Raw genomic sequence first — 112704 nt, forward strand, 5'->3', positions numbered from 1 at the left:
TTGCGCCTGACGGGCGCAAGCGGCGGCTTCAGCCGTGGCATCAAGGGGGCGGCAGGGTTGCTGCCACCAGGGTAAATCAGTCACAGGGGGTCTCCTTTGAGCACCATCGGCAATCCGGCGACGGTGAAAACGACACGCTGGCAACGTTCGGCCAGCGCCTGATGCAGCCAGCCGGCCTCATCGACATAACGACGACTCAGCTCACCGAGGGGGACGATGCCCAAACCAGTTTCGTTGCCGACCAGAATGATGCGCCCCGGCAAGCGCGTCAGGGTTTCCAGCAGCGCCTCGCGCTGGGCGGCCAGACGGGCATCGTCCTCCAGCATAAGCAGGTTGGTCAGCCACAGGGTCAGGCAATCCACAAGCAGGCAGCGGTCGGGGGCGGCATTGTCGCGCAGCACGCGGGCCAGTTCGAGCGGTTCCTCGATCAGCCCCCACGTGGCCGGGCGCCGCCCGCGGTGATGGGTAATGCGCGCGCGCATCTCGCCATCCAGCGCCTGGCTGGTGGCGATATAGGTCACCGCCAGGCCGCTGTCGGCCGCCAGTTGCTCGGCCAACCGGCTCTTGCCGGAACGGGCGCCGCCGAGGATCAGTTCATACATGCGGGGGTTCTCGTTCGGTTTTTCAGGTTCAGGCGCTCAATATCGCGCTCAGGCCGCCCATGGTAATCCACCCGCCCAACGCAATAACGCCTCACGGGCAACTGGGTTCACGCGTGCTCGCCCCAGCGGTCAGTGAAGACCAATTCCTCCAGCGGACGTGCCTGGGCCCAACCTTCCTGCACCAACATCGGTTCGGCGTAGAACTCATGCACCGGCCCCAGGCACAGCACCGCCATCGGCTTGCTACCGGCTGGCATGTGCAGCAGTTCGGCCAACGCTGCGGGATCGAACAACGACACCCAGCCCATGCCCAGGCCTTCGGCGCGGGCCGCCAGCCAGAGGTTCTGGATGGCGCAGGACAGCGAGGCCAGGTCCATTTCCGGCAAGGTGCGCCGGCCAAAGATATGCCGTTCCCGGCCGTCCATCAGCGCCACCACCAGCAATTCGGCACAATCACGTACCCCTTCAACCTTGAGACGCATGAATTCGCTGCCTCGCTCGCCCAGCGCTTCGGCGGTGCGCAGGCGTTCCGCTTCCACCAGGCCCTGAATCCCCTCACGCAATTCGGGCTTGGTGATGCGGATAAACCGCCAGGGCTGCATCAGACCGACGCTGGGGGCCTGGTGCGCTGCCCGCAGCAGACGTTCAAGCAGCGCCGGCTCGACCGCTCCCCCAGCGAAGTGGCGCATGTCGCGGCGCTCGGCAATGGCGCGGTAAACGCCGGTACGTTGTTCGGAGGGGAAAGCGTGATCAGTCATGGCAGCAACAACTCGGCCGCCGCCCAAAGGAATGGGACGGCAGGTAAATAAGACGTAGGAAGCGGGTCAGTCGACCCCGGAAGCGCTAAGTATGCCCGCGCAAGCGCCCCTCCGGCAGGCCGACATGTTGCAAGACCACAGATGCAGCCAGGTAAAGTGCGGTTTCAACCTTACCGCACAGCCCGAAGCGCCGCCCTGCCGGCCGCAGACGGGCCGGTCACATCCGATGCCATAGCCCTGCCCAATGCGTCTTCCAGACTGATCATTTCGGCATGCAATCGGCAGGTGGCCTGCAGCATGGGCACCGCCAAGGCAGCACCGCTGCCATCGCCCATGCTCAGGTCGAGCTGCAACAGCGGATCGGCTTGCAGGGCCTCCAGCACCAGGCGATGGCCTGGCTCGGCACTCAACTGGGCGAACAGCAACCAGGGCCGGCAGCGCGGGTTCAGCCGCACCGCCAACAAGGCAGCGACGCTGCTGACGAAGCCGTCCACCAGCACCGGTACGCCCTGCTGGGCACACTCCAGATAGGCTCCGACCAACGCGGCAATTTCGAAGCCACCGAGGCTTTGCAGCAGGCCCAGCGGGCTGTCCCGCACCACGGCATGCCGCTCAAGCGCTGCATCGATCACCGTCTGCTTGTGTAGCACGCCAGTTTCGTCCAGCCCACAGCCGGGACCGACCAATAACGTCGCCGGATGACCCAACACCGCGCAGGCCAAGGCGGTGGCCGCCGTGGTGCTGCCCACACCCAGCCCGCCGCCGATAAACAGGTCCTGTCCCACCGCCCGACGGGCGCTCTCGCGCCCGGATGCCAGGGCGATCAGGCATTGCGCTGGGGTCATCGCATCGTCGTGGAGAAAATTCAGTGTGCCGGCGCCGATCTGCAAATGCCGCACCCCTTCAATCGTGCCCACCGGGCCCGCCGTGCCCAGGTCTATCACCTCCAGCGAGGCATTCAACTGACGGGCCAGCACACTCAGTGCCCCGCCTTCCACCGTGCTGCGCAGTAGCACCCCGGTCAGCGATTGCGGCGCAGCCGATATTCCCGCCTCCGCCACGCCGTGATCGGCGATGAACACCGACATGCAGATCTGATCCAGGCGGGGCTTTTCGCGCCCTTGCATGCCGGCCAGACGAATCAGCACCGGCTCCAGTTGGCCCAGCCCACCGGAAGGCTTGAGCGCGCGTTGTTGACGTCGAGTAGCCTTTTGCAGGGCCACGTGATCGAGTGCCTGGCAAGGCTCTTGCCACCAAAACAAATTCATTGGCGGTTCCTTTTTTATTGTTTTTGGCAGATTCGCATAGACCGCTAGTGCCAACGGCGCGAGCCGTTGTGCGTCCCCCTTTGACTGCAGCCCTGGTCTGTCGCTCCCCAGCGAGGGCTGGCCTAGCGGCCCCATGGCGCTACAGGCGTATCACCCTGCAGCAGGAGCGAGTATAGGGTTTTGATGTGATCGACTGCACGTTGAGCGCAGTGGCAAATTGTCACTTTTTCCCTTCGATAACGACTGAAATAAGACGATGCGAGCGTTATCGGGCACAAGCTCAGCGATTACGCGCCACCTGCCCCTCGTCGAAAATCCGCTTGGCGCCTTGATAGGTGTTTTGCCAATAACGGCTGGACAGGCTGTCCAGCCGCACGGTGCCGCCCGAAGAGGGGGCATGCACGAAGCGTCCTTCGCCAACGTAGATGCCGGCATGGCTGACATTGCTACCGCCGCTGGTCGCAAAGAACACCAGGTCGCCGGGCTGCAGTGCACCGCGTTTGATGCTGGGCGCCCGCAGGGTGCTCAACTGGGCTGTGGTGCGTGGCAACTGGATACCGGCGGCATCGCGATATACGAAGCCGATCAATCCGCTACAGTCGAAACCGCCCGCTGGCGTATTGCCGCCCCAACGGTACGGGGTGCCGACCAGACCGATGGCGCGAAACAGTACGTCGCTGGGAACCGCAGTCGCGGAACGCGGCGTAAACACGATGCTGGTTTGCGGCGCGGGGGATGAACAGGCGCCAAGCAGGCTGACCACTATGAGCAGGGCAATGCGAGCCAAGACAGGCATGGTAGACGTCCCAAAAGTGAAAGCGCCATCACTGTGTAGCGTAAGACGTGCAGGTGCAAGCCTTACGCGCCCTGCCTGTTAGCGCTGAGTCGTCTGCCCTTGGCCGGCAAGCTGCGCCAGATTGAGCGTCGGTACGCTGTCGGTGGTCAGTACGCGCTTGGCCTGCAAGTAACGTGTGCTCCAGTAACCCTGGTCCAGACGATCTATACGCACGCCGCTGCGGCGACTGGCGGAATGGATGAACTGCTGATCGCCAATATAGATCCCGGCATGGTTCACCCGGCCACCGCGGCCACGGGTGCTGAAGAAAATGATGTCCCCCGGCTGCAGTTCGCCCCGCGTCACACGGGGGGCGTTCAACTGGACCATCTCACGGGTGGTTCGGGGTAGTTTGATCCCGGCCTCCTCATGAAACAGATAGCCAATGAAACCACTGCAGTCGAACCCCGTCTTGGTTGACGTCCCGCCATAGCGGTAAGGGGTGCCGAGCAACTGCTGGCCACGATTGAGAATGCTGTCGGCCAGCTGTTCCAATTGCTGGCTTTCCAGCTCAACCAGGCGCGCCTCGATCTGTTGCTCAAACACCTCTATCTGGGCACTCAACGCCTCCAGCGGCGGAGCAGCGGGTTCAGTGTGTTGCGAAGGGGTGGAAGCACAACCTGTCAGAAATACAACGAGAGCCAAAGGCACGAAATGTGCGAAGCGTGTGGGCATGGGCACGGCCGTGTCGGTTAAAAAAGTGGCGAAACTATGCCAACCGGTAAATCGATTTTCAAATTCTATCGATCATTCAGTGACCAACGGCGATGACCGAAACTTCTAAGCGCCCCTGAACGGCACGGATATCGCAGAGGCGGCGCTCTTGGCGCGGGGGAAAGTTGAATCGCTCAAGCTTAACGTGGACCCTCGCCAGCGTAGTATCCCGACTCGACAATGCTGGATAATCACGTCGCAGGAGGCAAAAACCATTCTTTAGTTAACGCAGGGAAGTCCGCTGCTCTTAATGATTCACCGTATAGGCCAACATCATCGACAGCTGGCACAGCGGCCTGCCACTTTCTGCCTGCCATTGGTTAAAGGCCGCTTGCACCTGAGCCAGGTCACGAAGACTGGTGGGCGCCTTGTCGATGATCTCCTGCGCCTTGAGCGCAGCGACCACATCCTCGGCGGGCACGAAGGTATCTTTGCCGACCATGCGTAAGAAGCGCGGCGCCGACAAACCACCCAGCTGGCTGCCATGCTTGGCCAGATACTTCCACAGGCCGACGATGTCGCTCTGCGGCCAATCAGCAATTAACGCGCCGAAGCTGCCTTTCTCTCTGGCCACGTCCAGGATGAACTGCGCATTGCGCGGCACGCTCTTGAGCTTGCCGAAATGGCGAATCAGCCGCGCATCCTGCATCAGCCGCTCCACATGCTCAGCGCTCATCAACACGACCTTGTTGGGATCGAAGCCGAAGAATACCTCCTCGAACGCCGGCCACTTGGCATCCACCAGACTGTGTTTGAGCCCGGCGCGAAACACCCGTAAGGCCAGCTGCGACAAATACCGATCATCTGTCATGGTACGCAACGCCTCGGAACTTCTTGGCACTGGCAAGCGTGCCTCCAGCGCCGCCGTCGAGCCGAAACGGTTCAGACAGTATTCGTGAAGCCACTGGTAGTTGCGCATGGGATAAGCCTACGGAAGTCGGTTTGCTACGGGGGGCACAGGGTGCCGTGGCAGCGTGGCAAGTGCAACGTAGTGAGGCTCTTGGCCAGGGCATTCGGCCCATGAGCATCTACAGTGTTCACAGGTGCTTGTTCGTCTCGCTGTGCGTCATGCTTGCCGTTACGGGCGCATGGTAATCTCCGCCACCTTTTCCATTGCCCTGCGCACCCTTATGAGCTTCAGCCAAAGCCTTCTCCTCCTGACCGCCCTGATTCTGTTCAGCGCGTTCTTCTCTCTTGCCGAAATTGCCCTGGCCGCCTCGCGCCCGATCAAACTGCGCCAGATGGCCGACGAGGGCAGCGCCAATGCCCGGCGGGTCATCCATACCCAGGCCAACCCCGGTCATTATTTTACGGTGGTGCAGATCGGCATGAACGCCCTGGCCATTCTCGGCGGGATTGTCGGCGAGGGGTTCCTCAGCCCGCTATTCACCCAGCTGTTGGTGCCGCACATGGCCGCCGCGCAGGCCGCCACCCTGGCGTTCGTAGTGTCCTTTACTCTCACTACCTCATTGTTCATCGTGATTACCGACCTGGTGCCCAAACAGGTCGCCATGGCGATTCCCGAGCAGCTCGCCGTGCGTGTTATTGGCCCGATGCAGATCCTCACCACAGTGCTCAAGCCCGTGGTACTGATCTATTCCTGGCTGGTCAGTGGCCTGATCGCATTGTTCAACCTCCCGCGCAAGCGCGATGACAGCATTACCCCGGACGACATCATGGCAATGACCGAAGCCGGCGCCCAATCCGGCACCCTCGATCGCCACGAGCAGCAGGTCATCGAAAACATCTTCGAACTGGAAACCCGCACGCTGCCCAGTGCCATGACGCACCGCGACGCCATCGCCTATTTTCTGCACGATGACCCCGATACATTGATCCGCTCACGGATCAGCGACGCCCCCCATTCGTCCTACCCGGTCTGTGATGGTGACATCGACCACATCATCGGTTACGTCACTATCAAGGACCTGTTCAGGCGGGTGGTAAACAACCAACCCATCGCACTCAATGATCCGGGCCTGCTACGCAAGCCGCTGGTGGTTCCGGATCGCCTAACCCTGGCGGAAATGCTCAAGCAGTTTCGTCAGGCCGGCGAGACCTTCGCCTTGATCGTCAATGAATACAGCCTGGTAGTCGGCCTGGTCAGCCTCAACGACGTGATGAGCATCGTGATGGGCGACATGGTTTCGCCCTGGTACGAGGAACAGATCGTGCGCCGCGACGCCAATTCCTGGCTGATCGACGGCATTACCCCCATTCAGGATGTGCGCCGGGCGCTAGAGATCGACAGCGTGCCCCACGAAGACGAGTATGAAACCCTTGCCGGCCTGCTGATGACCATGTTGCGCCGCGTGCCGAAACGCACCGACAGCGTGACCTGGGGCGGCTACACCTTCGAGGTGATGGATGTGGACAGCTACCGGATCGACCAGGTGATGGCGACACGCATCACGCCGCAGCTGGGCAAGGAAGGCTCTGAGCAGGAGTAAGCCCAGGCGGGCAGCCTTTGGGTGCGGCTTGATTCGCCAAAGGCAACCTCCTAGGGTCTGCGCCGGGGTTGATTTCAAGCCTGCCCCGGTTTTCAGGAATGGATGCAAAAACTTGTAACAATGACTCATAAGCTCAGCAATTGAATTCCTTTACCCTTCTCGACCTTCGTTTCCATTTCGGATTTTATGGACAGTGACAGTAGCAAACCGCCCTCGCCGTGCAGGCCGAGAGCGGCTCAATCTCCAGGCAGTGCCTTTCGGCGCCTAGCCTCTCGCAGCCCTTGCGCTGCATCTCTGGTTAATCGGCTGACGTTTTCGCTGCGACCCCAACGGGTTCGTGGATCGTTCGGCTGTACCCGTTTTCCCATCAAGAGCATGCACTAAATGGAATGGATCGCTGATCCCACCGCCTGGCTGGGGCTGTTGACCCTGATCGTCCTGGAAATCGTTCTGGGCATCGACAACCTGGTCTTCATCGCGATTCTCGCGGACAAACTGCCGCCCGAGCAGCGCGACCGAGCGCGCATGATCGGCTTGAGCCTGGCGATGATCATGCGCCTGGGTCTGCTGGCCAGCATCGCCTGGCTGGTGACCCTGACGCAGCCGCTGTTCAGCGTGTTCGACCATGCCTTCTCCGGCCGCGACCTGATCATGCTGTTCGGCGGCATCTTCCTGCTGTTCAAGGCGACGATGGAGTTGCACGAGCGGCTCGAAGGCCACACTCACCAAGTCTCCGGCAGCAAGGCCTATGCGCGCTTTTGGCCGGTGGTCGCGCAGATCATAGTGCTCGACGCGGTGTTCTCGCTGGACGCGGTCATCACCGCCGTGGGTATGGTCGAGCATTTGCCGGTGATGATGATTGCGGTGGTGATCTCCATGGGCCTGATGATGGTCGCCAGCAAACCCCTGACCGCCTTCGTCAATGCCCGCCCCACCGTCATCATGCTGTGCCTGGGCTTTTTGATGATGATCGGCTTCAGCCTGACGGCCGAAGGGTTCGGATTCCACATTCCGAAAGGCTACCTGTACGCCGCCATTGGCTTCTCGATTGCCATCGAGTTCTTCAATCAGTTGGCCCGCTCGCGGCGCAAACGCAGCCTGCAGGGCGAGCGCGGGCTGCGCGACCGCACCGCCCATGCGGTGATGCGTCTGCTCGGCGGCAAGGTAGAAATGGATGAAGTGGGCGAGGAGATTGCCGACATGCTCGGCGGTGCCACGGGCGATGGCGTGCCGTTCGATCGACGCGAGCGCGTCATGATCCGCGGTGTGCTGGGTCTGGCGGATCAGTCCATCCAGAAAGCCATGACCGACCGCATGGAAGTTGACCGGATCAATCTCGATGACCCGCTTGAGAAGATTCATCAGGCACTGCTGGATTCCCCTCACTCGCGTCTGCTGGTTTCCCGCGGCAATGCCGCTGACGTGCCCTTGGGTTATATCCACAAGAAGGAGCTGTTCAGGCAACTGCTTAAAGGCGAGCACGCGGACATCGAAAGCCTGGTACGCACTCCCATCAACTTGCCCGACAGCTCATCGGTGCTCAATGCCCTGGAGCAGATGCGCCAGGCCGCCACCCACGTGGCATTCGTGGTCAATGAGTTTGGCGATTTCGAAGGCTTGCTGACGCTCACCGATATCCTCGAAGCCATTGCCGGCGAGCTTCCCGATGCCAGCGAAATCGAAGGCCCGGATATTGAGCCTGTAGAGGGTGGATACCACGCAAGCGGCGCCGTTAACCTGCTGGTGTTACGTGACCGGCTCGGTTTCAACGCCAAGCCAACGGACGACTACCAGACCCTTTCCGGGTTGGCGATGAGTGTGCTGGATCGATTGCCGTTGACCGGTGATCGAATCGAGTACGCCGACTGGCAACTGACGGTGCTTGAGGTCAGGGATCGTCGGGTGACGAAGATGTTCATCCAGCCCCAGGCGCACGCCTCACGCTAGGCATCGCATCGCGACACGCCCAAAGTCGAAACGGCTCTGGCGTGTCGCGAACTGCGCAGCGGGCGATTACAGGCTCATCAGATCGACGAAACGCGGCGTGGCGGCGTCGTCGATCTTCAGGCTCTTGAAGTCGAACAGGTTGCGATCCGCCAATTGCGAAGGCACCACGTTCTGCAGGGCGCGGAACATGATTTCGGTACGGCCCGGCGATTGGCGCTCCCAGTCCTGCAGCATGCCCTTGACCACCTGGCGCTGGAGATTTTCCTGCGAGCCGCACAGGTTGCAAGGAATGATCGGGAATTCCTTCATCTTCGAATAGGCTTCGATGTCTGCCTCGTTGCAATAGGCCAGCGGTCGAATCACCACGTTACGGCCGTCGTCGGACAGAAGCTTGGGCGGCATGGCCTTGAGCGTGCCGCCGTAGAACATGTTCAGGAAGAAGGTTTCCAGAATGTCATCGCGATGGTGACCGAGGGCCATCTTGGTCGCGCCGATCTCGTCGGCATAGGTGTACAGCGTACCGCGACGCAAGCGCGAGCACAGCGAGCAGGTGGTCTTGCCTTCCGGGATCTTTTCCTTGACCACCGAGTAAGTGTCTTTCTCGATGATGTGATACTCGACGCCCAGCGCCTTGAGGTATTCGGGCAGCACATGCTCGGGGAAACCCGGTTGTTTCTGGTCCATGTTCACCGCGACGATGTCGAATTTGATCGGCGCGACTTTCTGCAAGTACAGCAAGACGTCAAGCATGGTGTAACTGTCCTTGCCGCCTGACAGGCAGACCATGACCTTGTCGCCGTCTTCGATCATGTTGAAGTCGGTGACGGCTTCCCCGGCCTGACGGCGCAGGCGCTTTTGCAGTTTGTTCTGGTTGACCGAAAGAGTGCCCATGCTGTGTGGAGTCCGGCGAAAATTCTGGAAGCCGCGCATTTTACGCGCAAAGTCGATGCAGCCCCAGCCCCGTTGGGTCATGCCCGGCTGTCTTACGTTGCGCCTGCTGTCCCTGTGCTAGGCTGCCCGCCATGACAACCGACCTCGATCCGGCGCAGGACCTGTGCGAACACTTGCATGTCCTGCTGCGCGAAACGCCCCAGGGCTGCAGCGAATATCAGCTGATACAGATGCTTAAAGCACGCCACAGCACGCACATCCCCCATCTGCCTCTGAAGGATCCGCTGGTGCTGTTTCGCACCCACTTCTTGCTATTCAACGCGCTGTATCGCCTGCGCGACCAATTATGGGCCGCGGCCCGAGGCCACGTGTCGATCAGCCCGCTGTGCGTGCAGCTACTGCCGTACCAGGCTGGCAGCCAGGCCCTGAGCGAAGGCGATACGCTGCGCGACTACTACCTGGACATAAGCCATCTGCGCGACACCACCGAGCAAGATGTGGAGCGCCTGCTCTCCAGCTTCTGGACGCGTATGCAGGGCGGCGATGAAAAACGAGCGGCGCTGGAGCTGTTCGAACTGGATCAACACAAGGCGCTCAAGCTGGCTGACATCCGCCTGCGCTATCGCCAACTGGTCAGCCAGCATCATCCGGATCGAGGCGGCAGCACGGAACGCCTGCAATCGATCAATACCGCGATGGACATTCTTCAACGCTATTACTACTAAACCTTATGGATCCATTTGCTCTAAAGCAGCGCCGTTTAACGTAACGGGCCTGCCTATACTCCCAACCAAGGCCGCAGTGGATGGCCTGATAACAAGAGGAGTGGTAGCTATGAGCAATCACGTCTGGGGGTTATTCACCCGTCCCAACCGAGAGTGGCAAGCAATTCGCCGCACTGAACGAGGCGGGCCACTGCAATTCGTGCCAACCCTGATTCTCGCCGCAATTCCCGCCGTTTCCGCCTTCATCGGTACCACCCAGGTCGGCTGGAAACTGGGCTCAGGCACGGCGGTAAAACTCACTGAAAGCAGCGCCCTGCCCCTGACCCTGCTGTCCTATCTGGCCATGCTGGCGGGGGTGGTTGCCATGGGTTATTTCATTCACTGGATGGCGCGCACTTACCACGCCAATCCCAGCCGCAGCCAGTGCATCCGCTTTGCTGCCTTTACCGCCACGCCGCTGTTCATCGGCGGACTCGCCGCGCTCTACCCTAGTCTATGGCTGGGCATGCTGGTCGGTACCGCGGCCATTTCCTACACCGTTTACCTGCTCTATGCAGGACTACCCACTTTCATGGGCATTCACCCCGACGAAGGCTTTCTGTTCTCCAGCTCGGTACTGGCGGTAGGCCTGGTGGTACTGGTAGCCATGATGGCAACCTCGGTAATTATCTGGGGAATGGGCATCGGACCGGAATACATCCGCTAACCCCTGCCCCATCTTCCCTATAATGGCGCGCTCAGGAGATCCGCGCGCCATGCCCGAACTGTTAAATTCCCGCGTCGAGGCCTGTTATCAGCAGGCCGAGGCGTTCTTCAAACGCACCTTTCGCCGTCCTCAAGTGAGTCTGCGCCTGCGCGGACAGAAGGCCGGTGTTGCGCATCTGCAGGAAAACCTGCTGCGTTTCAATGCGCAGTTATACCGCGACAATCGCGAACATTTCCTCAAGCAGACCGTGGCCCATGAAGTCGCCCATCTGGTCGCCCACCAGCTTTTTGGTCCACGAATCAAGCCCCACGGCGAAGAGTGGCAATCGATCATGCGCGGTGTCTATCAATTGCCTGCGGACCGCTGCCATCACTATGACGTGCAGCGGCGGCCAGGCACCCGCTACCTGTATCGCTGCGCATGCCCGGATGGCGAGTTTCCCTTTACCGCCCAGCGTCACACCCTCGTCGGCAAGGGGCGTCGTTATCTATGCAGGCGATGCAAATCAACACTGGTTTTCAGTGGGGAGCGGCGAGTGGCATAACGTCGTGCGCGTGAGCGTCAAGCTCAAGGGGGATAACGCCGCATGGCGGACTGCAGCGGACGGCGAAGCAAAAAGGGTTATCACGCACGTCATGTGATAACCCCCTTGGTAAAATCTTACTGTGCGCGCTCGAAGCAGGCCACACCCGAGGTACCAAAGCGGTTGGCCGTGGTGTATTCGGACATATAGACCAGTTTCCAACCGTCAAACTGAGCGAACACCTTATCCATCTCCTTCTTGGAACGCATATCGACTTCTGCGCAACGCGTTTGCGCATTCGCACCGATACCGGTATCCCACTGGACAGACGAAATGTTCGCAGGAGCGCAACCGGCCAATGCAACGGAAGCCAGGGCGATAACCAACAGTTGTTGTTTCATACATCATTCCTTGTGCGTTAAACCTGAACCAGCATGCTCAGGCGGTGGGCACGCTATCAATTAGCCATTATCGTGTCCAGCGTCCTTAAGACGCATAGCTCACCCCCGCCAGGCCATTACGTTGCCTTGGGCTTCCTGCCTATTGCCGGCACGCCCCCTGCACCCTAACCGAGTATTCGCACTTTCCCGGCGTGATTACGCGCGCCGTCAGCTTGCCCGTAATCAACGGCCTGACTACCATCGCCCACGGGATCAAGGAGCCGAGCCATGCGTGAGCGCACCATTGCCAGCCATTTTGTCCGCGCCGCGTTGCGGGGTGCTGGGCGTCGGGGGCACGATTGCCACGAATTGCTGCGTCAGTCCAACCTGCCGGTGGCAATCGTTGACGAGCCGCGTGCCCGTGTCGCTCCCGAGCACTTCGTCCAGCTGATTCAGTTGCTCTGGGAAACGCTGGATGACGAATACCTCGGGCTCGGCGAACAACCCAGCAAGCGCGGCACCTTTGCCATGATGGGGCACGCGATCATTCATTGCCGCACCCTGGAAAAGGCCCTGCAGCGCGGCATGATGTTTTATCGCCTGTTTCCCTGGGCGGCCCAGCTCCACCTACACCGCGACAATGAATGGGCTTATCTGAGTGTCACCACCGATTCGCAATGGGATCCGGAGCATTTCCTGGTCGAAAGCCTGCTGGTGATCTGGCATCGCTTGAGCAGTTGGTTGATTGGCCAGCGCATCCGCCTGGAAGGAACCACCTTTGCCTATCCACAGCCTGCCCACGCCACCGAGTACGATCTGTTGTTTCCCGGTGCACGGCGGTTTGCGGCGGAACATACAGGTTTGCGCTTCCAAGCCCGCTATCTGGACATGCCGCTTCTACAGGATGAGCGCACCCTCAAACAGTTCCTGAAACGTTCTCCCGCAGACCTGCTCGCTCGCCCCGTGGGCGGCCACAGCCTGGCCAGTCGGATCCGCCGCCTGCTGGGGCGCAACTGTACGGACTGGCCGAACCTCGACAGCGTCGCGCGTCAATTGCACTGCAGCCCGCAAACGCTGCGCCGCCGCCTGCGTGAGGAAGGCACCACGTTCCAGGAGTTGAAGGACCATCTGCGCCGTGACCGGGCAATTTATCTATTGAGTCGCGCCGAATTTTCCATCCAGACCATTGCCGAACAACTGGGCTTTTCCGAATCGTCCGCCTTTCACCGTGCCTTTAAAAAATGGACAGACCTGACTCCCGGTGCTTACCGCGCTCTGGAGCGTTAACAGGCCGCTGAATAACGCCATCTGCTATCACAGGGTAGCTTCACAGGGCGTTACGCACCGGCACTTGCACCGTGGCCAGGAATCTCCAGAATGGCGGCCGTCATTCACCTCCGATCGTCGAGAGTGCTCCAGACATGTTTTTCAAGCGCGGCCTCAAGTCACTTATCACCACCTGGCTGGCCGGACTGCTGGCCTTACTGCCACTGGCCTTGACGCTGCTGTTGCTGACCTGGATCGTTAGCCTGCTGAACCGTTTTGCCGGACCCTCGACGCCGCTTGGCCAGCTCTTCGCGACCGTTGGCCATCCGTTTGTGGAAAGTCCGGTACAGGCTTACCTGATTGGCACCCTGCTACTGATTGCAGCCATCTTTCCCTTGGGCCTGGCGGTGCAACTTGGCCTCAAAGGCCCACTGTCGCGCCTGATCAACGGTATTTTGCGGCGTATCCCGCTCTTGGGCACGTTGTACAGCCTGACCGACCGCTTCGTTGGCCTGCTGGATAAAAAAGAAGGCGCGGATATCGGCGCCATGAGTCCAGTCTGGTGTTTTTTTGGCGGCGATGGCGTTGCAGTGTTGGCGCTACTACCCAATCCAGAGCCCATCGAGATCGAAGGGCGCGCCTACCATGCCGTGCTGGTGCCCACCGCGCCAATTCCGGTGGGCGGCGGTCTGCTCTACATCCGTACTGAGTGGGTACGCCCGGCCAATATCGGCATCGAGGCCTTTACCCGCATTTATGTGTCCATGGGATTGACTCCACCGCCCCTCAAACCCGGCAAAAATCTTCCGCAAGCAGTGTTTGACAACAGCGAAGCGCCTCAAGCCTGACGCAGCCTGGGCCTGATCGGCTATTCTGCAGTCGACTAACGCGGCGAATTGGCTCGCCCAGAACTCGGGCGCACGCAGCCTGTTACTGAGGAAATGTTGGCTGCCGGAGGGAATGGCTTCGATACGCAGCCTGTACAACGACGGACGTTTCAGCAACACCCGGACATGCCTTCTAGGCTTAGGCTTCATCCCTAGTCACGTGAGAGCCTCGCCATGCGCCCCTTTCTTCCCAGCCTGCTGATTATGTCCAGCAGCCTTGTCCAGGCCGATATCCAGACGCGCGAGATCCCTTATCAAAGCGCCGACGGTACCCAACTGCTTGCTTATTACGCCTATGACGATGCCGCCCAAACGCCACGCCCCGGTGTGCTGGTTGTGCATGAATGGTGGGGACTGAACGATTACACCAAGCGGCGTGCCCGCGACTTGGCTGCCTTGGGGTATACCGCCTTGGCCATTGATATGTACGGTGAGGGCAAGAATACCCGCCATCCGGCCGATGCCAAGGCGTTCATGCAGGCCGCCGCCGAAAATGCCCAGTCTGGCAAGGCTCGCTTTCTTGCGGGGCTGGAACTGCTCAAGCAACAACCGCAGACAGATGCCTCACGACTGGCAGCCATCGGCTATTGCTTCGGCGGCAAGGTGGTCCTGGACATGGCCCGCCAAGGAGTTCCACTGGCGGGCGTGGTGAGCTTCCATGGCAACCTGTCGCCAGCTGTTCCAGCCAGTCCCGGCAGCATCAAGGCGCGCATCCTGGTCGAACACGGCGAAGCGGACAGCATGGTCGGCCCCGAGCAGGTGAAAGCGTTCAAGGCGGAAATGGATCAGGCCGGCGCTGATTACCGCTTTGTGAGTCTGCCCGGCGCCAAGCATGCCTTCTCCAACCCTGACGCCGATGCCTATCAAGCCCAGGGCCTGGATCTGGCTTACCAGAAACAAGCCGACGAGCGTTCCTGGTCGGATATGCAGGCGTTTTTCGAGAAGCTGTTCGGGGAATGATCGCTGGCAGACGCCCACAAAAAAGGGCGACCGAAGTCGCCCTTTTTCTCGATGGAATCAGAACTTAGTTCTGGTTTTCCATCTGTGCACGGATCAGATCACCAATGGTGGTCGGGCCGGTGCTTTCCACTTCCTGCTTGGTGCGCAGCTCTTTCATCGCGTCCTTTTCGTCTTCGACGTCTTTGGACTTGATGGACAGGCTGATCACGCGGGACTTGCGGTCGATGCTGATGATCTTGGCTTCGACTTCCTCGCCTTCCTTCAGCACGTTGCGGGCGTCTTCAACGCGGTCGCGGCTGATTTCGGAAGCCTTCAGAGTGGCCTCGATATCGTTGCCCAGATCGATGATGGCGCCCTTGGCGTCAACTTCTTTTACGATGCCACGAACAATGGTGCCCTTCTCATTCAGGGAGGCGTAGTTGGAGAACGGATCGTCTTCCAGCTGCTTGATACCCAGGGAGATGCGCTCGCGCTCCGGATCAACAGACAGGATCACGGTGTCCAGCTCGTCGCCCTTCTTGAAGCGACGAACGGCTTCTTCACCAGCTTCGTTCCAGGAAATGTCGGACAGGTGAACCAGACCGTCGATGCCGCCGTCCAGACCAATGAAGATACCGAAATCGGTGATCGACTTGATGGTGCCGGAGATGCGGTCGCCCTTGTTGAACTGGCCAGAGAAGTCTTCCCACGGGTTGGACTTGCACTGCTTGATGCCCAGGGAGATACGACGACGCTCTTCGTCGATGTCCAGAACCATAACTTCCACTTCGTCGCCGACCTGAACGACCTTCGACGGGTGGATGTTCTTGTTGGTCCAGTCCATTTCGGACACGTGCACCAGGCCTTCCACGCCCTCTTCCAGCTCGGCGAAGCAGCCGTAGTCGGTGAGGTTGGTGACCTTGGCCATTACGCGGGTGTTTTCCGGGTAACGGGCCTTGATGGCAACCCATGGGTCTTCGCCCAGCTGCTTCAGACCCAGGGAAACGCGGTTGCGCTCTCGGTCGAACTTCAGCACCTTGACGTCGATCTCGTCGCCAACGTTGACGATCTCGGACGGGTGCTTGATGCGCTTCCAGGCCATGTCGGTGATGTGCAGCAGGCCGTCTACGCCGCCCAGGTCCACGAATGCGCCGTAGTCGGTGAGGTTCTTGACGATACCCTTGACTTGCTGGCCTTCCTGCAGGGATTCCAGCAGGGCTTCGCGCTCGGCGCTGTTCTCGGCTTCCAGCACGCTGCGACGGGAAACGACAACGTTGTTGCGCTTCTGGTCGAGCTTGATGACCTTGAACTCGAGTTCTTTGTTTTCCAGGTGGGTGGTGTCGCGCACAGGGCGGACATCGACCAGGGAACCCGGCAGGAACGCGCGGATGCCGTTGACGTCGACAGTGAAGCCACCTTTGACCTTACCGTTGATGACGCCCTTGACCACTTCTTCAGCAGCAAACGCAGCTTCCAGAACGATCCAGCACTCGGCGCGCTTGGCTTTTTCGCGGGACAGCTTGGTTTCACCGAAGCCGTCTTCCACTGCGTCCAGTGCGACGTGAACTTCGTCACCTACCTTGATGGTCAGCTCGCCCTGCTCGTTGTAGAACTGCTCGACCGGGATGACGCCCTCGGACTTGAGGCCAGCATGCACGGTGACCCAGTCACCGTCGATGTCGACCACGATGCCGGTGATGATGGCACCCGGCTGCATGTCGAGGGATTTCAGGCTTTCTTCAAATAGTTCTGCAAAGCTTTCGCTCATGTTGATTCCTGTGAGATCAAGGGCAGTCGATCTGCCCAAAGCCACATCCCAGACAATGTGGGTTCGTTCATATAAAAAGAGGCCTGCAGGACGAGGACTGGTCTCCTGCATGCCTCCTTGCGGTCTTCCGTTATTGGAAGTGACCTATTACCCAGCGAGCTCGCGAGCAGCGACTTCACCAAGAATTCTTTCAAGCACCTGCTCGATCGACAGTTGCGTGGAATCCAGCAAAATCGCGTCGGCTGCCGGTTTGAGTGGAGCCACCGCTCGCTGGGTGTCACGCTCATCGCGCGCACGTATCTCGTCGAGAAGACTCGCGAGAATAACAGCATCGCCCTTTTCCTTCAACTGAAGATAGCGACGCTGCGCACGTTCCTCCACGCTGGCCGTCAGGAAAATCTTCAAAGGCGCATCGGGAAATACCACGGTGCCCATGTCGCGACCATCGGCTACCAGACCCGGCGCCTCGAGAAATGCGCGCTGGCGGTGCAGCAGCGCATCACGCACTGCCGGCAACGCGGCGACTTGCGATGCGCCCGAGCCGACCTGCTCGTTGCGAATCGCCTGCGTGACTTCCTCGCCTTCCAGAATAATGAGCTGTTCCTGACCTGGTGCGCCAGCCACGAATTGCACATCCAGATGAGCGGCAAGGGCCTTGAGCCCTTCTTCGTTGGTCAAGTCGACGCTGTGATTACTGGCAGATAGGGCCAGCAGTCGATACAGCGCGCCGGAGTCGAGCAGATTCCAGCCCAGGCGGGTGGCCAACAGGCCGGCAATGGTGCCCTTGCCGGAACCGCTGGGCCCGTCGATGGTGATGACTGCTGTACTCATGCCTGACCTTCTTCGCTGACGCGAATGCCGGTCTGCGCCGCCAGGCCGAGGAAATTGGGGAACGAGGTGGCGACGTTGGCACAGTCATGGATGCGAATCGGCGCCGTGGCGCGCAGCGAGGCCACGCTGAAACTCATGGCGATACGGTGGTCGCCATGGGCCCAGACTTCGCCGCCGCCCATCGGGCCGCCGTCGATGATGATGCCATCTGGAGTGGGCTCGACTTTTACGCCCAGAGTTTGCAGGCCGTCGGCCATAACCTGGATACGGTCGGACTCCTTGACCCGCAATTCCTCGGCGCCGCGCAGCACCGTACGCCCTTCGGCGCAGGCGGCGGCAATGAACAGCACGGGGAATTCGTCGATGGCCAGCGGCACCAGCGCCTCGGGAATCTCGATGCCCTTGAGCTTGGCACTGCGCACACGCAGGTCGGCCACCGGCTCGCCACCGACCTCCTTCTGGTTTTCCAGGGTGATGTCGGCGCCCATCAGCTTCAGGATATCGATGATCCCGGTGCGCGTCGGGTTGATGCCGACATGCTCCAGCACCAGGTCGGAACCTTCGGCAATCGATGCTGCTACTAGGAAGAACGCCGCCGAGGAAATATCCGCCGGCACCTCAATCTGCGTGGCGGTCAGTGTGTGCCCGGGCGTAACGGCAGAAGTATTGCCGTCAACGTTCACAGGATAGCCGAAACCGCGCAGCATGCGCTCGGTGTGGTCTCGAGTTGGCGCCGGCTCGATGACCGAGGTCTGCCCTTCGGCATACAGGCCGGCCAGCAGCAGGCAGGATTTCACCTGGGCGCTGGCCATCGGCATTGCATAGCGCATGCCGATCAATTTCTGGCCGCCGCGAATGGTCAGCGGCGGACGGCCTTCGGCGGCGGTCTCGATCACCGCGCCCATTTCGCGCAGCGGATTGGCCACACGGTTCATCGGCCGCTTGGTAAGCGAGGCATCGCCGCTGAGCGTGGTGTCGAACGGTTGCGCGGCCAGCAGACCGGCCAGCAGACGCATCGAGGTACCGGAGTTGCCGAGGTAGATCGGTCCGGGCGGTGCCTGCAGGCCGTGCAGGCCGACGCCATGCACGGTGACGCGGCCATCTTGCGGGCCTTCAATGACCACGCCCATGTCGCGGAAGGCCTGAATGGTAGCCAGCGCATCCTCGCCTTCGAGGAAGCCCTGCACCTCGGTGGTGCCTTCGGCCAGAGAGCCGAGCATGATCGAGCGATGGGAAATGGATTTGTCGCCCGGCACGCGGATGCGGCCGTTGACGCTGCCGCCCGGCTGGGCGATGAAAATCAGATCGTTATTGGAATGCATGGCGTCCACATAGGCCCGGCGGGCCAGGATTTTGCTGAAATGCTCGCGGGCTACCCGAGCGCGAGTGAACACGCCCAAGAGGTGATGCCCATCCCCAGCGACCACCGCGGCGCGCAAGGCGTCGAGGTCATCGCGAAAATCGTCTAGTACCTGCAACACGGCGTCGCGATTGGCCAGAAAGATATCGTGCCACATCAACGGATCACTGCCGGCGATGCGCGTGAAATCGCGAAAGCCGCCGGCAGCATAACGGAAGATTTCCAGGTTCTCGTGACGCTTGGCCAGCGAATCCACCAAGGTGTACGCCAGCATATGCGGCAGATGGCTGGTAGCGGCAAGCACCTGATCGTGATGCTCGACGTCCATCTGCTCGACATCCGCGCCCAGCGCTCGCCAGAGACGCTCGATGAGCAGCAGCGCTTCGCTGTCCACGCCGTCTGGCGGCGTGAGGATTACCTTGTGGCGGCGAAACAACCGGCCGTCGGCAGCGGTAACCCCGCTGCGCTCGGAGCCGGCAATCGGATGTCCCGGGACGAAGCGCACCGGCACGCCGCCAAACGCCTCGCGGGCTGCGCGCAGCACATTGCCCTTGGCGCTGCCAACGTCGGTGAGCACCGCGTGGCCCAGATCGAAGGTGGCCAACTGGGCGAGCACCTTCTCCAGAGCCAGGATCGGCACCGCCAGTTGAATCACGTCGGCGCCTCGGCAGGCCGTCGCCAGATCCTCTTCGCAACGGTCGACCACGCCCAGCTCGACCGCCAGACGGCAGGATTCGACATTGCGGTCAACGCCGACCACCTCGCGGAACAGGCCCTTTTCACGCAGCCCCTTGGCGAAGGAGCCGCCGATCAGGCCAAGTCCCACCACCACCAGGCGTTCGAGAACAGGCGCACCGCCGCCTTGCAGCGGCTTGACGTCAGGCACTGGCGAGCACCTTGCTCAGGGCTTCAAGAAAGCGCGCGTTTTCCTGCTCGGTGCCAATGGACACACGCAGGAAGGTCGGCATGCCGTAACCGGCAATCGGCCGCACGATCACGCCCTCGCGTAGCAGGCCGGCGTTGATCGGCGCAGCGTCGCGGCCAAAATCCACGGCGATGAAGTTGCCCTTGGACGGAATCCACGCCAGGCCCAGTTCGCGCAAACCCGCTTCCAGCTGGGCCATGCCCGCGCTGTTCAGGCGACGGCCGGCGGCCAGATAATCAGTGTCATCCAGCGCCGCGCAGGCGGCCACCAGGGCCAGGCTGTTAACGTTGAAGGGTTGGCGCACCCGATTGAGCACGTCGGCAATTTGTGCCGAGGACGCGGCATAGCCGACACGCAGTCCGGCCAGACCGTAGGCCTTGCACAGCGTGCGCGAGACCAGCAGGTTCGGGTAACGGTCCAGGTAGTCCAGGCCATTGGGCAGCTCGCCGGGCTCGGAGAACTCGATATACGCCTCGTCGAGCACCACCAGCACGTGGGCCGGCACGCGGGACAGGAACTGCTCCAGCGCCTCGGCACCGAACCAGGTGCCCGTCGGGTTGTTGGGGTTGGCAAGGAACAGCACGCGAGTATGGTCATCGATGGCCTTGATCAGGCCGTCGAGGTCGTAGCCATAGTCGATGGCCGGGACCACGCGACTTTCCGCGCCCACCGCCTGGGTGCAGATCGGGTAGGCGGCGAAGGCATGGGCACTGAACACGGCATTCAGGCCGGGCGCCAGATAGGCGCGCGCGACGATATCGATGATGTCATTGGAGCCGTTGCCCAGGGTGATCAGCTCAGGGGACAGGCCAAAACGCTCGGACAGCTTTTGCTTGAGCACATAACCGCTGCCATCGGGATAGCGCGTCAGCTCAGGCAGCTCGGCACGGATCGCTTCCAGCACCTTGAGGCTTGGGCCGAGCGGGTTTTCGTTGCTGGCCAGCTTGACGATCTGCGCCGGATCGATGCCCAGTTCACGGGCCAGCTCATCGATCGGCTTGCCGGTGACGTAAGGGGAAAGCTTTTGTACGCCTGGCACGGCCAGGGCGAGGAAATCGGATTTCATAGCTACAAGCCTCACGCTCCAAGCCGCAAGCAGAAGCCACGCACCGACTCACGTACGGCTTGCGGCTTACAGCTCGCGACTGCTGTTCAGAGTACCGCCTTCGGATAAGAACCCAGCACCTTCAAGGCCACCGCTTCCTGGCTGAGCTGCTCCAGCACGGCCTTGACCAGCGGATCCTGGTGATGCCCAACGAAGTCGATGAAAAAGACGTAGGTCCACTTGCCGCTGCGCGACGGGCGGGTTTCGATGCGCGTCAGGTCAATGCCATTGGCGTGGAACGGCACCAGCAATTCGTGCAACGCGCCCGGGCGGTTACTCATCGACACGATGATCGAGGTCTTGTCGTCCCCAGTAGGCGGCACTTCTTGGTTACCGATCATCAGGAAGCGCGTGGAATTGTCCGGGCGATCCTCGATTTTTTCCTGCAACTTGCTCAGCCCGTACAGCTGGGCCGCCACATCACCTGCAATCGCCGCGCTGTTCCACTCGCTCTTCACCCGCTTGGCCGCCTCGGCATTGCTGGCCACGGCCACACGCTCGACGTTGGGGTAATGGGCATCCAGCCACTTGCGGCACTGGGCCAGGGACTGGGCGTGGGAATAGATACGGCTGATGTTCGCCGACTTGGTGTTCTCACCGATCAACAAGTGGTGGTGGATACGCAGTTCGACTTCGCCGCAGATGACGATGTCGTGCTCCAGGAAGCTGTCCAGGGTATGGCTGACCGCGCCTTCGGTGGAATTCTCCACCGGCACCACCCCGAAATTCACCGCGCCGGCGACCACTTCGCGGAACACCTCATCGATGGCCGCCATGGGCTTGCTCTGCACCGAGGCACCGAAGTGCTTGAGCGCCGCAGCCTGGGTGAAGGTGCCTTCCGGCCCCAGATAGGCAACTTTCAGCGGCTGCTCCAGGGCTAGGCAGGAGGACATGATTTCGCGGAACAACCGCGCCATTTCCTCGTTGTCCAGCGGACCCTTGTTCAGCTCCATGATGTGCTTGAGCACCCAGGCTTCACGTTCGGGACGATAGAACACCGGTGTTTCGCCCGGCTGCAGGTTGAGCATCTTGACCCGCGCCACTTCCTGGGCACAGCGCGCGCGATCACTGATCAGCTCGAGAATTTTCTCATCGAGGCTGTCGATGCGCACCCGCAAGGCCTTGAGCTGATCGGCTTCGCTCATCTCAGGCGTGCTCCTTCTCGAACTCGGCCATATAGGCAACCAGCGCCTGTACCGCATCCAGACCCACCGCGTTGTAGATCGAGGCGCGCATGCCGCCGACCGAGCGATGGCCCTTGAGATTGAGCAGGCCGCGTGCATCGGCGCCGGCCAGGAAGGCCTTGTCGAGCTTCTCGTCAGCCAGGCGGAACGGCACGTTCATCCAGGAGCGGGCATTCTTGGCGATCGGGTTGGTGTAGAACGCGCTGGCGTCGATGGCGTTGTACAGCAATTCCTGCTTGGCATGGTTGCGTTGGGCCATGGCCTCGATGCCGCCTTGCTCCTTAAGCCACTCGAAAACCAACCCGGACAGGTACCAGGAGAAGGTTGCCGGGGTGTTGTACATCGAGCCGTTGTCGGCGGCGACCTGGTAGTTGAGCATGGTCGGGCAACTGGAGCGGGCGCGACCCAGCAGGTCTTCACGCACGATCACCACCACCAGGCCGCTCGGGCCGATGTTCTTCTGCGCACCGGCATAGATCAGGCCGTATTTCGACACATCGATGGGGCGCGACAGAATGTCCGAAGACATGTCCACCACCAGCGGTACGTCGCCCACTTCCGGCACCCAGTCGAACTGCAGGCCGCCAATGGTCTCGTTGCTGGCGTAGTGCAGGTAGGCGGCGTCCTTGGACAGCTGCCACTCGTTCTGCCCGGGAATGGCGAAGTAGTCGTAGGGCTTGGCGCTGGCGGCAACGTTGACGGTGCCGTAGCGACGCGCCTCTTCCATGGCCTTCTTGGACCAGATGCCGGTGTCGACATAGTCGGCCACGCCGTTTTCCGGCAGCAGGTTCAAGGCGATCTCGGCGAACTGCTGGCTGGCGCCGCCCTGCAGGAACAGCACCTTGTAGTTCGACGGGATGACCAGCAGGTCGCGCAGATCCTGCTCGGCCTTGGCGGCGATGGCCATGTAATCGTCGCTGCGGTGGCTCATTTCCATGACCGACAGGCCCTTGCCGTGCCAGTCGAGAAGTTCCGCCTGGGCGCGTTGCAACACGGCTTCGGGCAGTGCGGCCGGGCCGGCGCAGAAGTTATAGGCGCGTTTGCTCACTTGTCACTCACTCCTGATTACCGGTTTCATCCGCGGGCGCCCCTGCGTCTGCGGCCACGTCCGGTACATTGATTTCAGCCTCTGCCTCGTCATCCAGCTCGTCGCTGTCGACCACGGTGGGCTCTTGTACGCGTTCCAGGCCGACCAGCACTTCGTCGCTGGCCAACTTGATCAGGGTTACGCCCTGGGTGTTGCGCGACTGACTGGAGACTTCATCGACACGGGTACGCACCAGGGTGCCCTGGTCGGAAATCAGCATGATTTCCTCGCCGTCCAGCACCTGGATCGCGCCGACCAGCTTGCCGTTGCGCTCATTGCTGACCATGGCGATCACGCCCTGGCCACCCCGGCCGCGCTGTGGGTATTCCTCGATCGGGGTGCGCTTGCCGTAGCCACGCTCCGAGGCGGTCAGAATCTGCGCCTGCGGCTCGGGAATCAGCATGGAAATCAGTTGCTGACCCTCGGGCAGGCGCATGCCGCGTACGCCACGGGCGGTACGGCCCATCTGACGCACGTTGCTTTCCTTGAAGCGGATGACCTTGCCGCCATCCGAGAACAGCATCACTTCGCGACTGCCATCGGTGATGGCAGCGGCGATCAGCGTGTCGCCCTCTTCCAGCTTCAGGGCAATCAGACCTGAGCTGCGCGGCTTGCTGAACTGCACCAGTGGTGTTTTCTTGACGGTACCGAAGGCGGTGGCCATGAAGATAAAGGCACCGTTGACTAGCTCTTCTTCGGCGTCTTCGCCTTCGTCGTCGGCCTCGTCGTGCTCGATAACGGTATCGTCGAGATCCTCCAGCTGCTCATCGTCGTCGGCGGCCTGCTGACGCAGCGCCTCCAGATCGACCTGCAGCATGGCGGTGATGTGCTCGCCTTCATCCAGCGGCAACAGGTTGACCAACGGACGTCCACGCGCGGCGCGCGAGGCTTCAGGGATTTCGTAGGTCTTCAGCCAATACACCTTGCCCTTGCTGGAAAACAGCAGCAGCGTGGCGTGGCTGTTGGCGACCAGCAAGTGCTCGACGTAGTCCTCGTCCTTCACGCCTGTAGCCGACTTGCCCTTGCCGCCACGGCGCTGGGCCTCATAGGAGGCCAACGGCTGGCTCTTGGCGTAGCCGCCGTGGGAAATAGTCACCACGCGCTCTTCTTCGGGAATCAGGTCGGCGATGGTCAGGTCAGTGTGCGAGGCGGTGATTTCGGTGCGGCGTGCGTCGCCGAACTCGGCCTTGACTGCTTCCAGCTCCTCGCGGATGACCTCCATCAGGCGCTCCTGATTGGTCAGGATGCGGATCAGCTCACCAATCAGGTTGAGAATTTCCTGATATTCGTTGAGCAGCTTTTCATGTTCCAAACCGGTCAGGCGATGCAGGCGCAGCTCAAGGATCGCCTGAGCCTGCTCGGGGGACAGGTAGTACTTACCTTCACGCAACCCGTATTGCTCATCGAGATCGTCCGGACGGCAGGCATCGGCACCGGCGCGCTCGACCATCGCTTCCACCGCACTGGAAGCCCAGGGCGTGGCGATCAGGCGCTCCTTGGCCTCGGCCGGAGTTGGCGAATTCTTGATCAGCTCAATAACCGGGTCGATATTGGACAGCGCGACCGTTTGGCCTTCGAGGATGTGCCCGCGCTCGCGCGCCTTGCGCAGCTCGAACACCGTACGCCGGGTCACCACTTCGCGGCGGTGACGCACGAACACCTCGAGCATGTCCTTGAGGTTCAGCAGCCGTGGCTGGCCGTCGACCAGTGCCACGGTATTGATGCCGAACACACTCTGCATCTGGGTCTGGGCATAGAGGTTGTTGAGCACCACCTCGCCCACTTCACCCCGACGCAGTTCGATGACCACGCGCATGCCGTCCTTATCGGACTCGTCACGCAACTCGCTGATGCCTTCGAGCTTCTTTTCCTTGACCAGCTCGGCGATCTTCTCGATCAGCCGCGCCTTGTTCAACTGATAAGGCAGCTCGGTGATGATGATCTGCTGACGACCACCCACCTTGTCCATGTCTTCGATTTCAGCACGGGCGCGCATATAGATGCGCCCGCGACCGGTGCGGTAAGCCTCGATGATGCCGGCCCGGCCATTGATGATGCCTGCCGTGGGGAAATCCGGGCCCGGGATGTACTGCATCAGTTCATCGACCGTCAGCTCGGGGTTGTCCATCAGCGCCAGACAGCCATCCACGACCTCACTGAGGTTGTGCGGCGGAATGTTGGTGGCCATGCCCACGGCGATGCCGCTGGAGCCGTTGACCAGCAACGCCGGCACCTTGGTCGGTAGCACGGCGGGAATCTGTTCGGTGCCGTCGTAGTTGGGTACCCAATCGACGGTTTCCTTGTGCAGGTCGGCCAGCATCTCGTGGGCCAGCTTGGTCATGCGCACTTCGGTGTATCGCATGGCCGCGGCGCTGTCGCCATCCACCGAACCGAAGTTGCCCTGACCGTCTACCAGCAGGTAGCGCAGCGAGAACGGCTGGGCCATGCGCACGATGGTGTCGTACACAGCGCTGTCGCCGTGCGGGTGGTATTTACCGATCACGTCCCCGACCACACGGGCGGATTTCTTGTACGCCTTGTTCCAGTCGTTGCCCAGCTCGCTCATGGCGAACAATACGCGACGGTGCACTGGTTTCAGGCCATCGCGCGCATCCGGCAACGCCCGACCGACGATTACGCTCATTGCATAGTCGAGGTAGGACTGTTTCAGCTCGTCTTCGATATTGACCGGGAAGATTTCTTTGGCCAGTTCGCCCATGGAAGCCTGGTTCCTTTTAGTCAGCAGGGTCCTGCGATAAGCGCGGGATGGTAACACAGCTCGGGGCTGCAAGCTTCAGGCCGCACGCTGCAAATCCAATCAGTTCGCATATGGAACTGCTCCTAGAGCGCGGCTTGGCAGCCTACCGCAGGCCGTCTCAATGCAATCGTTTACGGCACATCAGCTGCGCCAGCTTCTGCGCATCCGGGCGCTCGACATAGCCTTTCTCGGTGACGATGGCATCGATCAAATCGGCGGGCGTCACGTCAAACGCTGGGTTGACCGCCCTCACCTGTGCCACGAGGGATTGCCCACCCAGATCGAGCCCATCACTGTTGGCTTGCTCTTCCAGAGGAATGTCCTCGCCGCAGTCCAGCTGCATGTCGATGGCCGAGGTGGGTGCTACGACCATGAAGCGCACGCCATGATGCATGGCCAGTATCGCCAACTGATAGGTGCCGATCCTGTTCGCCACGTCACCGTTCGCGGCAATCCGATCGGCACCAACGATGATCCAGCCGACCTGCTCGGTCTTCATCAGGTGCGCGACGGCAGCGTCCACATTAAGACTCACCGGCATGGTGTCGCCGCCCAACTCCCAGGCTGTCAGCCGCGAACCTTGCAAGCCGGGGCGGGTTTCATCGACATACACATGGTCGACCAGCCCATCCAGCCAGGCCCCACGAATGACCCCCAGCGCAGTACCGAAACCGCCTGTGGCCAGGGCGCCAGCATTGCAATGGGTGAGTACCGCTTGTGGCCCGTCGTAATGCTTGCGCATCAGCTCGACGCCAAACTGGGCCATGATCAGGTTGGCTTCACGATCACTCTGATGGATACCGATAGCTTCGGCTTCCAGCGCGTCCAGCAGCACATCGCCCTCGTCGAGGCGACCCAGGCACTCGCGCATGCCATTCAAGGCCCGGCACAGATTGGCCGCAGTCGGCCAAGATGCGGCCAGCAACTGCATATCCGCTTCCAGAGCTGCCCGCCAGTCACCGCCGGCCGCCATATGCTTCCGCGCGCCGAGTACCACGCCATAGGCCGCAGCTATACCGATGGCCGCGGCGCCGCCCACCACCCTGTCGCGTATGGCCTCGGCAACCCCGCGGGCGCTGTCGTAGCTCAGCCAGACTTCGCGCTCTGGCAGCAGTCGCTGATCAAGTAGACACAACACACCGCTACGCCACTCAATGGCCCTGACCTTCTCCGCTGCCAGCAACTGCTCGCGCATGGCCCACCTCATGGATCACACAAAAGGCGCGGATTATACGCACTGCATCTAGGGATAACAGGCCGGCAAGGGGCCTCTAATGCACCCCCTTTTTTCGTCAGCAGCCATCACCCGAGCGGCCGGATCGCACCGCGACCGAACCGACGCGCGTCGGCTCGCTCAAACTCGCACCACCTGCAAAACTTCACGCATCGGCCGATACCTTGAGGACGCTCGCCCCAACCACGTTTCCCTTTTTTTGCGATGACCAGCATGCCGACCTTGACCAGTGCCCCTCTCGATCTTCTCTTACTGCCGACCTGGCTGGTGCCGGTGGAGCCCGCCAACGTGGTTCTTACAGGACATGGCCTGGGTATTCGTGATGGACGCATTGTGCTGATCGCTCCACGCCACGAGGCGCTAGGCCATGCGGCACGCGACGTGCGCGAACTGCCCGGCATGCTGCTTGCCCCCGGTCTGATCAACGCCCACGGGCATGCGGCGATGAGCCTGTTTCGCGGCCTCGCCGATGACCTACCTCTATTGACCTGGCTGCAGAATCACATCTGGCCGGCCGAAGCCCGCTGGGTGGACGAGGACTTCATTCGCGACGGCAGCCAATTGGCGATTGCCGAGCAGCTCAAGGGCGGCATTACCTGCTTTTCGGACATGTATTTCTTCCCGGAGATTGCCAGCGAGGTGGTCCATCAGACCGGCGTGCGTGCGCAGATTTGCGTGCCGGTGATGGATTTCCCGGTGCCCGGCGCGCTGGAGCCCGCCGATGCCATTCGCCATGGACTGCAGCTATTCGACGACCTCAAGCATCACCCGCGCCTGAAAGTCGCCTTTGGCCCACACTCACCCTACACCGCCAGCGATGAAACCCTGACCCAGGTGCTGATGCTCGCCGAAGAGCTGGACGCCGGCATTCAGATGCATGTCCATGAAATCGACCTCGAAGTCCAGCAGAGCCTGCAACAGCACGGCGTGCGTCCGCTGGCTCGGCTGCAGCGCCTCGGCCTGCTGGGCCCACGCTTCCAGGCCGTGCACATGACCCAGGTCGATGACGAGGACATCGCCCTGCTGGTGGCCAGCAACAGCAGCGTGATCCACTGCCCGGAGTCCAACCTCAAGCTGGCCAGCGGCTTCTGCCCCGTGGAACGCCTGTGGCAGGCCGGCGTCAACGTGGCCATCGGCACCGATGGCGCAGCCAGTAACAATGACCTCGACCTGCTCGGGGAAACCCGCACCGCGGCCCTGCTGGCCAAGGCCGTGGCCGGCTCTGCCACCGCGCTGGATGCCCACCGTGCCCTGCGCATGGCCACCCTGAACGGCGCACGCGCCCTAGGCCTGGAGCAGGACTGCGGCTCTCTGGAAGTAGGCAAATGGGCTGACCTGGCCGCCTTCGATCTTTCTGGACTGCATCAGCAACCGGTTTACGATCCGGTTTCTCAGCTGATTTACACGGGCAGCCGCAGCTGCGTGAAGCACGTCTGGGTCGGCGGCAAGCAATTGCTGGATGACGGACAGCTGACGCGTATGGATGAGCAACGCCTGCTCGCCACCGCCAGACACTGGGGCGAAAAGATCGCCCAGCGCTAGGCAACGTCGATGTAACCCTTGATTCAGAACGGCTGAGTACTCGGCGAGCGCGGCTGCCCTGTTGCTTGCGCACGCATATGCTTATGCGAAAAAAGAATTTTTGAGCCGCGCGTTATATCTCTATATTCGTTTTGCCGCGTACTTATAGGTCAACCGTTGAGCCGCGCATTCAGTGCCAGGGCATATTTCGCTTGGTGTGTGCCCTGCGCTTTTCGGTGATCATTCGTATGGAGCCTGTCTGCATGAACGCGGCTGTATCCCCCCACGCCCCTGCGCAACACTTTGACGTCGGTCCTTTCGATGCCGTTCTGGGCGCCGAAATTGTCGGCATCGATCTTGCCCAACCGCTCAACGATGCGGATTTCGCCCGCGTGCATCGCGCGCATCTGGAACATGGCGTGATCGTGTTCCGTGATCAGCATCTGACGCCCGAGCAACACATTGCCTTCAGCCGACGCTTCGGCGAGCTGCAGATCTGCACCAGTTCCTGCTGGCCGGCCACCCGGAAATCTTCATCATTTCCAACATCATCGAGAACGGTCAGCCGGTCGGCCTGGGCGATGCCGGCAAATTCTGGCATTCCGACCTCTCCTATAAGGACATCCCTAGCCTCGGCTCCATGCTGTATGCGCAGGAACTGCCCGAGGAGGGCGGTGACACCCTGTTCGCTTCACAGCAGGCCGCCTACGAGGCGCTGCCCGTTGAGCTGAAAGCACACCTGGAGGGCAGGCGCGCCGCACACTCCTACCTGGCACGCTACGACGATGAGGTGTTTGCCGGCATTCGCCGTCCCACCCTGACGCCCGAGCAGATTGCCGAGGTCAAACCGGCGATTCACCCGGTAGTCCGCACCCACCCGGAAACCGGCCGCAAGGGGTTGTTCGTCAACAAGAATTTCACCACCCACATCCTTGATTTGCCGGCCGACGAAAGCTGCGACCTGCTCAAGGAGCTGTTCGCCCACAGTGCCAAGCCCGAGTTCATCTACCGCCACCGGTGGCAGCCCAACGACCTGGTGTTCTGGGACAACCGCGCCCTCATCCACCTCGCTACCGGCTGCCCCAGCCACCTGCGTCGCCGCATGCACCGCACCACGATCCAGGGCGATGTGCCGTTTTGAGCGAGGAACTTGGTAATGAATGCGTTAACTGAACACCCCCAGACCTCTCGACTGACCGCTGCGGCGCCCAGCCCCCTGCTGGACGTCGATGGCGTGAGCCTGGAGTACCGCACCCGCGAGCGCATCGTGCAGGCCACCCACCAGGTGAGTTTTGCAGTCGACCCGGCAGACCGTTTTATCCTGCTCGGCCCGTCCGGCTGCGGCAAATCAACCCTGCTCAAGGCGGTGGCGGGCTTTCTCAGCCCCCAGGAAGGCGAAATACGCCTGGCGGGCCAGCGCATCGACGGCCCCGGCGCCGACCGCATCGTGGTGTTCCAGGAGTTCGATCAGCTGTTGCCGTGGAAAACCGTCAAGCAGAACGTGATGTTTCCGCTGTTGGCCTCGCGCAGCGTGGGCAAGGCGGAAGCCGAAGAGCGGGCACGCCTGTACCTCGATAAGGTCGGCTTGTCCGACTTCGTGGACGCCTACCCGCACACACTCTCCGGCGGCATGAAAGCCCGCGTGGCCATCGCCCGCGCGCTGGCCATGCAACCCAAGATCCTGCTGATGGATGAACCCTTCGCGGCGCTGGACGCCCTGACGCGGCGCAAGATGCAGGAAGAGCTGTTGGAACTCTGGGAGGATGTGAAATTCACCCTGCTGTTCGTCACCCACTCGATCGAGGAAGCCCTAATTGTCGGCAACCGCATCCTGCTGTTGTCATCCCATCCGGGCCGGGTGCGTGCGGAAATCAACAGTGCCCAGTTCGACATGCACAGCTCGGGCAGCGTGACGTTTCAGTCCACCGCCCAGCGCATCCACCGCCTGCTGTTCAACGAGCAGGCCCCGGATGTCGTGGCAGACCATGACTTCCATGCCGTACGCCTGTCGTATTGAGAACGCCCATGACCGTTAGCAACCCTCTGCGCCCCGATTACGAAATCGACCTGGCGCCCTTCACCGAAAAACCCGTGGAACGCACGCTGCCGCTGGCCACCCGCCTGTGGCAGTACGCCTGGCTGCGCAAAGGCCTGATTCTGATTACCCTTGCGGTGATCTGGGAACTTGTCGCCCGCTATCAGGACAACGACCTGCTGCTGCCGACCTTCTTGCAGACCGCCGTTGCGTTTGTGAGCGGCATTGCCAGCGGTGAGCTGCTGTACAAAGCCGCCACCTCACTGGATCTGCTGCTCAAGGGCTACGCCATCGGCATCGCCCTGGCGTTCGCTCTGACCACCCTGGCGGTGTCCACACAGGTCGGTCGCGACCTGCTGTCCACCTGCACCTCGATGCTCAATCCGCTGCCGGCCATTGCCCTGCTGCCTTTGGCGCTGCTGTGGTTTGGCCTGGGTGAAGGCAGCCTGATCTTCGTGCTGGTGCACTCGGTGCTCTGGCCACTGGCGCTGAACACCTACTCCGGCTTTCTCGGCGTCTCGGAAACCCAGCGCATGGCCGGCCGCAATTACGGCCTGAAAGGCATCCGCTTCGTCGCCCTGATTCTGGTGCCGGCGGCGCTGCCGTCGATCCTCTCCGGCCTCAAGGTCAGCTGGGCCTTCGCCTGGCGCACGCTGATCGCTGCCGAGCTGGTGTTTGGCGCGTCCTCGGGCCAGGGCGGGCTGGGCTGGTACATCTATCAGAACCGCAACGAGCTCTACACCGATAACGTTTTTGCCGGCCTGGCCGTGGTGATTCTGATCGGCCTGCTGGTAGAGAACCTTATTTTCAACAGCCTCGAGCGCATCACGATCAAGCGCTGGGGCATGCAACGCTGAACCCGTACGGGTAGGGAAAAGTCATGAGCAGTATCGTTTTCATCACCGGCGCCACGTCGGGTTTCGGGCGGGCCAGTGCCCGTCGCTTTGCCGCTGCCGGCTGGTCGCTGGTGCTCACAGGCCGACGCCTGGAGCGTTTGCAGGCCCTGCAGGACGAATTGTCGGCCCAGGTTCCCGTGCACATTGCCGCACTGGACGTGCGCGATGAGCAGGCCGTTCGCCAGGTTGTCGCGCAGTTGCCGGAAGGCTTTCGCCCGATCAAGGCCCTGATCAACAACGCCGGCCTCGCGCTGGCCCCGCAAGCTGCCCACCAGGTGGATCTGGCCGACTGGCACACCATGATCGACACCAACATCAAAGGCCTGGTCAACGTCACCCACGCCCTGCTGCCCACCCTGATCGAAACCGGCGCCGGCGCCAGCATCGTCAACCTGGGCTCGGTGGCCGGCCAGTGGCCCTACCCCGGCAGCCATGTCTACGGCGCGAGCAAGGCGTTTGTTCAGCAGTTCAGCTACAACCTGCGCTGCGACCTGATCGACAAGGGCGTGCGGGTGACCGATATCGCACCGGGAATGGCCGAAACCGAATTCACCCTGGTGCGTACCAAGGGCGACCAGGCGGCGTCCGACCGCCTCTACCGGGATACCACTCCGCTGAGCGGCGAGGACATCGCCGAGCAGATTTTCTACGTGGCAACGTTGCCCGCGCACATCAACATCAACCGCCTGGAAGTCATGCCGACCCGCCAGGCCTGGTCGAACTTCGCGGTTGACCGTGACAAGGCCTGACCTTGACCGTTGAGCGGCGCCATCCGCCGCTCAACATCGATACACCACCATCACGGAGACCGGACCACCGGATCGTGATTTCTGCTGACAGAACTCCACTGATCCGAGGTCCCTATGAACCTGTAAAAACTCGCCGGCATCAGCCTGCTGTCCGGGCTGTTGTTGTCCACCTCCCCCGTTAATGCGGAAGGCACCCTGCGCGTCGCGCAACAATTCGGCATCGCCTACTTGTTGCTGGATGTCGCCCGCGACCAGCAATTGATCGAGAAGCACGGCAAAGCCGCAGGCGTGGACATCACCGTCGAGTGGCGGCAGATCTCGGGCGCCGCCGCCATGAACGAAGCCTTGCTGGCCGGCGCCCTCGATGTGGTCACTGCCGGCACACCACCGATGCTGAACCTGTGGGACCGCACCCATTCCCGGCAGAACATCAAGGGCATCGCCTCGCTGGGCTCGATTCCCAGTTACCTGCTGACCAACAACCGGCGGATTCAATCGCTGGATGACTTCACCGAGAAGGATCGCATCGCCGTGCCCTCGGCCATCGTCGGGTTCCAGCCGCGCACCCTGCAGATCGAAGCCGCCAAGCGTTACGGCAATGACCAGTACAAGCGCTTCGATTCGATCACCATCAGCCTGCCGCACCCGGATGCCACTGCCGCGCTGCTGACGGGCGGCTCGGAAATCAGTGCGCATTTCTCCAGCGCGCCGTTCCAGTACCAGGCCCTGGAAAACCCCAACGTGCGCACGCTGCTCAGCAGCTATGACGTGCTGGGCGGCCCCGGCACCATGAACGTGCTGTATACCACCGAGAAGTTCTACACCGACAATCCGAAGACCTACCGTGCCTTCTACAACGCACTGGAAGAAGCCGAGGCGTTTGTCAAAGCCAACCCGGACGAAGCGACCGAGATCTATATCCGCCAGCAGAATTCCCGGCTGGATCGCGCCTTCATCAAGCGCATCATCCAGGACCCCGAGGTGAACTTCACCATTACCCCCGAGCGCACCTTCGTCTATGCGCAAAAAATGCGTGAGCTGGGCATTCTCAAGGTCGAGCCCAACGACTGGAAGGACTATTTCTTCCCTGCGGTGCACGCCCGCCCGGGCAGCTGATTTCCCCGTCATCGGCCCCGTTCAATTGAACGGGGCTCTGGAGATGTAATGGCTCTCTACACGCCTTATCGCCATCCGGCACTGGACACCCTGCTGCCAGTCCTGTCTGAAACCGCTGCCCGCCGCGACCGCGAGGGTGGCCACGCCCTTGAAGAAAAACAGCTGCTGCGCGAGGCGGGACTGCTCAACCTGAGCATTCCCCGCGCTCACGGTGGCGATCAGTTGCCCTGGGCGCAGCTGTATCAGCAGATCCGCACCCTGGCGGCGGTGGACAGTGCCCTGGCTCACGTTCTAGCGTTTCATCACCTTCAGGTGCTGACCGTACTGATTTACGGCAACGCCTCCCAGCAGGCTGATCTCCTCGCGCAAACCCGCGAGCAAGGTCTCTGGTGGGGCAATGCCATGAACCCGCTGGATAAGCGTCTGGTCGCCACGCCCAGCGCTGGCGGCTATCGCCTGACGGGCGCCAAAGCGTTTTGCTCCGGCACCCGCGGCTCCCGGTGGATGACGCTCTCGGCCCACGTGGAAGGCCAGCCCTATCCGCTACTGGCCGTCGTACCCACCGCAGAAGTGCGCCAGCTGGATGATTGGAACCCCATCGGCCAGCGCCAGACCGACAGTATTTCGGTGGCGTTGGATGATGTATTTATTGCCCATGAGCAGGTACTCAAACAGCCCGACGTGCCACCCAGCGCATTCCATACCTTGCGCAACTGTTTCGCCCAGTTGGTGCTGGTCAATCTCTACCTGGGCATTGCCGAAGGCGCACTTAGTACAGGCTGTGCGTTTATTCGTGAACAGGCGCGCCCATGGATCACCTCCGGCGTGGACGCGCGCGAAGACGACCCCTTCCAGCAAAACCGCGTAGGTTTGCTGGATGCCCGAATCGCCGGCGCCGAGGCGGCGGCGGATCGGGCCGGCGAATGGCTGCAAATCGCGTACGACCGAGGCTCGGCGTTGACGGTGGAGGAGCGCGGAGAAGTCTCGCTGGTCATCGGCCAAGCCAAGGTGCTGGCCCATCAGATAAGCCTTCAAGCCAGTCAGGAGCTTTTCGAAATGACCGGTGCCAAAGGCACCCATCAGGACTACGGCTTCGACCGTTTCTGGCGCAACGCCCGTACCCACACGCTGCACGACCCCCTTGATTACAAACTCAATCAATTGGGCCGCTGGCGCTTGAAAGGGCAGCTGCCGAATCCGCAGTTCTACGCCTGACTCACTCGCCGAACGGATAGGTCTCGGGAACCCCGGGCGCAGGCGCAGCGCGTGGACCTAACGGCGTGACGGCGGTGGTGCTCTCCAGCCACAGCCAGGCATCGAACTGCTCGGCCAGCAAGGCACGGAAGTAGTGGCTGACGCGCTCGGTGCGCGGCCGGTAGATCACGCCGATCGCACGCTCCAGGCGCGAGCGGTTGAGGGCCTCGCGCAATGCGACGCGGGTGGGGTCACGCCAGTCGTATAGCGCGGCGGGGTGGCCGGCCTGCAAGAACAGCTGCTCCCAGCTGTCCGCCCGGGAAGGTTGTACGGATTTGACCTGCATCGGCTCATCCCAGTTGTCCGCCGCCGCCACCTCTCCGCGGTCGGTGGACTGCCCAATCAACACGGCGTCACGCCCATAAGCCGTGCGGCACAGCTCACCGAGGTTGAACTGCCCACCCCAACCCATCTCCGTGACCGCGGCGTTGCCAATATGGGAGTTATGCGCCCAGACCACGGCCTTGGCTTCGGCGCCGCGATGGGCCAGCAGGGCGCGCAAGGTGTCGAACATATGCCGGTCGCGCAGGTTCCAGGAGGCGGTGGAGCCCCGGTACATGGCCCGGTAATACTGCTCGGCGGCCAGCACCACGCGGGCGTTCTGTTCGGCATTGAAAAAACCTTCGCCATCGGCCTGCAGATACGCCAGGCGCTTATCGAGCAACTCACGCAGCTGTTCGATCACGGCATCTTCGCAGGACGGTTCGCCAAATACACTGACCTGATGGCCGTATGACGCCGGGTCGTCCTGCCAAGGGCTCAGACAGGCATACCGCTGCTGGGCCCGGCTCGCAGCAGCCGGATCGACGCCTTGCAGATAACGCAGCACTTCGCCCAGCGAGGCCGCCATGCTGTACACATCCAGCCCGCGAAATTCCACTTGGGACGCACCCGCCTGCTGGTTGTGCTCGCGCAACCAGTGCACGAAGTCAGCCACTTCGCGGTTGCGCCACATCCAGGTGGGGAAGCGCTCGAACGCCTGACGGTGCCAATCCTGTGCCGGGCGCTGGCGCACATGGCAGTCGATGGCTGCGGCGTCCGGCCAATCGGCTTCGACTGCAACGATGGTGAAGCCATGCTGCTCGATCAGCCGGCGGGTGATGGCGGCGCGCGCCCGATAGAACTCCGAGGTGCCATGGCTGGCTTCGCCGATCAGCATCAGCCGGGCATCGCCGTAACGGTCGAAGAACGCGCCGAACGCCGGATCATCCAGGGCCGGAAGCGGCTCGGCGTCCCGCTTCAACTGCTCGACCAGCGTGCCCTCGTCTATCGGTACGGTGGATGCCTGCGCAGCCATGGGACGACCCTCACTTGCATCGGTGGGTGGCAACGAATTCGCCTGCGGGAGACGCTGTTACGAAGGAGGACCCTGATCACGGGGGGCTGTTCCCGAAGCAAGATGACCGGAAACATCGCTCACGCACGCGCGACACTTCGCCCCGGTATTGGGCAAGAGCGCACGGAAACTGGCATCATGTCGGCCTTCAGCCGCCCGCTTGCGGCGACCCGTTTGCAGGAAATCACCATGAGCAACGTCGATCACGCCGAAATCGCCAAATTCGAAGCCCTCGCCCACCGCTGGTGGGATCTGGAGAGCGAGTTCAAGCCCCTGCATGAGATCAATCCGTTGCGCGTCAACTGGATCGATGAGCGCGTCGGCCTGGCCGGTAAGAAAGTGCTCGACGTCGGCTGCGGCGGTGGCATCCTCAGCGAGGCCATGGCGCGGCGTGGCGCCACGGTGACCGGCATCGACATGGGCGAAGCGCCGCTGGGCGTCGCTCAGCTGCACCAGTTGGAATCCGGCGTCGAGGTCGAATACCGGCAGATCACCGCCGAAGCCCTGGCCGAGGAACAACCCGAGCAGTACGACGTGGTGACCTGCCTGGAGATGCTTGAGCACGTGCCCGACCCGGCCTCGGTGATCCGTGCCTGCCATCGCCTGGTCAAACCCGGCGGCCAGGTGTTCTTCTCGACCATCAACCGCAATCCCAAGGCCTACGCCTTCGCTATCATCGGCGCCGAATACCTGCTGCGCCTGCTGCCGCGTGGCACCCACGACTTCAAGAAATTCATCCGTCCCTCCGAGTTGGGCGCGTGGAGCCGCGATGCGGGGCTGGAGGTCAAGGACATCATTGGCCTGACCTACAATCCGCTGACCCAGCACTACAAGCTGGAGAACGACGTCGACGTCAATTATATGGTCCAGACTCTCAAGGAGGCCTGATGCGCCTGCGCGCCGTACTCTTCGACATGGATGGCACCCTGCTGGATACGGCACCGGATTTCATCGCCGTCTGCCAAGCCATGCGCACCGATCGCCAGCTGCCGCTGGTGTCGGAAAAACTAATTCGTGACGTGGTGTCTGGCGGTGCTCGTGCCATGGTCGCCGCCACCTTTGACCTGTCGCCCGCGGACCCTACCTTCGAGGCGCTGCGCCTGGAGTTTCTCGAGCGTTACCAGCAGCACTGCGCCGTGCACACCTGCTTCTTCGATGGCATGGGCGAACTGATCGCCGATATCGAGAAGTCCGGTCTGATCTGGGGCGTGGCCACCAACAAGCCGTTGTGTTTCGCCGAACCGATCATGCACGGCCTGGGCTTGGCCGAGCGCTCGGCAGTGCTGGTCTGTCCCGACCATGTCACGCACAGCAAGCCCGACCCGGAAATGCTTTTCCTGGCCTGCAACCAGCTCGACATTGAGCCCTCCAGCGTGCTGTTCGTCGGCGATGACCGCCGCGATATCGAGGCCGGCCACGCCGCGGGTATGCGCACCGCTGCCGTGCGCTATGGCTATATCCATCCCGAGGACAACCCGGGCAACTGGGGCGCCGACGTGGTGGTCGACCACCCGCTGGAACTGCGCGCCGTGCTCGACCGGGCGCTGTGCGGCTGCTAACGCCGCTGCAAGCTGCAAGCTGCAAGCTGCAAGCTAGTGAATGATGTCTGGCCGAACTCCGTAACCCAACTTGACGCTTGCCGCCTGTGGCTTGCTGCTCTCCGAAGGAGCCTCCCATGTTCGATTATTCCGCCCGCCCCGACCTGCTCCAGGGCCGGGTGATTCTGGTCACCGGCGCCGGGCGCGGCATCGGCGCCACCGCCGCGAAGACCTTCGCCGCCCATGGCGCCACTGTGCTGCTGCTGGGCAAGACCGAAGAAAACCTCAACCGCGTCTACGACGAAATCGAAGCCGCTGGGTACCCGTCAGGCGCCGTCATTCCGTTCAACCTGGAAACCGCCCTGCCGCATCAGTACGACGAGTTGGCGGCGATGATTGAGGCCGAATTCGGCCGCCTCGACGGCCTACTGCACAACGCCTCGATCCTCGGCCCGCTCACTCCGCTGGAGCAACTGTCCGGCGATAATTTCATGCGCGTCATGCAGGTCAACGTAAACGCCATGTTCATGCTCACCAGCACGTTGCTGCCGCTGCTCAAGCTGTCCGAGGACGCCTCGGTGGTGTTCACCTCCAGCAGTGTCGGCCGCAAGGGTCGCGCCTACTGGGGTGCCTACGCGGTGTCCAAATTCGCCACCGAAGGGCTGATGCAGGTGCTGGCGGACGAAGTTGACGGCGTGGCTCCCATTCGCGCCAACAGCGTCAATCCGGGCGGCACCCGCACCGACATGCGCGCCAAGGCCTTCCCAGGCGAAGATCCGCAAACCCGCCCGACGCCTGAGGACATCATGCCGGTCTACTTGTACCTGATGGGCCCGGACAGCCAGGGCGTCAACGGCCAGGCGTTCGACGCGCAGTAAGGACAAAGGGGCGGCAAACGCTTCCTAGATCCCTGCTCCAGACGCCAACAAAAAACCCGCCAACAATGGCGGGTTTTTTGTTTGATGCGGACGACTTAGCGCTTGCGACCAAAACCGGGACGCTGGCCTTCGGCCGTCGGCTGGTTGCGGCGCTTGGCCGGGGCACTGGTGCGCGGCTTGCTGGGACGCTCGGCCAGCTCGAGAGCAGGACGCTCGGCCTTGGGACGCGGCTTGCGCGGGGCGTCTTGAGCACCGGCCGGGCGCTCGCTTTGCGGGCGCGGCTTGCGCTTCAGATCGTTCGGACGCTCAGCCAACGGCGTTCCGCCCGGACGGGCCGGACGATCCTGGGTTTTGCCACGCGGTGCGCTGCGCTCGCCATCCCGAGCGGAACGCTCACCTGCCGGCTTGCCCCGCGGTGCAGTACGCTCATCGTCACGGGCTGTACGAGGGCCACGCGCAGGACGCTCGCTGGGGCTCAGTGGCCTGGCCGATCGTTTCTGCTGTCGCTCAAGCTTTTCGCGCGCCTTGCCTTTCATTTCCGGCATGGCGACCGGCTTCAGGCCCACTTCATCGCTGAGGATATCCACTTCGGCCTGGGTCAATTCACGCCAGCGGCCCATGGTGATATCGGAGTTGAGGAACACCGGCCCGAAACGCACGCGCTTCAAGCGGCTGACCACCAGACCCTGGGATTCCCACAAACGGCGGACTTCGCGGTTACGGCCTTCCATCACCACCACGTGGTACCAATGGTTGAAGCCTTCGCCGCCTGGCGCTTCCTGGATGTCGGTGAACTTGGCCGGGCCGTCTTCCAGCATCACGCCATTTTTCAGGTTTTCGATGATTTCTTCGGTGACTTCACCGCGCACGCGCACCGCGTACTCACGGTCCATCTCGTAGGAGGGGTGCATCAAGCGGTTGGCCAGTTCACCATCGGTGGTGAACATCAGCAGGCCGGTGGTATTGATGTCCAGGCGACCGATATTGATCCAGCGGCCGTTTTGCAGGCGCGGCAGGCGGTCGAAGACGGTCGGGCGCTTTTCCGGATCATCGCGGGTGCAGACTTCGCCGTCCGGCTTGTTGTAGATCAGCACGCGGCGCACCGCTTCGCTGGCTTCTTCGCGCTTGATCAGGCGCTCGTCGATGGCGATGGCATCGTGCAGGTCGACGCGCTGGCCGAGGCCGGCCACCTTGCCATTGACCTTGACGCGGCCGGCGCTGATCCAGCTTTCGATATCACGGCGCGAGGCCAGGCCCATGCGGGCGAGAACTTTCTGCAGTTTTTCGCCGTGGACAATGTGTTCTGGGGTGTTTTCGTGTTCGGTCATCTGAGCACCTCCCGGTGTGGCGGTTCCGAGTGAAAGGGCGCGCATCATACGCGCTTCCGTTACGCAAGCGTAGCGGGCTGTTGCAGGTATTCTCCGCAAGGTGGATCCGCCTGAGCCCACCCGTCGCAGAACGCCAAATCAGGGACTCCAGTGAATCTCCAGGGGGTAATGCAAAAAGGCGCGGATCGGCATTTCCAGCGGATCGTTGCCCGCCAAGGCACGGCGCAGAGTGTCAACCTTGGCCTCACCGGCAATCACCAGCAGTTGCAGGCGTGCCGCCTTCAACAGCGGCGCGGTCAGCGTCAGGCGATCGCGCGGCTCGTCCGGCGCCTGCATCGGCAGACAGCGGCGCGGACAGTCGGGATTGAGCGCAGCGGCCAATAACGGACTGCCCGGAAACAGCGAAGCGGTATGCCCGTCTTCGCCCATGCCCAGTACCAGCACGTCGATGGGCTGCGGCAGCTCGGCCAGCGCCGTATCGGCCAGTTCCGCGGCCTCCTCAAGCGTGGCGCCTGGCTGGTACACACCGATAAAGCGCGCCGCCGCAGCGGGCCCTTGCAGCAGATGAGCGCGCACCAGCGTTTCGTTGCTGACGGCATCGCCGGGTGCTACCCACCGCTCGTCCGCCAGGCTGACCACGACACGCGACCAGTTCAGCGGCTGGGCGGCCAGGCTGGCAAAGAAGTTCAGCGGGCTGCGGCCGCCGGACACCACCAGGCTTGCATACCCGTGGGTATCGATGGCTTCGCGCAGCGCTTCGGCCACCCCAGCGGCCAGGCTCTGCGCGCAACCCTGGGCATCGCTATGGCTATGCGCCGGCACATCGACCGGCAGATCCAACTGATAGATCACGGCAACTCCTGTTCGACTGAAAGGTTCGGCAACCGCGCCTTACATTAGCATGCAACATTTTATAGGCCCTGCTAGCGCAACTGATCCAGCTCGGCACTGAACACGCTGGCGCCCTGCTCCGCGCAGCTGAACGCTGCCCGCATGAAAGTAAACAGTTCACGACCACTGCCGATCCCCAGCCCCTGGGGCGCCAGCGCTGGCGCGCGCGCCTGCCATTCGGCGGCGTCGACCTTCACCTCGACGCACCCGTTGTCGCCATCGACGCGGATCAGGTCGCCGTCGCGCAGCCGCGCCAGCGGTCCGCCATCGCAGGCTTCCGGATACAGATGAATGGCCGCCGGCACCTTGCCGGAAGCGCCGGACATACGCCCGTCGGTAACCAGGGCCACGTGATAGCCGCGATCCTGCAAGACGCCCAGATACGGCGTGAGCTTGTGCAGTTCCGGCATGCCGTTGGCTTTCGGACCCTGGAAGCGCACCACCGCGACCACATCCTGATTCAGATCGCCCGCCTGAAACGCTGCGGCCAGTTCGGCCTGGTCGTTGAACACCCGCGCCGGCGCCTCGACCACGCGATGCTCGGGCGCCACGGCGGAGACCTTCATGACGCCGCGGCCCAAATTGCCCTGCAGCAGGCGCAGCCCACCCTCGGCGGCAAAGGGCCGCTCGACCGGGCGCAGAATGGCTTCGTCCAGGCTGCGCTCGCTGCCGACCCGCCAGGCCAGACGCTCACCGTCCAGGTAGGGTTCCTGCACATACCGGCTGAGGCCATGCCCGAGCACGGTGTTGACGTCTTCATGCAGTAACCCGGCATCCAGCAGGGTACGAATCAGGAAAGGCGTACCGCCCGCCGCGTGGAAATGATTCACGTCGGCGCTGCCGTTGGGGTAGATGCGGGTCAGGCTGGGCACCACCGCGGACAGCTCGGCCATGTCCTGCCAGTCGAGTTGGATACCGGCGGCGCGGGCAATTGCCGGCAGGTGCAGGCTGTGGTTGGTCGAGCCACCCGTCACGTGCAGCGCCACGACCGCATTGACGATGGCCTTCTCGTCGAGCACCTCATACAGCGGCAGGTAATCGCCGCCGTGACGGGTCAGGCGCACCGCCTGATGAGCCGCTTCAGCGGTCAGCGCATCGCGCAGCGGCGTGTCCGGGTTGACGAACGAGGAGCCGGGCAGCTGCAACCCCATCACCTCCAGCATCACCTGGTTGGTATTGGCGGTGCCATAGAAGGTGCAGGTGCCGGGGCTGTGGTAGGACTGCATTTCCGAGTCCAGCAGCTGCTCGCGGCTGGCCTTGCCCTCGGCATACAGCTGGCGTACCGCGGCTTTTTGCGGGTTGGACAGCCCCGAGGTCATCGGCCCACCGGGCACGAACAGCACCGGCAGGTGGCCGAAGCGCAGCGCGCCGAGCAGCAGGCCGGGCACGATCTTGTCGCAGATGCCCAGGCACAGCGCGGCATCGAACAGGTTGTGGGACAACGCCACGGCGGTGGCCATGGCAATCACTTCGCGACTGGCCAGGCTCAGCTCCATGCCGGCTTCACCCTGGGTGACGCCGTCGCACATCGCCGGCACACCGCCGGCGAACTGCCCCACCGAGCCGATGTCGGCCAAGGCAGCCTTGATGATGTCCGGGAAACGCTGGTACGGCTGGTGGGCGGAAAGAATGTCGTTGTAGGCCGAAACAATGGCCACATTCACTTCGCCTGGGAGCCGCAGGCGCTGCTTGTCAGTCGCCGAACATCCGGCCATGCCATGGGCCAGATTGGCGCAGGGCAACGTGTCGCGGCGCGGCCCTTGGCTGGCCGCCGCACGCATTTGCTCGAGATAGCGCGTGCGGGTCGGCCGACTGCGTTCGATCAGCCGTGCGGTGACTTCTAGAACCCGGGAATGCATCGTCGACTCCTGTGAAGATACTCAGTCGAGACTACCGCAGATTCGCGAGCGATTGGGTACAAGGCGTCGTTTCGCGCTGCGGGAGGCCCGCCCGTCCTGTGGACGCGGGAGCGTCGGCAGCGGCGTTACCACGCGTAGCGTGGGAACGATCCGTGCCGGTAGTGTGATGTCGGTGGCTACTCGCGCTCCAGCTGCGGCTCCTCATCGTCGAACGGGTCGAGTTCATCATCTGGCAGCCCTTCGTCCAGATCATCCAGCTCGTCCAGCAACAGGTCGTCGAAATCGGTCTTGAGGCCCTGCTCCATGGTGTCCAGTTCGGCGAGCAGGCTGCGAAAGCTGGTTTCGCGGGCCGGCTCGGCCTCCGCATCTTCACCCAGCGCGGCGTCGGCGCGGGCCTGCAGGCCGGCTGGCACGGGCAGGTCATCATCCTGTACCGGGCGTACCTCCGGCTCCATTTCCCGCAACTCGGCCAACGGTGGCAATTCGTCGAGACTTTTCAGGTTGAAATGATCGAGAAACGCCTTGGTGGTCGCCAGCATGGCCGGACGACCCGGCACCTCACGATGGCCGACCACGCGAATCCACTCACGCTCGATCAACGTCTTGACGATCTGGCTGTTGACCTGCACGCCGCGAATATCTTCGATTTCGCCACGGGTGATGGGTTGCCGGTAGGCGATCAGCGCCAGGGTTTCCAGCATGGCGCGCGAATAGCGCTGCGGACGCTCCTCCCACAGTCGACCCACCCAGGGCGCGAGACGTGTGCGCACTTGCAGGCGATAACCGCTGGCGACTTCCTTGAGCTCGAAGGCGCGCCCGCTACAGGACTGGGCCAGGACTGCCAGGGCGCTGCGCAGCAAGCCGGGCTCCGGCCGTTCACTCTCCTCGAACAGCTCACTCAACTGATCCAGCGACAGCGGTTTGCCCGCCGCCAGCAACAGGCCTTCCAGCAGGACAGCGAGGTCCTTTGGGTCGGAAAGATTCATCGACTACTCGACTCGCGCGCGAACATGAATGGGAGCGAAGGGCTCATTTTGCACCAGCTCGGCCAGCGATTCCTTGATCAGCTCGAGCACCGCCATAAAGGTCACCACCACACCAAGGCGGCCCTCCTCGATGCGGAACAAGCTGGCAAAGGGCACGAACGCGCCGCCTTTCAGGCGTTCCAAGACCTCGCTCATGCGCTCGCGGGTGGACAGCGCTTCGCGGGTCACCTGGTGGCTTTCGAACATGTCGGCACGGCGCATCACCTCGGCCATGGCCAGCAATACCTCTTCCAGGGCCACATCAGGAAGGAGTTTGCGCGCCCGCGCCTCGGGCGCTTCCAGTTGCGGCACATGCACCTCGCGACCGACCCGTGGCAAGACTTCCATGTCTTCAGCGGCGGCCTTGAAGATCTCGTATTCCTGCAAACGGCGGATCAGCTCGGCGCGCGGGTCGTCTTCCTCTTCCTCGCTTTCGCCACTGCGCGGCAGCAGCATGCGCGACTTGATCTCGGCCAACATGGCGGCCATCACCAGGTATTCGGCGGCCAGCTCTAGGCGCACGCTTTTCATCAGCTCGACGTAGCCCATGTACTGGTGGGTGATTTGAGCCACCGGAATGTCGAGAATGTCCACGTTCTGTTTGCGGATCAGGTAGAGCAACAGGTCGAGGGGACCCTCGAAGGCTTCGAGAAACACCTCCAGGGCATCCGGGGGAATGTACAGATCCTGTGGCAGCTCGGTGAAGGCCTCGCCATACACCAGCGCCAGACGCAGTTGCTCGGGCTCGGCGGGCAGCGCCTGGACGACAGGCTCGGCAACGGTGGAAACATCCTGCATGAAGTGCTCGCTATGGGGAGATGAACGCCAGACGACTCAATCGCGGTCCTGGAACGGCGCCGGATCCCCGCACCCCGTGCGCAGCACCTGCGGCCGGTCATCCACCAGACTGACCACCGTGGAAGCCTCCTGACCACCGAAGCCGCCGTCAATGATCAGATCGACCTGGTGTTCGAGAATCTGCCGCATTTCATAGGGATCGCTCAGCGGCAGCTGCTCGCCGGGCATGATCAGACTGGCACTCATCAGCGGCTCGCCGAGTTCTTCCAGCAGGGCCTGGGCAATCGGATGGCTGGGCACCCGCAGGCCGATGGTGCGGCGCTTGGGGTGCAGCAACATGCGTGGCACTTCGCGGGTGGCATTGAGAATGAAGGTGTACGGCCCGGGCGTATGTGCCTTGAGCAGGCGGAACGCTCCGGTATTGACCTTGGCGAACACCCCCAGCTGCGACAGGTCGCAGCACAGCAGGGTGAAGTTATGCTTGTCGTCCAGCTGACGCAGGCGGCGGATACGCTCCACCGCGCTTTTATCGCCGAGCAGACAGCCCACCGCGTAGGCCGAATCGGTGGGGTAAACGATCACCCCGCCATCGCGCAGGATGCCCACGGCCTGTTTGATCAGGCGCAGCTGGGGATTTTCCGGGTGAACCTGGAAGAACTGACTCATGACACCTCCCTGTTCAGAGGGCAGTAATAAGGGACTGGTCATTGGCAAAACGTGCCCACAGAGGTGGCAGGTCATCCGGAAGCGGCCGGTACAGGCCCAGCTCGGCCCATTGGCCGGGCGCATGAAAATCGCTCCCCACACTGGCCAGCAGGCCGAACTCACGTACCAGGATCGACAGGGTTCCTACCTGCTCTGCCGGCTGCATGCCGTTGACCACTTCCAGCGCATGTCCACCCGCGGCTATAAAGTCCATGACCAGGCGGCGGCGCTTGCTACGCGTGAAATCGTATTGGTACGGATGCGCCAGGCTGACCCAGGCGTTGGCGGCGCGCAAGCTGCCGACCGCGTCTTCGAGGCTCGGCCAATGCTGTTTGACGTCGCCCAGCTTACCGCTGCCCAGCCACTTGCGAAACGCCTCGGCTCGGTCGCGGGCATGCCCGGCGCGCACCAGAAATTCCGCAAAATGCGGACGGGCCGGCGCGTTGCCGCTGTCGCCCAGTTCCTGTTGCACCGCCCGAGCGCCTTCCAGCGCACCGGGCATGCCTTTGATGGTCAAGCGCCGGGCAATTTCCTCGGCGCGGGCCCAGCGGCCGTGGTGCAAATCGGTGATGGCCTGGCACAGGGCCGGTGCATCCAGGTCAAAGCCATAGCCGAGAATATGGATGGTCGCCCCGCCCCAGGTGCAGGACAGCTCAACGCCGTTGATCAGCTGCATGCCCAGCTGTTGGGCGGCCTGGCGTGCCTCATCAAGGCCTTCGAGGGTGTCGTGGTCGGTCAGGGCCAGCATGTGCACGCCGCGCTCATGGGCGCGCGCCACGACCTCTGCCGGAGGCAGCACGCCGTCAGAGGCGGTGCTGTGGCAGTGCAGATCGACTTTCAGGGTGCCGCTTTCGCATTCATTCATGTTTGCTATTATGCCGGCCCGACCCGCCCTTGGCTGCCGACGTGAAACAACTCATCGATTTCATTCCACTGATCCTCTTCTTCATCGTCTACAAGCTCGACCCGCGCACCGTCGAGTTCGCCGGCCAGAGCTTCGAACTGGGCGGTATCTTCAGCGCCACCGGCGTCCTGATCGCCAGCTCGGTGGTCGTCTACGGTTTAATTCTGCTCGTACAGCGCAAGCTGGAAAAAGGGCAATGGCTGACGTTGCTGGCCTGCCTGGTGTTTGGCGGCATGACCATCGCCTTCCACAGCGAAACCTTCCTCAAGTGGAAAGCGCCAGTGGTCAACTGGCTGTTCGCCGCCGCCTTTGCCGGCAGTCACTTCGTCGGCAAGCAACCGCTGATCCAGCGCATCATGGGCCACGCCATCAGCTTGCCCCAGCCCCTGTGGACGCGCCTGAACATCGCCTGGGTGATGTTCTTCCTGTTTTGCGGCGCCGCCAATTTGTTTGTCGCGTTTACCTTCCACGAGTTCTGGGTGGACTTCAAAGTGTTCGGCAGCCTGGGCATGACGCTGCTGTTTCTGATCGCCCAAGGTGTGTTCCTCGCACGCCACATGCATGATAGTGCTCCCGAAAACAACAAGGACTGAATATGCTCTACGCCATTATCGCCACCGATGTACCCGGCACCCTGCAACAGCGCCTGGCCGCCCGCCCTGCGCATCTGGCCCGTCTGCAACAGCTCAAGGACGAAGGCCGCCTGGTACTGGCCGGCCCGCACCCGGCCATCGACAGCAGCACGCCCGGTGACGCCGGCTTCACCGGCAGCCTGGTGGTTGCCGAGTTCGAATCACTCAGCGCTGCCCAAAGCTGGGCCACTGCCGATCCCTATGTCGAGGCTGGCGTCTATGCCGGTGCGGAAGTGAAGCCGTTCAATAAGGTATTACCGTAACCGCCCGTCTTCCGCCGTACTTTTCTGGACAGCCACTGGATAGCGTGCAATGAGCGAACTGCTGCTGATCGACGACGATCAGGAACTCTGCGACCTGCTGGCTACCTGGCTACGCCAGGAAGGTTTCGATGTCCAGGCCTGCCATGACGGGCAAAGCGCCCGCGTCGCCCTGGCTCAACGTCATCCGGCCGCGGTGGTGCTGGATGTGATGCTGCCCGACGGCAGCGGCCTGGAGCTGCTCAAGCAATTGCGCGTCAATCATCCCGACCTTCCGGTGGTGATGCTCTCTGCCCGTGGCGAACCGCTGGATCGCATCCTCGGCCTGGAGCTGGGCGCCGACGACTACCTGGCCAAACCTTGCGACCCGCGCGAACTTACCGCCCGTCTGCGCGCAGTGCTGCGCCGCACTGTCGCGCCCGCCATCACCAGTCAACTCGAACTGGACGACCTGTGCTTCAGCCCAGCCCGGGGCGTGGTTACGCTGGGTGATCGCGAAGTCAGTCTGACCGTTTCCGAAGGTCGCCTGCTCGAAGCGCTGCTCAAGCAGCCCGGCGAGCCGGTGGACAAGCAGGAGCTGGCGCAACTGGCGCTGGGCCGCAAACTGACCCTATATGACCGCAGCCTGGACATGCACGTGAGTAACCTGCGCAAGAAGTTGGGCCCACACCCGGACGGCAGTCCACGTATCCTGGCGCTGCGCAGCCGAGGCTATTACTACAGCCGCGGCTGAACCGGCCGGCACTCAGGTCGGCTTTTGCAAGTGTGCCCTGTCTGCTTCGCATCCTTTACGCTGCCTTTACCCTCGCCTGACCGCGCCTGACCTTGATCTCCCTAAACTGGCCACATCCGGAACACGCCGGGAATCGAAACGAGGAAGTTATCATGCGCAAGACTTTGACCGCCCTGCTGATCGCCGCCGTTCTGCCCACCATGGCCCTGGCCATGCCCAACGAGGAATCGCAACAGGGTCCGAAACACAGCCAGCACCACCGTCACCATGGCGCAAAAGCCTTTCATGACCTGGACCTGAGCAAGGATCAGCGCCGCGAGATCGGCAAGGTTATGGGCGAGCAAATGAAGCAGCGCCATGACATCCATCAGCGCTACCTGGACAAGCTGCCGGCCGCCGAGAAGCAGGCCATGCAGAAGGACCTCAAGGCTAACCAAGACAAGAGCCAAAAAGATATCCGCGCCGTGCTGACGCCCGAGCAGATCAAGCGCTTCGAAGAGCGGCAGAAGAAAATGACAGAGCGCCGCGCCGAGCGCGCCGAATTCAAGGCCTGGAAGGACGCCAAGGATCAAAAGGCTCAATAATCGCCATCCAATCGTTGTCATCCGCACCCGCCCGGCTCCGCCTTGGCGGGTGTTGTCGCTTAAGGAGAAGTTAGCGTGCGTTCACTGTTCTGGCGTGTATTTGCCAGCTTCTGGCTGGCCATTGCCCTGGTTGCCGGATTGTCCCTGCTGCTCAGTCGCACGTTGGATCGGGACGCCTGGGTGCTCAGCCAGCATCCGGTGATCAAAAACCTTGCAGCAGACTGGACCCGACACTACGAAACCCGTGGGCTTGACGCCGCCCAGCGTTATCTTGAAGAGTTGCGCCAGCAACAGCGCATCGATGTTCAGGTATTCGGCGAGAACGGCGAGCCCCTGATTGAAGGGACCTTTCCGCGTCGCGCCGCCGCGCTCGAGGAGCGCCACAGCAAACGCGAACGTCACCTGCCGTGGCGGCGCCTGACCAGCGAATACATCAGCCCCATCAGTGGTGAAACCTTCCTGTTCCTTTACCGCATTCCGCGCACGGAAGTGGCAGCCTGGCACCGCGAGAGCCTGTTCGGGCCATTGAGCGCGCTGAGCATTGCGCTGGTGGTACTGACCTTGTTCAGCGTGCTGCTCACCCTGTCGATCACCCGTCCGCTCAACCGTCTGCGCGGCGCCGTGCACGACCTCGGTCAGACAGCGTATCAGCAGAACAGCCTGGCGCAGCTGGCGGGCCGGCATGATGAATTTGGCGTATTGGCACGCGACTTCAACCGCATGGGCGAGCGTCTGCAAGGTCTGATCGGCAGCCAGCGCCAGTTACTGCGCGACGTTTCCCACGAGCTGCGCTCTCCCTTGGCGCGTTTGCGTATTGCCATCGCCCTGTCCGAACGTGCCACTCCCTCTGAACGGGAAAAACTCTGGCCACGCCTGACCCAGGAATGTGACCGCCTGGAGGCGCTGATCAGTGAAATTCTGGCCCTGGCCCGCCTCGATGCCGAACCCGGCGCCACCCACCCTATCGACCTGAGTGCGCTACTGAGCAAGCTGCGTGAAGATGCGCGTCTCGCAGCCCCGGAGCAGGAGGTGCGTATAGAAGTGCCCGGCACTCTACGCCTGCAGAGCTGGCCAGACCTGCTCGAGCGTGCCCTGGATAATTTGCTGCGCAATGCCCTGCGCTTCAATCCATCAGACCAGCCTATCGAGATCACCGCCGAGCGCCGCGAGCAACGCGTGCTGGTGAGTGTGCGTGACCATGGTCCCGGTGTATCGCCTGAGCATCTGGCCCAGCTGGGTGAGCCGTTCTACCGAGCCCCCGGACAAACCGCAGCAGGCTACGGCCTAGGCTTGGCCATCGCCCGCCGCACCGCTGAACGGCATGGCGGCACATTACACCTGTCCAATCACTCCGACGGCGGCTTTGTCGCCACGCTGGAAATCCCGGATACGCAGCCGGGATAAGAATCTGCCCCAAGAGGTCTTGACTGCCGAGCGGGTGCTACCCAGCAAGACGCTGATAACTCAGCGATACACCCCTCTCCGGCGCCTGCCCATGAGCAACGAACCGAGCATGAGCAGCATGCTTTCCACCACCAGGGCCAGCAGCAAGGCGCAGGACAACCCCCAGGCGATGGCCGCTGGGTCGAGCATGATCTGGTAACGGAATGCAGCCAAGGTCTCGGCCCGCAGCTTCGGGTCGGCAGCGCTGACGACATGCCAGGCGCGCGCATACCAACTGCCTTGCATGGCCTGCCATTCGCGCTCCAGCAAGGCGGCACGCCCGACCAGGTAACTGACACTGGCGGCATCACTGCGCATCACCGGATCGTCGCTGTTGCGGTAATGGGCGACCAGCTTGTCGAGATCGCTGACGAAGAAGCGCCGCGCAGTGTCGCTGAAGCCTGAAAGACTTTCGGCGGACTCCAGGCGGTGCGCGTCGACCCGCTGGGCATAGGCATCAATAAAGGCCGGTACCTGCACCCCCGCCAGCAAGCCAAAGGCAAACAGCAGTAAACGCAGGTAACTTCGCAGCATGCAGGGCCTCTATGCCTTGCCGTCGGCGATGCGTTCGCCACGGCGCCACAATGTCCAATCACCGGGCTGGTGCTGAATCCATTTTTCGTTATCCGTCAGGGCGTCGGTGGCCAGTACGGTCACCACATCGTCCGGCGTGGTTTCCGCCTGGAAGTCTACGGTCAGATCAGCGTCCTTGAGCCGCGCCGGGCCGAAGGGCGCGCGGCGAGTGATTTCCACCAGCTTGGTTGAGCAGAAACTGAACAACCAGTCGCCATCGCTGAGCAAGCAGTTGAACACGCCCCTGTCACGATACTCGGCGCAGACGCTGACTAGTACCGGCAGCAGCATCTGCACGGCGACCGGCTCGGGAAACGCACGGCGCACGCGATTGAGCAGATCGCAGAATGCGGCTTCGCTGTCGGTATCGCCGACCGGCGAATACAGGCCGGGCTCGGGCGTGAAGTCCACCAATTGTCCGTTGTGGGCGAAGCACCAGTTACGCCCCCACAGCTCACGGGAAAACGGGTGCGTATTGGCCAGGCAGACCTGGCCAACATTGGCCTGGCGAATATGGCCGATCACCACCTCGCTCTTGATCGGATAGCGCTGCACCAGGCGCGCCACCTCAGAATCAATGCTGGCGGCCGGGTCCTGGAACAGACGCAGCCCGCGCCCTTCATAAAAGCCGATACCCCACCCATCGCGATGCGGCCCGGTTCGCCCGCCACGCTGCATCAACCCGGTGAAGCTGAACACGATATCGGTGGGCACATTCGCACTCATGCCGAGCAATTCACACACAGACATTTCCCTCTCTCGCTCAGCCCTTACAGGCGTGGCTCGATCCGCGCCGGCCGCAGCCGCTCTTGTTCGAGTATTTCGCGCAGGGTGGGCTCCGCCGCTGGGGAATCAGTCGGACGCTCGGTAGGCGCAGCCGAAGCCTGGCGCTTTTGCCACCAGCGCTTCAGCAACCAGCGCAGGGCGACAAAAACCACGTACACGACAAATGCGATCAGTCCATACATGGACACGTCCGCCACTGCTCGCCAGACACTGTCACCGACCTTGAACAATAGATCCAGGGCAGCGATGGCAACCGCCGGCGCCAGCATCTCCCGCGCCGGATCGACCAGAGTCGGCGTGAACAGCAAAATCGCCACCGCCAACCACAACGGCTCACGCAGCCAACGCCACATCCAACGCGTCATCCGTACCCACACCAGCAGTAAACCCAGTGCGGCAATCGCATAGATTGCCCACGCGAGCAGGTAGTCGTTCTCAAACATTGATCTTTGGCCCGGGGAATGGGGGCGCTTATGATAACGACTTTTCCGCGCCCCGGCTTCCCGTTGGCGCGGCCATTCGCCACACGAGATTTCGCGCATGAGCCAAGCCCCCATCGCCCGCATCGACGCTGCGAGCAGCGACCCCTATCAGTGGCTGGAGCACCGCGACAGCGAAGACGTGCTCGCGTACCTAAACGCTGAAAACGCCTACACCGAGGCGTGCCTGGCCGAACAGGCCACGCTGCGCGAAGCCTTGTTCGAGGAGATCAAGGGGCGTATCCGCGAGACTGACCTGTCATTGCCGGCCCCCTGGGGTCCCTGGCTGTATTACCAGCGCACCACGGCCGGCGACGAATACGCCCGTCACTACCGCTGTCCGCGCCCCGCCGACAATTCTCTGACAATTGATGTTCAGAACGAACAGTTGCTGCTCGATCCCAATGCACTGGCTGCGGGTGGTTTTTTGTCCCTCGGCGCGTTCACTATCAGCCCCGATCACCGCCTGCTGGGTTACAGCCTGGATACCAGCGGAGACGAGATCTATCGTCTGCTCGTCAAGGATCTCACCAGCGGTGCAGTGCGCGAACTGCCCTTCGATGACTGCGACGGCAGCATGACCTGGGCCAACGACAGCCAGACGCTGTTCTTCGGTGAGCTGGACGAAACCCATCGCCCCCACAAGCTGTACCGTTACCGCCTGGATGAAAGCGAACCACAGCTAGTGTTCAACGAGCCGGACGGGCGCTTCTTCGTGCATTGCTATCGTTCAAGCTCCGAGCGGCAGCTGATCCTGGCCAGCGCCAGCAAGACCACCAGCGAAGTCTGGGTGCTCGACGCCAGCCAGCCGCATGATGCGTTCGTCTGCATGGCACCCCGCGAAGAAGACCATGAATACGATGTCGACCACGGCTTGCTTGACGGACAATGGAACTGGCTGATTCGTAGCAACCAGACCGGCATCAACTTCGCCCTGTACCGCGCGGCGCAAGACGCCCCCAGCCGCGCGCACTGGCAGGAGCTGCGCGCTCACGATCCCCAGTGCATGCTTGAAGGCATCGACCTCAACGCCGACGGCTACGTGCTGAGCCTGCGCGAAGGCGGTCTGCCGACTCTGCAGGTGCATCCCCAGGATGCCACCCCGTATCGCGTGGAATTGCCAGATGCTGCCTACAGCCTGCACGTGCAGGACACGCTGGAATTCGCCAGTCCGGTAATCCGCCTGCGCTACGAGGCGCTCAACCGACCCGCTCAAGTGCGTCAACTGGAACTGCTCAGCGGCCGGCAGCAGGTCCTCAAAGAAACCCCGGTGGAAGGCCCGTTCGATGCCGATGCCTATGAAAGTCGCCGCGTGTGGGCCACGGCCGCGGACGGCACGCGCATCCCCATCAGCCTGGTAGCGCGCCGCGAGGTACTAGCGGCCGGTCAACCCGCGCTGCTCTATTTGTATGGTTACGGCGCCTATGGCGAGAGCCTGGATCCCTGGTTCTCCCATGCCCGCCTGTCGCTGCTTGAGCGCGGCTTTGTTTTCGCCATCGCCCATGTGCGCGGTGGCGGCGAGCTGGGCGAAGCCTGGTATCGGTCCGGCAAACTGGCACACAAGGCCAACACCTTTGGCGACTTCATTGCCGCCGCCGAGCAGTTGATTCTCGACGGCTATACCTCGCCGTCCCGCCTGGCGATCAGTGGCGGCAGCGCGGGTGGACTGTTGATGGGCGCGGTGCTCAATCAACGCCCGGAACTGTTTGCGGCGGCCATTGCCGAGGTGCCTTTCGTCGATGTGCTGAACACCATGCTCAACCCTGACCTGCCATTGACGGTCACCGAATACGACGAATGGGGCAATCCCAACGAGCCCGAGTCCTATGCGCGAATCAAGGCGTATGCCCCGTATGAGAACGTGCGTGCCCAGGATTACCCGGCGCTGCTGGCCGTCGCCGGCTACCACGACAGTCGCGTGCAGTATTGGGAGGCGGCCAAATGGGTGGCCAAGCTGCGCGCCACCAAAACCGACAACAATCCGCTGCTGCTCAAGACCGACATGGGCGCTGGCCACGGCGGCATGAGCGGCCGCTACCAGGCCTTGCGCGATGTTGCGCTGGAATATGCCTTCCTGTTCAAGGTGCTGGGTGTTGAGGGCTGAAAAGCCAGCCTTCCAAGGCATATCGAGTTTCACACCTCGGCGCTTGGCCGCCGCTGCCAAACGCTGAGGACGCGGCTAGGCCACCTTCTCCCCAGGGTCCTTGCCTTGCGGGTCTTGGTGTTCGATCACCGCATTGAGCTCGGCGCCGAACAACAGCACGGCGGCTGAAATGTAGAAGTACATCAGCATCACGATGATCGCGCCGATGCTGCCGTAGGTCGCGCTGTAATCGGCGAAATTCTGCACATAGACACCGAAGCCCAGCGAGGCAGCGATCCACACCAGCACCGCGACCAGCGACCCCGGGGTTATGAACCGAAACTCCTGCTTCACATCTGGCGTGACGTAATAGATCACCGCCACCGCCACAATCAGCAACAGGATCGCCACCGGCCAGCGCAACCAGGTCCAGAGGATTACCAGGTACTCCTCGAAACCCACCAGCCCCGCCAGCCGCCCCATCAGCGTGGGGCCAACCACCATCAGCGCGGCCGCCGAGAGCAACATCAGGGCGATACCCAAGGTATAGAACGTGGAGAGCGGGTACAGCTTCCACATCGGGCGACCTTCAGGTACGTCATAGGCGCGGTTCATCGCCACCATCATCGAGCGCACCCCGGCCGAAGCCGTCCACAGGGCGATAAGAATGGCGAAGGAAAACAAACCGGCCTTCTGCGACTGAAACTGCAAAATGACTTTATCGACTTGCTCCATTGCCTGTCCGGGCAGCAGGAGGGCGGCCTGCTCACGCAGCCAGTCGAAGAATGGCTGCAGATCAAAGAAGCTGATCAGCGCCACCAGAAACAGCAGGAATGGAAACAGCGAGAACAGCGCCTGAAACGACAAGGCTGCCGCATAGGTCGGCATTTCATCCTCACTGAATTCCTTCAAGGCGCATTTGAACAGCTGGACGATGCCCATCCCGCGCAAATCCAAAGCGAACATGCTTATTCCTTTCGGCAAACCTGTCGCAGGGGTAGACGACCGGGACAAGATGAAGTTTCCCGCAGCCGAGGGGCGGAGATTGCGTCTGTTCCAGATAAAGCTGCAGCCTGTCGTTAAGCTCGAACGCTCACCAACGCCTGCAGTCAGCTGAGAGTAGCCAACCCGCTGGAGACTCCCGATGAACTATGACCAAACTGATCAACCGACGCCCAACGTACAGGGCTTCGAACGTACGGCTTCAATCGTGGGCGGTATCATGCTGCTGGGTTGTGGTATTCGCAAAGGAGGGCTCGCCGGGCTGCTCGAAATGGCCTTGGGCGGCATGGCGATTGCCCGCGGCGCGACTGGGCAGTGCGCCATGAAGCGCGCGCTCTGTCAGGCCTGTGCCAAGGGGGAATGTGGGGAACATAGATCGCACAGGCACTCGGGCGAGGCTGGCGAGGGCCTGTCCTCGGGAACCGGTTCAGGCTCCTCCGGTACTCGCTCAAGCACCACTACTGGCTCCACTTCAGGTACTGCCTCAGGCTCTGCCTCTACTACTGGTGGCACTCCCTCGGGTAATGCCTTCAGTTCCCCATCAGGTAATGCTTCGGGGACCACTTCTGGCACATTCTCAGGGAGCGAGCCAGGCAGAGACAACCCGTCGACACCGTCAGGTGGCGCCAAAACACCCTGATCGTCCACACAGCAAAAAGCCCCCGGCGCAACCGCTGCCGAGGGCTTGTTGTGAATCAGTCCATCACATGATTCATGCTGGAAGCAAAGAACCGCTGAGCCGTTGACGCGATTAGTCGATCGTCGCTGCCAGCTTCTCCCACTCCTTGGTTTCTTTCTTGGAAACACCACCGAGCAACTCAATGGCTTGGCGCATCCGGAAACGGGAAAGATCCGGCCCAAGAATTTCCATGGCATCCAGCACCGACACCGAACTCGCCTGCCCGGTGATGGCCGGGAAGATCAACGGCATTAGATCGCGCAGCTTGAGATCGAGTGCCGCCGCCACGGTCTGGATGATCGCGGTGATGTTGTCCTTGTTCCACTGGCGCAAGCCTTCCAGCTTCCAAAGAAGCAACTGCAGCACTTGCCGGACCTGATCCGGCGAGAGCTTTTTATGCTCGAACAGCTTGGCATCCAAGGGCACCGCGCCCGAGAAGAAGAAGCTGGCCAGCGGAGCAATCTGACTGAAGGTCTCGACCCGGCCCTGCACGTGCGGGGCGATCTGCATCAGGTATTCAGGATTCAGCGCCCACTTTTGCACCTCGGCCGCGAAACGCTCCACTGGCAGTTCACGCAGCCATTGACCGTTGAGCCAAGACAGTTTTTCCAGATCGAAGATCGGTCCACCGAGGGAAACACGACTGATGTCGAAGTGCTCGATCATTTCCGTCAACGTGAACTTCTCGCGCTCGTCGGGCATCGACCAGCCCATGCGGCCCAGGTAGTTGAGCATGGCTTCCGGCAAAAAGCCCATGCGTTCGTAGAATGTCACCGAAGTTGGATTCTTGCGCTTGGACAGCTTGCTCTTGTCCGGATTACGCAGCAGCGGCATGTATACCAGTTGCGGCTGCTCCCAACCAAAATATTCATACAGCTGGATCAGCTTCGGCGCCGAGGGCAGCCACTCCTCGCCACGCAGCACATGGGTGATGCCCATCAGGTGGTCATCGACTACGTTGGCCAGAAAATAGGTGGGCAGGCCATCGGTCTTCATCAGCACCTGCATGTCCATGCGATCCCACGGAATTTCCACCTCGCCGCGGAGCAGGTCCGGCACCTTGCATACGCCTTCGGTCGGCATCTTCATGCGGATCACGTGGGGCTCGCCGGCGGCAATGCGCTGCTGCGCGTCTTGCGGGGCGATGTGCATGCAGTGACCGTCGTAGCGCGGAGTTTCCTTGTTGGCCATCTGTTCGGCGCGCACCTGATCGAGGCGCTCAGCGCTGCAGAAGCACGGGAAAGCATGGCCCTTGGAAACCAACTCATCCGCGTACTTCTTATAAATTTCACCCCGTTCGCTCTGACGATACGGACCGTGCGGGCCGCCCACATCCGGGCCTTCGTCCCATTCGATACCGAGCCAGCGCAGCGCATCATAGATCTGCTGTTCCGACTCCCGCGTCGAGCGCAACTGGTCGGTGTCCTCAATGCGCAGGATGAATTGACCGCCATGCTGGCGGGCGAAACACAGGTTGAACAACGCGATATAAGCGGTGCCGACGTGCGGATCGCCAGTAGGCGACGGCGCGATACGGGTACGAACGGTGGTCATGGCGACTCTCGAAGCGGAGGATGAATCAAGCGCGGGATGTTAGCAGTGCGAACAATCAGGCTCCAGCAGGAGCCAAAAAGAAAGGGCGTCATCGTTGAATGACGCCCCTTATTTTTCATCGGGTACAAGCAGGACTTACGCCCTATTAATTGCTTCCGGCACCGGGGGTATCGACCAAGAGCGGATAAGCGTGCTGTTGCTTTGGCCGGAGCAGATGACGCACCAGGGCACCGAATACCCCGAGCATTCCGCCCAGCACCACGCCCAACACCAGAATCAACAGCTTTTTGGGTTTGATCGGCCGACGCGGCTCAGTTGCGACCTGATCGAGCGTGACCAGTTGTAACGCATTGGTATCAATGCGCAGGTTGCGCAGACGCGCCTCTTCCGCATGCCAGGCGGCCAGATCGGTAAGGAACAGGTCTTCGTTCTCACGCAGCTTGAGCACTTCGATTTGCCGATTGCTTTCCAGCAATTGCAACTCCTTGGTGATCTCCGCAATGCGCGGCTCGGTAAAGTCATCCGATTTGCGCTGCAGCAACGTCTTGCGCTCCGCCTCCAATGCCTCGGCACCCATGAAATACAGCGGAATCTGCTGATTATTGACTTCGGTGCGCACCACGCTGCCCTGGCTCACTCGCTGATCCTGCCCCAACGCGGATGGCGTCGTGGGCTTGCTGATGCCCAGCGACTTGGCAATGTGAATGGCCTCGCCCAACTGTTGAATCCGGTTTTCGCGACGGGTCTTGAGTTGCTGACGCAGTGCAGTCAACTCGTCTTGCAGCACGACGCGCTTGAGCTTGTCGGCTTCGGTGAGCTGGACAATGCGCGCTTCCTTGCTGGTTTCATAGTTCGCCCGAGCCGAAGTGATGTTCAGTTGCAGGTTTTTCAGACGGTTCTGGATGATGGCCTGCAAATCCCGACCAAGCCGCTCGCGTTCGCGCTGAATCGCATAAGCTACCAGGCCATTGACCACCGACACACCGTCAATGCCGTGCGGATAGGTCAACTGAATACCTAAGTAGGGGCTGAGGGTATCCGCCTTTTTGGGATCAGGCATCTGCATGGCGAAAGACGTTTCGTTAAAACGCTCAAAGGCCTGCTCAAGGGTTTGTCCTTCTCGGTCCAGCGACGCGAACAGCTGAGGATTGCTTTTGAAGTAACCCAGCCGGTTTTCATACGAATCCAGCGCAGCGCCGATGCGACTGAGGGCTGCTGAAGGGCTTAATTCATAGATACCGGTGCGATTGAGCTCATCCAGATCTTTAATGAGTGCGGGACGCATAACACTTTGTACCTGATAGACAGGAGTTGCCAGAAAGGCATAAATCCCTGCAAGAAAAGTACAAGTTCCGGCAATCAGCGCGATTAACAGCTTTTGCGTCCAGAGCGACCTAAGCAGCTCGACCAGATCGATTTCATCGTTCTGCGAGAAGTTTTTTGCGGGCAAAACTAAATCAGTCACTACAAAATTCCATCTTCCAAGTGCCTTTCCAGCCAGGCACGCTCCAAAAAACTGCCGCATAAATGTGACAAACATCACGCAGCGCATTGAAGCGCGGAATTCTGACCGAAAGAAACTAATTTTGGAAGAGACGATCTAAGTGCGTCAGCTTTTATACCTGAAGCACTTAATACCAGTTGATGCGGGTTGGCACCCTGTTTCCGACATCATAATTTTACACGAGGCCGTGTCAGATTCCTGACCAAGGCAATGAATACACCAAGCATTCCCCCAAGCACTGCCCCTAACGCCAGAATCAATGTCCGCTTAGGCTTGAGACGATTCAAGGGCTGCTGGGCCGGCTGATCCAGTCGGGCCAATTGCAAAGTTGAGGCGTCAAAATTAATGCCATCCAAGCGCGCCGCCTCCTCACTCCACACCGCAAGCTCGTCGAGATAAAGATCTTCGTTTTCGCGCTGCTTGAGCACCTCGACCTGACGATTATGCTTGAGCATATCCAGTTTCTTTTGCAGTTCGCTGATGCGCGGCTCTATGAAATCATCACTGGCTCGTGCTTGTAACGCCTCACGTTCAGCACTAAGAGCAGCGACTCCCATGAAATACAACGGAATTTCACGGCTATTGATTTCAGTACGTACTCCCCCTCCAGCCGATGAACTGGACATCGCCGAAGGCGAAGTCGGCGTGCGAATCCCCAGGGATTTGGCGATCTGGATGGCTTCATCCAGTTCCTTGATTCGGTTTTCGCGACGCATTTTCAGACCATCACGCAGCGCACGCAGCTCATCCTCAAGCAAGGCACGCTCCAGAGCGGCCTGCTCGAGCAAGCTGGCTATCTGAGCATTTTTGCTGGCCTGATAACTAACGCGGGCCGCTTCGATCTTCTGTTCCAGATTGGCCTTGCGGTTAGCAATCAGGACCTCGAGATCTTGTGAAACTTGCTTGCGCTCCTTTTCCAGAATCTTCGCAACAAAGCCGTTCACCACCCTGACCCCGTCCATATTTTCGGGATAGGTCAACGCCAAGCCAACGTACTCGCCTTGATCCTTTTTGGGATCCGGATAAAGCATTGTGAAAGATTGGGCATTGAACTCTTCGAACGCTTGCTCTTGGCTTCGGCCTTCCCGGGCCAGATCAGCAAACAGATCAGGGTTTTCACGAAAGAACTCCAAACGCTCGCCGTAAGAGGACAAGCCTGCCGAAACCCGGCGCAAGGCATCACTCGGCTTGAGTTCGTACACACCCGTACTGTTCAAAGCATCGAGCATACCCATCTCAGTGGGACGCAGGATGCTTTGCACCCGATAATAAGAGGTGGCCGTGAAGGCATAAATAGCCGCAATCAGGGTGACCAGCGCCGCAACCCCAACGATCAGCCAGCGCTGGCTCCAGAGGGATCGGCACAAATCCAGCAAGTCAATTTCGTCATTATTATTCTGTGTGGCTCGCATAGGCGTGTTTTGCATTATTTGCGGACTCCAAAAACAACGAACTGGTTTACCTCCTTGCTACAAACCAGTATTCAAAATCTGAATCTGCTGCTCTTGCCTGCAGATCACTAAGGATGCGCTTAGACTCTAAGCCAGCCTGGGCAGTTCAACTATTTTCAGCAAAATTCTTTTGCCAAAACAATGACACTATTCACGCCAAGCTCTTGGCGCATGCAACCAATAAGCCAACTATCTATTTATTCAGGGGAAGGGTAGTGAAGCTGCAAGCGAAGGACTGCTAAAGCGAGGCGATTTGGAAAGCGGCGAGACGCTGATCACTTATCCTGACTCAATTGCTGAGCCAATTGCCGTTGGCAAGCAGACATCTCCCGCCGTGTATTCCGCAAGCGCATGCGCAAACGAGCAAGACCAATGCTGCTCAGCAGTGGCCCGACTAACAGACCAGCGAGGAAACTCAGCACAAGAAAAGTGGCCAAGGGCAGCATTGCCGTGCTTTGTCCGAACAGTGTCAGCGCAACCAGTTGGCGGTTTTCTAGGATGAAAATAACGATAAAGAGGCCAGCCAGCAAGGCGGCAACACCCACCAATATACGTCTGATGATGTTCACGAGAAGGATCCTCAGCTAGCTGGGGGTAGCAGGTTATTCGTCTTCATTCACCCGATCACGCAATTCCTTACCGGGCTTGAAGTGCGGCACGAATTTGCCATCCAGGCTGACGGACTGCCCGGTCTTTGGGTTTCGACCGACCCGTGGGGCGCGGTAATGAAGAGAGAAGCTGCCAAACCCTCTAATCTCGATTCGATCCCCGGTGGCCAGAGCCTGTGACATCTGCTCAAGCATGGTCTTGATGGCCAGTTCGACATCTTTCGACGAGAGCTGCCCTTGTTGCGTGACAATCCGTTCGATCAACTCCGACTTGGTCATGGTTTTCCCTTCTTTTTCAAGCGGCTAGACCAACATTTGCAATTGGTTTTAGCATGCTGAACAGAATTTGAACAGCCCAGGCCGAGTTATTGGAAAAGTGATGATCGGGAATGGCGACGCAGGCACGGCCTTGCGTCATTGCAAAGCTGTGGCCTGGTTTGCGACGGTAAGGTTATTCGATCTCGCGGCGAAACGGCGGTAACGCATTGAGAATCGCCTTGCCATAGCGCTGGGTAACCACACGGCGATCCAGTAAGGTGATGGTGCCGCGATCCTGCTCTGTACGTAACAGACGACCGCACGCCTGGACCAGCTTGAGTGAGGCATCCGGCACGGTAATTTCCATGAAGGGATTGCCGCCACGCGCCTCGATCCATTCGGCCAAGGCCGCTTCAACCGGATCATCCGGTACTGCGAAAGGTATCTTGGCGATCACTACGTGCTCGCAATAGGCACCGGGCAAGTCGACACCCTCAGCAAAGCTGGCCAAACCGAACAACACACTTGGCTCGCCATCATCAACCCGCGCCTTGTGCTTGTTGAGGGTCTCCTGCTTGGACAGGTTGCCCTGGATCAACACCCGCTTGCGCCAGTCCCGCTCCAGGCCATCGAACACGTCTTGCATTTGCTTGCGCGACGAAAACAGCACCAGGGTGCCGTGCGCACCGTCCACCAGGCGGGGTAATTCGCGAATGATCGCTGCGGTATGTGCGGTGGCATCTCTCGGGTCCGCCTTGAGATCAGGCACGTGCAAAATACCGGCATCGGCATGGGCGAAGGGGCTGGGCACCACGGCGGTAACAGCAACGCGGGGCAGGCCGGCACGCATGCGAAAACGTTCGAAGCTGTTCAACGCCGTCAGCGTCGCCGACGTTATCAGGGCGCCATGGGCCACATTCCACAGGTTACGGCGCAAGGTTTCGGCGGCCAGAATCGGGCTGGCGTTGACCTCGATGTCATACAGCGCGCCCGTTTCAGCCAGGGTCAGCCAGCGTGCCATGGGGGGGCTGTCTTCGGGATCCTCGACGGTGAAAGCGGTCCACAGCTCCCAGTTGCCTTGGGCCCGACTGAGCAGGCTACCAAACAGCGGATACCACTCCTCGGCCTGGGCACTGCTCAGGCCGTTGCCGGGTTCGTCGTCCATGGATTCCTTGAGCAGTTCGGCGATCCGGGTGAACAGGTCGGTAAGTTTGGCAAAGCCCTTTTTCAGTTCACTACCCAGCTCGATCAAGTGCTCTGGAACTACGCCGCCGACAAAACGATGGCGCGGCCGTTCGCGGCCTTCCATGTCCTCGCCGGTCTTGAAGTCAGCCAACTGTTCGCAGGCGGCAAACATGAATTGCTGCTGGCTGCGCAGCTCACGGGCCAGTTCCGGCACACCTTCGATCAACCGGCCCAGTTCGCCAGGCAAAGGATGCTGAGCAAGCAGTTTGGCGAGATTCTTCTCTACCTGGCCGAGCCAGTCAGCAGTGGAGCGCAAGCGTGAAAAGTGGGCAAAATGATTAATAGCCTTGTCCGGCAAATGGTGGCCTTCGTCGAAAACGTAGATCGTCTCGCGCGGGTCCGGCAACACCGCGCCGCCGCCCAGAGCCAGATCGGCCAGCACCATGTCATGGTTGGTGACGATCACGTCGACCTTGGTCATGCCTTCGCGAGCCTTGTAGAAACTGCACTGCTGAAAATTCGGGCAATGCCGGCCCGTGCATTGGCTGTGATCGGTGGTCAGTCGCGACCAGTCAGTATCGGCCAACTCCTGCGGCCAGCTGTCGCGGTCGCCATCCCAGCGGTTGCCGGCCAGCTTTTCGATCATCTGGGTGAACAGTTTCTGGCTGGCTTCGTCTACATCAAGCTTAAAGCCTTCCTCTTCGAACAGTTGTGCTGTGGCACTTTGTGCATGCCCTTCCTGTAGCAGCAGGTCGAGTTTGGACAGGCACAGGTAACGGCCACGGCCCTTGGCCAGCGCAAAGCTGAAGTTCAAGCCACTGTTGCGCATCAGGTCCGGCAAGTCCTTATGGACGATCTGCTCCTGCAGGGCCACGGTGGCGGTGGCGATTACCAGGCGCTTGCCGGCGGCCTTGGCGGCGGGAATCGCGGCCAGGCTGTAGGCCACTGTCTTACCGGTACCGGTACCGGCTTCCACGGCAACGATAGCCGGCTCGCCGTCCCGGCGTCCTTCATCATCGGTGCTGATGGTGCCAAGCATTTTGGCCACTTCGGCAATCATCAAACGCTGGCCGTAACGGGGCTTGAGGCCCTTGGCTTCAAGAAAGCGGGTGTAGGCGCCCTGAATCTGGGACTTGAGTTCGGTGCTGAGCATGGGCGCGGAGCTGTATATATTTTCAGTGTTTCACAAGGGACCGCTATGATAGCGCGCCCCATCCATCAGCGGAGATTTACCGATGAGTTCGTTTGCCTTGCTGTACGCCTTGCATCTGCTAGCCGCCCTGATCTGGGTAGGGGGCATGTTCTTCGCCTGGATGATCCTGCGCCCGGCAGCCGGCGCTGTCTTGCAGGCACCGGAACGTTTGGGGCTGTGGGCCGAGGTCTTTCCGCGTTTTTTCCACTGGGTGTGGGGAGCGGTGGTCATACTTCCCGTCACTGGCGTAGGCATGTTGCATCTGCGCTTCAGCGGTTTCGAAACAGCACCGACTTATGTACACCTGATGATCGGCCTGTACCTGGCCATGCTGGCCCTGTTTTTACGCGTCAGCCTGTTGCAGGTCCCGCAACTGCGGCGCGCCGTGACGGAGCAGAACTGGTCGGCGGGCGGCGCTACGCTTGGTCACATACGGCGCCAGGTAGGCGTGAACCTCATGCTCGGCTTGGCACTGATGGCCATTGCTGGCGCCAGACCACTGCTGTAACCGCCTTCCGGGCAAGCTCCTCGCCAGCGACGGGGAGCGCTGCCCGGATGGCAGCCATCACTGCATCTGCGCTTCGACGGCAGCCTCGACGCGGCGGTTGATAGCGCGACCTTCTTCGGTCGCGTTATCCGCCACTGGACGCGCCTCGCCATAACCGATGGCATCCACACGTCCGCCTTGTACGCCGTACTGGTTGACCAGCACTTCACGCACAGCCATGGCCCGACGCTCGGAAAGCTGCTGGTTATAACTGTCGGTACCCACCGAGTCGGTGTGTCCTTCCACCACCGTGGTGGTCTGTGGGAACTGCTTCATGAATTCCGCCAGATCGCGGATATCATCAAAACTACCCTCCTTGACCACCGCCTTGTCGAAGTCGAACTTAACATCCAGTTCGACCCGGACCGTTTCTGCGACCGGCTCAGGAGCAGGCTCCGGAATCGGTTCAGGCTCGGTATAGGCCACGACCTCTTCGCCCTGACCGTGCACCCAGCAGTAGCCCCCCGCAGTAACCGCAGCGACGAGCGCACCCCAGCCCGCATAGCTGCTGCTTTCAAAAGCACCCAGCGCCGCACCAGTGACACCACCGAGGGCTGCACAGGTAGGCCAGTCACTTTTTTGTACGCCCGCGCAACCGCTCAGCACGCCGGTTATTACCAACAACGGTACCGCTTTCCTTACGATGCTCATGGATGCCTCCTGATGAATCGGCTCGAACCGATACCCAGCAGTTAAGACAGCGCAACGGAAGTACGCTAGGCGAGATGTTTCACCGCCCCGAGCCATGGATACCCCCGGCACTTCAATACTCCGCCGGGCCGCATCTTGTTAGTCGAGAACAGGCTCCTCGAGGTTCCCTGCAAAGTGGCCGGCGCGCATATTCGGGGCCTTCGCGCAGCAGCGACTGGTTGCGCATTCCTTGCAATGGTTAATTGGGATACAGTCGCTGGCCAAACAATCAACCGCATCCGTACTGAATCACTGGTGGCAACCATGAGTCCCGCCTGCCCCTGCGCCAGTGGCCTGCCACTGGCAGATTGCTGTAGCCCTTATCACACTGATATTCCGGCGCCCAGTGCCGAACTGTTGATGCGCTCGCGCTACAGCGCTTATGTGCTGGGTTTGATTGACTACCTGGTGGACACCACGCTACCAGCCCAGCAAGCCGGACTGGATCGCGCCGGCATGGCGGCCTGGAGCGCGCAAAGCGTCTGGCTAGGGTTGGAAGTGGAAAACGCTGAAGTACTTGGCGGGCAGCCCGAACATGCCTTTGTCAGCTTTACCGCGCGCTGGCACGACGGCGAGGGCGAACACCATTCCCATGAACGCTCCGCCTTCGTTCAACACCAGGGCCGCTGGTATTTTATCGACCCCACGGTGCCACTTAAGGCGGGACGCAACGACCCCTGTCCCTGTGGCAGTGGGGAGAAATTCAAGAAGTGTTGCGGCCCGTTTGTTTAAGCGGTGACCCGCACTCGCAGCACTAATCCAGTACGCGCAAATGGCTACTGTCCGGCACGCTGGCCACTACCGGCTCGATCCGCTGTCCCAGATCGCTGCCCACGGGCAGCAATGCCAAGGCACTCACATGAATGGCCGGTGCCGTTGGCGACGGTGTGACGTCTTGCAAATCGGCTCCCACCGGCGCCAGCCCGAAATCCGGCGCTTGCACAGCACTGAAAGCCGCCATGTACTCGTCGCGTGGAACGACTTCGAGACGTCCCGGAGCTGGGACTGAGACCGACCTTGGCTGCGCCGTATACGCAGACTGCTCAATCTCCTGGGGTAGTTCAGCGTCTTGAGGACAGACCTCAGCCACCGCACCCGCCCGCGCCAGTGCCGCGCGGTATTTTTCCGCCGCCACCTCATCAAGGTTGTTCTTGATCACCACACGACGTCCGGAGAACAACGCCTCGATACGGGATTCATCAGCCTGGAACAGCTGTGCCAGATTCGCCCTGACTCGAGCGGGGTCGACTCCCGGTTGCAACCGACCAGCAAAAGCGACTTCATAGCGTTTCATCAGCCCACCTGGCCTATTCGTCTCGTTCGCAGTGCAGTATGGCGCAGCCTTTTCGCCCGCTACAATCGATTGCAGCCCAGCTTTTGCTTGTTACACTGCGGTCCTTCCTTCGGAGCCAAGACATGTCCTTGCAGGCACGAACAATAAGAATAGTCAGCGTCAGCCTGTACGCCGCCCTGCTGTCCCTGCTCGGCGGCTGTTCAACCTGGATGGGCAGCAACTATCAGGATCCTGATGTGCAGTTGCTCAATGTCGAGGTCATCGAGGCCAAGTTGCTGGAACAGCAATTTCGCCTGAACTTTCGCTTTACCAACCCCAACGACCGCAGCCTGCCGATTCGTGGCATCAATTACAGCTTGCAACTCAATGAACTCAAACTGGCGGATGCCGAGTATGAGCGCTTCTTCATCGTGCCGGCGCACGGCAGCAAGATCGTTCAGGTAGCCTTGCATACCAACCTCTGGCGACACATGCGCGACCTGATCAAACTGCTGGAAAAACCTGACCAGCCGATTCGCTATCAGCTTCAGGGCGTGATCAAAACAGGCTTGATGCAAGGCAGACGCGTGCACCTTTTGCGCAACGGCGAGATAATCCCCGGCGATATCATTCCGGAGTAGTTCCATGTCCCAAGAACCCCACGTCCACGGCCCCGATTGCAACCACGATCACGATCATGGTCATGAACACCATGTCCACGGCCCACACTGCAATCATGGCCCCAGCGAACCGCTGCGCAATCCGCTCAAGGATGTCGGTCGCAACGACCCCTGCCCCTGTGGCAGCGAGAAGAAATTCAAGAAGTGTCACGGTGCCTGATCAGTGAGCCCAGCGTTGGTTTGGAGCCTGCTTGCGCTTGCCTTGCTGATCATCGCAGGCCTCGCCGCGTATGCCCTCTGGCTATGGCGGCGCGTCTGGCATCAACAGCGCCGGCAGACGGCTGCCGAGCAGCGCCATCATGAGCAGCTGGGTGGGGACTTGCGCATTCTGGCCGGCAGCCTGCTTGATGAGCAGTTGCCGCTGATTGAAGGCGCCATCCGCATCAAGGTGCTGATGGACAACTATGATCCCCAACTCAGCCAGGATCCGCGTTGTGCAGTGTTTCATCAACTGTACGCAGCCACGGCCCATGTGCCGACCCATGGGGATTGGAAGGCTCTGGATCGCCGTGAGCGGCAACGCTATCGCAGCCAGTTCAGCGAGCTGGAACTGCAGCACAAGGCGGCCGTCCGTGCCGCTTCTCGCTGGCTGCTCAATGATGCACTGATCAAGAACATCAGTCCGTAATCGCTTCAACCAGGCTCAAGCCCCGCTTTTGGGTTGGGGTTTGCGTCTGGTGTATTGCTAAGCTGGCGATCCGACTTCGTTGCACAAGGAACGCCGTGCATGCTGCCCCGCCCCTCTTGCCTGCTATCTCCCCTTGCGCTCTGCGCCGCCCTGCTGACAGCACTGACCCTGAGTGGTTGTCAGAGCCTGCTGGATGCCCGCTACCGCAACAGCGTGCCGCCAACCCAGGGTACCCTGACCTTTCATGAACTGGCCGACAGCGCTTCAGTGCGGCGCAATGCATTGGGCATGCCGCTGATTGAAGCGCACACCTTGCCCGATGCGCTGTTCACGCTGGGCTACGTGCATGCCAGCGACCGCCTGAGCCAGATGGTCGGCATGCGCCTGATGGCATCGGGGCGCCTGGCAGAAATGGTCGGCCCCGGTGTACTGGACATCGACCGTTTCATGCGCACGGTGAACCTGCGCCAGAGCGCCGAGGTACTGTATCGCCATGCGTCGCCGGAACTGAAAGCGCTGTTCGCCACCTATGCCAAGGGCGTCAATGCGTATCTGTCTCAGCATCGCGACACGTTACCGATGGGCCTGGCCGAGTCCGGCCATCAGCCCGTCGAGTGGCAGGCCAAAGATTCGGTGCTGATCTTTTGCCTGTTGAATTTTGGCCTGGCGGTCAACCTGAGGGAAGAAATCGCCGCCCTGGTGCTGGCACAAAAAGTCGGCACTGAGAAGCTCGCCTGGCTGCTACCTGTTTACCCCGACGAACCGCTGCCCTTTGACGAGGCAGACAAGCTCAAAGGACTTGACCTGACCGGCCAGATTCCTGGCCTGGCGGCCCTAGAGCAGACCGCCCGCCAAGTTGCCGGCCTGAACATGCTCGGTGTGGCCGCCTCCAACAACTGGGCGGTCGCGCCTTCGCACAGTCGCAGCGGCAAGAGCCTGCTGGCCAATGACACCCATTTGCCCCTGGCCATGCCGTCCATGTGGAATTTCGTGCATCTGCGCACCCCGCACTTCCAGGCCGCCGGCGTCTCGGTCGCCGGTGTGCCTGCGGTGGTGGCAGGTTACAACGGCGCACTGGGCTGGGGCATGACCATGGTCATGGGTGACAACCAGGACCTGTTTCTTGAACGCCTCAAGGATGACAACGGACGCCTGCAGTATTTGGCCGATGGCCAGTGGCAGCCAACCCGCGAGCGCTACGAGACGTTCTTCATCAAGGGCCAGAAGCCGGTGCGCGAGCTGATACACGAGACCCGCAACGGCCCGCTGCTCAATGGCGCGCTGCGCAAGTCCAAGCACACGCTGCAGCCCCAGGCGCTGACCAGCCGCTACGGCCTGGCCTACCGCAGCGTGCAATTGGAAGCCGACCAGAGCCTGGATGCCTTTTTTAACCTGTCCATGGCAAAAACGGTGGACCAGGCTTTTGACGCCACCCGCGACGTTCGCGCCATGCCGCTGAATATCGTCTTTGCCGACGCGCAGAACATCGCCTGGCAAGTCACCGGGCGCTACCCCAGCCGCCGTGCCGGCCGCGGTCTGCTGCCCTCGCCCGGCTGGGATAACGCCTATGCCTGGGACGGCTTTGCCGACCCGGTCCTGCACCCCTACGATCAAAACCCTCAGCAAGGCTGGCTCGGCACCGCCAATCACCGCAGCGTGCCCAGCGGTTACGGCGTGCAATTGTCCAATTCCTGGTACTACCCGGAGCGGGCGGAACGCATCGGCCAGTGGCTCGATGGCGCCCGCCGTCATGACACTCAAGGCACGATTGCCATGCAGTACGACCAGTCCAGCCCCTTCGTCGCCAAACTGCAGGCCATGCTCACCGAGCCCGGAATGGCCCAGGCACTTGAACACGCCATCCAGGCCTTGCCTGCAGCACAGCGCAGCCAAGCCCGCGAAGCTTTGGCTCGCCTGCTTGCCTTTGACGGCCTATTGGCCAGCGACTCTGCCGATGCCGCGCTCTATGGCGCGTTCCTGCATGAAAGCGCCCGACAGGCATTCCTGGACGAGCTTGGACCTGACGACAGCCCTGCCTGGCAGGCCTTGGTCAGCGTGGCTGATAGCTCCTATTCGGCCCAGGCCGACCACTTGCTGGGCCGCGACGACAGTCCGTTCTGGGACGACGTCAACACAGCCGAGCATGAAGACAAGGCGGTCATTCTCGCCCGCAGTCTGGCGGGCGCCGTGGCGCTGTTGGAAAAGCGCCTCGGCCGCGACCGCAACGGCTGGCAATGGGGCGCGTTGCACCGCTACACCTGGACCACCGACGCCAGCAAACTGGCCCCTTACATGAGCGCGAGTCAACGGATCGGCACAAGAGCACTGGACAGTTATCTAAACCGGGGGCCTTACCCCGCCGGAGGCGATCACAGCACCCTGAACGTTTCGGCGTACCAGTGGGGTCAGAATTTTGATACCTGGCTGATACCTGCCATGCGCATCATTGTGGATTTTGGTCACGACGAACCGTTGATCGGCCTGAACAGCAGCGGTCAATCCGACAATCCGGCCAGTCCCCATTACGCCGACGGCATCGATGCCTGGCGCCAGGGCGATTATCAGAGCTTTCCGTTCAAGGCCGAAAATCTTCAACAGGCCTACGGCACTGAACGCTTGATATTACTCCCTGCCCGCTAAAAATAACGACCCGCACCCGAGTAAGGGATGCGGGTCGTCAGCTGGCTATGCCTGGGTGATACCGGTGATGGTGATGCCATACAGCTCCGAGAGCAGTACAGCCGGCCCGCGCAAATCTCCATCCACCTCGCTGGGTTCCTGAGCCTCAAACTGCTGGCGGGCCCACTTCAAGGTATGCCGAACGGCCTGTTCCAGGTTGGGTTGTTTGGCCGATTCGATTTCCAGAGTGGCGGTGTTGTTGTCTTTGTTGTAGGTAATGATCCATCGGGCCATGGTCTGCCTCCTTTTTATAAATACTCTGCAGTACTCAACTTCAGCGTAGGCTCTCACCATTAATTCGCCCGTTTGAATAGTTTTTGCTCAGGCGATGGGCTTGGGCGGCGGCTCATCCGGTATGGTCGGCTCACCGGGCTCGCCTGGATACGGTGGCGGCCCGGGAGGCGGCGGTTGCTCCGGGTCACCAAATACGTCCGCCCCGTTAATGAGAACCCTCCTCCCAACGACTGTCTGTTGCGTGTGTGAAGTCCGCATGACACCGCCCTCCTTTGTGGGTGATCTCAGACATAGAGCCCGACATCAGCAGGGAATTCCCTTTTGCCGGTGAGTGACTGCAGCAACGTTGGGCGCTCGATCACCCACTGCTTTATCATCTGCCCCGCCCTGTCGCGGATGATTGGTATGCCCAGACACTTGTTAGCCTGTGTTCTCTTCACAACCCTGTTCACTGCCGCCGCTCATGCCGCACCGGCTCCCTGGTTCAGCTGGGAAAGCCTGCTCAATGGCCAGCGGATCTGCGCACAAACCAGTCCCGGTCCGGGCTGGCGCAAGGCCGCCGGCCCGTTTCGCAATGCCGCTTGCCGCCCCACCCAACACGTGCCAGCGCAGTGAGTCACTCCGCCATGCATTGCATCACACCGATCGGCCACGTCCGCTCCTGCTTCAAGGAGAAATTCGCCATTCCGCGCCAGCCACAACTGGCGCCCGCTGCCCGTGGCGTCCTGGAACTGGTCGCGCCGTTCGATCAACCCGAGGCTGTGGAGGGCCTCGAGCAGGTCAGTCACGTCTGGCTGCTGTTCCTCTTTCATCAAGCGCTGGAAGACACCCCGCGCCTCAAAGTGCGCCCGCCGCGTCTGGGTGGCAACCGCAGCCTCGGTGTGTTCGCCACGCGGGCGACCCATCGTCCCAATGGCATTGGCCAATCCGTGGTGCGCCTGGACAAGGTCGAACCCGGACGCCTGTGGCTGTCGGGTATCGATTTGCTCGATGGCACACCGATTGTGGACATCAAACCCTACGTGCCCTATGCCGATTGCCTCCCGTCTGCACACAACAGCATCGCAGCCGATGCGCCGCAGCCAATTGCCGTGGACTGGACGCCCACCGCACTGCTCCAGGCAAGCGAACATGCCCAGCGCCTGACGGAGCCCTTGGTGGAACTGATCGAACAATGCCTGGCGCAAGACCCGCGCCCCGCCTACCAGAAACCCACGCCCGAGCGCCGTTACGGCGTTGGCTTCTGGGATGTGCAGGTGCGCTGGCACTATCCGCAGCCAGGCTTGATTCGCGTGTTAGAAGTGGTCAGCAACCCGGATTGATCACACAGATCTCGGCCTTGAACTGGCATCCCACCGGCACTACGCTCAGCGAGCTGTCTTCCTCCTGAGGGCGCCCGCCATGGGCCGAACACCTCTGCCCGGACCACTGAATTACCTGGCCCGCCATCCTTCGGCCCTGCTGCTGCTCATTCAGCTCCTCGGCGTATTGCTCTATCCGTGGATGGAAAACACCTCATTCGGTCGGGCGCTGTTCGGTGCCTTCGGCCTGGTTGTTCTCGGGGCCACATTGCGCCTGGTTCGCCGCAGCGCGGCACAAGCCTGGATCGGTTTTCTGCTGGCGGCGGTGGTGCTTAGCCTGTGGGCCCTGAACCTGTTTGCCACCCGCTGGCAGCTGACGCTGGCCATCGCCATTCTGGAGGGTGCTTTCTACCTCTACGCGGCGGGCAGCCTGATCAGCTACATGATGGAAGATCAGCGCGCCACCACCGATGAGCTGTTCGCCTCCGGTGCTACCTTTACTCTGCTCGCCTGGTCATTCGCCTTTTTCTACAACGCCTGCCAGATTCTGATTCCCGGCAGTTTCGCCGCGCTGGTCGAACCTGAAGCGGCCCGCACCTGGATGGAGTTGCTGTACCTCAGTTTCGTCACCCTATCCGGCGTCGGTATCGGCGATATCCTGCCGCTCAATCCCATGGCGCGCGCGTTGGTCATGCTGGAGGCGTTTGCCGGGGTAATGTACATCGCCCTGGTGGTCTCCCGGCTGATTGGCCTCACCATACTCCGCCGTTAACGCCCATAAAAAAACCCGGCAAGCCGGGTTTCGGAAGTATTCGTTACGGTCACTTCTCGACGAAGGCACGCTCGATCAAGTAATCGCCTGGGTCGCCCATACGGGCCGAAGCCGTCAGGCCAAAGCTGTCGAGGGTTGCGCTGGTGTCGGTCAGCATGCTCGGGCTGCCACATATCATGGCACGGTCGTCCTGCGGATTGATCGGCGGCAGGCCGATATCACTGAACAGCTTGCCGCTGCGCATCAGCTCGGTGAGACGGCCCTGATTACGGAACGGTTCGCGAGTCACCGTGGGGTAATAGATCAGCTTGTCGCGCACCGCGTCGCCAAAAAACTCATTTTGCGGCAACTGTTGGGTGATAAATTCCTCGTAGGCGACTTCGCTGACGTAACGCACGCCATGGACCAGGATCACCTTCTCGAAACGCTCATAAGTTTCCGGATCCTGGATCACGCTGATGAAAGGCGCCAGCCCCGTACCGGTGCTCAGCAGATAAAGATGCTTGCCCGGCTTCAGATCACTCAGGACCAGGGTGCCGGTCGGCTTCTTGCTGACCATGATATTGTCGCCTTCCTTGAGATGCTGCAGGCGCGAGGTGAGCGGGCCGTTCTCTACCTTGATGCTGAAGAATTCCAGGTGTTCTTCATAGTTGGGGCTGGCAATCGAGTAGGCACGCATCAGCGGACGCCCATTCGCTTCCAGGCCGATCATCACGAACTGGCCATTTTCAAAACGCAGCCCCGGATCACGGGTGGTCTTGAAGCTGAAAAGGGTATCGTTCCAGTGGTGAACACTGAGCACACGCTCGACGTTCAGATTGCTCATGGTGGTCCTCGTAGGATGCCTTAAGGCAAGAAATTACAGCGATTTTACCGGCTCTTTGGTTATCTGTTAAATTAATTATTAAAATATAACTTATCGGTTAATTGAATATGCGATTCACCCTGCGCCAACTCGAGGTGTTCGTCGCCATTGCCAAGCAGGAAAGCGTGTCGCGCGCGGCGGAAACCCTCTCTCTTTCGCAATCAGCCGCCAGCAGCTCGCTGAACGAACTGGAGCGTCAATCCGACTGCCAACTGTTCGAGCGCCATGGCAAGCGCCTGCGACTCAACAGCCTCGGCGAACAACTGCTACCCCAGGCCATGGCCTTGCTTGCCCAGGGTCGTGAAATCGAAAATATTCTCAGCGGCCATAGTGATTTTGGCTCACTGGAAGTGGGCGCGACCTTGACCGTGGGCAATTATCTGGCAACTCTGCTGCTTGGTGTTTTCATGCAACGCCATCCGGAATGCAGAGTGGCGCTGCATGTGCACAACACGGCGCAAATCGTTCACCAGATCGCCCACTATGAGCTTGATCTCGGTCTGATCGAAGGCGAATGCCATCACCCGGACATAGAAGTCCAGCCTTGGGTGGAGGATGAACTGGTGGTGTTTTGCGCACCTCAACATCAGCTCGCCACGCGGGGCAAGGTCGGTCTGGACGAGCTGCGCAATGAAGGCTGGATTCTGCGCGAGAAAGGCTCGGGAACCCGCATGAGATTCGACCAGGCAGTGCGCGGTCATCACGCGCCGCTCAATGTTCGCCTGGAGCTGGAGCATACCGAGGCGATCAAACGAGCCGTGGAGTCGGGCCTGGGGATTGGCTGCATTTCGCGCCTGGCCCTGCGCGATGCTTTCCGGCGCGGCAGCCTGGTTGGCTTGGAGACCCCGGAGCTGGATTTGCGCCGGCAGTTCTGTTTCATCTGGAACAAGCGCAAATACCACAGCGCCGCGATGCGCGAGTTCATCGATCAGTGTCGAGAGCTGACCGCCAATGTGCGACGCAGTGATGAGATTGTGCTGCCTACCATTGCGTGAAACACAGGCAATCAGACATTTCCTAGCCCGGCACCGTTTCCAATTGTTGAAGCAGCAGTGCTGCCTGGGTGCGCGTTCGTACGCCCAGCTTGCGGAAAATGGCGGTCACGTGCGCCTTGACCGTCGCTTCGGAGACGCTCAGCTCATAGGCAATCTGCTTGTTCAGCAGGCCTTCGCAGACCATGGTCAACACCCGGAATTGCTGCGGTGTCAGGCTCGCCAGACCCGCACTGGCTTCGCGCTCCTCGGCAGAGACGGCCGGCCCGGCATCTGCCATCTCCGGCCACCAGACATCGCCATCGAGCACGGCCCTGACCGCCTGTTGAATGGTTTGCAATGAGCTGGATTTGGGAATGAAACCACTGGCGCCAAACTCGCGAGAGCGGCTGACCACGGCGGCTTCCTCCTGCGCAGAGACCATCACGACGGGTATTTGTGGGTATTGGCCGCGCAACAGCACCAAGCCGGAAAAGCCATAGGCACCGGGCATGTTCAGGTCGAGCAACACCAGATCCCAATCGGACTTGATAGCCAGACGCTCCTCCAGCTCCGCGATGCTTGCCGCTTCCACCAGGTTGGCTTCACTGCCCAACCCCTGGCTCAACGCCTGAAGCAACGCACTACGAAACAAAGGATGATCGTCAGCAATGAGGATTTCGTAGGCAGCCATGAAATGTCCCTGTTTTTTATATGGATCTTGGCAGACAACCAAGGATGACGAGCTAGATCGGAGTGGTCAAGCGAGATGCTTTACGGCAGAGTTTGCACCTTTTTCCCTGCGAGATGTTCTGCAATGCAAAGCAAAGCCCTACGCGCCGATCTGCTGATGTTGATTACCGCAATAATTTGGGGATCGGCCTTTGTTGCCCAGCGGGTCGGCATGGATGCCATCGGCCCGTTCCTGTTTACCGGGTTGCGTTTTTGCATGGGCGCCCTGGTGCTGTTGCCGCTGATCTGGCGACAGAAAAAAGCCCGCGAGGCACCCACGCCGGGCTTTGCCCATCGCGGCCTGTTGCTGGGCGGCATGCTGATGGGCATGGCCCTGACCTTGGGCATCAACCTGCAACAAGTTGGCCTGCTGTTTACGACGGTAACCAACTCCGGCTTTATTACTGGCTTGTACGTGATTGTCGTTCCTCTGCTGGGCTTGTTCATAGGCCAACGTGCCGGGCTAGGAACCTGGCTCGGCGCCTCTCTTGCGGTGGCCGGCATGTTCCTGCTCAGTGTCGGAGACAACTTCCACGTTGCCTCAGGCGATTGGCTGCAACTGGCCGGTGCGTTTGTCTGGGGCGTGCACGTCTTGGTGGTAGGGTTCTTTGCCAGTCGCTATGACCCACTACGCCTGGCCTTTCTCCAATTCGTCACGTGCGGGATCATCAGTTTGCTGCTCGCCGTGGCATTCGAACCCATTGCCTGGAGCGCGATTGTCCAAGCCGCCCCGGCCCTGCTGTACGGTGGTTTTTTTGCCGTGGGCGTCGGTTACACCCTGCAAGTGGTGGCACAGCAACACGCCATTGCCTCCCATGCGGCGATCATCCTGTCACTGGAAGCAGTCTTCGCGGCCTTTGCCGGCTGGCTGTTCCTGGGTGAAAGCCTGGCGATGAAAGGCTATATCGGCGCCGCCCTGATGTTCGCCGGGATGTTGCTTGCACAACTGTGGCCTCAAAAAGTAACGCCCCTCGACAAGCCGCAGACGACACAGGCCTAGGATCGAAGTCGTTGATCGGGTGGCCCCCGTTGGGATGGCCACCTGCCCCCACGCGGAAAACCTGCCAGTGCACCGCGGCTATATAAAAGCCTGCATCTCGCGATGCGACGCGTTGTTCACGTCCAGCACACGCTTGTGCTTGGCGGCCAGATAATGTTCGGTGAACAGGTCGAAATAGCCACCCAGTGCAGTGGCCGCGGGGGCGTCACCGGCCAACTCCAGGCACAGCGCCGCCACTTCGGCGGTACACAGATGCTCGGCGCGGGTCGAACGGCGCAATTGATAGCGTGACAGCTGCTCCGGCTGCAAACTGAGCACCGGCAAGCCGTCCAGATACGGACTTTTGCGAAACATCTTGCGCGCCTCGGTCCAGGTGGCGTCCAGCAGGATGAACAATGGCCGCTTGCCAGGCTGCACCGCTACCTGCTGCACCACGCGTTCAGGCGCGGCGTATTCGCCCGGAAAAACCACATAAGGCTGCCACTGCGAATCGTCCAGCAATGCCAGCAAACGTTCATCAACGTCGGTACGCGACCAACCGAAGGCGTGAGTATCGGGCACCACATCGGCAATCAGCCAACCGGTATTGCTGGGCTTGAGCGCCTCGATGTCATGCATCAGCAGGCACATGCCGGACTCGGCTGTCACGGTCGGTCGCCAGGCGCACAGGCAATAGCGAGGAATGACCCGGCACGCGGGGCAACGTTCGGCACGCGAACCACGGGCAATGAAAGGCTTGAGGCTACGCGCCAGGCGCTCGGCGCGCAGTCGGGCTACAGCATGCATGGGTAAGTCAGTGATAACTCAAGGGCGGCCAGTTTAACAGATGCGGGCTACACGCCTCGAACACCCTCGTCGACGACAGGTCAAAGCAGTTTTAGAGGGAACGTTGGATGTCACGCTTACTTGCCATGTTGTTGTGCTTCGCCATGCCTTGGGCGCAGGCAGAATCCTTGAGAAGCGAACAATTGAGTCGCGACCTGCAGCGCATCGCCCGAGAAAGCAGTGTCGGCACACCGCGGGCCATCAATGCCGATCTGCTTGACCGCGGATTCAGCGTAGAAGGCCACGAACTCATCAATCACCTGGGCGTGCAGCCTCGCCACGCAGAAGAAATGCGCCGCAATCCCGAAGCGGTACGCGAGCAGCTATCCCAAAGCGTGTGCAACAACGCAGGCTTCAAGCGGCTACTAGACCAGGGCGCTACCCTGCGTTACCAATTCACGGAATACCCCAACGGCGAGCCGATCAGCAGTCAGCGTTTTCAGGCAACAGACTGCCCCTAGGCGCCGTCACGTCAACAAAAAGCATCGCTGCCCTGGCAAGGCCGCGATGCTTGCTTGCGCCAGAACACTCAGCGCAGTACCTGCGGATCCCCTTTACCGGCCACGGCAGCGGCTTCATCAAGCGTCAGCAACGCGGTGCGCGGCACGTCCATGATGCGCGCACAGGCTGCTAGCACGTTGGCCCAAGTGGAACGGTTTGCAAACAGCATGCCCTTGTCATCGAAGGTGCCGCCCCGGTTACGATAGCCGAGCACTCCGCTAAGACGCGCATCTGGCAGAATCGGCCAGAGCACGCCGCGCGCGACTTCGGGGCGCATGTGGGTGAGTAACACACGCCTTTCATAATGGTCGGGAAACAGCCGCCCCACCGTGGCTTCGTCAGCTACGGTTTCCATCTCCCACTGGTCACGGGGGGCGCGGAAGCGGCCCGGCTCCTGAAGATACACCAGCCGATAACCACAACCGGCGTCCTTGAGGCGCTGGCAGGCGCGGCGCATTTCTTCGAGCTGATAACTGCCGTTGGCAATCAGCAGCAGCGGATCGACCCCGCCAACCTCCTCGACCACAATGGCACCATCACGTGCCAGCTGTTCGGCCTGGGCCTGATCGAAGTACACCGGGCGCTCGCGCTTGGGAATGACCATGCAGGCCAATTGGCCACGGGATTGATAGATTATGGGTAGCAGCGCCAGCGCGCTGTTGTGATCGGCAGGAAACACTACCCGTACCATATCGCTCATTTCACCCAGCAAAGCCTCGCAGAACGTCGTGTCCTGGTGCGACTGCTGATTCTTGCCGTTCTCCCAGGTGTGCGACGTGGCCACCACGGGAAAGCCCAGCCAGCCGGCGGGGCGTCCAACCTCTTTTTGCTGGCGTGCATAGATGATCGTCTGGCGCACCGCGCCCAGCATCTTCACGCAAAAGGCTTCATAACTGGCCACCAGATTCAATCCACCCTGGTTGGCCAGGCAGGCCGAGACCACGGCTTCCTCGTTGAGGGCGGTGATGATCTTGCCATCCACCGCTTCACGTTCGTTTTCCGGCTCACTGACTCGGTGTTTTAGTGCTTTCAGTACCCCGCCCAGGCGATTGCTGGCCAACTCATCGGGATTACCGACCCGGGGGCGCAACTCGGGATTGGCAGCGCTGAGTTCGACGAAGAAACGGTCCAGCGCGGCCATGGGTGAGCACGAGTCCGCCCGGTAGTGCAACGCCGGCAAACGCGGCGCCGGCGGATGGCGCAAGGCCAGGGCATGATCGCGCTCCAGCGGGCGCTCGCCACGTGAACTGAACAGCGTGCGCACGGCGGACAATTCTTCCGGGGCCACCCACAGCGGCGTGACATGCGTGTTGAACAATGCGCGGGCCTCGTCATCAAGGGAGGGGTTTCCGGGTAACGGCAGGTTGTGCGCGGCATTGCTGTCGTCGCCATAAAAGCCGAAGCCCTTGGTGGTCTCGGCAATGGCGTAGGGGATCGGCAGCGGATAGTGCAGGATGCCGTGATTCTTCTCATCCACCCGGCGGGCCAGTCGCTGCTCCATTTCCCACAGCGTGGTCACGAACGCGGCGGGATCGCGACCATCGAAGAGGATCGGGTCGAAGCCACAGTGACGCAGATGCTCGGCGAATCCCTTCAGGCCTTCGAGGGTGCCCAGTTCGGTGCGCTGCTCGATGCGCCGTCCGTTGGCGATCATCACCGGTAACGCCGTGCCGCAATCCTCGGCACGCCACCAGCGGGGAATCCAGTCGCTGCCCCGCTGCTCTTCAGCTGCACCGTCGGAAAGGAAGGCCACCAAGGTTTCACCCGGTAACGGCATGTGGGCATATTGCAGCTCGGCAAACCCAAGATAGCCGCCCTCGGCAATGCCCCCTGCGGTGTGCGGATTGACATGGCTACCCAACGGCACGCCGGCTGTACCATCAGGCGCCTGGGCGTAACTGTAGAAATCGCTCACCAGATGACTCAGCCCCTGCTCGTCGAAGCGATAACGCGCCGCCTGCTCAGGATGCTGGTTGGCGGTCAGCACGTTAAGCGCCTCGATCGCCGCCACGCAATGCCCCTGCCCCATCAACCAGCCGCGGGTCGTACCGGTCAACGCGTTCAGCGCCAGGTAACCGGCATAGCCCGGCACCATATTCAACGCCCCCCCGGTATGACCTTCCGGCTGGGCCTTGAAATCTTCGGCCTGCAACGGTGCCCCATCCAGACGTACACGACGCGCGTACGTCATGTGCACAACCAACCACAGACCCGCGGCGGTCAGCCGGTCGAGCCCCTGCAGCAGGCGATAGACACTGGCCAGGTCCTGGTGGAGTCCCGCTTGCACCAACTGATGCGCCATGCGAAATACTGCCGCGCGTGTTTCATCAGCATGTTGAAGGGGGCCGTATCCTTCGCTCCATCGGGCAAAGTCCGGCTCACGGCGAGCATGCTCAGCCAGTTCGGAGGGACTCGGCAGGATTTGATGCATGGTGTGGGCTCCGTCGCGACAAGTGTTTCGACAAGTCTAGGCAGACAGCCAGCCAAGGGATCTGATATGTATCAAGACAGCGTGACGCCGATCGGCTCAGACTGTTTTTAACGACAGGACGTGGGATTGCAAACTATGGCTTTACTCAGCTTCCTTGGCGCCATCCAGCAGGTCACGGGTTCTTGCTACCTGATCGAAACCCATGACGGCATAAAGGTTCTTCTGGATTGCGGCCTGCACCAAGGCCGTCGTGAAGAAGAAAACCGCAACCGTCTGCCTTTCGCCTTCGATCCAGCACGCATCGACGCCGTCGTGGTGTCCCACGCGCATATTGACCACAGCGGCCTGCTGCCGCGCCTGGTCAGCTCCGGTTACCGCGGCCCGATCTACGCTACCGAAGCCAGCTGTGAACTGATGGATCTGATGCTGCAGGATGCCGCGCACCTTCAGGAAAAGGACGCCGAGTGGGAAAACCGCTGGCGGGCACGGCGCGGCAAGCCGCTGATCAAACCCTTGTATACGCGTGCCGATGCCGAACAGGCGGTGAGCCAGTTCCAGCCCGTTGCTTACAGCCAGGCAGTCAAGGTCGCGCAAGGCGTGCTCGCTACCCTGCATGACGCCGGGCACATCCTCGGTTCGGCCATCGTTCAGCTGGATGTGCATGACCATGGCCGCACTCGTCGCCTGGTATTTTCCGGAGACCTCGGTAACGACTGCTCGCCTCTGATGCGCAACCCCAGCGTGCTTGAAGAAGCCGACGTGTTGCTGCTCGAATCCACTTATGGGGACCGTGATCACCGCTGCGCCGCAGACACCCTGGAGGAGTTCGCGCAGATCCTGGCAGCCGCTCAACGTGACGGCGGCAACGTGCTGATCCCTTCTTTCGCCGTGGGTCGGGCCCAGGACCTGATCTACTACCTCGGGCGCTTTTACCACGAGGGGAGCCTGCCCCAGCAGGCGGTCTTCCTCGACAGCCCAATGGCAATCCGCGCCACGGATATCTACAACCGCTACCTGGATCACCTTGACCCACTCGAGCGCCAGCAGTTAAGCGGACGAGACCTCCACAAGCTGAACGATCTGCTGCCAATCCTGCGCACCACGCCGAGCGCCGAAGAGTCCATGGCGATCAACCGCACCACCCACAGCGCAATCATTATCGCCGGCAGCGGCATGTGTACGGGCGGGCGTATTCTCCATCACTTCAAGCACAACCTCTGGCGCCCGGAATGCCACGTGGTCATTCCCGGCTTCCAGAGTAAGGGCACGCTGGGTCGCGCTATCATCGACGGTGCCTCGAGCGTACGACTGTTCCATCAACAGATTGCCGTAAAGGCCCAAATCCATACACTGGGTGGATTTTCCGCCCATGCAGGCCAATCACAATTGCTCGACTGGGCGTCCAATTTCAAATCCCGACCCGAGCTTTACCTGGTACACGGCGAGCGGGAAAAGATGCTGGCTCTGCAGACAGGTCTGCGTGCTCGACTGAACTGGGAAGCCATTATTCCCGAAGCAGGCGAGCGCATCGCGTTATAACCAAACATGGAAAAACCATCGTAAAACGATTACCCGGAGACGCTGCATGCCTTTTGAATCGGACGATTATCTGTCCCGTCATTTCCAGACCAGCGGTATCGACCTGACATCCAAGGTCGATGAGATCGCTCGCCTCGTAGTGCCTGAGTCCAGCCCCAACCAGCCGTTGTACCGCGAAATGCTCACCACCGTGATCCGCATGGCCCAAGCCGACCGCAACCGCTGGGACGCCAAAATCATGCTACAGACCTTGCGTGAGATGGAACGCGCCTTCAGCACACTCGAAAAATTCAAGCGCCGGCGCAAGGTGACCGTCTTTGGCTCGGCACGTACGCCCATCGATCATCCGCTGTATAAATTGTCCGTCGAGCTCGGCGCGACCCTGGCCCGTTACGACCTGATGGTCATCACCGGCGCGGGCGGCGGTATCATGGCCGCAGCCCACGAAGGTGCCGGACAGGAAAACAGCCTGGGCTTCAACATCACCCTGCCCTTCGAACAGCATGCCAACCCTACGGTGGAAGGCACTGAGCACCTGCTGCCGTTCCACTTCTTCTTCATTCGCAAGCTGTTCTTCGTCAAGGAAGCGGATGCGCTGGTGCTGTGCCCGGGCGGTTTCGGCACGCTGGATGAAGCACTGGAAGTCCTGACCCTGATCCAGACGGGCAAAAGCCCGCTGGTGCCGGTGGTTCTACTCGACGAGCCCGGTGGCAGCTATTGGCACGACGCGTTGCACTTCATGAGCAAACAGCTGGTGGAAAACCGCTACATCCTGCCCAGCGACATGCACCTGATGCGTCTGGCCCACAGCGCCGAGGAAGCGGCCGCCGAAATTGCCCAGTTCTACCGCAACTTCCACTCCAGTCGCTGGCTGAAGGAGTATTTCATCGTTCGCCTCAACCATGCCCTCAGCGAACCGGCCCTTGCAACCTTGCACAGCGACTATGCCGACCTGTGCCTGAGTGGCGGTTTTGAGCAGCAACTTGGTTGCGGTACGGAGCAGGATGACCCCGAGCTCAGCCATCTGCCGCGCCTGACCTTCATCTTCAACGGCCGCGATCACGGTCGTCTGCGCGAAATGTTCGATTTCATCAACTTGCCGGAAAACTGGGCTAAGTAACGCAACTGAGGCCACAACCCCTCGCCAAGAGGGGTTGTGGCGAACGCGGTGGAACGCTTCGCATGAATGCGCCCTGGTGACAGCCTTTACGCCATCCGCCCCTGCAGAAAGCTCAACGCATCGGCAGCGCTGCGCTCAGGTATTTCCTCCATGGGAATATGCCCGACACCCGCGTACGTGCGCACCTGCAAACCCGGTACGTCGCGCCGCCATAACGGCACATGTTCCGGAGAAATCCAGCGGTCACGATCGCCCCACATCAACAGGGTCGGCACACGAAGCTGTGCGACACGCTGTGGCGTCTGGTGCAACTCGCGCTTGTTGACCCGCATCATCATGCGAAAAATCTCCATCATCGCGCGGCGGTTGCCGGGGCGGCGAGTCAGGTCGTAATAGCGGTCGATTACTCCGGGTTTAATCCGTCCGCGCTCGCCATACACCTCCTTGACGCCTTGGGCGATCAACGCACGCGGCATCCACAACGGCATTGCCCAGGTCGATCCCGGTAACGCGGCAGCCGCGATCATCCAGGGAATCGTGCGCATCTTGTAGCCCGCCGGGTCGATCAGAATCAGCTTCTCGACCCGTTGCGGGGAAGCGAGGGCGAAATTCCAGGCGATATAACCGCCCAATGAATTGCCCACCAAAATGGCCTGATCGATCGCCAGATACGCCAGCAACAGTTCCAGAACCTTCAGCATGCGCTCCGCGCTGTAATCGCCCGGCGCTGGACCGGTAAGGCCGAAGCCCGGCACGTCGAAGCGCACGATGCGGTAATGCGGCGCAAAAGCCGGCACCCAGGCGTCCCAGGTATGCAGCGAGGCGACTACGCCGTGGATCATCACAATCACCGGTTTGTCACGACTGCCTTCATCGCGGTAATGCACAGTGAAGCCGTCAAGCTCGACATACCGCGAACCACGGGCGGCGCTGCCGTAACGAGCCTTGAGGCTTTCCAGCGGCAGTTCGCCAAACCCCAGCCGGGCCAGACCGGAGGCCAGTGGTGGGTGTATCGAATAACTGGAAACGGTCATGACGCTCTCTCCTCTAGCGGGGGATGCTCGCATGACAGCACAGCCACCCGGCGCTGAGTGCCCAACCTAGGTAGAGCCTGCGTCACATCGCGAAAGATCTCAGCCCGGCGCGGGATGACGCTGCGCTTGGGGCTGACTAAGCTGACGCGACGCCCACTTGTCGGACCCGCCGATGCGCCTAGTTCCTCGCCTGCTTTCCCTGCTCCTGCTCACACTGTTCGCATTGCGCTCCGCGGGGGCCGCCGAGCTGTTTTACTTGGGGCAGAAAATCCCCGACATTCAGCGTCCTTGGAGTAGCAGCGATTACCACCAACTGTTAATCGCGCTGCAAAAGGTCGACGCCAACCAGAGCAACGCGCTACCCAGACGCAGCGGCGAGTTCACCGGGCCGATTTACCAGCGCATGGTCAGCCAGGAAAACTTTCGTCCGCAGCTGAACATTTATGCCCCATTGGAGCTACGCCAGAACGAAGCGCGCGAAACGCTGTTGCAGCTCAAGGAACTGATGCGCTTATATTTCGACTTTACCGCCACGCGTCAGCCCTATGCTGCCGAAGCACTGGGTCTGATGAGCCATGCGCTGAATCAGCAGGCGATCCTGTTTACCCTTACGGTGGAGTTTTGGATGACCTTGTCAGCCGACGAACAACGCAACCCTGTACGCTTGCAGGGTCTGCGCGAGGCCAAGAATGCTGCCGGCATGCTCTCCACCAGCGCCCTGGATTACCTGGAACTAGGCAAGCAGTTCGCTCAGGACGACCTGGCGCTCTATGCGGCAGAACTCGGCAAGCTGCTACCGGAACTGTTCGTGCACCTGCCAGCGACAACCCGCGATGAAGTAGTAGCGCGTATCGCACAGCTGACCCACGAGCACCCACACGCTGAGGTCCGCACCAGCCTGGCTGAGCTGCACCCCGTTCTGCTGGCTCTTCAAATGGACATGAACAGACGCAACGCGTCACGCGGTTGACCACGAGGCAGCGCTCAGTGCATCACACACCTGAGCGCTCAGTGCACACATCGGTAAGCCTATTCCAGCAACCCCAGCTCCTTGGCGCGCGCGACTGCCTGGGTACGCCGCTGGACGTTAAGCTTGCTGTTGATGTGCCGGGCATGGGTCTTGACCGTGTGCAGGGAAATGAACAACTTTTCGCTGATCTGCTGGTTGGAGCAGCCCTTGGCTATCAGGCGCAATACCGACAATTCTCTGGCGGTAAGCGTCTCGGTCGGTTCAGACCCGTCATGCAACTCTTGCTCGGCTGGCAACAGGCCACGCAAGGCTGAGGCCACCGGGCAGTCCGGCTGGACGCGAAGTTGCGCACGCAACCACTCTGCCTGTCGCTCGATCAACGGTTGAAATTGCCAGAACCCACCGCCTTGCGCCAAATCCAGGCTCGTACGTAGCTGCTGCTGAGCCTCGCGCTCGCTTCCCCCCATACGCAACAACAGGCACAGGTGAGCACCTGCCATCGTCGCGATCATCAAGCAATCGCTGGCGCGCGCCTGTTGTTCGAGTTGGCGCAACAGCTTTTCAGCCTCTTTCGATTGCCCACGCCCGATGGCCAGCGCTGCGCGTTGCAAGGTGATATGCATGGGCAGTTGGGGCAAGAGTTCCGGAGCTGCCGCAGCCTGCTCGCCGGCATAGGTTTGCTCCAGACGAGCCAGCCAGATTCCCGCCAGCGGCAGCTGCCCCTGACTCATCCACAGCTCGCATTTGACCAGGGTTACCAGGGCCAAGTAGTAGATCGGCGGGACATCCCATGCATGCATGATGCGCTCAGCTTCAGCCAACTGAGTGAACGCCTCATCGTGCTTCCCCGCGTGTCCGGACAAACGTGCCAGAACGCAATACCCGATTACCACGCTGACATCCCGACATCGATGCGCTTCGGCAATACCTGCCTGCAGGGATTCGCGTGCTTCCCCAGGTTGCAGGCGCAGCGCTAAAAGGTAGCCCTCATACAGGTGCAGGCGCGCGCGCACGGCATAAGGCTGGCTCTGCGGATACTCACGCAACACCTCCAATCCCTGGCGAACTTCACCCAGTGCGCGCGCGATCTCCCCCCGTGCTTGTAGAACCCGCGCGCGATCGTAATGAGCCAGCGCTTCGAACAGCGGGTTGCCGATCCGCTGCGCCAGCTCGAGCGCCTCGCGGTTGCGCATCCGGGCCGGCCATAACGCATTGCGCGCCACCGCAATATTGGCTAGCACAGAGATGCACATGAAGCGCTGTCCATAACGATCAGCCGGCAATGCTTCCAGCGCCTCGCGGCAATAGTGCTCGGCCTTATCCAGCTCACCACGCCCACGCGCAATCACACCACTCAACGCCAGCCATTGGGCCAGCAGCAAGGCCTGTTCTTCCGCTGACGCAGCAGGGAGGAAATTCCCCAGTTGATAACCCAGCGATTCTGCGGCGTCCAGTTGACAGGCCATGGCCAGCGCCCACCCATACAGCATGATCAAGCGCGGCGAGGTGCTGAGCAGGGTGTCCGGCAATTCGACTTTCCAACGAAGCAACATGGCCACGTTCTGCTCGCCCAGCAGCTTCTCTTCAGAGAGGTTTTGCACCAACGATGCCGCCACATCGCTGCGCCCTGCTCGCAGCGCATGTTCCACTGCCTCGATCAGCTCACCATGGGCACCGAACCAGCGGCAGGCCCGCAAATGCAAGGTCGAAGGGGTGACCCCCGTGTCGATGTCGGGATGGCGCAGCAAATCGGAAAATAAGTGGTGATAGCGAAACCACTTACCCCGCTCATCCAGCGGTACCAGGAACACCTGGTGGGCCTGCAGGTAAGCGAGTATCTCGCTGCTGTCATGAGCCTCGCGCACCGCATCACACAAATCGATGCAAAAGCGATCCAGGTGCGCGGTCTGGTAAAGAAAGTGCTGCACCTCTGGGGTCTGTCGCTCGATCACTTCCTCAAGCAAATAATCGTGGATCAGCCCATCGGCGTTGCGAGGCTGGCCAACCGGTTCGGTTTCGCCTTCTTCCTGACGTGCCAGCAGCCATAGGCGCAAGCCGGCGACCCAGCCTTCACAGCGCGTCTGTACATCATTGAAAGTATCCTGAGATAACGGTATGCCATGCCCGCTTAGTAATGCCTGGGACTCTTCCGCGCTCAGACGCAGATCCTGCACTTGCAGCTCCAACAACTGCTGCGAAAGCCGCAAGCGGGCCAGATGCCAATCCGGACGCTGCCGACTGGTAACCAGCAACACCAGACCGGCCGGCAAATGATTGAGAATGAACTGTAGGCAACCATCCAGAACGGAGCCTTGGGCCAGATGATAATCATCGAGCACCAGCAATAACGGCTGCTCTGCTGACAAGCAGACGGCCAGCTCATCCAGCACGACGGTGAGCCATTCCTCGAACGCGAAGGGCTGATGCGGCTGACGCATCTTCAACAGCGCCAGCTCCTCTTCACCCAGTCCTGGGAAAAACTGACGCAACCCCTCAAGCAGGTATTCGAAGAAGCGCCCTGGATCACTGACGCGCGGGCTGAGTCCGAGCCAAAGACTGCGCCAGCCCGGCGGCAGACTCTCGCAAAACTCACCGGCCAAGGAGCTTTTACCAAACCCGGCAGGTGCACTGATCAGCAGGAGCCGACCACGCAACCCTTGCGCCAGCCGTTCGCACAAATGCGGACGAGGTACATGCCCAGCCGGCAATGGCGGACGAAAAAAACGGCCTGCCTGGGCGCCAGGCAAAGACTCTAGCAACGAAGTCTGCGAGCGGGATAACACCGTCATGGGCAGGTCGGCCTCAAGGGACAAACGTCGACCAGCCTAGCGCCTTCACCCCTGCTTTGAAAGGTGGCGCCCGATTCAAGATGCACTCAACGACATCCTGATCACATTACGCACATGAGCAACTGCCAATGGCGCGGCCCGACACCCAGGCGGGTGAAAACGAAAAAACCCATGCAAGCATGGGTTCTTTCGTAGCCGATGACCCAAGTGACCCCGGGTCGGATAGTGCTCGATTAACGCACGCCGGACTGGCGCAGCGCCGCCGGAGTGAACTCGCTTTCCGTGGCCTGATAGCCGAACTCGTACGCCTTGCGCTCCTCGTTCTTCATGCCCAGAGCCAGATAACGGCCAGACTGCAGGTCATACAGCGCTTCCAGGGTGTACCAGGGTACCTGGCTGTCGTAGTAGTACTGCGAATGGGCTTCGCCAACACGCCACAGATTGCCGCGACCGTCGTAATGATCGATCGCAACGGCCTGCCAGGTGTCTTCATCGATGTAGAAGTCACGCTTGGCATAGATGTGGCGCTCGCCCGGCTTCAGGGTCGCTTCCACGTGCCAGACGCGGTGCAGCTCATAGCGGCTCAGATCCTGATTGATATGGCCGGCTTTGATGATGTCCGCATACTTCAGGTTCGGCGAGTCCAGGCGGTAGCTGTTGTAGGGAATGTACAGCTCCTTCTTACCCATCAGCTTCCAGTTGTAACGGTCCGGCGCGCCGTTATACATGTCCAACTGGTCGGAGGTGCGCATGCCGTCGGCAGCAGTACCCGGACCGTCATAGGACACCTGCGGCGCGCGACGTACGCGGCGCTGACCGGCGTTGTACAGCCAGGCCAGACGCGGCTCCTTCACCTGGTCGAGGGTTTCGTGCACCAACAGCACGTTACCCGCCAGACGCGATGGTGCGGTTACCCGCTGCTTGAAGTAGAACAGCACGTTGCTCGGCTTGCTCGCGTCGTAGTCCTTGAGGGCATCGCGGAAGGCGAACTCCTCCTGGAAATACACCAGGTTGAAGGAACCATTAACCTGCGGCGTAGCCTGGGTGACCTGACGACGCACACTGCCGCCACGGTAGCGGGTGATATGGTTCCAGATCACTTCCAGACCGTTCTGCGGAATCGGGAAGGCGTTGGCGGTGCGGAAGTCATCCAGGCCGTTACCCCCCGACAGCAGCCGGGTATGGGTCGCGTTGTACTTGGTGGCTTCCAGCACGCTGGCCGGCAGCGTGGCGGTGCGGTGCGTGGTGAACACCGGAATGCGGTAGCTCTCCGGATAGCGCTTGAACATTGCCAGCTGACCGGGAGTCAGCTTGTCCTTGTACTGCTCGGCGTTCTGCGCAGTGATGGTGAACAGCGGCTTCTCGTTGGCGAAAGGGTCGGCTAGGAAGCCCTTTGCGTCCACAGCTCCGGCATTCTTGGGCAGACCGCCGGTCCAGGCCGGAATGGTGCCCGCCGCGTTACCCGCCTTTTCAGCGCCGATCGGGGTCAGGGTGGTACCCAGTTTGGCCGCCTCGGATTCAGAGACTGCGGCCATTACACCGCCGGCCAACAGGGAAAGTGCCAGTGCGCCGGTCTGCATCAATGTTTTTGTTTTCATATGCGTTTCCTTAATCGGGCAGCTTAGAAGTTCACGCCAAAGCTCAGGGCCACGAAGTCCCGGTCACTCTGGGTCGAATAATCGCCACCAAAGAAATCGGTGTAAGACAGGTTGGCGGTGTAGGTGTTCTGGTAATCAGCATTCAGACCGACGCTGACCGCCTTGCGACCTTCCTCGAAGTTGCCACCCGGGCCCGGGGAGTAACCCTTGACGTCATGCGACCAGGCCAGGCTCGGCTGCAGGTTCACACCCAGCAGGGCGTTGGGGTATTCCCAAATGACACGGGCGCGGTAGCCCCAGGAGTCAGCAGTGGTGAAGCCGTCGTTTTCGCAGAACTTGCTGACGTTGGCCTGAGAACCGTCGCCCACGGTACCTACGTTCAACGCGGTACACATCGCACCCGCACCCGGCCCAAAAATCGGATCACGGCCGTAGCGGGCTTCACTTGAACTTTCCAGCCCACCAACGTGCGTCCAGCCGATTTCACCCACCAAGGTCATACGCGAGGCGCCCATGACTTGATCGACGAAATGGGTGAAGGTGGTTTGCAACTGGGTAACTTCCTTGCGGTTGTAACCGTTCAGCTCCTGACCCGGCGCTGCAGCCAACAAAGAAGCGCCGTCATACACTGCAACACCATTGAGCTGCAGGTTGCGCAAACCGGCATAGAGCACATCGGTGGTTGATAACTGCACCGGCGCATTCGGACGATAGCTGATCTCGCCTTGCCAGGCTGTGCCAGTAGGCAAGGTGGTTGAGAAGCTCAGGCCGTACAGGCGAATATCTTCCGGATACTCGATGAAATATTGGCCGTTCGCAGCTGTCAGCGCGGCACCGGCGGCTGTCCCTAGCGCCGGGCTAAGACCATAAATACCGGAGGCAAAGGTATTGATTGTTGCTTGAGTCGCAGCATCCGGACCAGCACCGCTGAAAATCGGCATGCGGCTGTGATAATTCATGAAATAGGCGCCGAATTCGGTATCCAGTGGCTCAAACATGTAACGGAACGCCAAGCCCCATTGGCCATCGTCCTGAGCATTGCGGTCCGCACCACGCTCAACCAACAATCCCTCACCGTACGCTGACGATCTAACACCCAACCCTACTCCTGCTGCGAGGGTATTAAGCGTTCCAATAAGCGCTTCGTCGTTGATCAACACCGCCAGATTGTCATCACACCCGGGTGCCACGACGTCCGGCTGCGAGAAGAACGTACCGCAATTCTCAAGTACAGTCGGGTTCCACTCGATCTGGTAGAAGGCTTCCATCGACAGGTTATCGGTCAGGCTCTGGCCGACATAGAACATGTTGACTGGAATCAGGCCTTCCTTGATTTCCGCGCCGGGGCGACGGAAAGCGGAAACGTCCGCCGGGTTGGCCGCGTTGATGCCGTTCATGATGAAAGTACTTTCACCCCAACTGATCACCTGCTTGCCCAAGCGCACAGTGCCCGGCAGGTCGGCAATGGTGTAGTTGTGATAGACGAAGGCATCTAGCAGCTCGGCGCCTGAGGATTTGGCCAGACGCTCACGGCCCCGTTCCTCGATCGGCTTGAATGGGCGGTCTTCATCCTTAAGCTCGAAGTCATACCAGTACTTGCCGCGCAGGAAGATCCCGGTGTCGGCGTACTTCAACTCCAGGTCATGGATGCCCTTGAAGATCTTGGAGAAGGTCTCGCCGCGCTTGAAGTTCAGGTGGGAGTCGTCGGAGGTTTGCGACAGACCGCGCCCGCCGTTGTTGGCACCGATCAGGTCCTGGTCCGGCTTGGCGGTGGCCCAGCTGGCGCCGACCGACAACGACGAGTCAAACTGCCCTTCGATTTCCCCGATATTGAAGTTCAACGCAAAGGCCGGCGCGGAAAGTGTGGATGCCAGGCTGATGGCCAATGGCAGTCGTGCCCGACGCCAGAACGGTTTTGTTGTTGTCATCGACGCTACTCCATGTACTTTTTATGTTTGTTATGGCTACTACTGACTATATCCAGCGGGCTGCCCCGCATGATCCCCCGAAAGAGTGATTTGCACGCTCCAAAGTCCTCTGGCTCAGCGCTTTCGCGACTGCTCGAGTCTTCGGTGAGGCGAAGCGGAGCAATTAGCACGCCAGCACTCGCCTGACCGATTAGTCACATTGCAATGACCCACCCAACGCATCCTAGAGGGTGGATAAAAAGGCGCTGCCGGCTGCTTGCCAGCCTGCCACCTCTTTGCGGATGCGCTTTTTGTCCAGCTTCCCCACACTGGTCTTGGGAATTTCGGTAACAACGGCAATCTGGCTGGGAATAGCCCATTTATTGATGTGGCCTTGCTCAACGAAGGGCTTTAAATGCTCACGAAGATCCCGTGCTTCCAGGGTTTGCTCAGGGCGCAGCACAAGAAGCGCAAAGGGTCGCTCCCCCCACTGCGGATCGGGCAAACCCACCACCGCAACCTCGCGCACTGCCGGATGACTGCTGATCAAATCCTCCAGGGCCAGCGACGAAAGCCACTCGCCACCCGTCTTGATCACATCTTTAAGGCGATCGCGAATGTCGATGAAACCCATGTCATCCAGAGTGGCGACGTCACCGGTGTGCATCCAACCGCCCTGCCACAGCTCTTCGCTTTTTTCCGGCTCACGGAAATACCCTTGGGTCAGCCAGGGCGCACGCAGGACCAATTCACCCTGGGTTTCGCCATCCTGCGGCAACAGGCTGCCATCCTCCGCCATGAGCGCCGCTTCAACCATCGGTACCGGTACGCCGGCCTTGATGAGGTACGTGGTACGTTCGCTCTCGCTGCTGGCGAGCAGCTCTTCATTGAGATAGGCGGCGCAGATCAGCGGGCAGGTTTCTGACATGCCATACGCGGCGCTAAGCTGGATGCCGGTTTCCCTCGCCGCCAGGTACAGGCTGCGATTCAGGGCGCTGCCGCCAATAATGATTTTCCAGCCGCCGAAATCCACTCCTTGCGCCGATTTGGCATTGAGGACCATCTGCAGGATGGTCGGCACGCAGTGAGAAAACGTGACGTTCTCGCGCTGCCACAACTGAACCAGCAGGTCGGGGTCATAGCGTCCCGGATAGACCTGCTTCACCCCCAGCATCGTAGCCACGTAAGGCATGCCCCAGGCGTGCACATGGAACATTGGCGTGATCGGCATGTAGACATCGCTGTTACCCATCAATCGCACACTGTCCAGGCTGCCCACCACGCCGGCCATTGCCAGCGTGTGCAGCACCAGTTGGCGATGGGTGAAGTAGACACCCTTGGGATTGCCGGTGGTGCCCGTGGTGTAGAAGGTCGTGGCCACCGAATTTTCATCGAACTCGGGGAAGTCGTAATGCGCACTTGCCTCAGCCAGCATACTTTCGTATTCACCGACCATGCCCGGCAGCTCGACGGTCGCCTGCGGGTCATCGCTGAGCAACAGGGTGTTCTCCACTGTGGTCAGTTGCCCGGAAATCGCCTGGTAGAGCGGTGTGAATTCGCTGTTGACCAGCACGAAGCGGTCTTCGGCGTGGTTCATGGTGTAGAGAATCTGCTCCGGCGACAAGCGGATGTTGATGGTATGCAGCACCGCGCCGATCATCGGGATCGCAAACATGCATTCCAGGTAACGGTGGCTGTCCCAATCCATCACCGCCACGGTGTCGCCGGCCTTGACCCCCGCCGCAGTGAGCACGTTGGCCAGACGGGCGACCCGTTCCGTGAAGGTCGCATAACTGTGGCGCACCAGGTCGCGGTAGACGATTTCACGGGTGCGCTCGTAACGACTGCCAGACAGTAGCAGGCGCTTGATCAGCAGTGGGCTGGCATGGGCGTTGTGCGCAGGGGGAATGATTCGTGTCTGGAGCATGGCGTTTTCCGTGCGTGTTGTTATTGGTATGGATGCACTCTAGATGGCTCGACAGGAACCCCCATCAACCCAAAGGATGATTTATCACGTGACTCTTTTGACTGCTTTGGTCACGGTATAGAATCGTCGGCCTCGGCCAGTTCCGGTACCGATCAACAAGAGGTGTTTTCGATGTCCGATATCGTCATCGTCAGTGGTGCCCGTACCCCCATGGGTGGTTTCCAAGGCAGCCTGTCCAGCATTCCCGCCGTTGACTTGGGCGCCGCCGCAATTCGCGAGGCTGTGGCGCGTGCCGGTATTGCGCCCGACGCGGTGCAGGAAGTGATCATGGGCTGCGTGCTGCCCGCCGGCCTCAAGCAAGGCCCGGCCCGGCAGGCCGCGCTGAACGCCGGCCTGCCCGCCGCCACCGGCTGCACCACCATCAACAAGCTGTGCGGCTCGGGCATGAAAGCAGTCATGCTCGCCCATGACCTGATCAAGGCCGGCACCAATAGCGTGATGGTCGCTGGCGGCATGGAAAGCATGTCCAATGCGCCCTATGTTATGGAAAAAGCCCGTGGCGGCCTGCGCATGGGCCACGGCGAAATCAAGGACCATATGTTTCTCGACGGCCTGGAAGATGCCCGCACCGGCCGGTTGATGGGTTCCTTCGCCCAGGAAACTGCCGACCAGTACGGCATCACCCGTGAGCAGATGGATGAATACGCCATCGAATCGCTGAAACGGGCCCAGGCGGCCATTGCCAACGGCAAGCTGAACGACGAGATCGTGCCGATTACCGTCAGCAGCCGTAAGGGCGACACCCTGATCAAGGATGACGAGCAGCCGCTGAATGCCAAGCTCGACAAGATCCCCGGTTTGAAACCGGCCTTTCGCAAGGACGGCACCATCACCGCAGCCAACGCAAGTTCGATCTCTGACGGCGCCAGCGCGCTGGTGCTGATGAGCGCCGATGAGGCCGCCCGCCGAGGGCTCACTCCGCTGGCGCGCATCGTCGGCCATGCGACCCAAAGCCAGGACCCGAGCGAATTCACCCTTGCCCCGGTTGGCGCCATCAGCAATCTGTTCAAGAAGACTGGCTGGAACAAGGACGTGGTCGACCTGTTTGAAATCAACGAGGCCTTTGCCATGGTGACCATGCTGGCCATTCGTGACCATGGACTCGATCCCGCCAAGGTCAATGTCTACGGCGGTGCCTGCGCCCAGGGCCACCCGATCGGCTCGACCGGCTCGCGCCTGATCGTCACCCTGATCAATGCCCTGAAGCAAACCGGCGGTAAACGCGGCGTGGCATCTCTGTGCATCGGCGGCGGCGAAGCCACCGCTATTGCAGTGGAGCTGCTGTAAACCGAACGGCTGGGGGTCGTGCGAGCGACCCCACTGCCAACGTCTGCACCGCACCTCTTGCCCTACGATCACGCCCCACGCGGCCACCCCTCTGGTAGGCTCTGCTTCTTTCTTCCGCCGTAGCAGAGGGTCTTCCCATGAGCATCCGCGCCGTTTTTCTCGATCACGCGTCCCTTGATCTAGGCGATCTGGATTTCACCGCCTTGCGTGACTGTTTCGACGAGCTGACCTTGCACGACGCCAGCGAGACCGCACAGGTCAGCGAACGATTGCAGGGCGCTACGGTGGCGATCACCAACAAGGTTCGCCTGGATGCCGAGGTTTTTACCAACTGCCCGGAGCTGAAGCTGGTACTGATCTCGGCCACCGGCACCAACAATGTCGACTTGGACGCGGCCCGTGCCCACGGCGTGACCGTGTGCAACTGTCAAGGCTATGGCACGCCCTCGGTGGCCCAGCACTGTTTGATGCTCTTGCTTGCCCTGGCCACGCGACTGCCGGATTACCACGCGGCGGTACGTGCTGGGCGCTGGCAACAGGCCAAGCAATTCTGCCTGCTGGATTTCCCGATCGTCGAACTGGAAGGCAAGACCCTCGGCTTGCTCGGCCATGGTGAGCTGGGCAGCGCCGTGGGCCGCCTGGCCGAAGCGTTCGGCATGCGCGTACTGCTCGGCCAACTGCCGGGACGCCCTGCTCGCGCGGACCATTTGCCCTTGACGGACCTCCTGCCGCACATCGATGCCTTGAGCTTGCATTGCCCGCTTACCGAACAAACCCGCGATCTGATCGGTGCCCGCGAATTAGGCCTGATGAAGCCCGGCGCACTGCTGGTCAATACCGCCCGCGGTGGATTGGTGAACGAGCAGGCCTTGGCTGACGCCCTGCGCAGTGGCCACCTGGGCGGCGCGGCCACCGACGTGCTCAGCGAAGAACCACCGATTAATGGAAACCCCCTTCTGGCCGACGATATTCCGCGCCTGATCATTACCCCCCACAGCGCCTGGGGTAGTCGCGAGGCGCGCCAGCGCATCGTCGGTCAGCTGACGGAAAACGCCCAGGCCTTTTTCAACGCAGCGGCGATCCGCGTGGTCGGGTAAAATCCGCGCCTTTTTCGGGCCTGGCTTCAGGCCCAAACCAGGTTTTAACGGAGACCCCATGGACCCGCGAAGCGAAGTACTGCTGCGTCAGGCCGAGCTATTCACCGGCCGAGTGTTGCTGGCCGGGCTGCCGGCTGATGACCTGCTCGGCGAGCTGCCCGACAGCCTCGGCTGGAGCTGGCATGCTGGCGAACAGGCCACCTTGGCGGCGCGCTTCCCCGGGCGCAGTCACTTCGGGACCTGCCCGCCTCTCGAGGTTTTCACCGCTGCCGTGCTGTTCCTGCCCAAGTCCCGCGAGCTGACTGAGTATCTGCTGCAAGCCCTGGCCGCACGCCTGCCCGGTGCGCCGTTGTACCTGGTTGGGGAAAAGCGCGCGGGCGTCGAACGCGCCGCCAAGCAATTGGCCGCCTATGGCCAACCGCGCAAACTGGACAGCGCCCGCCACTGCCAACTGTGGCAGATCAGCGTCGAGCAGGCACCTGCCGCGCCTGACCTGGAAAGCCTGGCGCAGCGCTACGAACTGCAACTTAGCGACGGCCCGCTGAAGGTGGTCACGTTGCCGGGCGTGTTCAGCCACGGTCGACTGGATCTGGGCACGGCCTTGTTGCTGGATCATCTGGACGACCTACCCGCCGGCTCTTTGCTGGACTTCGGCTGCGGCGCCGGGGTGATTGGCGCGGTGCTCAAACGTCGCTATCCGCACAGCACAGTGAATATGCTGGACGTCGACGCCTTCGCCCTGGCCAGCAGCCGTTTGACGCTGGCCGCCAACGGTCTGGACGCGCAGCTGATCGCTGGCGATGGTATTCACGCGGCGCCCAAGGATCTGGCCGCCATCATCAGCAATCCGCCGTTCCATCAGGGCGTGCACACCGATTACCAAGCCAGCGAAACCCTGCTGCGCGAGGCTACCCGGCACCTCATCAACGCTGGGGAATTGCGTCTGGTGGCGAACAGTTTCCTCAAATATCCGCCGCTGATCGAACAGCACCTGGGGCCCTGCCAGACGCTGGCCGAAGGCCAGGGTTTCCGTATTTACCGGGCCAAGCGCCGTTAAGGTCACGCTGCTGGCCCCTTGTGAGCTTGCCCTTGCACGCCACATTGGGCAGAATGCCCGCCGTCCTAGGGGAGTAGTCTCCCGCGAGCGCCCGCTCGCCCGGCTCGCGTCAACATACTTGCTCAACAGAGCATGGCGCCAGCGACCTCAAGCCTGTCCAGACAGGCCCGTGGTTTGACAAGACCTATGACACGAACGACCTGACCCGGGGTGGGCAGGACGTCGTGTCATATGTGTTCAGTCGACCCACCCCTCTTAGGAAATCCCTGTGCTGGAATCTCTCCTGGTCTCGACCGGAATCGTCGCGCTGGCGGAAATCGGCGACAAGACACAACTCTTGGCTCTGGTGCTTGCCGCACGCTTTCGCAAACCCTGGCCAATCGTGGCCGGGATCGTCGTCGCCACGCTGCTCAATCATTTCATCGCCGGGGTTGTGGGCAACTGGGTTGCCGGCTTCTTCACCCCAGCCATGCTGCACGCCATCCTGGCAATCGCGTTCCTGGCCGTTGCGGCCTGGACGCTGATCCCCGATAAACTCGATGAGGACGAAGCCTCGCGCGTCAGATACCGAGGAGCCTTCATCACCACGTTAATTACCTTTTTCATCGCCGAGATGGGCGACAAGACGCAGATCGCCACGGTGATGCTCGCCGCGCAATACGATTACCTGCTTATGGTGGTCGCCGGCACCACCCTGGGCATGCTGATCGCCAACGTGCCGGTGGTCTTGGCTGGCAACTTTGCCGCCGACCGTCTGCCACTCACGTTGATTCATCGCTTGGCCGCGGCGGCCTTTGCACTGCTGGGACTGTATGCTGGATATCAAGCCCTGAGACTGGCAGGGATCTGGTAAACACCTCGCAGGATGGGGCGGTGCTGGTATCCCGCCACGCCGCCCTCCTGCATTTGCCGCTACTTGCGACGCGCTTGCTCGTACAGCGGCATGACTTTGGGGATGTTGGCCTGCAACGAACTCATGCGCGTACTCGATGACGGGTGAGTGGACAGGAACTCTGGCGGCGCGCCGTTGCTTGCCTGGCTCATCTTTTGCCACAAGGTAATGGCCGCGTTGGGGTTGTAGCCGGCGCGCGCGGCCAGCTCCAGGCCGATCAGGTCGGCTTCGTTCTCGTTGCCGCGACTGTTGGGCAGGGTCATCAGGTATTCCACGCCCATGTTAGCCATTTGCAGGCTGCCCGGCCCCACACCCAGGGCCGCACCGAGCTGGCTGGCCAGTTCTACCCCATACGCCTTGGACAGTGCTTCACGGCTGTGCTCGCGCAGGGCATGGGCAATTTCATGACCGATCACCGCGGCCAGCTCGTCGTCGGTCAGCTTCAACTGCTCGATCAAACCGGTGTAGACCATGATCTTGCCGCCTGGCCCGCAGTTGGCGTTTAACTCCTTGCTGTCGATCAAATTGACCTCCCAATCCCATTGCGCGGCATCCGGGCGAAATACCGATGCCTGGGCAATCAAGCGCTGGGAAATTGCCTGGACCCGCTTGGCATCGGCACTGGTTTTCTCCAACACCCCATGGCTGGATGCTTCGCCAATCGCCTCCTGGTAGGACTGGGCATACATCTGGTTGACCTGGTCGGTCGACAGCATGCTGAACATGTACTGCTTGCGATCAACGCCCACGGCGCCGCCGCTGGTGGTGTTCACGGCCTGGCAGCCAACCAGCAGCAAGGCGGCGACCAGGGTCGCCAGTGAAAAAGACTGTTTCATATCCAGCTCCGCGCAGGTGTGACAGCCGTCCATAGCCGCGCATGCTAATTCGTGGCGGGCAGGCACGACAACCGCACCCTCGTTCCGCACGCTAATAACGCGAGCTATCCGGCTTCCGTTGCGGCATTCGACCATACTCATAACGGTTTCAGTTCCCGTACGGCAAAGTACCGAGGAGAAACAGCATGCGTTGGCGACGAGCACGGCAGAGCGACAACGTTGTGGATGCACGCGGTAGCGGTCGTGGCTTGCGAGTCGGCGGAGGATTGGGTCTGGGCGGGATCGCCGTGGTGGTGATCGTCGGCCTGCTGATGGGTCAGGACCCGTTGCAGATCCTCGGTGAGCTGGCCAACCAGTCGGGCGGCCCCGTCGCGACTCAGCCAGGGCAACCTGCAGGTGACGACGCGCAAAGCCAGTTCGTGCGCGCCGTGCTCGGCGATACTGAAGACACCTGGGACGCACTGTTTGCCAGCGCCGGCAGTCAGTATCAGCATCCACGGCTGGTGTTGTTCAGCGGCGCCGTGAAGTCGGCCTGCGGCCTGGCCTCGGCGGCTGTCGGGCCGTTCTACTGTCCCGCTGATCGGCAGGTCTATCTTGACCTTCAATTTTTCGCAGAACTTGAACAGCGCTTCGGTGCCGCCGGGGATTTCGCCCAGGCCTATGTCATCGCCCATGAAGTGGGCCATCACGTACAGACGCTGCTCGGGGTATCAGCCCAAGTGAATGCCACCCGTCAGCGCGGCGAGCCCCTGGAAGGTGAAACCGGATTGCTGGTGCGCCAGGAGCTGCAAGCCGACTGCCTGGCCGGCGTCTGGGCCTATCACGCCCAGCAGCGGCTGGACTGGATGGAGGACGGCGACCTCGAGGAAGCCCTCAACGCCGCCACGGCCATTGGCGATGACCGTTTGCAAAAGCATACCCAGGGTCAGGTGGTGCCTGACTCCTTCACCCATGGCACATCAGCCCAGCGGACCCGCTGGTTTCGCACCGGATTCGACACGGGCGAGCCCGGGCGTTGCGATACGTTCAAGGCGCGGACGTTATAAACGCGGCATCTCGCACTCTTGTTGCGAGGCACGCTACAACTACCCGCGCAACAGCCCCCCCGTTAAGTGAACCTATGACAACCACTGGAGAAGCTCACCACAATCGCGCGCATGCCAGTCGGTCAATTCCGGCCACAGATTTTCCGGCTGATTGACCAGCACCGTCTTTGCGCCAGCGGCACGGGCGCATTCCAGGTCGAAACGGAAATCACCCACCATCACCAATCGCTGGGGCGCCACACCCCAACGTTGCGCCAGATGCAGCAAGCCACCGGGATGCGGCTTGGGTGTTGCTTCGTCACGGCCAAGAACGTCGCCGCCGGAAAAACACTCGCCCAAGCCAATGCAGTCCAAGGTCACCTGAGCCAATTCGCGGGCATTACGGGTCAGCAGACCCAGCTGTACACCGCGGGCATGCAGCTCGCGAACCAGCTCCACCGCACCGGGTGCTGGGCGCGACGCACAGGCCAGTTCGCGCTCATGCTCCAGCAACCAGGCATGCTTGGCGGCCGCCTCGTGCAGGGGCAATCCGGCCAGATGGTCGAGGATGTCCTCCTCCAGAGGAATCTCCAGTGCCCGGCGAATGGCCTCGAAATCGTGGACGGCGATAGTCAGGGTGCCGTCCATGTCAAACACCCAGTGGCGGACCTCGTGCAATTTCATGTGCGGTCTTCGCGGCGACGGATCAGGCCTTCCTGGGCGACAGAGGCCACCAACTCGCCGGCCCGATTGAAAATATGGCCACGACTAAAGCCCCTGGCATTGCCGCTCCATGGGCTGTCCATGGCATACAGATGCCACTCGTCCACCTTCAGGTTGCGGTGGAACCACAGGGAATGATCGAGGCTGGCCACCTGCATATGCCGTTGCCAGAACGAAGCGCCGTGAGGCAACAGCGACGCGGTCAACAGGCCAAAGTCCGAGGCATACGCCAGGATGTACTTGTGCAACGCATGAATCGCCGGCAACGGGCCGTCGGCGCGGAACCAGACATACCGGCACGGCTCACTTGGCGAGGGATTAAAGGGATCTCCAGGGTTCACGGGACGGATCTCGATAGGCTTTGCGCACAGTATTTTTTCGCGCATGGGCACCGGGATCAATTCAGCGTGGCGGCCAAACAGTTGCAATTCGCTGAGCAGGTTTTCGGGTCCCTCCACTTCGGGCATCGCCACCTGATGCTCGAAACCAGGCTCTTCGGCCTGAAACGAAGCGCTGCAAAAGAAGATCGGTTGGCCTTTCTGGATCGCGGTAACTCGCCGGGTAGTGAAGGAGCCGCCATCACGCACTCGGTCCACTTGGTAGACCACCGGCAGCGAGGCGTTGCCCGGGCGCAAAAAGTAGCCGTGCTGGGAATGCACATGACGACCCGGCTCAACCGTTTGACTGGCTGCTGAGATCGCCTGCCCCAGCACTTGTCCACCAAACAGCTGGGGAAAGCCCAGGTCCTGACTGGCACCACGAAACAGGTTTTCTTCGATGGTTTCCAGGCTCAGCAAGGCCACCAGTTCGTCCAACACGTCACTCATTTACAACCTCGGCAAGGCAGGTATGGCCAGCGGTATTCTTCGTCCGCTTGGCAGATGGTGTTCGTTTAGCTCAACCGCGCAATACGGTAACCAATTCGGCGATCCACGGCTCGGCATCCAGCTCTGGCGTTACGCTTTCGCTGGCGTCCAGGCGCAGCATGGGCAGCACTTCCCGAATGCCCAGCTCAGCAAACAGCTCGCGAACCTGCTCGCCGCCGCCGCAATAGGTATCGCCGTAGCTGGAATCGCCCAAAGCAATTACCGCTCCCGGAAGGCCGTACCAGGTCGGCGGCTGGTCGCGCAATGCGTAATACAGCGGTTGTAGATTTTCTGGCAACTCACCCATGCCGGTCGTTGAGGTCACTGCCAAGACCATCTCGGGTGCCCATTCCTGCAAATCGGCCAATGTGCCGCGAGGCTGATACCAGGTTTCGAAGCCAGCGGCCTGCAGCAACTGCTGGGCATGATGGGCGACCTCTTCAGCCGTGCCGTAAACCGAGCCGCTGATGATGGCAATTTTCATGAAAAATTCCTTAATGGGGTCAAGTATTGTCACATTATGCCGAAATATTGCGTGAAACCCGACCTACCGCAGTGACTCGAAACCGTGCAGATGCTCAAATAACGGGAACTCCTGCAACAAATCGTCGCAGCGCTAGTCTTAGTATCGCCACAGCACTTCCGTTCGAGAACATCATGCGTAACGAGCCCTTGCTCACTCGGGATGAACTGACATTTCTCCAGCAGCTCCTGGATGACCCGGCGTATTCAGCCAAAAGTGCACATGAGCTGACCCTCAACAGCAGCCCCGACACCCAGACCCTTCTCGCCAATCTGGGCGAACATGCGCAGCTGACACTGGAAGCACGGGTCGGTAATCAGCGCATGACCTTCCCCTTGCGCCTCACACTGGATGAATTCCGGGCCTTGAGCCTGCAACTGGATGTTCCGCAGATTTTCGAAAAGGGCGTGGTCGAGCGCCCCTGGCGCGCCACTCTGGAAACGCCGCTGAGCCTGATCGCCAAGAACGGCCAGGCCAGCGCCTTGTGGGTGCAGCAGATATCCCAGAACGGTGCACTCGTCAGCAGCGATGACGGCAGCGAGCCGCCCGAACATTTTGTCCTCGGACTGGCCCTGCCGGGTAAAGCGTTTCTTTCGCTGCGCGGTTCGCGCGTGCGCCAACTTTCACCGACCCTGGCCGCCTATCGCATCACCCCTTCGCACCACTCTGGCATCCTGCGCCTGCAGGAACTGCTCGTGCAGCTGCGCAACCAGGAGCAGGCTCTTTAGGCCGGCAGCCCTCGAGCATGAGCGCTGAGGCGCTGTGCGTGCACGCCTCGCGCGTGCCGCCAGAAAGCCGTCAATCCCACGATGATTGTCGTCTTAGGCCGACTGTTATAAGTTAGCCGGGGTTCGGTCGGCGCGGCGTCATACTGGTCAGGTACCTGGTGGCGCGCCGCCGGACCCTTCTTTCTTGTCCGTGAGCACCATGCGCAAAAACCCGGCCCCCATCCTGATCACCGGCGCCAGCCAGCGTGTCGGCCTGCACTGCGCCTTGCGCCTGCTTGAAGACGGACATCCCGTGATCGTTACTTATCGTCGCGAACGCGAAAGCCTTGTACGTCTGCGCCAGCAGGGCGCACTCACGCTGCCGGCAGACTTCAGCGATGAAGCCGGCATTCTCGCGTTCATCGAGCAACTCAAGCAGCACACTGACAGTTTGCGGGCAATTGTGCACAACGCTTCGGAGTGGCTTGCCGAAGAGCCCGGCCACGAAGCGCTGGCGTTTCAGCGCATGGTCAATGTGCACATGCTCGCGCCCTACTTGATCAACCTGCACTGCGCCGAGCTGCTGGAGCACAGTAGCCCGGCGGATATCGTGCACCTGAGCGACGATGTGGTGCGCAAGGGCAGCGCCAAACACACGGCGTACTGCGCCAGCAAGGCGGGCCTGGACAGCCTGACCCTGTCTTTCGCCGTACGCCTCGCGCCGCGCATCAAGGTCAACGGCATCGCGCCGGCCCTGTTGATGTTTAACGAGCACGACGACCCCGAGTACCGCGAAAAAGCCCTGGCCAAATCGGTGATGGGTTTTACGCCAGGCCCGGAGGTGGTTTATCAGGGGCTGCGTTACCTGCTCGACAACCCCTATGTCACGGGTACGACGCTGACCGTCAATGGCGGTCGCCACCTCAAGTAACAGTCCGTGCGATACTCCTCCATGCTACTGACTTTGAAAGGAGAACTTCGGCATGCCGCGACTGGAACCGGGAATGGCGCGTATTCGGGTCAAGGACCTGCGCCTGCGCACCTATATCGGCATTAAGGAGGAGGAAATCCTCAACAAACAGGATGTGCTGATCAACCTGACCATTCTGTACCCCGCCCATGATGCGGTGCGTGATAACGCTATCGAGTACGCCCTCAATTACCGCACCATCACCAAGGCGATCATCGCCCACGTTGAAGAACACCGTTTCGCCCTGCTTGAGCGCCTGACTCAGGAAGTCCTCGACCTGGTGATGAGTCACGCCCAGGTACGTTACGCCGAAGTGGAAGTGGACAAGCCTCATGCGCTGCGTTTTGCCGAGTCGGTGTCGATCACCCTGGCCGCCCATCGCGACTGAACCATTGCGCGAACACGCCTCGGCGCAGGCACCCATGCCGCGCCTCTACCCTCTCGGAGCACGCTCATGACCGAACAACAACGCCTGGAACTTGAAGCCGCTGCATTCCGCCGCCTGGTGCAGCATCTGCAGGAGCGCACTGACGCGCAGAACATCGACCTGATGAACCTCGCCGGCTTCTGCCGCAACTGCCTGTCCAAGTGGTACAAGGCCGCTGCCGACGAGCGTGGTATCGAACTCGATCAGGACAGCGCCCGTGAGCTGATCTATGGCATGCCCTATGACGAGTGGAAACAGCGCTACCAGCGCGAAGCCAGTGCTGAACAACTGGCCGGCTTCGAGAAGAACAAGCCGCAATGAGGCCGTTGGATGATTTTCGCGCTGCACTGCCAGACAGCGCCCATGCCTTCGCCGAGACCCTGGCCTTTATCGCAGCACACTACGACTATCGGCCGAGCGCCTTTCGCAATGGCATGCAGCAAAACGCCGTTGGCCAGAATGAAGGCTCATGCAAGATTCTCGGCCTGGCGTTACTGGAAGGCTTCAGCGACGAGGAAGCCCTGTTGGCGTTCGGCGAGCATTACCGCGCTGTGCAAGCCAGCCCGGCAGGCACCGATCACGGGAACATCCGCGCGCTGATGGAAACAGGCCTGGCGGGCGTGCACTTCGAGCAACCACCCCTGACGCGCAAGCCAGCGTGAATGCAAAGGGTGGACAGCGTTTCCACCCTCATCCACAGCCTGTAAGGCGGCGACGTTATGCCTGGCGTACCGCCTGGACCGCCTCGATATAAAGCTCTGCCTGACGCTGGTTCCTGACCAGGGCGACAAAGTCCTCACCCTGGTCATTTTTCGCCTCGAGGTCATAGCCAGCCTCGACGAAAAAGCCCAGAAAGCGCTCGAAATCGCCGACGCGCAGGCCACGGTAGGCCTTGATCAGTTTGTGCAGCGAAGGCAGCGTCTCGTCGGCTGGTTCCATGGTCAGGAACGTCTTGATCACCTCGTCGCCAATTTCGTCGCCAACCACTTTCTTCTTGTCTTTACGCATCGCTCACTCCAAACCGGGCGGACTTTATTTAAAAGGGGCAGTTTACCCCTCGCATCCTTCGCGACTCAACGAACGACGCAGACCCGTCAAGATGCCCTTTGGCCAGCGTATACTCGGCCGGCAAGCGTTCATGGGAGCCATCATGTCATTCGAACTACCTCTCTTCGCAGCTTGGCGCCAAACACTTCGAGCCGGCTATTCCCTTAATGCCCTGCGCGGCGACATCGCCGCCGGCCTGACCGTCGGCATCATCGCCATCCCCTTGGCCATGGCCCTAGCCATCGCCGTGGGCGCCGCGCCGCAGCATGGCCTGTATACGGTGCTGATTGGCGCGCCGTTGATTGCCCTGTTCGGCGGCTCACGCTTCAACGTGTCAGGACCGACTGCGGCGTTCGTGGTCATTCTATTACCCATCACCCAACAATACGGCCTGGGCGGTTTGCTGCTCTGTACGCTGCTGGCCGGGCTGATCCTGATCAGCATGGGACTGCTGCGCCTCGGCAAACTGATCAGCTTCGTGCCCTACCCGGTGGTCCTCGGCTTTACCGCCGGCATTGGCGTGGTCATCGCCACCCTGCAGCTGCAGGATTTTCTGGGTCTGCAATTGGCAGGCGATCCCCAGAATTACCTGGAGCGTGTCGCTTCCCTGGGTCAGGCCCTGCCCAGTCTGCAACTGGGCGATGCACTGGTCGGCATCATTTGCCTGGCGGTGCTGATTGTCTGGCCTCGTTATATACCCCGGATTCCGGCCCATCTGGTGGCGCTATTGATAGGCGCGCTGCTCGGCCTGTTTCTGGAGAGCATCGGCCTGCCGCTGGCCACCCTCGGCGAACGCTTCAGCTATACCCTCGACGGTATCGAACACCCTGGCATCCCGCCGTTTCTGCCCACCTTTGCCTTGCCTTGGAACCTGCCTGGTCCGGATGGTCAGCCGCTGACGCTGTCCTTTGAATTGATTCGCCAACTGATGGCCCCCGCCTTCGCTATTGCCATGCTGGGCGCCATCGAATCGCTGCTCTGTGCGGTGGTAGCCGACGGCATGGCTGGCACCAAGCATGACCCCAACGCCGAATTGCTCGGCCAGGGCATCGGCAATTTGGTCGCTCCCCTGTTCGGCGGTATCACCGCCACAGCGGCGATTGCGCGTACCGCCACCAACGTACGCGCCGGCGCCTTCTCGCCGCTGGCGGCCATTATTCACTGCGGCGTAGTCCTGCTGGCTGTCCTGCTGCTCGCGCCGCTGTTCAGCTACTTGCCCATGTCCGCGCTGGCCGCCCTGCTGCTGATGGTCGCGTGGAACATGAGTGAGGCACGCCATGTGGTGCATACGGTCAAAATAGCCCCGCGCAGCGATGTGCTGGTGCTGTTTACCTGCCTGGTGCTCACTGTGCTGTTCGACATGGTGCTGGCAGTCGGCGTTGGCCTGTTGCTGGCTGCTGGACTGTTCATCAAGCGCATGAGCGACCTGACCGACACCGCCAGCCTGCCGCGCGGTTTCCATGCGGCCCTGCAAGACCTGCCCGAGGGGGTCAGTGCCTACGCCATTCGCGGACCACTGTTCTTTGGCGCGGCGGAAAAAGCGCTCAGCGTGCTGCGTCGCTTCCCGGCCGAGGTAAAGGTAGTGATTGTTGAAATGAGCGCTGTGCCCATGCTGGACATGACCGCGCTGGCTGCACTGGAAAGCATTCGCGACGACTATCGCCGCCAGGGTATCGGGCTGATCCTGGTCGGCACCCATCCCCGCGTGCGCCTGAAACTGCGCCGCGCCGGCATTCGCCGCAGCGAGGGGCGACTGGCCTTCGTCCGTGACCTCAACCAGGCTCGGCTGCGGGCGTTGCACTGGCTCAAGCCTGAGCAGCAACACACCGAACAACCAGGGCTGGCCGCTGAGACAGGCGTGCCATAACCCCTGACCACTTCTATTGCAGCGGCGCCGGCTACCACGGGCGCCGCAATCGCAGCGCAGTTAAAGCCCTTTCACCGCGTAAATGCCCGGCGCATTGCGCCAGTAGCCCTTGTAGTCCATGCCATAGCCAAAGATGTAACGGTCCACGCAAGGCAGTCCGACGTAATCTGCCTTGAGGTCTGGGCGCGCCTTGCGGTCGTGAGTTTTATCGATAAGCACCACCGTGTGGACCTGACGGGCGCCGGCGTGCTTGCAGAAGTCGCTGATCGCCGCCAGGGTGTGCCCTTCATCCAAGATATCGTCGATGATCAGCACATCGCGATCCATGAAGGAAATTTCCGGCTTGGCCTTCCAGAACAGCTCGCCACCGGTGGTTTCGTTGCGGTACCGCGTGGCGTGCAGGTAAGACAGCTCCAGCGGGAAATCCAGTTGTGGTAACAGCTTGCCGGCGAAAATCAGCCCGCCGTTCATGACACAGAACACGACAGGATTGCGTTCTGCCAGCTCGGCATTGATTGACTGTGCGACTTGGTGGATGGCGGCTTCAAGCTGTTCGTTGGTATAAAGACAGTCAGCTTCGGCCATCACCTGGCGAATATGAGCGAGATCGGCGGGCATGGAACTTCCTCTTCAAGGCGGGGCGGAACGACAAAACCGGGCGCACGCGAAGCGAGACGTCAGGAAAAAGACTGGCAAAGGTAGCCATCGCAGCGGGTCTGGGCAAGAAGCAATGGACGCACACGCCTCATGGGAAGCCAAAATGTCGCGGATTGCTCGAAGCTTCGCCATTACAACCGGCTCACAATGTTTTACCCTAACCCGATTTTTTTGCCCGCCCCACCCGGAGACAATCCCATGCCCGTCCGTGAGATCCGCCACCCGCTGATCCGCCATAAGCTCGGCCTCATGCGCCGCGCTGATATCAGCACCAAGAACTTCCGCGAACTGGCCCAGGAATTGGGCGCGTTGTTGACTTATGAAGCCACCAATGACCTGCCGCTTGAGCTCTACGAGATCGACGGCTGGTGCGGCAAGGTCCAAGTGGAAAAAATTGCTGGCAAGAAGATCACTGTAGTGCCAATCCTGCGCGCCGGCATTGGCATGCTGGACGGTGTCCTCAGCCTGGTTCCCGGTGCCAAGGTCAGTGCCGTGGGCATTGCCCGCAACGAGGAAACCCTCGAGGCGCACACTTACCTGGAAAAACTGGCGCCGGAAATCAACTCACGTCTGGCACTGATTATCGACCCGATGCTGGCCACCGGCAGTTCCATGGTTGCCACCATTGACCTCCTGAAGAAAGCGGGCTGCAAGGAAATTCGCGCCATGGTGCTGGTCGCCGCACCACCCGGCATCGAGGCGGTGCAAAAAGCCCACCCCGACGTACAGATTTACACGGCCTCCATTGATGAACGCCTGGACGAGCACGGCTATATCATTCCCGGGCTTGGCGATGCCGGCGACAAGATTTTCGGCACCAAGCAGAAGGAAAGCTGAGCATGACCGATGAATTCAAGGAGCCTTTGTGGCGCCAGTCAATCGCTGGCGCGCAGATGCTCTTCGTGGCGTTCGGCGCCTTGGTGCTGATGCCGCTGATCACCGGCATGGACCCCAACGTGGCGTTGTTCACCGCCGGTGTCGGCACCTTGCTGTTTCAGTTGGTCACAGGTCGCCAGGTGCCAGTATTCCTGGCGTCGAGCTTCGCCTTCATCGCACCGATCATCGTCTTGAAAGCCGAAGTAGGCCTGCCGGCGGTGCTCGGCGGCATCATCGCCGCCGGTATGGTGTATATCGCGCTGAGCCTGGCGGTAAAGCTGCGCGGCCCGGCGTTTATCGACCGCTTGCTGCCACCGGTGGTGATCGCCCCGGTGATCATGACCATTGGTCTGGCCCTGTCACCCGTGGCGGTCAACATGGCCATGGGCAAAACCGGTGACGGCGCCGTAGAGCTGATTCCCTATGGCACCGCTATCTTCATTTCCATGGCCTCGCTGCTCACCACGCTAATGGTCGCGATGCTGGGTCGCGGGCTGTTTCGCCTGGTGCCGATCCTTGCCGGGGTGATCGTTGGCTGCGTCTTATCGTATCTGCTCGGCCAGATCGACACGCGCGCGATCGCCGCTGCGCCCTGGCTGGCCTTGCCGAACTTCATTGCGCCGGAATTTCATTGGGGCGCGATCCTGTACATGCTGCCCGTAGCCCTGGCGCCTGCCATCGAGCATATCGGCGGGGTGGTAGCGATCGGCGGCGTGACCGGAAAGAACTTCATCAAGAAACCCGGCCTGCACCGCACCCTGCTCGGCGACGGCCTGGCCACCTCGGCCGCCGGCATGTTCGGCGGCCCGCCGAATACCACTTACGCAGAAGTCACCGGGGCGGTGATGCTGACCAAGAACTACAACCCGAAAATCATGACCTGGGCGGCGGCCTTCGCCATTGTCCTGGCGTTCATCGGCAAGTTCGGCGTTGCCCTGCAAAGCATTCCGGTACCGGTCATGGGCGGCATTCTTTGCCTGCTGTTCGGCTCCATCGCCGTGGTCGGCCTGAATACCCTGATCCGCAACCAGGTGGATCTGTCCGAAGCGCGCAACCTGATCATCGTCTCGGTCACGCTGGTCTTCGGTATCGGCGGAATGAAGTTCGGCGGCCAAGGCTTCGCCCTCTCCGGCATTTCCCTAGCTGCGCTTGCCGCCTTGCTGCTCAATCTGCTGCTGCCCGGCGGGCAGGGCTGGAGAAACAAGGCGCTGGAAGACAGTAACCCCTGACCACAAGCACGCCTGCCATGAAAAACGCCACGCCCCTCACGGAGCGTGGCGTTTTTTATTCTCGACGACGGGGCGAAGCCGCCTTTTATTTGCTCTGCGACGCCGCCTGCTCGCACAGTGCATTGAGCGCACGTGCCCACTGCGACTGATCGTTCAGGCACGGCACCAGCGTCAGCTCTTCCCCGCCGGCCTCGATGAATTGCTCTCGGCCCCGAATACCCAACTCTTCCAGGGTCTCGATGCAATCGGCCACGAACGCCGGGCTCATCACCAGCAGCTTCTTGACGCCGCGTGCAGCCAACTCATCGAAGCGCGCCTCGGTGTAGGGCTCAATCCACTTGTTCTTGCCCAGTCGCGACTGAAAGGACACCGACCACTGTTCCGGACGCAGCCCGGCCCGCTCGGCGAACAGCTCGGCGGTACGCAGGCACTGACTGCGGTAGCACAGCGCCAGATTCTCAGGGCTGACGCCACGGCTGTCAGCCGCGCGCAAATCATGCTGCGGGTCTTTGACCAACTTGCGAATATGCCCCTCGGGAATGCCGTGGAAGCTCAACAGCAGGTGATCGAACTCCTTTTCCAAGTAGGGTTTGGCGCTGGCTACCAGCGCATCCTGATACGCGTCCTCGGCAAAGAACGGCGCCAGGGTATTCACCGTCAAGTTCAGGCCGCGTGCGGCGGTCACCCGCTGCACTTCCTGCAAGGCCGTGGTGATGGTGCTGTCGGCGAACTGCGGGTACAGCGGCGCCACGGTCACTGTGCGCACCCCCTGCTCGGCCAGGCGCTGCAGCACGCTGTCAATGGAGGGCGAACCATAGCGCATCGCCAGTTCCACGGGGCCATGCGTCCAGTGATCACGCATGGCTTCTTGCAGACGGCGGCTGAGCACGATCAGTGGCGAGCCCTCATCCCACCAGATTGACTGATAGGCATGGGCGGACTCCTCCGGACGACGATAGAGAATCAGCGACACCAGCAACCGGCGCACCGGCCATGGCAGGTCGATGACGTAAGGATCCATAAGGAACTGGTTGAGGTAGCGGCGCACATCGTCCACTTGGGGGGAATCCGGAGAACCCAGATTGACCAGCAACAGCGCGTGATCGGTCATGCTCATTCCTATCAGTGACGGCCCAGCAGATCCGCCAGCGCCGCGTCCAAATCATTAAAACGAAACGTGAAACCTGCCGCCTGCAAGCGCTCCGGCACAGCCAGTTGGCCGCCGAGCAGCAAACCGGACATCTCGCCCAGCAGTCGCAAGGCCATGGCCGGCACCGGCAGCACTGCCGGGCGATGCAACACGCGGCCCAGCGCCTGGGCAAACTCGCGATTACGTACCGGTTGCGGCGAGCAGGCATTGTACGGGCCTTGGGCGTCGGGGTGGCAGAGAAGAAAATCAATCAAGGCGATCTGATCCTGCAGATGTATCCACGGCATCCATTGCCGGCCGCTGCCCATCGGCCCGCCAAGTCCCAGACGGAATATCGGCAGCAGCCGGGGCAACATACCGCCCTCGGTCGCCAACACAGGCGCCGTGCGCACCCGTACCACGCGAATACCCAGGGTTTCGGCATGACGAGCAGCGTCTTCCCAGGCGCCACACAAGCGTGCGGCAAAGCCCTGGTCGGCCGGCTGTGTTTGCTCGGTCACCCGCTGCTCACCGGTATCGCCATACCAGCCCACCGCCGACCCGGAGATAAGCACCTGGGGCCGTTGCTTGTGCAATGCCAGCCAGGCCAGCAAGTGTTCAGTGAGGGCGATACGACTGTCACGTAGTTCCGTGCGGCGCGCTTCGGTCCACGGACGATCGGCAATGGGCGCGCCGGCAAGGTTGATCACCGCGTCCAGCGGCTGGTTACCCAGCTCATTAAGATCGCCCAGCCCCTGCACTCCGCTGCCGCACAACGCGGGCACCTGTTGGGGTCTCCGACTGTAGACCCAGAGGTCATGGCCTCGGGCCCGCCAGTAGTGGCACAAGGCGCGGCCGATCAGGCCGGTACCGCCAGTCAACAAGATACGCATGGTGAGCTCCGCTCGGGGTGCAAGATTCTTTCAGTCTGGCCTGTAAATAACCGATTGCTGGCCGAGCGCCGCACTTCACCAAGGCGTAAACTGCGGGCATGCCCGAGCAACCACCGCTTATCCATCGCCAGACACCCAGCCCACCCGTGCTGTGCAGTAACTGCGCCGCTTGCTGTTGTCGCCTGGAAGTAATGCTGGTGACCGACACGGGCGTACCTGCGCGCTTTATCGAACAGGATCGCTGGGGCGGCGAAACCATGCGCCGCCTGGACGACGGCTGGTGCGCAGCCCTGGATCGCGACAGCATGCGCTGCACCATCTACGCCAATCGTCCCTTGATCTGCCGCGAGTTTGAAATGGGCTCACCGGAATGCGTCGAGGAACGCGGTGATCTGGCCCAGGCCTATCGATAACGCTGCCCGCGCCTCAAAACCCCATCCGGTAATACAGGCTGTACACCTCTACGCCATCATTGGGGTTTTTCAGGCCCGCATTCGAATAGTGGATCACCCGTAACCCGAGGTCCTGGTCGGCGCCGAAGCGCACGCCCAGGCCCAGCCGATCCTCGAATTGGAAAGACGAGCCCAGGTCGCGGTCCTCGATTTCGGTATCGGCAAAAGCCGCCACGCCGATTCCGGCCTCGATGTAGGGCCTGAAACGCTCACCGGCAAACTCGTAGACGAACACAGGGGACAGCGAAAGACTGTGGTTGCTGGAGGTTTGGTCGCCCTGCCAGTAGCTGTAGGCGGTATCCCAGTAGCCGGTCAGACGCCCCGTGGAGGTTTCCCACCAACTGCGCTGGAAATCCCACTGCAATCCCAGTCGGTAGACCATTTCCGACTCCGAGCTCTGGCCGACGCCTAGGGTTACATCCATCGCGTGTGCGTGTTGCAGCCCGACCAGCGCAAGGGTAAACGCCGCCAGGGGGAATCCTTTTACAGGCCGTTTTAAAACTACCTGCGTTGGCAATACGTCGTTAAAAACAGCCTCAGCAAGCCGCTTGCGGCTAACGCGCTTTAGCGCGGCCCGAAGGGCGAAACGCAGTGAGTCATGCTCATTTAGAACTCCTAAACTGCGCTTCCTCGGCTGTTTTTGCCTCGTCTTGCCGGCCTCGCCTACGTTTTTAAATGGCCTGTTAATCATGGGAAACATCCTTATCCAGAAGGAAAAGAAGACAGACTTCCCGTTATATGAAGGCTCAGCCGGAGGTGAGTTCCAAACCCAGCGGTTCCAGTTGCGCTTCGTCCTGCCACAGGGTGGGCAATACCTGCTGCAATCCGCCCACCGCGCCGGTGGTGTAAAAACGTGTGGCTAAGGGCGGTCCGCCAGCCAGCAGGTCACGGGCTTGCAGCAGGCGCTGCAACTGACGCGCGACGGCTTCGCCCGTGTCGATCAGGCTCACCGAGTCTGGTACCAGCCCACGCAGCAGCGGCTTGATAAAGGGGTAATGGGTGCAGCCGAGGATCAGCGTGTCGCAGCCCTGGGCCAGCAGCGGTTCGACGAAACCGTTCAACAGCTCGCGGGTTGCGCCGCTGTCCAGTGCTCCCGACTCGATGCACTCCACCAGGCCCGGACAGGGTTGGGTGATCACCCGCACGTCATGGGCGAAGCGATCTAGGAGAGCGGCGAACTTGGCGCTTTTCAGCGTGCCGGTGGTGGCCAGCACGCCCACTACGCCGCTGCGCGTCGCTTCAGCTGCCGGTTTGACCGCCGGTTCCATGCCGACAATGGGCAATGCGGGATAGAGATCGCGCAGCTCGGCCACGGCCGCCGCCGTCGCGGTATTGCAGGCCAGCACCAGCGCTTTGGCGCCTTGTGCCAAAAGGAAGTCGGCAATCAGCCGGCTGCGCTCACGAATGAAGTCGGGACTTTTTTCGCCGTAAGGCACATAGCGGCTGTCGGCGACGTAGATCAGCGATTCTTGAGCCAGTCGCGCACGAATCTCGCGCAACACGGAAATCCCGCCGACACCGGAATCGAACACGCCAATCGGTGCACTACTGGGCATGGCGGCCTGCACAGACGGCGCAGTGGGGATCACGCTTGACCTTGAGTTCGCGGAAGCGGCTACCGAACGCATCGATCAACAGCAAACGGCCCACCAGCGGCTCACCGAATCCGGCCAGCAATTTGAGGGTTTCCAGCGCCTGCAGGCTGCCTACCAGGCCCACCAGCGGGCCAATCACGCCAGCCTCACTGCAGGTCAGCTCCGCCTCGCTGCCATGGCCGTACAGGCAGTGGTAGCAAGGGCTGGCGGCGTCGCGCGGGTCGAAAACCGCCAGTTGGCCTTCAAGGCGAATCGCCGCACCGGATACCAGCGGCTTGCCGGCCGCCACACAGGCGGCATTGACCGCCTCGCGAGTGGCGAAGTTGTCGCAGCAGTCGACCACCAGATCCACGGCGCTGACCGCCTCGGCCAGCGTGTCGCCATCCAGCACCTGACGATGGGCAACAAGCCGCACACCGGGGTTGAGACGGGCGAGGCGAGCCATGGCTGAATCCACTTTGCCCACGCCCACGCTCTGGCTGTCGTGAATCACC

The 112704-nt window shown here is 61.2% G+C and carries 110 protein-coding genes, 2 pseudogenes and 1 riboswitch (2 of these 113 only partly in view); of the genes and pseudogenes, 53 read left to right on the top strand and 59 right to left on the bottom strand.

Going from position 1 to position 112704, the window contains the following annotated elements; all coding sequences use genetic code 11:
* The 7 genes from cobT (H9642_RS13110) to H9642_RS13140 all read right to left on the bottom strand — a co-directional run.
* Positions 1–84: the 5' end (the start) of a nicotinate-nucleotide--dimethylbenzimidazole phosphoribosyltransferase gene (gene cobT / locus H9642_RS13110; RefSeq protein WP_251836898.1), read on the bottom strand. Its footprint begins 969 nt before the window's first position; the window shows 84 of its 1053 coding nt (coding positions 1–84); the start codon lies at positions 82–84; its stop codon lies beyond the left edge, outside the window.
* A complete protein-coding gene (gene cobU, locus H9642_RS13115) occupies positions 81–602 on the bottom strand; it encodes a bifunctional adenosylcobinamide kinase/adenosylcobinamide-phosphate guanylyltransferase (protein WP_251836899.1) in 522 nt (173 codons plus the stop codon). The genes cobT (H9642_RS13110) and cobU overlap by 4 nt, the downstream gene beginning before the upstream one ends.
* 107 nt (positions 603–709) lie before the next feature.
* Positions 710–1360, bottom strand: coding sequence for a 5,6-dimethylbenzimidazole synthase (bluB, locus tag H9642_RS13120; RefSeq protein ID WP_251836900.1), 651 nt, complete (start codon positions 1358–1360; stop codon positions 710–712).
* A 170-nt stretch (positions 1361–1530) separates the two neighbouring features.
* Positions 1531–2628, bottom strand: a complete 1098-nt coding sequence (cobT, locus tag H9642_RS13125; protein ID WP_251836901.1) for a nicotinate-nucleotide--dimethylbenzimidazole phosphoribosyltransferase — start codon at positions 2626–2628, stop codon at positions 1531–1533.
* A gap of 280 nt (positions 2629–2908) precedes the next feature.
* Positions 2909–3424 (bottom strand): C40 family peptidase, encoded by a 516-nt coding sequence (locus tag H9642_RS13130; RefSeq protein ID WP_251836902.1) that lies wholly within the window; start codon positions 3422–3424, stop codon positions 2909–2911.
* A 78-nt stretch (positions 3425–3502) separates the two neighbouring features.
* The gene (locus H9642_RS13135; protein WP_251836903.1) at positions 3503–4138 is read right to left on the bottom strand and encodes a C40 family peptidase; all 636 of its coding nucleotides are present in this window, start codon (positions 4136–4138) and stop codon (positions 3503–3505) included.
* Between the two features lie 286 nt (positions 4139–4424).
* A complete protein-coding gene (locus H9642_RS13140; RefSeq protein WP_251836904.1) occupies positions 4425–5096 on the bottom strand; it encodes a DNA-3-methyladenine glycosylase I in 672 nt (223 codons plus the stop codon).
* 169 nt (positions 5097–5265) lie between these two features.
* On the opposite strand from H9642_RS13140, the gene paeA reads away from it, so the two are divergent.
* Positions 5266–6627: a polyamine export protein PaeA gene (gene paeA, locus H9642_RS13145; RefSeq protein WP_251836905.1), complete on the top strand. Its 1362-nt coding sequence runs from the start codon at positions 5266–5268 to the stop codon at positions 6625–6627.
* A 384-nt stretch (positions 6628–7011) separates the two neighbouring features.
* The gene (locus tag H9642_RS13150; RefSeq protein WP_251836906.1) at positions 7012–8574 is read left to right on the top strand and encodes a TerC family protein; all 1563 of its coding nucleotides are present in this window, start codon (positions 7012–7014) and stop codon (positions 8572–8574) included.
* Positions 8575–8640: 66 nt separating this feature from the next.
* Here the strand turns inward: H9642_RS13150 and ttcA are convergent, their stop codons facing one another.
* Entirely contained in the window at positions 8641–9465 is an 825-nt protein-coding gene (gene ttcA / locus H9642_RS13155; protein ID WP_251837033.1) for a tRNA 2-thiocytidine(32) synthetase TtcA, read from the bottom strand.
* 131 nt (positions 9466–9596) lie between these two features.
* Here ttcA and H9642_RS13160 point away from each other — a divergent pair, with 131 nt between their 5' ends.
* From H9642_RS13160 to H9642_RS13170, 3 genes are all read left to right on the top strand, one after another.
* Positions 9597–10190 (top strand): DNA-J related domain-containing protein, encoded by a 594-nt coding sequence (locus H9642_RS13160; protein ID WP_251836907.1) that lies wholly within the window; start codon positions 9597–9599, stop codon positions 10188–10190.
* A gap of 109 nt (positions 10191–10299) precedes the next feature.
* Positions 10300–10896: a Yip1 family protein gene (locus H9642_RS13165; RefSeq protein ID WP_251836908.1), complete on the top strand. Its 597-nt coding sequence runs from the start codon at positions 10300–10302 to the stop codon at positions 10894–10896.
* A gap of 49 nt (positions 10897–10945) precedes the next feature.
* Positions 10946–11440, top strand: coding sequence for a SprT family zinc-dependent metalloprotease (locus H9642_RS13170; RefSeq protein ID WP_251836909.1), 495 nt, complete (start codon positions 10946–10948; stop codon positions 11438–11440).
* Between the two features lie 116 nt (positions 11441–11556).
* Here H9642_RS13170 and H9642_RS13175 read toward each other — a convergent pair whose 3' ends face one another.
* Positions 11557–11820, bottom strand: a complete 264-nt coding sequence (locus tag H9642_RS13175; protein ID WP_251836910.1) for a hypothetical protein — start codon at positions 11818–11820, stop codon at positions 11557–11559.
* 267 nt (positions 11821–12087) lie between these two features.
* Here H9642_RS13175 and H9642_RS13180 point away from each other — a divergent pair, with 267 nt between their 5' ends.
* The 3 genes from H9642_RS13180 to H9642_RS13190 all read left to right on the top strand — a co-directional run bounded on the left by H9642_RS13180 (position 12088) and on the right by H9642_RS13190 (position 14912).
* The gene (locus H9642_RS13180) at positions 12088–13086 is read left to right on the top strand and encodes an AraC family transcriptional regulator (RefSeq protein ID WP_251836911.1); all 999 of its coding nucleotides are present in this window, start codon (positions 12088–12090) and stop codon (positions 13084–13086) included.
* 134 nt (positions 13087–13220) lie between these two features.
* On the top strand, positions 13221–13913 hold the full coding sequence (locus tag H9642_RS13185) for a DUF502 domain-containing protein (protein ID WP_251836912.1): 693 nt from the start codon (positions 13221–13223) through the stop codon (positions 13911–13913).
* 213 nt (positions 13914–14126) lie between these two features.
* Positions 14127–14912, top strand: coding sequence for a dienelactone hydrolase family protein (locus tag H9642_RS13190; protein WP_251836913.1), 786 nt, complete (start codon positions 14127–14129; stop codon positions 14910–14912).
* A 64-nt stretch (positions 14913–14976) separates the two neighbouring features.
* Here the strand turns inward: H9642_RS13190 and rpsA are convergent, their stop codons facing one another.
* From rpsA to mtnA, 8 genes are all read right to left on the bottom strand, one after another.
* The gene (gene rpsA, locus H9642_RS13195; RefSeq protein WP_251836914.1) at positions 14977–16659 is read right to left on the bottom strand and encodes a 30S ribosomal protein S1; all 1683 of its coding nucleotides are present in this window, start codon (positions 16657–16659) and stop codon (positions 14977–14979) included.
* Positions 16660–16806: 147 nt separating this feature from the next.
* Positions 16807–17490, bottom strand: coding sequence for a (d)CMP kinase (gene cmk, locus H9642_RS13200; RefSeq protein WP_251836915.1), 684 nt, complete (start codon positions 17488–17490; stop codon positions 16807–16809).
* Positions 17487–19736: a bifunctional prephenate dehydrogenase/3-phosphoshikimate 1-carboxyvinyltransferase gene (locus H9642_RS13205; protein WP_251836916.1), complete on the bottom strand. Its 2250-nt coding sequence runs from the start codon at positions 19734–19736 to the stop codon at positions 17487–17489. The genes cmk and H9642_RS13205 overlap by 4 nt, the downstream gene beginning before the upstream one ends.
* Positions 19729–20841 carry a histidinol-phosphate transaminase gene (gene hisC, locus H9642_RS13210; RefSeq protein ID WP_251836917.1) on the bottom strand — a complete coding sequence of 371 codons (1113 nt, stop codon included), beginning with the start codon at positions 20839–20841 and terminating at the stop codon, positions 19729–19731. The genes H9642_RS13205 and hisC overlap by 8 nt, the downstream gene beginning before the upstream one ends.
* Positions 20842–20927: 86 nt before the next feature.
* On the bottom strand, positions 20928–22025 hold the full coding sequence (gene pheA / locus H9642_RS13215; RefSeq protein WP_251836918.1) for a prephenate dehydratase: 1098 nt from the start codon (positions 22023–22025) through the stop codon (positions 20928–20930).
* Position 22026: 1 nt separating this feature from the next.
* Positions 22027–23112: a 3-phosphoserine/phosphohydroxythreonine transaminase gene (gene serC, locus H9642_RS13220; protein ID WP_251836919.1), complete on the bottom strand. Its 1086-nt coding sequence runs from the start codon at positions 23110–23112 to the stop codon at positions 22027–22029.
* Positions 23113–23119: 7 nt separating this feature from the next.
* Positions 23120–25870: a DNA gyrase subunit A gene (gyrA, locus tag H9642_RS13225; RefSeq protein WP_251836920.1), complete on the bottom strand. Its 2751-nt coding sequence runs from the start codon at positions 25868–25870 to the stop codon at positions 23120–23122.
* Between the two features lie 157 nt (positions 25871–26027).
* Entirely contained in the window at positions 26028–27104 is a 1077-nt protein-coding gene (mtnA, locus tag H9642_RS13230; RefSeq protein ID WP_251836921.1) for an S-methyl-5-thioribose-1-phosphate isomerase, read from the bottom strand.
* Positions 27105–27356: 252 nt separating this feature from the next.
* On the opposite strand from mtnA, the gene H9642_RS13235 reads away from it, so the two are divergent.
* Complete coding sequence (locus tag H9642_RS13235) at positions 27357–28685, top strand: TRZ/ATZ family hydrolase (RefSeq protein ID WP_251836922.1); 1329 nt, start codon at positions 27357–27359, stop codon at positions 28683–28685.
* A gap of 149 nt (positions 28686–28834) precedes the next feature.
* On the opposite strand, the gene H9642_RS13240 is transcribed toward H9642_RS13235, so the two are convergent.
* Entirely contained in the window at positions 28835–29107 is a 273-nt protein-coding gene (locus H9642_RS13240; protein ID WP_251837041.1) for a hypothetical protein, read from the bottom strand.
* Between H9642_RS13240 and H9642_RS13245 the strand changes: the two are divergent.
* From H9642_RS13245 to H9642_RS13270, 6 genes and pseudogenes are all read left to right on the top strand, one after another.
* Positions 29015–29805: pseudogene (locus tag H9642_RS13245) on the top strand (TauD/TfdA dioxygenase family protein). The gene H9642_RS13240 and the pseudogene H9642_RS13245 overlap by 93 nt on opposite strands.
* Positions 29806–29820: 15 nt before the next feature.
* Entirely contained in the window at positions 29821–30681 is an 861-nt protein-coding gene (locus H9642_RS13250; protein ID WP_251836923.1) for an ABC transporter ATP-binding protein, read from the top strand.
* Between the two features lie 8 nt (positions 30682–30689).
* The gene (locus tag H9642_RS13255; protein WP_251836924.1) at positions 30690–31556 is read left to right on the top strand and encodes an ABC transporter permease; all 867 of its coding nucleotides are present in this window, start codon (positions 30690–30692) and stop codon (positions 31554–31556) included.
* Positions 31557–31579: 23 nt separating this feature from the next.
* Positions 31580–32344 (top strand): SDR family NAD(P)-dependent oxidoreductase, encoded by a 765-nt coding sequence (locus H9642_RS13260; RefSeq protein ID WP_251836925.1) that lies wholly within the window; start codon positions 31580–31582, stop codon positions 32342–32344.
* A 162-nt stretch (positions 32345–32506) separates the two neighbouring features.
* Positions 32507–33460 carry an ABC transporter substrate-binding protein gene (locus tag H9642_RS13265; protein WP_251836926.1) on the top strand — a complete coding sequence of 318 codons (954 nt, stop codon included), beginning with the start codon at positions 32507–32509 and terminating at the stop codon, positions 33458–33460.
* 48 nt (positions 33461–33508) lie between these two features.
* Positions 33509–34675, top strand: a complete 1167-nt coding sequence (locus H9642_RS13270; protein ID WP_251836927.1) for an acyl-CoA dehydrogenase family protein — start codon at positions 33509–33511, stop codon at positions 34673–34675.
* A gap of 1 nt (position 34676) precedes the next feature.
* On the opposite strand, the gene H9642_RS13275 is transcribed toward H9642_RS13270, so the two are convergent.
* Positions 34677–36011, bottom strand: a complete 1335-nt coding sequence (locus H9642_RS13275) for an erythromycin esterase family protein (RefSeq protein ID WP_251836928.1) — start codon at positions 36009–36011, stop codon at positions 34677–34679.
* Between the two features lie 228 nt (positions 36012–36239).
* On the opposite strand from H9642_RS13275, the gene ubiG reads away from it, so the two are divergent.
* From ubiG to H9642_RS13290, 3 genes are all read left to right on the top strand, one after another.
* Complete coding sequence (gene ubiG, locus H9642_RS13280) at positions 36240–36938, top strand: bifunctional 2-polyprenyl-6-hydroxyphenol methylase/3-demethylubiquinol 3-O-methyltransferase UbiG (protein ID WP_251837034.1); 699 nt, start codon at positions 36240–36242, stop codon at positions 36936–36938.
* A complete protein-coding gene (gene mupP / locus H9642_RS13285; RefSeq protein WP_251836929.1) occupies positions 36938–37609 on the top strand; it encodes an N-acetylmuramic acid 6-phosphate phosphatase MupP in 672 nt (223 codons plus the stop codon). Before ubiG ends, mupP begins: the two co-directional genes overlap by 1 nt.
* A 116-nt stretch (positions 37610–37725) precedes the next feature.
* The gene (locus H9642_RS13290; protein WP_251836930.1) at positions 37726–38466 is read left to right on the top strand and encodes a YciK family oxidoreductase; all 741 of its coding nucleotides are present in this window, start codon (positions 37726–37728) and stop codon (positions 38464–38466) included.
* A 95-nt stretch (positions 38467–38561) separates the two neighbouring features.
* Here the strand turns inward: H9642_RS13290 and rluB are convergent, their stop codons facing one another.
* From rluB to H9642_RS13325, 7 genes are all read right to left on the bottom strand, one after another.
* Positions 38562–39794, bottom strand: a complete 1233-nt coding sequence (gene rluB, locus H9642_RS13295; RefSeq protein WP_251836931.1) for a 23S rRNA pseudouridine(2605) synthase RluB — start codon at positions 39792–39794, stop codon at positions 38562–38564.
* A gap of 138 nt (positions 39795–39932) precedes the next feature.
* The gene (gene pgl, locus H9642_RS13300) at positions 39933–40646 is read right to left on the bottom strand and encodes a 6-phosphogluconolactonase (RefSeq protein WP_251836932.1); all 714 of its coding nucleotides are present in this window, start codon (positions 40644–40646) and stop codon (positions 39933–39935) included.
* Positions 40647–40717: 71 nt separating this feature from the next.
* A complete protein-coding gene (gene edd, locus H9642_RS13305; RefSeq protein WP_251836933.1) occupies positions 40718–42544 on the bottom strand; it encodes a phosphogluconate dehydratase in 1827 nt (608 codons plus the stop codon).
* A 176-nt stretch (positions 42545–42720) separates the two neighbouring features.
* Entirely contained in the window at positions 42721–43530 is an 810-nt protein-coding gene (scpB, locus tag H9642_RS13310) for an SMC-Scp complex subunit ScpB (RefSeq protein WP_251836934.1), read from the bottom strand.
* 3 nt (positions 43531–43533) lie between these two features.
* On the bottom strand, positions 43534–44367 hold the full coding sequence (locus tag H9642_RS13315; protein WP_491016058.1) for a segregation and condensation protein A: 834 nt from the start codon (positions 44365–44367) through the stop codon (positions 43534–43536).
* A 36-nt stretch (positions 44368–44403) separates the two neighbouring features.
* A complete protein-coding gene (locus H9642_RS13320) occupies positions 44404–45033 on the bottom strand; it encodes an L-threonylcarbamoyladenylate synthase (protein WP_251836935.1) in 630 nt (209 codons plus the stop codon).
* Between the two features lie 13 nt (positions 45034–45046).
* Positions 45047–45913, bottom strand: coding sequence for a PHP domain-containing protein (locus H9642_RS13325; protein ID WP_251837036.1), 867 nt, complete (start codon positions 45911–45913; stop codon positions 45047–45049).
* 65 nt (positions 45914–45978) lie between these two features.
* On the opposite strand from H9642_RS13325, the gene H9642_RS13330 reads away from it, so the two are divergent.
* The 5 genes from H9642_RS13330 to H9642_RS13350 all read left to right on the top strand — a co-directional run bounded on the left by H9642_RS13330 (position 45979) and on the right by H9642_RS13350 (position 49589).
* Positions 45979–46569, top strand: coding sequence for a septation protein A (locus H9642_RS13330; protein WP_251836936.1), 591 nt, complete (start codon positions 45979–45981; stop codon positions 46567–46569).
* A 2-nt stretch (positions 46570–46571) separates the two neighbouring features.
* The gene (locus tag H9642_RS13335) at positions 46572–46871 is read left to right on the top strand and encodes a YciI family protein (protein ID WP_251836937.1); all 300 of its coding nucleotides are present in this window, start codon (positions 46572–46574) and stop codon (positions 46869–46871) included.
* A gap of 49 nt (positions 46872–46920) precedes the next feature.
* The gene (locus H9642_RS13340; protein WP_251836938.1) at positions 46921–47601 is read left to right on the top strand and encodes a response regulator transcription factor; all 681 of its coding nucleotides are present in this window, start codon (positions 46921–46923) and stop codon (positions 47599–47601) included.
* Between the two features lie 152 nt (positions 47602–47753).
* Positions 47754–48185, top strand: a complete 432-nt coding sequence (locus H9642_RS13345) for an LTXXQ domain protein (RefSeq protein ID WP_251836939.1) — start codon at positions 47754–47756, stop codon at positions 48183–48185.
* Positions 48186–48260: 75 nt separating this feature from the next.
* The gene (locus H9642_RS13350; protein WP_251836940.1) at positions 48261–49589 is read left to right on the top strand and encodes a sensor histidine kinase; all 1329 of its coding nucleotides are present in this window, start codon (positions 48261–48263) and stop codon (positions 49587–49589) included.
* A 60-nt stretch (positions 49590–49649) separates the two neighbouring features.
* Here H9642_RS13350 and H9642_RS13355 read toward each other — a convergent pair whose 3' ends face one another.
* Genes H9642_RS13355 through H9642_RS13365 form a run of 3 tightly spaced genes read right to left on the bottom strand, consistent with a single transcriptional unit; the run spans position 49650 to position 51430 of the window.
* Positions 49650–50162, bottom strand: a complete 513-nt coding sequence (locus H9642_RS13355) for a DUF2937 family protein (protein WP_251836941.1) — start codon at positions 50160–50162, stop codon at positions 49650–49652.
* A 9-nt stretch (positions 50163–50171) separates the two neighbouring features.
* The gene (locus H9642_RS13360) at positions 50172–50945 is read right to left on the bottom strand and encodes a class II glutamine amidotransferase (RefSeq protein ID WP_251837037.1); all 774 of its coding nucleotides are present in this window, start codon (positions 50943–50945) and stop codon (positions 50172–50174) included.
* 26 nt (positions 50946–50971) lie between these two features.
* Positions 50972–51430: an MFS transporter gene (locus tag H9642_RS13365; protein WP_251836942.1), complete on the bottom strand. Its 459-nt coding sequence runs from the start codon at positions 51428–51430 to the stop codon at positions 50972–50974.
* A 97-nt stretch (positions 51431–51527) separates the two neighbouring features.
* On the opposite strand from H9642_RS13365, the gene H9642_RS13370 reads away from it, so the two are divergent.
* Positions 51528–53570, top strand: a complete 2043-nt coding sequence (locus H9642_RS13370; protein WP_251836943.1) for a S9 family peptidase — start codon at positions 51528–51530, stop codon at positions 53568–53570.
* Between the two features lie 75 nt (positions 53571–53645).
* Here the strand turns inward: H9642_RS13370 and H9642_RS13375 are convergent, their stop codons facing one another.
* The 7 genes from H9642_RS13375 to dinG form a co-directional block, all read right to left on the bottom strand.
* Positions 53646–54515 carry a YihY/virulence factor BrkB family protein gene (locus H9642_RS13375; RefSeq protein ID WP_251836944.1) on the bottom strand — a complete coding sequence of 290 codons (870 nt, stop codon included), beginning with the start codon at positions 54513–54515 and terminating at the stop codon, positions 53646–53648.
* 787 nt (positions 54516–55302) lie between these two features.
* Positions 55303–56784, bottom strand: a complete 1482-nt coding sequence (gltX, locus tag H9642_RS13385; protein WP_251836945.1) for a glutamate--tRNA ligase — start codon at positions 56782–56784, stop codon at positions 55303–55305.
* 145 nt (positions 56785–56929) lie between these two features.
* The gene (locus H9642_RS13390) at positions 56930–58249 is read right to left on the bottom strand and encodes a Wzz/FepE/Etk N-terminal domain-containing protein (RefSeq protein WP_251836946.1); all 1320 of its coding nucleotides are present in this window, start codon (positions 58247–58249) and stop codon (positions 56930–56932) included.
* 206 nt (positions 58250–58455) lie between these two features.
* Positions 58456–59715 carry a Wzz/FepE/Etk N-terminal domain-containing protein gene (locus tag H9642_RS13395; protein ID WP_251836947.1) on the bottom strand — a complete coding sequence of 420 codons (1260 nt, stop codon included), beginning with the start codon at positions 59713–59715 and terminating at the stop codon, positions 58456–58458.
* A 299-nt stretch (positions 59716–60014) separates the two neighbouring features.
* Positions 60015–60308 carry a lipopolysaccharide assembly protein LapA domain-containing protein gene (locus H9642_RS13400; protein WP_251836948.1) on the bottom strand — a complete coding sequence of 98 codons (294 nt, stop codon included), beginning with the start codon at positions 60306–60308 and terminating at the stop codon, positions 60015–60017.
* Between the two features lie 33 nt (positions 60309–60341).
* A complete protein-coding gene (ihfB, locus tag H9642_RS13405) occupies positions 60342–60626 on the bottom strand; it encodes an integration host factor subunit beta (protein ID WP_251836949.1) in 285 nt (94 codons plus the stop codon).
* 172 nt (positions 60627–60798) lie between these two features.
* The gene (gene dinG, locus H9642_RS13410; RefSeq protein WP_251836950.1) at positions 60799–62943 is read right to left on the bottom strand and encodes an ATP-dependent DNA helicase DinG; all 2145 of its coding nucleotides are present in this window, start codon (positions 62941–62943) and stop codon (positions 60799–60801) included.
* 82 nt (positions 62944–63025) lie between these two features.
* On the opposite strand from dinG, the gene H9642_RS13415 reads away from it, so the two are divergent.
* Positions 63026–63490, top strand: coding sequence for a CopD family protein (locus H9642_RS13415; RefSeq protein WP_251836951.1), 465 nt, complete (start codon positions 63026–63028; stop codon positions 63488–63490).
* Positions 63491–63547: 57 nt separating this feature from the next.
* Here the strand turns inward: H9642_RS13415 and H9642_RS13420 are convergent.
* A pseudogene (locus H9642_RS13420) lies at positions 63548–63907 on the bottom strand (OmpA family protein); the annotation flags it as partial.
* Positions 63908–64483: 576 nt separating this feature from the next.
* Between H9642_RS13420 and H9642_RS13425 the strand changes: the two are divergent.
* Entirely contained in the window at positions 64484–64951 is a 468-nt protein-coding gene (locus H9642_RS13425; RefSeq protein WP_251836952.1) for a YchJ family protein, read from the top strand.
* A 22-nt stretch (positions 64952–64973) separates the two neighbouring features.
* Here the strand turns inward: H9642_RS13425 and H9642_RS13430 are convergent, their stop codons facing one another.
* Positions 64974–65513, bottom strand: coding sequence for a hypothetical protein (locus tag H9642_RS13430; protein WP_251836953.1), 540 nt, complete (start codon positions 65511–65513; stop codon positions 64974–64976).
* 122 nt (positions 65514–65635) lie between these two features.
* Between H9642_RS13430 and H9642_RS13435 the strand changes: the two genes are divergently transcribed.
* From H9642_RS13435 to H9642_RS13450, 4 genes are all read left to right on the top strand, one after another.
* Positions 65636–66133, top strand: coding sequence for an LEA/WHy family protein (locus H9642_RS13435; protein WP_251836954.1), 498 nt, complete (start codon positions 65636–65638; stop codon positions 66131–66133).
* A 4-nt stretch (positions 66134–66137) separates the two neighbouring features.
* Positions 66138–66332 carry an SEC-C metal-binding domain-containing protein gene (locus H9642_RS13440; RefSeq protein WP_251836955.1) on the top strand — a complete coding sequence of 65 codons (195 nt, stop codon included), beginning with the start codon at positions 66138–66140 and terminating at the stop codon, positions 66330–66332.
* A gap of 3 nt (positions 66333–66335) precedes the next feature.
* Positions 66336–66800, top strand: coding sequence for a DUF2489 domain-containing protein (locus H9642_RS13445; protein WP_251836956.1), 465 nt, complete (start codon positions 66336–66338; stop codon positions 66798–66800).
* A 99-nt stretch (positions 66801–66899) separates the two neighbouring features.
* Complete coding sequence (locus H9642_RS13450; RefSeq protein ID WP_251836957.1) at positions 66900–69440, top strand: penicillin acylase family protein; 2541 nt, start codon at positions 66900–66902, stop codon at positions 69438–69440.
* Positions 69441–69485: 45 nt separating this feature from the next.
* Here the strand turns inward: H9642_RS13450 and H9642_RS13455 are convergent, their stop codons facing one another.
* Positions 69486–69713, bottom strand: coding sequence for a hypothetical protein (locus tag H9642_RS13455; RefSeq protein ID WP_251836958.1), 228 nt, complete (start codon positions 69711–69713; stop codon positions 69486–69488).
* A 405-nt stretch (positions 69714–70118) separates the two neighbouring features.
* Between H9642_RS13455 and H9642_RS13460 the strand changes: the two genes are divergently transcribed.
* The 3 genes from H9642_RS13460 (at position 70119) to H9642_RS13470 (ending at position 71786) form a co-directional block, all read left to right on the top strand.
* The gene (locus H9642_RS13460) at positions 70119–70328 is read left to right on the top strand and encodes a hypothetical protein (protein ID WP_251836959.1); all 210 of its coding nucleotides are present in this window, start codon (positions 70119–70121) and stop codon (positions 70326–70328) included.
* An 11-nt stretch (positions 70329–70339) separates the two neighbouring features.
* Positions 70340–71035 (top strand): tRNA (N6-threonylcarbamoyladenosine(37)-N6)-methyltransferase TrmO, encoded by a 696-nt coding sequence (gene tsaA, locus H9642_RS13465; RefSeq protein WP_251836960.1) that lies wholly within the window; start codon positions 70340–70342, stop codon positions 71033–71035.
* Between the two features lie 79 nt (positions 71036–71114).
* On the top strand, positions 71115–71786 hold the full coding sequence (locus H9642_RS13470) for a potassium channel family protein (protein WP_251836961.1): 672 nt from the start codon (positions 71115–71117) through the stop codon (positions 71784–71786).
* A 49-nt stretch (positions 71787–71835) separates the two neighbouring features.
* On the opposite strand, the gene fpr is transcribed toward H9642_RS13470, so the two are convergent.
* Positions 71836–72612 carry a ferredoxin-NADP reductase gene (gene fpr / locus H9642_RS13475; RefSeq protein ID WP_251836962.1) on the bottom strand — a complete coding sequence of 259 codons (777 nt, stop codon included), beginning with the start codon at positions 72610–72612 and terminating at the stop codon, positions 71836–71838.
* 107 nt (positions 72613–72719) lie between these two features.
* On the opposite strand from fpr, the gene H9642_RS13480 reads away from it, so the two are divergent.
* Complete coding sequence (locus H9642_RS13480) at positions 72720–73646, top strand: LysR family transcriptional regulator (RefSeq protein ID WP_251836963.1); 927 nt, start codon at positions 72720–72722, stop codon at positions 73644–73646.
* Positions 73647–73668: 22 nt separating this feature from the next.
* On the opposite strand, the gene erdR is transcribed toward H9642_RS13480, so the two are convergent.
* Positions 73669–74316: a response regulator transcription factor ErdR gene (gene erdR / locus H9642_RS13485; RefSeq protein ID WP_251836964.1), complete on the bottom strand. Its 648-nt coding sequence runs from the start codon at positions 74314–74316 to the stop codon at positions 73669–73671.
* Positions 74317–74439: 123 nt separating this feature from the next.
* Between erdR and H9642_RS13490 the strand changes: the two genes are divergently transcribed.
* On the top strand, positions 74440–75354 hold the full coding sequence (locus tag H9642_RS13490) for a DMT family transporter (RefSeq protein ID WP_251836965.1): 915 nt from the start codon (positions 74440–74442) through the stop codon (positions 75352–75354).
* 78 nt (positions 75355–75432) lie between these two features.
* Here H9642_RS13490 and H9642_RS13495 read toward each other — a convergent pair whose 3' ends face one another.
* A complete protein-coding gene (locus tag H9642_RS13495; RefSeq protein WP_251836966.1) occupies positions 75433–76140 on the bottom strand; it encodes a tRNA-uridine aminocarboxypropyltransferase in 708 nt (235 codons plus the stop codon).
* 107 nt (positions 76141–76247) lie between these two features.
* Between H9642_RS13495 and H9642_RS13500 the strand changes: the two genes are divergently transcribed.
* Positions 76248–76640, top strand: coding sequence for a PA3611 family quorum-sensing-regulated virulence factor (locus H9642_RS13500; RefSeq protein ID WP_251836967.1), 393 nt, complete (start codon positions 76248–76250; stop codon positions 76638–76640).
* A gap of 68 nt (positions 76641–76708) precedes the next feature.
* Here the strand turns inward: H9642_RS13500 and H9642_RS13505 are convergent, their stop codons facing one another.
* Complete coding sequence (locus H9642_RS13505; protein ID WP_251836968.1) at positions 76709–79111, bottom strand: phosphoketolase family protein; 2403 nt, start codon at positions 79109–79111, stop codon at positions 76709–76711.
* 135 nt (positions 79112–79246) lie between these two features.
* Here H9642_RS13505 and H9642_RS13510 point away from each other — a divergent pair, with 135 nt between their 5' ends.
* Both H9642_RS13510 and H9642_RS13515 read left to right on the top strand, forming a co-directional pair.
* Positions 79247–80650: an MBL fold metallo-hydrolase RNA specificity domain-containing protein gene (locus tag H9642_RS13510; protein WP_251836969.1), complete on the top strand. Its 1404-nt coding sequence runs from the start codon at positions 79247–79249 to the stop codon at positions 80648–80650.
* Positions 80651–80696: 46 nt separating this feature from the next.
* Positions 80697–81770 carry an LOG family protein gene (locus H9642_RS13515; RefSeq protein WP_251836970.1) on the top strand — a complete coding sequence of 358 codons (1074 nt, stop codon included), beginning with the start codon at positions 80697–80699 and terminating at the stop codon, positions 81768–81770.
* Positions 81771–81856: 86 nt separating this feature from the next.
* On the opposite strand, the gene H9642_RS13520 is transcribed toward H9642_RS13515, so the two are convergent.
* Positions 81857–82804 (bottom strand): alpha/beta fold hydrolase, encoded by a 948-nt coding sequence (locus tag H9642_RS13520; RefSeq protein WP_251836971.1) that lies wholly within the window; start codon positions 82802–82804, stop codon positions 81857–81859.
* A 172-nt stretch (positions 82805–82976) separates the two neighbouring features.
* Between H9642_RS13520 and H9642_RS13525 the strand changes: the two genes are divergently transcribed.
* The gene (locus H9642_RS13525; protein ID WP_251836972.1) at positions 82977–83774 is read left to right on the top strand and encodes a hypothetical protein; all 798 of its coding nucleotides are present in this window, start codon (positions 82977–82979) and stop codon (positions 83772–83774) included.
* 59 nt (positions 83775–83833) lie between these two features.
* Here H9642_RS13525 and H9642_RS13530 read toward each other — a convergent pair whose 3' ends face one another.
* The 4 genes from H9642_RS13530 to H9642_RS13545 form a co-directional block, all read right to left on the bottom strand.
* Positions 83834–86563: a winged helix-turn-helix domain-containing protein gene (locus H9642_RS13530; RefSeq protein ID WP_251836973.1), complete on the bottom strand. Its 2730-nt coding sequence runs from the start codon at positions 86561–86563 to the stop codon at positions 83834–83836.
* Between the two features lie 233 nt (positions 86564–86796).
* On the bottom strand, positions 86797–88161 hold the full coding sequence (locus H9642_RS13535) for a DUF1329 domain-containing protein (RefSeq protein ID WP_251836974.1): 1365 nt from the start codon (positions 88159–88161) through the stop codon (positions 86797–86799).
* A 23-nt stretch (positions 88162–88184) separates the two neighbouring features.
* Positions 88185–90089, bottom strand: a complete 1905-nt coding sequence (locus H9642_RS13540) for a DUF1302 domain-containing protein (RefSeq protein WP_251836975.1) — start codon at positions 90087–90089, stop codon at positions 88185–88187.
* A gap of 223 nt (positions 90090–90312) precedes the next feature.
* Positions 90313–91995, bottom strand: coding sequence for a fatty acid--CoA ligase (locus H9642_RS13545; RefSeq protein WP_251836976.1), 1683 nt, complete (start codon positions 91993–91995; stop codon positions 90313–90315).
* Between the two features lie 171 nt (positions 91996–92166).
* On the opposite strand from H9642_RS13545, the gene H9642_RS13550 reads away from it, so the two are divergent.
* From H9642_RS13550 to H9642_RS13565, 4 genes are all read left to right on the top strand, one after another.
* A complete protein-coding gene (locus tag H9642_RS13550) occupies positions 92167–93342 on the top strand; it encodes a thiolase family protein (protein WP_251836977.1) in 1176 nt (391 codons plus the stop codon).
* A 137-nt stretch (positions 93343–93479) separates the two neighbouring features.
* Positions 93480–94439 carry a 2-hydroxyacid dehydrogenase gene (locus tag H9642_RS13555; RefSeq protein WP_251836978.1) on the top strand — a complete coding sequence of 320 codons (960 nt, stop codon included), beginning with the start codon at positions 93480–93482 and terminating at the stop codon, positions 94437–94439.
* Between the two features lie 58 nt (positions 94440–94497).
* Positions 94498–95496, top strand: coding sequence for a methyltransferase (locus H9642_RS13560; RefSeq protein ID WP_251836979.1), 999 nt, complete (start codon positions 94498–94500; stop codon positions 95494–95496).
* Positions 95497–95552: 56 nt separating this feature from the next.
* Positions 95553–95687: riboswitch (yybP-ykoY riboswitch) on the top strand.
* A gap of 77 nt (positions 95688–95764) precedes the next feature.
* Positions 95765–96349: a TMEM165/GDT1 family protein gene (locus H9642_RS13565; protein ID WP_251836980.1), complete on the top strand. Its 585-nt coding sequence runs from the start codon at positions 95765–95767 to the stop codon at positions 96347–96349.
* Between the two features lie 59 nt (positions 96350–96408).
* On the opposite strand, the gene H9642_RS13570 is transcribed toward H9642_RS13565, so the two are convergent.
* Complete coding sequence (locus H9642_RS13570) at positions 96409–97224, bottom strand: M48 family metallopeptidase (RefSeq protein ID WP_251836981.1); 816 nt, start codon at positions 97222–97224, stop codon at positions 96409–96411.
* A 185-nt stretch (positions 97225–97409) separates the two neighbouring features.
* On the opposite strand from H9642_RS13570, the gene ypfJ reads away from it, so the two are divergent.
* A complete protein-coding gene (gene ypfJ, locus H9642_RS13575) occupies positions 97410–98270 on the top strand; it encodes a KPN_02809 family neutral zinc metallopeptidase (protein WP_251836982.1) in 861 nt (286 codons plus the stop codon).
* Positions 98271–98342: 72 nt separating this feature from the next.
* Here the strand turns inward: ypfJ and H9642_RS13580 are convergent, their stop codons facing one another.
* The 3 genes from H9642_RS13580 to H9642_RS13590 form a co-directional block, all read right to left on the bottom strand.
* Complete coding sequence (locus H9642_RS13580; RefSeq protein ID WP_251836983.1) at positions 98343–98933, bottom strand: HAD family hydrolase; 591 nt, start codon at positions 98931–98933, stop codon at positions 98343–98345.
* Positions 98930–99799: an acyl-CoA thioesterase II gene (tesB, locus tag H9642_RS13585; RefSeq protein ID WP_251836984.1), complete on the bottom strand. Its 870-nt coding sequence runs from the start codon at positions 99797–99799 to the stop codon at positions 98930–98932. The genes H9642_RS13580 and tesB overlap by 4 nt, the downstream gene beginning before the upstream one ends.
* A gap of 70 nt (positions 99800–99869) precedes the next feature.
* Positions 99870–100322, bottom strand: coding sequence for a flavodoxin (locus tag H9642_RS13590; protein WP_251836985.1), 453 nt, complete (start codon positions 100320–100322; stop codon positions 99870–99872).
* Positions 100323–100495: 173 nt separating this feature from the next.
* Here H9642_RS13590 and H9642_RS13595 point away from each other — a divergent pair, with 173 nt between their 5' ends.
* From H9642_RS13595 to H9642_RS13615, 5 genes are all read left to right on the top strand, one after another.
* Complete coding sequence (locus tag H9642_RS13595; protein WP_251836986.1) at positions 100496–101089, top strand: hypothetical protein; 594 nt, start codon at positions 100496–100498, stop codon at positions 101087–101089.
* 199 nt (positions 101090–101288) lie between these two features.
* Positions 101289–101999 (top strand): dihydromonapterin reductase, encoded by a 711-nt coding sequence (gene folM, locus H9642_RS13600; protein WP_251836987.1) that lies wholly within the window; start codon positions 101289–101291, stop codon positions 101997–101999.
* A 52-nt stretch (positions 102000–102051) separates the two neighbouring features.
* Positions 102052–102426 carry a dihydroneopterin triphosphate 2'-epimerase gene (gene folX, locus H9642_RS13605; protein ID WP_251836988.1) on the top strand — a complete coding sequence of 125 codons (375 nt, stop codon included), beginning with the start codon at positions 102052–102054 and terminating at the stop codon, positions 102424–102426.
* A gap of 66 nt (positions 102427–102492) precedes the next feature.
* A complete protein-coding gene (locus H9642_RS13610; protein ID WP_251836989.1) occupies positions 102493–102786 on the top strand; it encodes a DUF1244 domain-containing protein in 294 nt (97 codons plus the stop codon).
* Positions 102783–103127, top strand: a complete 345-nt coding sequence (locus tag H9642_RS13615) for a HopJ type III effector protein (RefSeq protein WP_251836990.1) — start codon at positions 102783–102785, stop codon at positions 103125–103127. Before H9642_RS13610 ends, H9642_RS13615 begins: the two co-directional genes overlap by 4 nt.
* Positions 103128–103182: 55 nt before the next feature.
* Here the strand turns inward: H9642_RS13615 and H9642_RS13620 are convergent, their stop codons facing one another.
* Positions 103183–103473: a PA4642 family protein gene (locus tag H9642_RS13620; protein WP_251836991.1), complete on the bottom strand. Its 291-nt coding sequence runs from the start codon at positions 103471–103473 to the stop codon at positions 103183–103185.
* Positions 103474–103615: 142 nt separating this feature from the next.
* Here H9642_RS13620 and dauA point away from each other — a divergent pair, with 142 nt between their 5' ends.
* Complete coding sequence (gene dauA, locus H9642_RS13625) at positions 103616–105379, top strand: C4-dicarboxylic acid transporter DauA (RefSeq protein WP_251836992.1); 1764 nt, start codon at positions 103616–103618, stop codon at positions 105377–105379.
* Between the two features lie 60 nt (positions 105380–105439).
* On the opposite strand, the gene H9642_RS13630 is transcribed toward dauA, so the two are convergent.
* Positions 105440–105997, bottom strand: a complete 558-nt coding sequence (locus H9642_RS13630) for a hypoxanthine-guanine phosphoribosyltransferase (protein ID WP_251836993.1) — start codon at positions 105995–105997, stop codon at positions 105440–105442.
* Positions 105998–106234: 237 nt separating this feature from the next.
* Here H9642_RS13630 and upp point away from each other — a divergent pair, with 237 nt between their 5' ends.
* Positions 106235–106873 (top strand): uracil phosphoribosyltransferase, encoded by a 639-nt coding sequence (upp, locus tag H9642_RS13635; RefSeq protein WP_251836994.1) that lies wholly within the window; start codon positions 106235–106237, stop codon positions 106871–106873.
* Between the two features lie 2 nt (positions 106874–106875).
* A complete protein-coding gene (locus H9642_RS13640; protein ID WP_433962705.1) occupies positions 106876–108141 on the top strand; it encodes a uracil-xanthine permease family protein in 1266 nt (421 codons plus the stop codon).
* An 85-nt stretch (positions 108142–108226) separates the two neighbouring features.
* Here H9642_RS13640 and H9642_RS13645 read toward each other — a convergent pair whose 3' ends face one another.
* Positions 108227–109252: a ferrochelatase gene (locus tag H9642_RS13645; RefSeq protein WP_251836995.1), complete on the bottom strand. Its 1026-nt coding sequence runs from the start codon at positions 109250–109252 to the stop codon at positions 108227–108229.
* Positions 109253–109263: 11 nt separating this feature from the next.
* Positions 109264–110163 (bottom strand): TIGR01777 family oxidoreductase, encoded by a 900-nt coding sequence (locus H9642_RS13650; protein ID WP_251836996.1) that lies wholly within the window; start codon positions 110161–110163, stop codon positions 109264–109266.
* A 98-nt stretch (positions 110164–110261) separates the two neighbouring features.
* Between H9642_RS13650 and H9642_RS13655 the strand changes: the two genes are divergently transcribed.
* Positions 110262–110576 (top strand): YkgJ family cysteine cluster protein, encoded by a 315-nt coding sequence (locus tag H9642_RS13655; RefSeq protein ID WP_251836997.1) that lies wholly within the window; start codon positions 110262–110264, stop codon positions 110574–110576.
* Between the two features lie 13 nt (positions 110577–110589).
* Here the strand turns inward: H9642_RS13655 and H9642_RS13660 are convergent, their stop codons facing one another.
* The 3 genes from H9642_RS13660 to H9642_RS13670 form a co-directional block, all read right to left on the bottom strand.
* A complete protein-coding gene (locus tag H9642_RS13660) occupies positions 110590–111039 on the bottom strand; it encodes an acyloxyacyl hydrolase (RefSeq protein WP_433962706.1) in 450 nt (149 codons plus the stop codon).
* Positions 111040–111361: 322 nt separating this feature from the next.
* Positions 111362–112171: a glutamate racemase gene (gene murI / locus H9642_RS13665; RefSeq protein ID WP_251836998.1), complete on the bottom strand. Its 810-nt coding sequence runs from the start codon at positions 112169–112171 to the stop codon at positions 111362–111364.
* On the bottom strand, positions 112161–112704 hold the 3' portion of the coding sequence (locus tag H9642_RS13670) for a molybdopterin-synthase adenylyltransferase MoeB (RefSeq protein ID WP_251836999.1). Its footprint extends 224 nt past the window's final position; only the last 544 of its 768 coding nucleotides appear in the window; its start codon lies beyond the right edge, outside the window; it ends in the stop codon at positions 112161–112163. The genes murI and H9642_RS13670 overlap by 11 nt, the downstream gene beginning before the upstream one ends.

The organism is Serpens gallinarum, from assembly GCF_014836765.1.
In the GTDB taxonomy this organism is placed as follows: Bacteria; Pseudomonadota; Gammaproteobacteria; order Pseudomonadales; family Pseudomonadaceae; genus Serpens; species Serpens gallinarum.

Bases quoted from the DNA above. Each gene is read 5' to 3' on its own strand.
- H9642_RS13480 (WP_251836963.1), top strand. From the start codon at position 72,720: ATGCGATTCACCCTGCGCCAACTCGAGGTGTTCGTCGCCATTGCCAAG.
- H9642_RS13540 (WP_251836975.1), bottom strand. From the start codon at position 90,089: ATGACAACAACAAAACCGTTCTGGCGTCGGGCACGACTGCCATTGGCC.
- H9642_RS13315 (WP_491016058.1), bottom strand. From the start codon at position 44,367: ATGCAGGATGTTTCCACCGTTGCCGAGCCTGTCGTCCAGGCGCTGCCC.
- H9642_RS13650 (WP_251836996.1), bottom strand. From the start codon at position 110,163: ATGCGTATCTTGTTGACTGGCGGTACCGGCCTGATCGGCCGCGCCTTG.
- H9642_RS13570 (WP_251836981.1), bottom strand. From the start codon at position 97,224: ATGAAACAGTCTTTTTCACTGGCGACCCTGGTCGCCGCCTTGCTGCTG.
- H9642_RS13240 (WP_251837041.1), bottom strand. From the start codon at position 29,107: ATGCTGATCACGGAACACGATCACGCCATGTTCCAGATGCGCGCGATG.
- hisC (WP_251836917.1), bottom strand. From the start codon at position 20,841: ATGAAATCCGATTTCCTCGCCCTGGCCGTGCCAGGCGTACAAAAGCTT.
- ttcA (WP_251837033.1), bottom strand. From the start codon at position 9,465: ATGGGCACTCTTTCGGTCAACCAGAACAAACTGCAAAAGCGCCTGCGC.
- folM (WP_251836987.1), top strand. From the start codon at position 101,289: ATGCGCAAAAACCCGGCCCCCATCCTGATCACCGGCGCCAGCCAGCGT.
- H9642_RS13555 (WP_251836978.1), top strand. From the start codon at position 93,480: ATGAGCATCCGCGCCGTTTTTCTCGATCACGCGTCCCTTGATCTAGGC.
- tesB (WP_251836984.1), bottom strand. From the start codon at position 99,799: ATGAGTGACGTGTTGGACGAACTGGTGGCCTTGCTGAGCCTGGAAACC.
- cobT (WP_251836901.1), bottom strand. From the start codon at position 2,628: ATGAATTTGTTTTGGTGGCAAGAGCCTTGCCAGGCACTCGATCACGTG.
- edd (WP_251836933.1), bottom strand. From the start codon at position 42,544: ATGCATTCCCGGGTTCTAGAAGTCACCGCACGGCTGATCGAACGCAGT.
- gltX (WP_251836945.1), bottom strand. From the start codon at position 56,784: ATGACCACCGTTCGTACCCGTATCGCGCCGTCGCCTACTGGCGATCCG.
- H9642_RS13365 (WP_251836942.1), bottom strand. From the start codon at position 51,430: ATGTTTGAGAACGACTACCTGCTCGCGTGGGCAATCTATGCGATTGCC.
- rluB (WP_251836931.1), bottom strand. From the start codon at position 39,794: ATGACCGAACACGAAAACACCCCAGAACACATTGTCCACGGCGAAAAA.
- H9642_RS13645 (WP_251836995.1), bottom strand. From the start codon at position 109,252: ATGACCGATCACGCGCTGTTGCTGGTCAATCTGGGTTCTCCGGATTCC.
- H9642_RS13130 (WP_251836902.1), bottom strand. From the start codon at position 3,424: ATGCCTGTCTTGGCTCGCATTGCCCTGCTCATAGTGGTCAGCCTGCTT.
- H9642_RS13340 (WP_251836938.1), top strand. From the start codon at position 46,921: ATGAGCGAACTGCTGCTGATCGACGACGATCAGGAACTCTGCGACCTG.
- H9642_RS13275 (WP_251836928.1), bottom strand. From the start codon at position 36,011: ATGGCTGCGCAGGCATCCACCGTACCGATAGACGAGGGCACGCTGGTC.
- H9642_RS13355 (WP_251836941.1), bottom strand. From the start codon at position 50,162: ATGCTGCGAAGTTACCTGCGTTTACTGCTGTTTGCCTTTGGCTTGCTG.
- dinG (WP_251836950.1), bottom strand. From the start codon at position 62,943: ATGCTCAGCACCGAACTCAAGTCCCAGATTCAGGGCGCCTACACCCGC.
- ihfB (WP_251836949.1), bottom strand. From the start codon at position 60,626: ATGACCAAGTCGGAGTTGATCGAACGGATTGTCACGCAACAAGGGCAG.
- dauA (WP_251836992.1), top strand. From the start codon at position 103,616: ATGTCATTCGAACTACCTCTCTTCGCAGCTTGGCGCCAAACACTTCGA.
- H9642_RS13505 (WP_251836968.1), bottom strand. From the start codon at position 79,111: ATGCATCAAATCCTGCCGAGTCCCTCCGAACTGGCTGAGCATGCTCGC.
- tsaA (WP_251836960.1), top strand. From the start codon at position 70,340: ATGCATTGCATCACACCGATCGGCCACGTCCGCTCCTGCTTCAAGGAG.
- H9642_RS13345 (WP_251836939.1), top strand. From the start codon at position 47,754: ATGCGCAAGACTTTGACCGCCCTGCTGATCGCCGCCGTTCTGCCCACC.
- H9642_RS13450 (WP_251836957.1), top strand. From the start codon at position 66,900: ATGCTGCCCCGCCCCTCTTGCCTGCTATCTCCCCTTGCGCTCTGCGCC.
- H9642_RS13460 (WP_251836959.1), top strand. From the start codon at position 70,119: ATGCCCAGACACTTGTTAGCCTGTGTTCTCTTCACAACCCTGTTCACT.
- H9642_RS13250 (WP_251836923.1), top strand. From the start codon at position 29,821: ATGAATGCGTTAACTGAACACCCCCAGACCTCTCGACTGACCGCTGCG.
- H9642_RS13455 (WP_251836958.1), bottom strand. From the start codon at position 69,713: ATGGCCCGATGGATCATTACCTACAACAAAGACAACAACACCGCCACT.
- H9642_RS13490 (WP_251836965.1), top strand. From the start codon at position 74,440: ATGCAAAGCAAAGCCCTACGCGCCGATCTGCTGATGTTGATTACCGCA.
- H9642_RS13335 (WP_251836937.1), top strand. From the start codon at position 46,572: ATGCTCTACGCCATTATCGCCACCGATGTACCCGGCACCCTGCAACAG.
- mupP (WP_251836929.1), top strand. From the start codon at position 36,938: ATGCGCCTGCGCGCCGTACTCTTCGACATGGATGGCACCCTGCTGGAT.
- H9642_RS13415 (WP_251836951.1), top strand. From the start codon at position 63,026: ATGAGTTCGTTTGCCTTGCTGTACGCCTTGCATCTGCTAGCCGCCCTG.
- H9642_RS13180 (WP_251836911.1), top strand. From the start codon at position 12,088: ATGCGTGAGCGCACCATTGCCAGCCATTTTGTCCGCGCCGCGTTGCGG.
- H9642_RS13550 (WP_251836977.1), top strand. From the start codon at position 92,167: ATGTCCGATATCGTCATCGTCAGTGGTGCCCGTACCCCCATGGGTGGT.
- H9642_RS13595 (WP_251836986.1), top strand. From the start codon at position 100,496: ATGCGTAACGAGCCCTTGCTCACTCGGGATGAACTGACATTTCTCCAG.
- H9642_RS13320 (WP_251836935.1), bottom strand. From the start codon at position 45,033: ATGAGTCAGTTCTTCCAGGTTCACCCGGAAAATCCCCAGCTGCGCCTG.
- scpB (WP_251836934.1), bottom strand. From the start codon at position 43,530: ATGAATCTTTCCGACCCAAAGGACCTCGCTGTCCTGCTGGAAGGCCTG.
- H9642_RS13510 (WP_251836969.1), top strand. From the start codon at position 79,247: ATGGCTTTACTCAGCTTCCTTGGCGCCATCCAGCAGGTCACGGGTTCT.
- H9642_RS13425 (WP_251836952.1), top strand. From the start codon at position 64,484: ATGAGTCCCGCCTGCCCCTGCGCCAGTGGCCTGCCACTGGCAGATTGC.
- H9642_RS13500 (WP_251836967.1), top strand. From the start codon at position 76,248: ATGTCACGCTTACTTGCCATGTTGTTGTGCTTCGCCATGCCTTGGGCG.
- H9642_RS13515 (WP_251836970.1), top strand. From the start codon at position 80,697: ATGCCTTTTGAATCGGACGATTATCTGTCCCGTCATTTCCAGACCAGC.
- H9642_RS13165 (WP_251836908.1), top strand. From the start codon at position 10,300: ATGAGCAATCACGTCTGGGGGTTATTCACCCGTCCCAACCGAGAGTGG.
- H9642_RS13620 (WP_251836991.1), bottom strand. From the start codon at position 103,473: ATGCGTAAAGACAAGAAGAAAGTGGTTGGCGACGAAATTGGCGACGAG.
- H9642_RS13175 (WP_251836910.1), bottom strand. From the start codon at position 11,820: ATGAAACAACAACTGTTGGTTATCGCCCTGGCTTCCGTTGCATTGGCC.
- H9642_RS13495 (WP_251836966.1), bottom strand. From the start codon at position 76,140: ATGCATGCTGTAGCCCGACTGCGCGCCGAGCGCCTGGCGCGTAGCCTC.
- H9642_RS13590 (WP_251836985.1), bottom strand. From the start codon at position 100,322: ATGAAAATTGCCATCATCAGCGGCTCGGTTTACGGCACGGCTGAAGAG.
- pheA (WP_251836918.1), bottom strand. From the start codon at position 22,025: ATGAGCGAAGCCGATCAGCTCAAGGCCTTGCGGGTGCGCATCGACAGC.
- murI (WP_251836998.1), bottom strand. From the start codon at position 112,171: ATGCCCAGTAGTGCACCGATTGGCGTGTTCGATTCCGGTGTCGGCGGG.
- H9642_RS13375 (WP_251836944.1), bottom strand. From the start codon at position 54,515: ATGTTCGCTTTGGATTTGCGCGGGATGGGCATCGTCCAGCTGTTCAAA.
- H9642_RS13135 (WP_251836903.1), bottom strand. From the start codon at position 4,138: ATGCCCACACGCTTCGCACATTTCGTGCCTTTGGCTCTCGTTGTATTT.
- rpsA (WP_251836914.1), bottom strand. From the start codon at position 16,659: ATGAGCGAAAGCTTTGCAGAACTATTTGAAGAAAGCCTGAAATCCCTC.
- erdR (WP_251836964.1), bottom strand. From the start codon at position 74,316: ATGGCTGCCTACGAAATCCTCATTGCTGACGATCATCCTTTGTTTCGT.
- H9642_RS13185 (WP_251836912.1), top strand. From the start codon at position 13,221: ATGTTTTTCAAGCGCGGCCTCAAGTCACTTATCACCACCTGGCTGGCC.
- H9642_RS13395 (WP_251836947.1), bottom strand. From the start codon at position 59,715: ATGCAAAACACGCCTATGCGAGCCACACAGAATAATAATGACGAAATT.
- folX (WP_251836988.1), top strand. From the start codon at position 102,052: ATGCCGCGACTGGAACCGGGAATGGCGCGTATTCGGGTCAAGGACCTG.
- H9642_RS13470 (WP_251836961.1), top strand. From the start codon at position 71,115: ATGGGCCGAACACCTCTGCCCGGACCACTGAATTACCTGGCCCGCCAT.
- H9642_RS13530 (WP_251836973.1), bottom strand. From the start codon at position 86,563: ATGACGGTGTTATCCCGCTCGCAGACTTCGTTGCTAGAGTCTTTGCCT.
- H9642_RS13615 (WP_251836990.1), top strand. From the start codon at position 102,783: ATGAGGCCGTTGGATGATTTTCGCGCTGCACTGCCAGACAGCGCCCAT.
- cmk (WP_251836915.1), bottom strand. From the start codon at position 17,490: ATGAGTACAGCAGTCATCACCATCGACGGGCCCAGCGGTTCCGGCAAG.
- H9642_RS13580 (WP_251836983.1), bottom strand. From the start codon at position 98,933: ATGAAATTGCACGAGGTCCGCCACTGGGTGTTTGACATGGACGGCACC.
- H9642_RS13655 (WP_251836997.1), top strand. From the start codon at position 110,262: ATGCCCGAGCAACCACCGCTTATCCATCGCCAGACACCCAGCCCACCC.
- H9642_RS13430 (WP_251836953.1), bottom strand. From the start codon at position 65,513: ATGAAACGCTATGAAGTCGCTTTTGCTGGTCGGTTGCAACCGGGAGTC.
- H9642_RS13610 (WP_251836989.1), top strand. From the start codon at position 102,493: ATGACCGAACAACAACGCCTGGAACTTGAAGCCGCTGCATTCCGCCGC.
- H9642_RS13150 (WP_251836906.1), top strand. From the start codon at position 7,012: ATGGAATGGATCGCTGATCCCACCGCCTGGCTGGGGCTGTTGACCCTG.
- H9642_RS13660 (WP_433962706.1), bottom strand. From the start codon at position 111,039: ATGGATGTAACCCTAGGCGTCGGCCAGAGCTCGGAGTCGGAAATGGTC.
- H9642_RS13370 (WP_251836943.1), top strand. From the start codon at position 51,528: ATGAGCCAAGCCCCCATCGCCCGCATCGACGCTGCGAGCAGCGACCCC.
- H9642_RS13440 (WP_251836955.1), top strand. From the start codon at position 66,138: ATGTCCCAAGAACCCCACGTCCACGGCCCCGATTGCAACCACGATCAC.
- H9642_RS13535 (WP_251836974.1), bottom strand. From the start codon at position 88,161: ATGAAAACAAAAACATTGATGCAGACCGGCGCACTGGCACTTTCCCTG.
- gyrA (WP_251836920.1), bottom strand. From the start codon at position 25,870: ATGGGCGAACTGGCCAAAGAAATCTTCCCGGTCAATATCGAAGACGAG.
- H9642_RS13235 (WP_251836922.1), top strand. From the start codon at position 27,357: ATGCCGACCTTGACCAGTGCCCCTCTCGATCTTCTCTTACTGCCGACC.
- H9642_RS13190 (WP_251836913.1), top strand. From the start codon at position 14,127: ATGCGCCCCTTTCTTCCCAGCCTGCTGATTATGTCCAGCAGCCTTGTC.
- H9642_RS13170 (WP_251836909.1), top strand. From the start codon at position 10,946: ATGCCCGAACTGTTAAATTCCCGCGTCGAGGCCTGTTATCAGCAGGCC.
- upp (WP_251836994.1), top strand. From the start codon at position 106,235: ATGCCCGTCCGTGAGATCCGCCACCCGCTGATCCGCCATAAGCTCGGC.
- H9642_RS13640 (WP_433962705.1), top strand. From the start codon at position 106,876: ATGACCGATGAATTCAAGGAGCCTTTGTGGCGCCAGTCAATCGCTGGC.
- H9642_RS13140 (WP_251836904.1), bottom strand. From the start codon at position 5,096: ATGCGCAACTACCAGTGGCTTCACGAATACTGTCTGAACCGTTTCGGC.
- mtnA (WP_251836921.1), bottom strand. From the start codon at position 27,104: ATGCGCGAGCAGTTGCTGGCAGCGGAGAAGGTCAGGGCCATTGAGTGG.
- cobU (WP_251836899.1), bottom strand. From the start codon at position 602: ATGTATGAACTGATCCTCGGCGGCGCCCGTTCCGGCAAGAGCCGGTTG.
- fpr (WP_251836962.1), bottom strand. From the start codon at position 72,612: ATGAGCAATCTGAACGTCGAGCGTGTGCTCAGTGTTCACCACTGGAAC.
- bluB (WP_251836900.1), bottom strand. From the start codon at position 1,360: ATGACTGATCACGCTTTCCCCTCCGAACAACGTACCGGCGTTTACCGC.
- ubiG (WP_251837034.1), top strand. From the start codon at position 36,240: ATGAGCAACGTCGATCACGCCGAAATCGCCAAATTCGAAGCCCTCGCC.
- ypfJ (WP_251836982.1), top strand. From the start codon at position 97,410: ATGCGTTGGCGACGAGCACGGCAGAGCGACAACGTTGTGGATGCACGC.
- H9642_RS13435 (WP_251836954.1), top strand. From the start codon at position 65,636: ATGTCCTTGCAGGCACGAACAATAAGAATAGTCAGCGTCAGCCTGTAC.
- H9642_RS13545 (WP_251836976.1), bottom strand. From the start codon at position 91,995: ATGCTCCAGACACGAATCATTCCCCCTGCGCACAACGCCCATGCCAGC.
- H9642_RS13520 (WP_251836971.1), bottom strand. From the start codon at position 82,804: ATGACCGTTTCCAGTTATTCGATACACCCACCACTGGCCTCCGGTCTG.
- H9642_RS13270 (WP_251836927.1), top strand. From the start codon at position 33,509: ATGGCTCTCTACACGCCTTATCGCCATCCGGCACTGGACACCCTGCTG.
- H9642_RS13260 (WP_251836925.1), top strand. From the start codon at position 31,580: ATGAGCAGTATCGTTTTCATCACCGGCGCCACGTCGGGTTTCGGGCGG.
- paeA (WP_251836905.1), top strand. From the start codon at position 5,266: ATGGTAATCTCCGCCACCTTTTCCATTGCCCTGCGCACCCTTATGAGC.
- H9642_RS13160 (WP_251836907.1), top strand. From the start codon at position 9,597: ATGACAACCGACCTCGATCCGGCGCAGGACCTGTGCGAACACTTGCAT.
- H9642_RS13630 (WP_251836993.1), bottom strand. From the start codon at position 105,997: ATGCCCGCCGATCTCGCTCATATTCGCCAGGTGATGGCCGAAGCTGAC.
- H9642_RS13560 (WP_251836979.1), top strand. From the start codon at position 94,498: ATGGACCCGCGAAGCGAAGTACTGCTGCGTCAGGCCGAGCTATTCACC.
- H9642_RS13290 (WP_251836930.1), top strand. From the start codon at position 37,726: ATGTTCGATTATTCCGCCCGCCCCGACCTGCTCCAGGGCCGGGTGATT.
- H9642_RS13525 (WP_251836972.1), top strand. From the start codon at position 82,977: ATGCGCCTAGTTCCTCGCCTGCTTTCCCTGCTCCTGCTCACACTGTTC.
- H9642_RS13255 (WP_251836924.1), top strand. From the start codon at position 30,690: ATGACCGTTAGCAACCCTCTGCGCCCCGATTACGAAATCGACCTGGCG.